This is a genomic window from Achromobacter xylosoxidans A8, assembly GCF_000165835.1.
In the GTDB taxonomy this organism is placed as follows: Bacteria; Pseudomonadota; Gammaproteobacteria; order Burkholderiales; family Burkholderiaceae_B; genus Achromobacter; species Achromobacter xylosoxidans_B.
Map to the genome: position 1 here is coordinate 2,135,439 of NC_014640.1, position 107,897 is coordinate 2,243,335.

General features: G+C 64.3%; 118 protein-coding genes, 2 tRNA genes, 3 rRNA genes and 1 pseudogene (2 of these 124 cut by a window edge). 76 read left to right on the forward strand and 48 right to left on the reverse strand.

The genetic code is table 11. From position 1 onward, the window contains the following. The 7 genes in view from dnaE to AXYL_RS10010 are tightly spaced (at most 24 nt apart) and all read left to right on the forward strand, a layout consistent with a single transcriptional unit that may run on beyond the window. Window positions 1-2,347, forward strand: the 3' portion of a protein-coding gene (dnaE, locus tag AXYL_RS09980; protein ID WP_013392668.1) for a DNA polymerase III subunit alpha. Its footprint begins 1,148 nt before the window's first position; the window shows 2,347 of its 3,495 coding nt (coding positions 1,149-3,495); the start codon falls outside the window, past its left edge; the stop codon is at window positions 2,345-2,347. Next, a complete protein-coding gene (locus AXYL_RS09985; RefSeq protein WP_085947792.1) occupies window positions 2,344-3,444 on the forward strand; it encodes a glycosyltransferase family 4 protein in 1,101 nt (366 codons plus the stop codon). Before dnaE ends, AXYL_RS09985 begins: the two co-directional genes overlap by 4 nt. Next, the gene (locus AXYL_RS09990) at window positions 3,441-4,289 is read left to right on the forward strand and encodes a polysaccharide deacetylase family protein (RefSeq protein WP_013392670.1); all 849 of its coding nucleotides are present in this window, start codon (window positions 3,441-3,443) and stop codon (window positions 4,287-4,289) included. Before AXYL_RS09985 ends, AXYL_RS09990 begins: the two co-directional genes overlap by 4 nt. Beyond that, entirely contained in the window at window positions 4,286-5,038 is a 753-nt protein-coding gene (locus AXYL_RS09995) for a glycosyltransferase family 2 protein (RefSeq protein WP_013392671.1), read from the forward strand. The genes AXYL_RS09990 and AXYL_RS09995 overlap by 4 nt, the downstream gene beginning before the upstream one ends. Beyond that, window positions 5,035-6,144, forward strand: coding sequence for a glycosyltransferase family 4 protein (locus tag AXYL_RS10000; RefSeq protein ID WP_013392672.1), 1,110 nt, complete (start codon window positions 5,035-5,037; stop codon window positions 6,142-6,144). Before AXYL_RS09995 ends, AXYL_RS10000 begins: the two co-directional genes overlap by 4 nt. Before the next feature lie 24 nt (window positions 6,145-6,168). Further along, window positions 6,169-6,894: a polysaccharide deacetylase family protein gene (locus AXYL_RS10005; protein WP_013392673.1), complete on the forward strand. Its 726-nt coding sequence runs from the start codon at window positions 6,169-6,171 to the stop codon at window positions 6,892-6,894. Then, window positions 6,869-8,017: a glycosyltransferase family 4 protein gene (locus AXYL_RS10010; protein ID WP_013392674.1), complete on the forward strand. Its 1,149-nt coding sequence runs from the start codon at window positions 6,869-6,871 to the stop codon at window positions 8,015-8,017. The genes AXYL_RS10005 and AXYL_RS10010 overlap by 26 nt, the downstream gene beginning before the upstream one ends. 33 nt (window positions 8,018-8,050) lie before the next feature. Here the strand turns inward: AXYL_RS10010 and AXYL_RS10015 are convergent, their stop codons facing one another. The 3 genes from AXYL_RS10015 to AXYL_RS10025 are packed head-to-tail and all read right to left on the reverse strand — an operon-like array spanning window position 8,051 to window position 10,084. After that, window positions 8,051-8,341, reverse strand: coding sequence for a YkgJ family cysteine cluster protein (locus AXYL_RS10015; RefSeq protein ID WP_013392675.1), 291 nt, complete (start codon window positions 8,339-8,341; stop codon window positions 8,051-8,053). Further along, a complete protein-coding gene (locus AXYL_RS10020; RefSeq protein WP_013392676.1) occupies window positions 8,332-9,096 on the reverse strand; it encodes a YdcF family protein in 765 nt (254 codons plus the stop codon). The genes AXYL_RS10015 and AXYL_RS10020 overlap by 10 nt, the downstream gene beginning before the upstream one ends. Window positions 9,097-9,112: 16 nt before the next feature. Beyond that, entirely contained in the window at window positions 9,113-10,084 is a 972-nt protein-coding gene (locus AXYL_RS10025) for a glycosyltransferase family 9 protein (protein WP_013392677.1), read from the reverse strand. A 107-nt stretch (window positions 10,085-10,191) separates the two neighbouring features. On the opposite strand from AXYL_RS10025, the gene msbA reads away from it, so the two are divergent. The 4 genes from msbA (at window position 10,192) to AXYL_RS10045 (ending at window position 15,905) form a co-directional block, all read left to right on the forward strand. After that, window positions 10,192-11,967, forward strand: coding sequence for a lipid A export permease/ATP-binding protein MsbA (msbA, locus tag AXYL_RS10030; RefSeq protein ID WP_013392678.1), 1,776 nt, complete (start codon window positions 10,192-10,194; stop codon window positions 11,965-11,967). Between the two features lie 165 nt (window positions 11,968-12,132). Next, window positions 12,133-13,938: a monovalent cation:proton antiporter-2 (CPA2) family protein gene (locus AXYL_RS10035; protein ID WP_013392679.1), complete on the forward strand. Its 1,806-nt coding sequence runs from the start codon at window positions 12,133-12,135 to the stop codon at window positions 13,936-13,938. A gap of 121 nt (window positions 13,939-14,059) precedes the next feature. Beyond that, entirely contained in the window at window positions 14,060-14,290 is a 231-nt protein-coding gene (locus AXYL_RS10040; protein ID WP_013392680.1) for a hypothetical protein, read from the forward strand. 160 nt (window positions 14,291-14,450) lie between these two features. Continuing rightward, a complete protein-coding gene (locus AXYL_RS10045; protein WP_013392681.1) occupies window positions 14,451-15,905 on the forward strand; it encodes a diguanylate cyclase in 1,455 nt (484 codons plus the stop codon). Between the two features lie 68 nt (window positions 15,906-15,973). Here the strand turns inward: AXYL_RS10045 and AXYL_RS10050 are convergent, their stop codons facing one another. After that, window positions 15,974-16,675: a DUF3053 domain-containing protein gene (locus AXYL_RS10050; protein WP_013392682.1), complete on the reverse strand. Its 702-nt coding sequence runs from the start codon at window positions 16,673-16,675 to the stop codon at window positions 15,974-15,976. A gap of 192 nt (window positions 16,676-16,867) precedes the next feature. Continuing rightward, window positions 16,868-17,761, reverse strand: a complete 894-nt coding sequence (locus tag AXYL_RS10055; RefSeq protein ID WP_013392683.1) for a LysR family transcriptional regulator — start codon at window positions 17,759-17,761, stop codon at window positions 16,868-16,870. 219 nt (window positions 17,762-17,980) lie between these two features. Here AXYL_RS10055 and AXYL_RS10060 point away from each other — a divergent pair, with 219 nt between their 5' ends. From AXYL_RS10060 to AXYL_RS10075, 4 genes are read left to right on the forward strand one after another with little or no spacing between them, the layout of a single operon-like run. Then, entirely contained in the window at window positions 17,981-18,520 is a 540-nt protein-coding gene (locus AXYL_RS10060) for a TRAP transporter small permease (protein ID WP_237709988.1), read from the forward strand. Further along, window positions 18,517-19,788 carry a TRAP transporter large permease gene (locus AXYL_RS10065; protein WP_013392685.1) on the forward strand — a complete coding sequence of 424 codons (1,272 nt, stop codon included), beginning with the start codon at window positions 18,517-18,519 and terminating at the stop codon, window positions 19,786-19,788. The genes AXYL_RS10060 and AXYL_RS10065 overlap by 4 nt, the downstream gene beginning before the upstream one ends. A gap of 56 nt (window positions 19,789-19,844) precedes the next feature. Then, the gene (locus AXYL_RS10070; RefSeq protein ID WP_013392686.1) at window positions 19,845-20,837 is read left to right on the forward strand and encodes a TRAP transporter substrate-binding protein; all 993 of its coding nucleotides are present in this window, start codon (window positions 19,845-19,847) and stop codon (window positions 20,835-20,837) included. 58 nt (window positions 20,838-20,895) lie between these two features. Beyond that, window positions 20,896-21,729 carry an NAD-dependent epimerase/dehydratase family protein gene (locus AXYL_RS10075; protein ID WP_013392687.1) on the forward strand — a complete coding sequence of 278 codons (834 nt, stop codon included), beginning with the start codon at window positions 20,896-20,898 and terminating at the stop codon, window positions 21,727-21,729. Window positions 21,730-21,836: 107 nt separating this feature from the next. On the opposite strand, the gene AXYL_RS10080 is transcribed toward AXYL_RS10075, so the two are convergent. The 18 genes and pseudogenes from AXYL_RS10080 to AXYL_RS10160 all read right to left on the reverse strand — a co-directional run bounded on the left by AXYL_RS10080 (window position 21,837) and on the right by AXYL_RS10160 (window position 32,865). After that, window positions 21,837-22,034: a helix-turn-helix domain-containing protein gene (locus AXYL_RS10080; RefSeq protein WP_237709989.1), complete on the reverse strand. Its 198-nt coding sequence runs from the start codon at window positions 22,032-22,034 to the stop codon at window positions 21,837-21,839. A 56-nt stretch (window positions 22,035-22,090) separates the two neighbouring features. Beyond that, a complete protein-coding gene (locus AXYL_RS10085; RefSeq protein ID WP_013392689.1) occupies window positions 22,091-22,270 on the reverse strand; it encodes a hypothetical protein in 180 nt (59 codons plus the stop codon). Further along, window positions 22,260-23,021 (reverse strand): DNA methyltransferase, encoded by a 762-nt coding sequence (locus AXYL_RS10090; RefSeq protein ID WP_013392690.1) that lies wholly within the window; start codon window positions 23,019-23,021, stop codon window positions 22,260-22,262. The genes AXYL_RS10085 and AXYL_RS10090 overlap by 11 nt, the downstream gene beginning before the upstream one ends. Next, window positions 23,021-24,040, reverse strand: coding sequence for a hypothetical protein (locus tag AXYL_RS34035; protein WP_013392691.1), 1,020 nt, complete (start codon window positions 24,038-24,040; stop codon window positions 23,021-23,023). Before AXYL_RS34035 ends, AXYL_RS10090 begins: the two co-directional genes overlap by 1 nt. After that, the gene (locus AXYL_RS10100; protein ID WP_013392692.1) at window positions 24,037-24,402 is read right to left on the reverse strand and encodes a hypothetical protein; all 366 of its coding nucleotides are present in this window, start codon (window positions 24,400-24,402) and stop codon (window positions 24,037-24,039) included. The genes AXYL_RS34035 and AXYL_RS10100 overlap by 4 nt, the downstream gene beginning before the upstream one ends. Beyond that, window positions 24,399-26,183, reverse strand: coding sequence for an AAA family ATPase (locus AXYL_RS10105; protein ID WP_013392693.1), 1,785 nt, complete (start codon window positions 26,181-26,183; stop codon window positions 24,399-24,401). The genes AXYL_RS10100 and AXYL_RS10105 overlap by 4 nt, the downstream gene beginning before the upstream one ends. A gap of 9 nt (window positions 26,184-26,192) precedes the next feature. Continuing rightward, entirely contained in the window at window positions 26,193-26,348 is a 156-nt protein-coding gene (locus AXYL_RS35270) for a DNA translocase FtsK (protein WP_237710021.1), read from the reverse strand. 114 nt (window positions 26,349-26,462) lie between these two features. After that, window positions 26,463-27,356, reverse strand: a pseudogene (locus tag AXYL_RS10110) (recombination-associated protein RdgC); the annotation flags it as partial. Window positions 27,357-27,370: 14 nt separating this feature from the next. Then, the gene (locus tag AXYL_RS10115; RefSeq protein WP_013392695.1) at window positions 27,371-28,609 is read right to left on the reverse strand and encodes a hypothetical protein; all 1,239 of its coding nucleotides are present in this window, start codon (window positions 28,607-28,609) and stop codon (window positions 27,371-27,373) included. Between the two features lie 3 nt (window positions 28,610-28,612). Further along, window positions 28,613-29,413: a RecB family exonuclease gene (locus AXYL_RS10120; RefSeq protein ID WP_013392696.1), complete on the reverse strand. Its 801-nt coding sequence runs from the start codon at window positions 29,411-29,413 to the stop codon at window positions 28,613-28,615. 17 nt (window positions 29,414-29,430) lie between these two features. Beyond that, window positions 29,431-29,652 (reverse strand): hypothetical protein, encoded by a 222-nt coding sequence (locus AXYL_RS10125; RefSeq protein ID WP_013392697.1) that lies wholly within the window; start codon window positions 29,650-29,652, stop codon window positions 29,431-29,433. Continuing rightward, entirely contained in the window at window positions 29,649-29,933 is a 285-nt protein-coding gene (locus AXYL_RS10130) for a DUF3846 domain-containing protein (RefSeq protein ID WP_013392698.1), read from the reverse strand. Before AXYL_RS10130 ends, AXYL_RS10125 begins: the two co-directional genes overlap by 4 nt. Next, window positions 29,930-30,286, reverse strand: coding sequence for a hypothetical protein (locus tag AXYL_RS10135; protein WP_013392699.1), 357 nt, complete (start codon window positions 30,284-30,286; stop codon window positions 29,930-29,932). Before AXYL_RS10135 ends, AXYL_RS10130 begins: the two co-directional genes overlap by 4 nt. Next, window positions 30,283-30,519: a hypothetical protein gene (locus tag AXYL_RS10140; protein WP_237709990.1), complete on the reverse strand. Its 237-nt coding sequence runs from the start codon at window positions 30,517-30,519 to the stop codon at window positions 30,283-30,285. The genes AXYL_RS10135 and AXYL_RS10140 overlap by 4 nt, the downstream gene beginning before the upstream one ends. Beyond that, the gene (locus AXYL_RS10145) at window positions 30,489-30,989 is read right to left on the reverse strand and encodes a zinc-finger-containing protein (RefSeq protein WP_013392701.1); all 501 of its coding nucleotides are present in this window, start codon (window positions 30,987-30,989) and stop codon (window positions 30,489-30,491) included. Before AXYL_RS10145 ends, AXYL_RS10140 begins: the two co-directional genes overlap by 31 nt. Window positions 30,990-31,172: 183 nt before the next feature. Continuing rightward, window positions 31,173-31,559: a hypothetical protein gene (locus AXYL_RS10150; protein ID WP_013392704.1), complete on the reverse strand. Its 387-nt coding sequence runs from the start codon at window positions 31,557-31,559 to the stop codon at window positions 31,173-31,175. A gap of 148 nt (window positions 31,560-31,707) precedes the next feature. Then, a complete protein-coding gene (locus AXYL_RS10155; RefSeq protein WP_013392705.1) occupies window positions 31,708-32,097 on the reverse strand; it encodes a hypothetical protein in 390 nt (129 codons plus the stop codon). Window positions 32,098-32,127: 30 nt separating this feature from the next. Continuing rightward, entirely contained in the window at window positions 32,128-32,865 is a 738-nt protein-coding gene (locus AXYL_RS10160) for a LexA family protein (RefSeq protein ID WP_013392706.1), read from the reverse strand. A 20-nt stretch (window positions 32,866-32,885) separates the two neighbouring features. On the opposite strand from AXYL_RS10160, the gene AXYL_RS10165 reads away from it, so the two are divergent. Next, on the forward strand, window positions 32,886-33,179 hold the full coding sequence (locus tag AXYL_RS10165) for a helix-turn-helix domain-containing protein (RefSeq protein WP_013392707.1): 294 nt from the start codon (window positions 32,886-32,888) through the stop codon (window positions 33,177-33,179). On the opposite strand, the gene AXYL_RS10170 is transcribed toward AXYL_RS10165, so the two are convergent. Then, entirely contained in the window at window positions 33,176-33,439 is a 264-nt protein-coding gene (locus AXYL_RS10170; protein ID WP_237709992.1) for a hypothetical protein, read from the reverse strand. The two genes, AXYL_RS10165 and AXYL_RS10170, sit on opposite strands and share 4 nt — an antisense overlap. On the opposite strand from AXYL_RS10170, the gene AXYL_RS10175 reads away from it, so the two are divergent. The 3 genes from AXYL_RS10175 to AXYL_RS10185 are packed head-to-tail and all read left to right on the forward strand — an operon-like array spanning window position 33,431 to window position 34,930. Further along, on the forward strand, window positions 33,431-34,030 hold the full coding sequence (locus AXYL_RS10175; protein WP_013392709.1) for a hypothetical protein: 600 nt from the start codon (window positions 33,431-33,433) through the stop codon (window positions 34,028-34,030). The genes AXYL_RS10170 and AXYL_RS10175 overlap by 9 nt on opposite strands. After that, entirely contained in the window at window positions 34,027-34,671 is a 645-nt protein-coding gene (locus tag AXYL_RS10180) for an HNH endonuclease signature motif containing protein (RefSeq protein WP_013392710.1), read from the forward strand. The genes AXYL_RS10175 and AXYL_RS10180 overlap by 4 nt, the downstream gene beginning before the upstream one ends. After that, a complete protein-coding gene (locus AXYL_RS10185) occupies window positions 34,646-34,930 on the forward strand; it encodes a hypothetical protein (RefSeq protein WP_013392711.1) in 285 nt (94 codons plus the stop codon). The genes AXYL_RS10180 and AXYL_RS10185 overlap by 26 nt, the downstream gene beginning before the upstream one ends. A gap of 61 nt (window positions 34,931-34,991) precedes the next feature. Here the strand turns inward: AXYL_RS10185 and AXYL_RS10190 are convergent, their stop codons facing one another. Next, entirely contained in the window at window positions 34,992-35,693 is a 702-nt protein-coding gene (locus AXYL_RS10190) for a hypothetical protein (RefSeq protein ID WP_041653119.1), read from the reverse strand. A gap of 50 nt (window positions 35,694-35,743) precedes the next feature. Here AXYL_RS10190 and AXYL_RS10195 point away from each other — a divergent pair, with 50 nt between their 5' ends. Genes AXYL_RS10195 through AXYL_RS10215 form a run of 5 tightly spaced genes read left to right on the forward strand, consistent with a single transcriptional unit; the run spans window position 35,744 to window position 38,831 of the window. Further along, window positions 35,744-36,352 carry a hypothetical protein gene (locus AXYL_RS10195; RefSeq protein WP_013392713.1) on the forward strand — a complete coding sequence of 203 codons (609 nt, stop codon included), beginning with the start codon at window positions 35,744-35,746 and terminating at the stop codon, window positions 36,350-36,352. After that, window positions 36,349-37,497 (forward strand): DUF1376 domain-containing protein, encoded by a 1,149-nt coding sequence (locus AXYL_RS10200; RefSeq protein ID WP_013392714.1) that lies wholly within the window; start codon window positions 36,349-36,351, stop codon window positions 37,495-37,497. Before AXYL_RS10195 ends, AXYL_RS10200 begins: the two co-directional genes overlap by 4 nt. Continuing rightward, window positions 37,494-37,718, forward strand: coding sequence for a hypothetical protein (locus AXYL_RS10205; RefSeq protein WP_013392715.1), 225 nt, complete (start codon window positions 37,494-37,496; stop codon window positions 37,716-37,718). Before AXYL_RS10200 ends, AXYL_RS10205 begins: the two co-directional genes overlap by 4 nt. Then, window positions 37,715-38,212 carry a RusA family crossover junction endodeoxyribonuclease gene (locus AXYL_RS10210; protein WP_041653128.1) on the forward strand — a complete coding sequence of 166 codons (498 nt, stop codon included), beginning with the start codon at window positions 37,715-37,717 and terminating at the stop codon, window positions 38,210-38,212. Before AXYL_RS10205 ends, AXYL_RS10210 begins: the two co-directional genes overlap by 4 nt. After that, window positions 38,202-38,831, forward strand: coding sequence for a hypothetical protein (locus AXYL_RS10215; protein WP_013392717.1), 630 nt, complete (start codon window positions 38,202-38,204; stop codon window positions 38,829-38,831). The genes AXYL_RS10210 and AXYL_RS10215 overlap by 11 nt, the downstream gene beginning before the upstream one ends. A gap of 41 nt (window positions 38,832-38,872) precedes the next feature. On the opposite strand, the gene AXYL_RS34845 is transcribed toward AXYL_RS10215, so the two are convergent. Next, on the reverse strand, window positions 38,873-39,319 hold the full coding sequence (locus tag AXYL_RS34845; RefSeq protein WP_148260597.1) for a hypothetical protein: 447 nt from the start codon (window positions 39,317-39,319) through the stop codon (window positions 38,873-38,875). Window positions 39,320-39,467: 148 nt separating this feature from the next. Between AXYL_RS34845 and AXYL_RS10225 the strand changes: the two genes are divergently transcribed. Beyond that, on the forward strand, window positions 39,468-40,259 hold the full coding sequence (locus tag AXYL_RS10225) for a DNA adenine methylase (protein WP_013392719.1): 792 nt from the start codon (window positions 39,468-39,470) through the stop codon (window positions 40,257-40,259). Window positions 40,260-40,268: 9 nt separating this feature from the next. Then, the gene (locus AXYL_RS10230) at window positions 40,269-40,877 is read left to right on the forward strand and encodes a putative metallopeptidase (protein WP_013392720.1); all 609 of its coding nucleotides are present in this window, start codon (window positions 40,269-40,271) and stop codon (window positions 40,875-40,877) included. Window positions 40,878-40,892: 15 nt separating this feature from the next. On the opposite strand, the gene AXYL_RS10235 is transcribed toward AXYL_RS10230, so the two are convergent. Next, the gene (locus tag AXYL_RS10235; RefSeq protein WP_013392721.1) at window positions 40,893-41,711 is read right to left on the reverse strand and encodes an AbiJ-NTD4 domain-containing protein; all 819 of its coding nucleotides are present in this window, start codon (window positions 41,709-41,711) and stop codon (window positions 40,893-40,895) included. Window positions 41,712-41,777: 66 nt separating this feature from the next. On the opposite strand from AXYL_RS10235, the gene AXYL_RS10240 reads away from it, so the two are divergent. The 25 genes from AXYL_RS10240 to AXYL_RS10360 all read left to right on the forward strand — a co-directional run bounded on the left by AXYL_RS10240 (window position 41,778) and on the right by AXYL_RS10360 (window position 62,528). Beyond that, the gene (locus AXYL_RS10240) at window positions 41,778-42,251 is read left to right on the forward strand and encodes a DUF2280 domain-containing protein (protein WP_013392722.1); all 474 of its coding nucleotides are present in this window, start codon (window positions 41,778-41,780) and stop codon (window positions 42,249-42,251) included. Beyond that, on the forward strand, window positions 42,202-43,785 hold the full coding sequence (gene terL / locus AXYL_RS10245) for a phage terminase large subunit (protein WP_041653146.1): 1,584 nt from the start codon (window positions 42,202-42,204) through the stop codon (window positions 43,783-43,785). Before AXYL_RS10240 ends, terL begins: the two co-directional genes overlap by 50 nt. After that, window positions 43,782-45,065 carry a DUF1073 domain-containing protein gene (locus AXYL_RS10250; protein ID WP_013392724.1) on the forward strand — a complete coding sequence of 428 codons (1,284 nt, stop codon included), beginning with the start codon at window positions 43,782-43,784 and terminating at the stop codon, window positions 45,063-45,065. Before terL ends, AXYL_RS10250 begins: the two co-directional genes overlap by 4 nt. Continuing rightward, complete coding sequence (locus tag AXYL_RS10255; protein ID WP_013392725.1) at window positions 45,007-45,846, forward strand: phage minor head protein; 840 nt, start codon at window positions 45,007-45,009, stop codon at window positions 45,844-45,846. Before AXYL_RS10250 ends, AXYL_RS10255 begins: the two co-directional genes overlap by 59 nt. Window positions 45,847-45,856: 10 nt before the next feature. Continuing rightward, window positions 45,857-46,939 (forward strand): DUF2213 domain-containing protein, encoded by a 1,083-nt coding sequence (locus AXYL_RS10260; RefSeq protein WP_013392726.1) that lies wholly within the window; start codon window positions 45,857-45,859, stop codon window positions 46,937-46,939. Continuing rightward, window positions 46,939-47,394, forward strand: a complete 456-nt coding sequence (locus AXYL_RS10265; RefSeq protein WP_013392727.1) for a hypothetical protein — start codon at window positions 46,939-46,941, stop codon at window positions 47,392-47,394. The genes AXYL_RS10260 and AXYL_RS10265 overlap by 1 nt, the downstream gene beginning before the upstream one ends. Before the next feature lie 62 nt (window positions 47,395-47,456). After that, window positions 47,457-48,416 carry a DUF2184 domain-containing protein gene (locus AXYL_RS10270; protein WP_013392728.1) on the forward strand — a complete coding sequence of 320 codons (960 nt, stop codon included), beginning with the start codon at window positions 47,457-47,459 and terminating at the stop codon, window positions 48,414-48,416. Next, on the forward strand, window positions 48,416-48,778 hold the full coding sequence (locus AXYL_RS10275) for a hypothetical protein (RefSeq protein WP_013392729.1): 363 nt from the start codon (window positions 48,416-48,418) through the stop codon (window positions 48,776-48,778). Before AXYL_RS10270 ends, AXYL_RS10275 begins: the two co-directional genes overlap by 1 nt. Before the next feature lie 2 nt (window positions 48,779-48,780). Beyond that, window positions 48,781-49,155 carry a DUF4054 domain-containing protein gene (locus AXYL_RS10280; protein WP_013392730.1) on the forward strand — a complete coding sequence of 125 codons (375 nt, stop codon included), beginning with the start codon at window positions 48,781-48,783 and terminating at the stop codon, window positions 49,153-49,155. Continuing rightward, complete coding sequence (locus tag AXYL_RS10285; RefSeq protein ID WP_013392731.1) at window positions 49,145-49,597, forward strand: hypothetical protein; 453 nt, start codon at window positions 49,145-49,147, stop codon at window positions 49,595-49,597. Before AXYL_RS10280 ends, AXYL_RS10285 begins: the two co-directional genes overlap by 11 nt. A gap of 3 nt (window positions 49,598-49,600) precedes the next feature. Continuing rightward, entirely contained in the window at window positions 49,601-49,969 is a 369-nt protein-coding gene (locus tag AXYL_RS10290) for a hypothetical protein (RefSeq protein WP_013392732.1), read from the forward strand. 172 nt (window positions 49,970-50,141) lie between these two features. Beyond that, the gene (locus tag AXYL_RS10295) at window positions 50,142-50,666 is read left to right on the forward strand and encodes an LIC_12616 family protein (protein ID WP_013392733.1); all 525 of its coding nucleotides are present in this window, start codon (window positions 50,142-50,144) and stop codon (window positions 50,664-50,666) included. A 57-nt stretch (window positions 50,667-50,723) separates the two neighbouring features. Further along, the gene (locus AXYL_RS10300; RefSeq protein ID WP_013392734.1) at window positions 50,724-52,082 is read left to right on the forward strand and encodes a DUF3383 family protein; all 1,359 of its coding nucleotides are present in this window, start codon (window positions 50,724-50,726) and stop codon (window positions 52,080-52,082) included. Between the two features lie 10 nt (window positions 52,083-52,092). Beyond that, window positions 52,093-52,521, forward strand: a complete 429-nt coding sequence (locus tag AXYL_RS10305) for a phage structural protein (protein WP_013392735.1) — start codon at window positions 52,093-52,095, stop codon at window positions 52,519-52,521. Then, window positions 52,521-53,006, forward strand: a complete 486-nt coding sequence (locus tag AXYL_RS10310) for a phage tail assembly chaperone (RefSeq protein WP_013392736.1) — start codon at window positions 52,521-52,523, stop codon at window positions 53,004-53,006. Before AXYL_RS10305 ends, AXYL_RS10310 begins: the two co-directional genes overlap by 1 nt. A gap of 142 nt (window positions 53,007-53,148) precedes the next feature. Next, window positions 53,149-55,497: a tape measure protein gene (locus tag AXYL_RS10315; protein ID WP_013392738.1), complete on the forward strand. Its 2,349-nt coding sequence runs from the start codon at window positions 53,149-53,151 to the stop codon at window positions 55,495-55,497. An 11-nt stretch (window positions 55,498-55,508) separates the two neighbouring features. Continuing rightward, window positions 55,509-56,114, forward strand: coding sequence for a phage baseplate protein (locus AXYL_RS10320; RefSeq protein ID WP_013392739.1), 606 nt, complete (start codon window positions 55,509-55,511; stop codon window positions 56,112-56,114). Next, on the forward strand, window positions 56,111-56,443 hold the full coding sequence (locus tag AXYL_RS10325; protein WP_013392740.1) for a phage baseplate plug protein: 333 nt from the start codon (window positions 56,111-56,113) through the stop codon (window positions 56,441-56,443). The genes AXYL_RS10320 and AXYL_RS10325 overlap by 4 nt, the downstream gene beginning before the upstream one ends. Next, window positions 56,430-57,347: a phage protein gene (locus tag AXYL_RS10330; RefSeq protein WP_013392741.1), complete on the forward strand. Its 918-nt coding sequence runs from the start codon at window positions 56,430-56,432 to the stop codon at window positions 57,345-57,347. Before AXYL_RS10325 ends, AXYL_RS10330 begins: the two co-directional genes overlap by 14 nt. Beyond that, window positions 57,344-58,045 carry a Gp138 family membrane-puncturing spike protein gene (locus AXYL_RS10335; protein ID WP_013392742.1) on the forward strand — a complete coding sequence of 234 codons (702 nt, stop codon included), beginning with the start codon at window positions 57,344-57,346 and terminating at the stop codon, window positions 58,043-58,045. The genes AXYL_RS10330 and AXYL_RS10335 overlap by 4 nt, the downstream gene beginning before the upstream one ends. Next, a complete protein-coding gene (locus AXYL_RS10340; RefSeq protein ID WP_013392743.1) occupies window positions 58,045-58,413 on the forward strand; it encodes a hypothetical protein in 369 nt (122 codons plus the stop codon). The genes AXYL_RS10335 and AXYL_RS10340 overlap by 1 nt, the downstream gene beginning before the upstream one ends. Window positions 58,414-58,438: 25 nt before the next feature. After that, on the forward strand, window positions 58,439-59,890 hold the full coding sequence (locus AXYL_RS10345) for a hypothetical protein (protein WP_013392744.1): 1,452 nt from the start codon (window positions 58,439-58,441) through the stop codon (window positions 59,888-59,890). Beyond that, window positions 59,890-60,555 (forward strand): DUF2612 domain-containing protein, encoded by a 666-nt coding sequence (locus AXYL_RS10350; RefSeq protein ID WP_013392745.1) that lies wholly within the window; start codon window positions 59,890-59,892, stop codon window positions 60,553-60,555. The genes AXYL_RS10345 and AXYL_RS10350 overlap by 1 nt, the downstream gene beginning before the upstream one ends. Further along, complete coding sequence (locus tag AXYL_RS10355; protein WP_013392746.1) at window positions 60,556-61,608, forward strand: hypothetical protein; 1,053 nt, start codon at window positions 60,556-60,558, stop codon at window positions 61,606-61,608. A gap of 563 nt (window positions 61,609-62,171) precedes the next feature. Beyond that, window positions 62,172-62,528 carry a hypothetical protein gene (locus AXYL_RS10360; protein WP_013392747.1) on the forward strand — a complete coding sequence of 119 codons (357 nt, stop codon included), beginning with the start codon at window positions 62,172-62,174 and terminating at the stop codon, window positions 62,526-62,528. A 2-nt stretch (window positions 62,529-62,530) separates the two neighbouring features. Here AXYL_RS10360 and AXYL_RS10365 read toward each other — a convergent pair whose 3' ends face one another. Continuing rightward, the gene (locus tag AXYL_RS10365) at window positions 62,531-63,553 is read right to left on the reverse strand and encodes a tyrosine-type recombinase/integrase (protein ID WP_013392748.1); all 1,023 of its coding nucleotides are present in this window, start codon (window positions 63,551-63,553) and stop codon (window positions 62,531-62,533) included. A 113-nt stretch (window positions 63,554-63,666) separates the two neighbouring features. On the opposite strand from AXYL_RS10365, the gene AXYL_RS10370 reads away from it, so the two are divergent. The 4 genes from AXYL_RS10370 to AXYL_RS10385 all read left to right on the forward strand — a co-directional run bounded on the left by AXYL_RS10370 (window position 63,667) and on the right by AXYL_RS10385 (window position 65,254). Beyond that, window positions 63,667-63,897: a holin gene (locus AXYL_RS10370; RefSeq protein WP_199728330.1), complete on the forward strand. Its 231-nt coding sequence runs from the start codon at window positions 63,667-63,669 to the stop codon at window positions 63,895-63,897. Beyond that, on the forward strand, window positions 63,894-64,433 hold the full coding sequence (locus tag AXYL_RS10375) for a lysozyme (RefSeq protein ID WP_013392750.1): 540 nt from the start codon (window positions 63,894-63,896) through the stop codon (window positions 64,431-64,433). Before AXYL_RS10370 ends, AXYL_RS10375 begins: the two co-directional genes overlap by 4 nt. Continuing rightward, window positions 64,412-64,918: a lysis system i-spanin subunit Rz gene (locus AXYL_RS34740; protein ID WP_202798616.1), complete on the forward strand. Its 507-nt coding sequence runs from the start codon at window positions 64,412-64,414 to the stop codon at window positions 64,916-64,918. The genes AXYL_RS10375 and AXYL_RS34740 overlap by 22 nt, the downstream gene beginning before the upstream one ends. Window positions 64,919-65,023: 105 nt before the next feature. Continuing rightward, window positions 65,024-65,254, forward strand: coding sequence for a hypothetical protein (locus AXYL_RS10385; RefSeq protein ID WP_041653159.1), 231 nt, complete (start codon window positions 65,024-65,026; stop codon window positions 65,252-65,254). Between the two features lie 87 nt (window positions 65,255-65,341). Here AXYL_RS10385 and AXYL_RS35275 read toward each other — a convergent pair whose 3' ends face one another. Together AXYL_RS35275 and AXYL_RS35170 are read right to left on the reverse strand one after the other, a co-directional pair. Beyond that, window positions 65,342-65,779 (reverse strand): hypothetical protein, encoded by a 438-nt coding sequence (locus AXYL_RS35275; protein ID WP_013392753.1) that lies wholly within the window; start codon window positions 65,777-65,779, stop codon window positions 65,342-65,344. A 268-nt stretch (window positions 65,780-66,047) separates the two neighbouring features. Continuing rightward, entirely contained in the window at window positions 66,048-66,209 is a 162-nt protein-coding gene (locus AXYL_RS35170; protein WP_167555690.1) for a hypothetical protein, read from the reverse strand. Window positions 66,210-66,359: 150 nt separating this feature from the next. On the opposite strand from AXYL_RS35170, the gene AXYL_RS34295 reads away from it, so the two are divergent. Both AXYL_RS34295 and AXYL_RS10390 read left to right on the forward strand, forming a co-directional pair. Then, on the forward strand, window positions 66,360-66,662 hold the full coding sequence (locus AXYL_RS34295) for a hypothetical protein (RefSeq protein WP_080551133.1): 303 nt from the start codon (window positions 66,360-66,362) through the stop codon (window positions 66,660-66,662). Continuing rightward, window positions 66,646-66,930: a hypothetical protein gene (locus tag AXYL_RS10390; RefSeq protein ID WP_041655363.1), complete on the forward strand. Its 285-nt coding sequence runs from the start codon at window positions 66,646-66,648 to the stop codon at window positions 66,928-66,930. Before AXYL_RS34295 ends, AXYL_RS10390 begins: the two co-directional genes overlap by 17 nt. Window positions 66,931-67,017: 87 nt before the next feature. Here AXYL_RS10390 and AXYL_RS10395 read toward each other — a convergent pair whose 3' ends face one another. Next, the gene (locus AXYL_RS10395) at window positions 67,018-68,331 is read right to left on the reverse strand and encodes a tyrosine-type recombinase/integrase (RefSeq protein ID WP_013392754.1); all 1,314 of its coding nucleotides are present in this window, start codon (window positions 68,329-68,331) and stop codon (window positions 67,018-67,020) included. A gap of 158 nt (window positions 68,332-68,489) precedes the next feature. Beyond that, on the reverse strand, window positions 68,490-69,953 hold the full coding sequence (gene rng, locus AXYL_RS10400; protein WP_041655367.1) for a ribonuclease G: 1,464 nt from the start codon (window positions 69,951-69,953) through the stop codon (window positions 68,490-68,492). Window positions 69,954-70,815: 862 nt separating this feature from the next. Here rng and AXYL_RS10405 point away from each other — a divergent pair. The 5 genes from AXYL_RS10405 to rrf all read left to right on the forward strand — a co-directional run bounded on the left by AXYL_RS10405 (window position 70,816) and on the right by rrf (window position 76,147). After that, window positions 70,816-72,346 (forward strand): 16S ribosomal RNA (locus AXYL_RS10405). 131 nt (window positions 72,347-72,477) lie between these two features. Next, a tRNA-Ile gene (locus AXYL_RS10410) sits at window positions 72,478-72,554 on the forward strand. Between the two features lie 23 nt (window positions 72,555-72,577). After that, a tRNA-Ala gene (locus AXYL_RS10415) sits at window positions 72,578-72,653 on the forward strand. Between the two features lie 298 nt (window positions 72,654-72,951). Continuing rightward, window positions 72,952-75,836 (forward strand): 23S ribosomal RNA (locus AXYL_RS10420). Window positions 75,837-76,034: 198 nt separating this feature from the next. Continuing rightward, window positions 76,035-76,147, forward strand: a 5S ribosomal RNA gene (rrf, locus tag AXYL_RS10425). The 16S, 23S and 5S rRNA genes sit together here with 2 tRNA genes alongside, the layout of an rRNA operon. A 169-nt stretch (window positions 76,148-76,316) precedes the next feature. On the opposite strand, the gene AXYL_RS10430 is transcribed toward rrf, so the two are convergent. Then, window positions 76,317-77,720, reverse strand: a complete 1,404-nt coding sequence (locus AXYL_RS10430) for a sigma-54-dependent transcriptional regulator (RefSeq protein WP_080551051.1) — start codon at window positions 77,718-77,720, stop codon at window positions 76,317-76,319. Beyond that, window positions 77,704-79,683, reverse strand: a complete 1,980-nt coding sequence (locus AXYL_RS10435) for a sensor histidine kinase (RefSeq protein ID WP_013392757.1) — start codon at window positions 79,681-79,683, stop codon at window positions 77,704-77,706. Before AXYL_RS10435 ends, AXYL_RS10430 begins: the two co-directional genes overlap by 17 nt. 292 nt (window positions 79,684-79,975) lie before the next feature. Between AXYL_RS10435 and AXYL_RS10440 the strand changes: the two genes are divergently transcribed. Next, window positions 79,976-81,352: a dicarboxylate/amino acid:cation symporter gene (locus AXYL_RS10440; RefSeq protein WP_013392758.1), complete on the forward strand. Its 1,377-nt coding sequence runs from the start codon at window positions 79,976-79,978 to the stop codon at window positions 81,350-81,352. Window positions 81,353-81,499: 147 nt separating this feature from the next. Here the strand turns inward: AXYL_RS10440 and AXYL_RS10445 are convergent, their stop codons facing one another. From AXYL_RS10445 to AXYL_RS10475, 7 genes are all read right to left on the reverse strand, one after another. Then, window positions 81,500-82,114, reverse strand: a complete 615-nt coding sequence (locus tag AXYL_RS10445) for a Maf family protein (RefSeq protein ID WP_013392759.1) — start codon at window positions 82,112-82,114, stop codon at window positions 81,500-81,502. A 34-nt stretch (window positions 82,115-82,148) separates the two neighbouring features. Then, window positions 82,149-82,619, reverse strand: a complete 471-nt coding sequence (rlmH, locus tag AXYL_RS10450; RefSeq protein ID WP_013392760.1) for a 23S rRNA (pseudouridine(1915)-N(3))-methyltransferase RlmH — start codon at window positions 82,617-82,619, stop codon at window positions 82,149-82,151. 7 nt (window positions 82,620-82,626) lie between these two features. Then, on the reverse strand, window positions 82,627-83,028 hold the full coding sequence (gene rsfS / locus AXYL_RS10455; protein WP_013392761.1) for a ribosome silencing factor: 402 nt from the start codon (window positions 83,026-83,028) through the stop codon (window positions 82,627-82,629). 74 nt (window positions 83,029-83,102) lie between these two features. Beyond that, complete coding sequence (gene nadD / locus AXYL_RS10460; RefSeq protein ID WP_013392762.1) at window positions 83,103-83,690, reverse strand: nicotinate (nicotinamide) nucleotide adenylyltransferase; 588 nt, start codon at window positions 83,688-83,690, stop codon at window positions 83,103-83,105. Beyond that, the gene (gene hemF, locus AXYL_RS10465) at window positions 83,687-84,598 is read right to left on the reverse strand and encodes an oxygen-dependent coproporphyrinogen oxidase (RefSeq protein WP_013392763.1); all 912 of its coding nucleotides are present in this window, start codon (window positions 84,596-84,598) and stop codon (window positions 83,687-83,689) included. The genes nadD and hemF overlap by 4 nt, the downstream gene beginning before the upstream one ends. 11 nt (window positions 84,599-84,609) lie before the next feature. Beyond that, window positions 84,610-85,917: a phosphoribosylamine--glycine ligase gene (gene purD / locus AXYL_RS10470; protein ID WP_013392764.1), complete on the reverse strand. Its 1,308-nt coding sequence runs from the start codon at window positions 85,915-85,917 to the stop codon at window positions 84,610-84,612. A gap of 138 nt (window positions 85,918-86,055) precedes the next feature. Further along, window positions 86,056-86,787 carry a YebC/PmpR family DNA-binding transcriptional regulator gene (locus AXYL_RS10475; RefSeq protein ID WP_013392765.1) on the reverse strand — a complete coding sequence of 244 codons (732 nt, stop codon included), beginning with the start codon at window positions 86,785-86,787 and terminating at the stop codon, window positions 86,056-86,058. 161 nt (window positions 86,788-86,948) lie between these two features. Here AXYL_RS10475 and AXYL_RS10480 point away from each other — a divergent pair, with 161 nt between their 5' ends. The 3 genes from AXYL_RS10480 to AXYL_RS10490 all read left to right on the forward strand — a co-directional run bounded on the left by AXYL_RS10480 (window position 86,949) and on the right by AXYL_RS10490 (window position 90,688). Further along, on the forward strand, window positions 86,949-88,475 hold the full coding sequence (locus AXYL_RS10480; protein ID WP_013392766.1) for a helicase HerA-like C-terminal domain-containing protein: 1,527 nt from the start codon (window positions 86,949-86,951) through the stop codon (window positions 88,473-88,475). A gap of 153 nt (window positions 88,476-88,628) precedes the next feature. Next, window positions 88,629-89,696: a tartrate dehydrogenase gene (locus AXYL_RS10485; RefSeq protein WP_013392767.1), complete on the forward strand. Its 1,068-nt coding sequence runs from the start codon at window positions 88,629-88,631 to the stop codon at window positions 89,694-89,696. A 32-nt stretch (window positions 89,697-89,728) separates the two neighbouring features. After that, window positions 89,729-90,688, forward strand: a complete 960-nt coding sequence (locus AXYL_RS10490; protein WP_013392768.1) for a hypothetical protein — start codon at window positions 89,729-89,731, stop codon at window positions 90,686-90,688. A 54-nt stretch (window positions 90,689-90,742) separates the two neighbouring features. Here the strand turns inward: AXYL_RS10490 and AXYL_RS10495 are convergent, their stop codons facing one another. The 5 genes from AXYL_RS10495 to AXYL_RS10515 form a co-directional block, all read right to left on the reverse strand. Next, window positions 90,743-92,344: a DHA2 family efflux MFS transporter permease subunit gene (locus AXYL_RS10495; protein WP_013392769.1), complete on the reverse strand. Its 1,602-nt coding sequence runs from the start codon at window positions 92,342-92,344 to the stop codon at window positions 90,743-90,745. Further along, window positions 92,341-93,534 (reverse strand): efflux RND transporter periplasmic adaptor subunit, encoded by a 1,194-nt coding sequence (locus AXYL_RS10500; RefSeq protein ID WP_013392770.1) that lies wholly within the window; start codon window positions 93,532-93,534, stop codon window positions 92,341-92,343. Before AXYL_RS10500 ends, AXYL_RS10495 begins: the two co-directional genes overlap by 4 nt. 22 nt (window positions 93,535-93,556) lie before the next feature. Further along, window positions 93,557-94,978, reverse strand: a complete 1,422-nt coding sequence (locus tag AXYL_RS10505) for an efflux transporter outer membrane subunit (RefSeq protein ID WP_013392771.1) — start codon at window positions 94,976-94,978, stop codon at window positions 93,557-93,559. A 98-nt stretch (window positions 94,979-95,076) separates the two neighbouring features. After that, entirely contained in the window at window positions 95,077-95,583 is a 507-nt protein-coding gene (locus tag AXYL_RS10510; protein WP_013392772.1) for a MarR family winged helix-turn-helix transcriptional regulator, read from the reverse strand. Between the two features lie 33 nt (window positions 95,584-95,616). Continuing rightward, a complete protein-coding gene (locus tag AXYL_RS10515) occupies window positions 95,617-96,513 on the reverse strand; it encodes a DMT family transporter (protein WP_041655376.1) in 897 nt (298 codons plus the stop codon). Window positions 96,514-96,587: 74 nt separating this feature from the next. On the opposite strand from AXYL_RS10515, the gene AXYL_RS10520 reads away from it, so the two are divergent. The 10 genes from AXYL_RS10520 to AXYL_RS10565 all read left to right on the forward strand — a co-directional run bounded on the left by AXYL_RS10520 (window position 96,588) and on the right by AXYL_RS10565 (window position 105,918). Continuing rightward, window positions 96,588-97,565, forward strand: a complete 978-nt coding sequence (locus tag AXYL_RS10520; protein ID WP_013392774.1) for a DMT family transporter — start codon at window positions 96,588-96,590, stop codon at window positions 97,563-97,565. A 71-nt stretch (window positions 97,566-97,636) separates the two neighbouring features. Beyond that, window positions 97,637-98,626 carry a quinone oxidoreductase family protein gene (locus AXYL_RS10525; protein WP_013392775.1) on the forward strand — a complete coding sequence of 330 codons (990 nt, stop codon included), beginning with the start codon at window positions 97,637-97,639 and terminating at the stop codon, window positions 98,624-98,626. Between the two features lie 260 nt (window positions 98,627-98,886). Next, complete coding sequence (gene styD, locus AXYL_RS10530; protein WP_013392776.1) at window positions 98,887-100,398, forward strand: phenylacetaldehyde dehydrogenase StyD; 1,512 nt, start codon at window positions 98,887-98,889, stop codon at window positions 100,396-100,398. Window positions 100,399-100,466: 68 nt separating this feature from the next. Then, window positions 100,467-101,348 (forward strand): transporter, encoded by an 882-nt coding sequence (locus AXYL_RS10535; RefSeq protein WP_013392777.1) that lies wholly within the window; start codon window positions 100,467-100,469, stop codon window positions 101,346-101,348. Window positions 101,349-101,380: 32 nt separating this feature from the next. Beyond that, on the forward strand, window positions 101,381-102,571 hold the full coding sequence (locus AXYL_RS10540) for an amine dehydrogenase large subunit (protein WP_013392778.1): 1,191 nt from the start codon (window positions 101,381-101,383) through the stop codon (window positions 102,569-102,571). Then, complete coding sequence (locus AXYL_RS10545) at window positions 102,568-103,125, forward strand: MauE/DoxX family redox-associated membrane protein (RefSeq protein ID WP_013392779.1); 558 nt, start codon at window positions 102,568-102,570, stop codon at window positions 103,123-103,125. The genes AXYL_RS10540 and AXYL_RS10545 overlap by 4 nt, the downstream gene beginning before the upstream one ends. Before the next feature lie 10 nt (window positions 103,126-103,135). Next, a complete protein-coding gene (gene mauD, locus AXYL_RS10550; protein WP_013392780.1) occupies window positions 103,136-103,774 on the forward strand; it encodes a methylamine dehydrogenase accessory protein MauD in 639 nt (212 codons plus the stop codon). Beyond that, a complete protein-coding gene (locus AXYL_RS10555) occupies window positions 103,758-104,279 on the forward strand; it encodes a methylamine dehydrogenase light chain (protein ID WP_013392781.1) in 522 nt (173 codons plus the stop codon). The genes mauD and AXYL_RS10555 overlap by 17 nt, the downstream gene beginning before the upstream one ends. Further along, window positions 104,276-104,827, forward strand: a complete 552-nt coding sequence (locus AXYL_RS10560; protein ID WP_013392782.1) for a cytochrome c — start codon at window positions 104,276-104,278, stop codon at window positions 104,825-104,827. The genes AXYL_RS10555 and AXYL_RS10560 overlap by 4 nt, the downstream gene beginning before the upstream one ends. 131 nt (window positions 104,828-104,958) lie before the next feature. After that, window positions 104,959-105,918 carry a helix-turn-helix domain-containing protein gene (locus AXYL_RS10565; RefSeq protein WP_013392783.1) on the forward strand — a complete coding sequence of 320 codons (960 nt, stop codon included), beginning with the start codon at window positions 104,959-104,961 and terminating at the stop codon, window positions 105,916-105,918. Here AXYL_RS10565 and AXYL_RS10570 read toward each other — a convergent pair whose 3' ends face one another. Beyond that, window positions 105,919-106,593, reverse strand: coding sequence for an epoxyqueuosine reductase QueH (locus tag AXYL_RS10570; protein WP_013392784.1), 675 nt, complete (start codon window positions 106,591-106,593; stop codon window positions 105,919-105,921). Between the two features lie 85 nt (window positions 106,594-106,678). Next, window positions 106,679-107,897: the 3' end of a bifunctional [glutamate--ammonia ligase]-adenylyl-L-tyrosine phosphorylase/[glutamate--ammonia-ligase] adenylyltransferase gene (glnE, locus tag AXYL_RS10575; protein ID WP_013392785.1), read on the reverse strand. The gene runs 1,565 nt beyond the window's last position; the window shows 1,219 of its 2,784 coding nt (coding positions 1,566-2,784); the start codon falls outside the window, past its right edge; it ends in the stop codon at window positions 106,679-106,681.

Genomic DNA, 107,897 nt, shown 5'->3' on the forward strand with positions numbered 1-107,897 from the left:
CGACCTGGATCCGATCCGCTATGACTTGCTGTTCGAGCGCTTCCTGAATCCCGAGCGGGTCTCCATGCCCGACTTCGATATCGACTTCTGCCAGGACAACCGCGAACGGGTCATCGACTACGTCAAGGAAAAGTACGGCCGCGCCGCCGTGAGCCAGATCGCCACTTTCGGCACGCTGGGCGCCAAGGCCGTGGTGCGCGACGCCGGACGGGTGCTGGACATGCCCTACATGTTCTGCGACGGCCTGTCCAAGCTGATCCCGTTCAACCCGATGGATCCCTGGACCCTCGAACGGACCCTGAAGGACGAGCCCGCCTTCAAGGACCGCTACGAGCAGGAAGAGGAAGTGCGCGCGCTGGTGGATCTGGCCAAGCCGCTGGAAGGCCTGACCCGCAACATCGGCATGCACGCCGGCGGCGTGCTGATCGCGCCCGGCAAGCTGACCGACTTCTGCCCGCTGTATTGCCAGCCCGGCCAGGAAAACAGCGCGGTTTCGCAGTTCGACAAGGATGACGTCGAGGCCGCCGGCCTGGTCAAGTTCGACTTCCTGGGCCTGCGCAACCTGACCATCCTGGACTGGGCCGTGCGCTATGTGCGCCAGTTCAACGAGGACAAGCGCGACTTCGACGTCATGGCCCTGGCGCTGGACGATCCGGCCGCCTACAAGATCCTGTGCGACGCCAACACAACCGCGGTGTTCCAGCTGGAATCGCGCGGCATGAAGGAACTGCTGAAGAAGCTGCGGCCCAACACCTTCGAAGACATCATCGCCATGCTGGCCCTGTATCGACCGGGGCCGCTGGAATCGGGCATGGTGGACGACTTCGTCAACCGCAAGCACGGCCGCGCCGCGGTGGACTACTTCCACAACGACCTGGAAAGCACGCTCAAGAGCACCTACGGGGTCATCGTCTACCAAGAACAGGTGATGCTGATCTCGCAGATCATTGGCGGCTACTCGCTGGGCGGCGCCGACCTTCTGCGCCGCGCCATGGGCAAGAAAAAGCCCGAAGAAATGGCCAAGCACCGCGAGCTGTTCGAGCAGGGCGCCAAGGAAAAGGGCCATGACCCGGACCTGGCGGTCAAGCTGTTCGATCTGATGGAAAAGTTCGCGGGCTACGGCTTCAACAAGTCGCACTCGGCCGCGTACGCGCTGATCTCGTACCAGACGGCCTGGCTCAAGGCCTACCATCCGACCGAGTTCCTGGCCGCCACCATGTCCTCGGACATGGACGACACCGACAAGGTCCAGATCTTCTGCCGCGACGCCCAGGACAATGGCGTCGAGGTGCTGCCGCCGGACGTCAACTTTTCCGGCTATCGCTTTGAACCGGTCGTCGACAAGCACACCAAGAACGGCAAGCCGCCGCGCACCATGCGCTACGGCCTGGGCGCGGTCAAGGGCACGGGGCAGGGCGCGGTCGAGGACATCCTGCGCGCGCGCAAGGAAGGCGGTCCCTTTCTGAACCTGTTCGACTTCTGCCGCCGCGTCAGCAAGCAGGCGGTCAACCGCCGCACCATCGAAGCCCTGATCAAGGCCGGCGCCTTCGACACCATCGAACCCAACCGGGCGGCGATGCTGGCCTCGGTGCCCACCGCCATGGAAGCCGCCGAGCAGGCGGCGCGCAGCGCCAACCAGGCCTCGCTCTTCGGCGACGACAGCGGCGACGTGGTGGCAGGCGAACTGGCCAAGGTCGCACCCTGGGATCTGCACAAGAAGCTGACCGAGGAAAAGTCCGCGCTGGGCTATTACTACAGCGGCCACCTGTTCGACGCCTGGCGCGATGAAGTGCGCCGCATCGTCCCCATGCAATTGGTGCGGGTCGAACCGCAGCGCGACCTGCAATGGATGTGCGGCGTGCTGGCCAGCGTGCGCGTCATGATGACTCGCCGCGGCAAAATGGTTTTCGCGGTGCTGGACGACGGCACCGCGCAGGTGGAAATCTCGGTCTTCAACGAGCTTTACGAAAAGCACCGCAACCGCCTGCGCGAGGACCAGCTCGTGATCGTCCAGGGCAAGGTCAGCAATGACGACTACTCCGGCGGCATGCGCATCGTGGCCGAACAGCTCTACGACCTGCAACTGGCGCGCGAAGCCCGCGCCAAGTCCCTGCGCGTCAAGCTCAATGGCAGCGCCGACGCCGCCCGCCTGCGGCAGATGCTGAACCCGTTCCGGGCCGAGCCGGAGAACGGCATTCCCGGCGTGCCGGTCGATATCGTCTATACCAAGAATAATTTCCTGTGCACGGTCCGCCTGGGCGAGGAGTGGCGCGTCCGCATGGCCGACACGCTGCTCGCCAACCTGAATGAATGGACCAAGCCGGATGGCGTGGAGGTCACCTATTGATGCCTATGCGTATCGTTCACTCGGAAGCCGCCACCAGCTTTGGCGGTCAGGAAGGCCGGATCTTCAAGGAAATGACGGCCATGCGCGCGCGCGGTCATCATATGGAAGCGATCTGCCAGCCCAAGGCGCTGTTGGCCGAACGCCTGTCGGACGCCGGCTTTCCGGTGCACACCCTGGAAATGGATGGCGCGGTCAATTACCTGAAGGGCATCGCCACCATCCGCGGCATCCTGCGCGCAGGGCGCTTCGACGTGCTCAATACCCACAGCCGGCGCGACACGGTCATCGCGGCGGCCGCCGGCCGGCTGGCGGGGACGCCGCTCATCGTGCGGACCCGGCATCTGTCCAACAAGGTGGGATCGCTCTGGTCCTACACCTGTCTGCCGCACAGGGTCACGACGGTCAGTGATCATGTGCGGCAACACCTCATCGACCGCGGCGTGCCAGCCGGCAAGGTGGCCACCGTCTATTCGCCCATCGTGCTGCCGCCGCCCGTGGAGCGTTCCACACTGCGCGAAGAGCTAGGCTTGGCCGATGACGACATCGTGGTCGGCTGTGTGGCCGTCATGCGCGCCACCAAGGGCCACAAGGACCTGATCGACGCGATTGCGCCGCTGATGGCCAGCCGGCCCAAGCTGCACCTGGTGTTCGTCGGCGGCGGTTCGCCGCTGTTCGAGCAGACCCAGGACTATGTGGCCGAGCTGGGTCTGCAGGACCGCATCCACCTGATGGGCATGCGGCGCGACGTGCCCAACCTGCTGGCGGGCTTCGACCTCTTCGCCCTGGCGACACAGCAGGAGGCGTCCGGCACGGTCTACGTCGAGGCGCAGGCCAGCGGCCTGCCCGTGATAGGTACGGACGTGGGCGGCGTGTCGGAAATGTTCCGCGACGGCGAAACCGGCATCCTGGTGCCGCCCAAGAACCCTGAAGCCCTGACTGCCGCGCTGGTGCGCCTGATCGACGACGCCGATCTGCGGCGGCGCATGGGCGAAGCCGGCCGCAAGATGGTCTGGGACGAAGGCGTATTCTCGCCCGCCCGCCTGGCGGAAACCACCGAGGCCGTCTACATCAAATGGCTGGCGGAGCGCGCGGGATGAATGCGCCCAACGTCCCGGTGCTGATGTATCACCACGTCACGCCGGCCGGCGGCATGATCGCCGCGACGCCCGAGGTGTTCGAGGTGCAGATCGCGCGCCTGGCGCGCGCCGGCTACCAGTCTTTGTCCGCCGACCAGTTCGCGGCTTACCTGGCGGGCGGCGCCGCGCCCGAGCGCTCGGTGCTGATCACCTTCGACGATGGCTACCTGAACAACTGGGTGCACGCGCATCCGGTGCTGGCGCGCCACGGCATGCGTGCCGTGCTGTTCACCATCACCGGCTGGATCGGCGACGGGCCGGTCCGCCCGCATGCCGGCCAGGGCGGCCCCTTGCCCGCCACGCCCGACCACGACGCCTGCAAGCAACTGGTGGCGACGGGCCGTGCCGACGAGGCCATGCTGCGCTGGAGCGAGATCGAAGCCATGCAGGCGGCGGGTACCTTCGAATTCCATTCCCACACGCATACCCATACGCGCTGGGATAAGGTCTGCGGCGCTGATGAGGACGCCAAGCGCGCCCATATCGCCCAGGAGCTGCAGGATTCCCGCGACACTCTGACGCGCCGCCTCGGAGCGGTCAGCGACCACCTCTGCTGGCCGCAAGGCTACTTCGATGCGGACTACGTGGCCGCGGCGCGGGCCGCCGGATTCCGGCACTTGTACACTACCGACCCTTTCGGCCAGAACACCCCCGGCGCGGATCCCGAACACATTTATCGTTTCGCGGTGCGCAACCAGGGCGGCTCCTGGCTGAACCGGCGCATCTGGCTGTCGCGCGATCCCTTCTGGGGGCCGCGCTTTCATGCCTGGAAAGCCTGGAAAAAGCGTCTCAGGAATCGCGGATGAAGCTATCAGTCATCATCATCACCAAGAACGAGGTGGCGAACATTGCCGCCTGCATCAAGTCCGTGGCCTTCGCCGATGAGTTCATCGTGGTGGACTCGGGCAGCACCGACGGCACCGTCGAAGTCGCGCGCGCCCTGGGCGCCAGGGTGGAAGTCACCCCGGACTGGCCCGGCTTCGGCCCGCAGAAGAACCGCGCGCTGGATCTGGCGACGGGCGACTGGGTGCTGTCCATCGACGCCGACGAGCGCGTCACGCCGGAGCTGGCCCAGGAAATCCAGGAAGCGCTGCGCGCGCCGCGCGCCGATGCCTACGAGATTGCGCGCCTGTCGAATTTCTGCGGCCGCGACATCCGCCACAGCGGCTGGTGGCCCGACTACGTGCTGCGCCTGTTCAAGCGCGGCACGGCGCGTTTCAACGACGTCGCCGTGCATGAGCGGGTGGTGCCGGCCAACGGCAAGCCGCTGCAGATGCGCGGCTATTTCCACCACTATCCCTACGACAACCTGGATGCGCTGATCACCAAGGTCAACCGCTATTCTTCCGACGCCGCCGCCATGATGTACGCCAAGGGGCGGCGCACCTCGGTCTTCGGCGCGCTGGGCCATGGCTTCTGGACCTTTGTGCGGATCTATCTGATCCGGCGCGGCTTCCTGGACGGCAAGCACGGCCTGGTGCTGGCGGTCGTGGCCTCGGCCGGCAGCTTCTTCCGCTATTCGAAGCTGATGTTCCTGGCCGAGAAGAAGAAGTGAAGATCCTCTATACCAACTTCCACGCTGGCAATGGCGGGGGCCACGTCACCTACATCATCAATCTGGCCAAGGCCCTGTCCAAGGACCACCAGATCACGATCGCGGCGCCGGCCACCAGCCGCCTGTACCGCTACGCCAAGGCGATTCCGGGGGTGACGGTCGAGGACATGCAGTACACCACGCGGCCTTCGTCCTGGTTCAAGGACCGTGCGCAGTTGCGCCGGCTGATCAAGGCCGGCGGCTTCGACATCATCCATGCCAACGGCTCGGCCGACCACAAGCAGGTCATGCTGGCCACGCTGGGCATGCGCCGCCGCCCGCGCATCGTCTTCACCAAGCACAACGACCATCCGCTGACGAGCTTCGGCCACAAATTGCGGGTGGCGCTGGCGACCGACCACGCCATCGCGGTCAGCGACTACGTCCACGGCCTGATGCAGCATTCGCCCTACGGCAAGCGTCCCATCACCACCATCCGCCACGGCATCGACACCAATTTCTTCGCGCCGCCGCCGCCGGAAAGCCTGGACAAGCTGCGCACCATCTTCTTCGGGCCCGACTGGCAGGGCAAGCTGCTCTTGGGCAGCGCCGGCGGCACCGACTATGACAAGGGCTGGCTGGACCTGGTGGCCGCGGCGGCAGCCTTGCCGCCGGAAGACCGCGCGCGGGTATTGCTGATGGTGGCGGGCGATCCGCCCAACGAAGCCAAGCTTGCGCGGGTGCGCGAACTGGGCATGATCGATCAGGTCCGCTTTCCGGGGCTGCTCGATGACGTGCGGGCCGCGCTGGCCTCCTGCCATGCGGGTTTTGTGCTGTCCTATCGCGAAGCCCTGTCGTTCGCCTGCCGCGAGATCATGGGGCTGGGGCTGCCCGCCCTGGTCAGCGACGCGGGTGGCCTGCCCGAGAACGTCACCGATGGCGTCGACGGCTGGATCGTGCCCGCGCGCGACGTCCCCGCCATCACGGCCAAGCTGCGCTTCATGCTGGACCATCCCGACGCCGTGCGTGCCATGGGCGCCCGGGCGCGGGAAACCAGCCTGCGGGATTTCAATCTGGAACGTTTCGCCGCCGCCACACTGGACGTATACCGACGCACGCTGGGATAAGACCGGGCTTTATAATCTGTCCCTATGTCTATCCCCATACTCATGTACCACCAGATCGGCGAGCCCAATCCCAAGGGCACGCCGTTCCGCGGCCTGACGGTGCACCCCGACAGCTTTGCCCGGCAGATGCGCTGGATGCGCAGGCTGGGCTATCGCGGCCTGTCCATGCGCGACGTCATGCCTTATGTGCGCGGCGAACGCCAGGGCAAGGTATTCGGCATCACGTTCGACGACGGCTACCGCAACGTGCACCACAACGCCATGCCGGTGCTGAGCGAACTGGGTTTCACCGCCACCAACTACTTCGTGGCGCGCCAGTTCGATGGCGGCAACGTGTGGGATCTGGAAAAAGGCATTCCGTTTTCGGCGCTGATGACCGTGAACGAAATGCGGGAATGGGCCCAGGCCGGCAACGAAGTCGGTTCGCACACGCTGGACCACGTGCACTTGCCCCAGATGTCGCCCGACGAGGCCCGCCGCCAGATCGTCCAGTCCAAGGACGAACTGGAACAGGCGCTGGGCGCGCCGGTCACCGCCTTCTGCTATCCCTACGGCGACCACGGCCCCGAACACCGCGCGATGGCGCGCGAGGCCGGCTACGACAACGCCACGTTGACCCAGCGCGGCCTGGCGGCTGCCTCGGACGATCCCTACGGGTTGCCGCGAGTCACAGTCTCGCGTTCCACCAACATCATCCGTTTCCTGCAGAAGTGCCTGACCCGGTATGAAGACTCCCGCCGGCGCGGCTGAGCGGCGGCTGCGCATCGCGCTGCTGGTTGACCGCTTCGGCAATCGCTTTGGCGGCGCGGAAGCCTATGGCGTGGAATTGATGCGGGTGCTGGGCCAGCGCCATGACGTATCCATCGTGGCGCGCGACTTCGACAGCGACTTGCCGTTTCCCTTCCTGCCCGTACGCTTTCCGAGCTGGCTGCCCAGCTGGATGCGGGTGCTGTATTTCGCCTGGCGCGCCGACCGCCTGACCCGTGGCCGCTATGACATCGTGCATTCGCACATGAACGGCTGGGCCGGCGAAATCCAGGTCATGCACGTGACGCCGGTGCGCTACAACCGGCTGACCCGCGTCAAGCCCTTGCAGCGTCTGACCGCCTGGCTCAGCCCGCGCCTGGCCACCTATCTGGTGCTGGAAAAGCTGCGCGTGCGCCGGGCGCCCGCAAGGCGCGTGGTGGCGGTATCGGGCCTCATCATGGACCAGCTGCACCGCAGCTATGGCCCGCAACTGCCGGTCGACATCATCGCGCCCGGGGTCAAGCTGCCGACCGCGGCGCAAATGGAAGGGCGCGAGGCTACCCGCGCCAGCCTGGGCTGGGACGCAGGCACCATAGGCTGTCTGCTGGTGGCCCGCAATCCCTTGCGCAAGGGATTGCCGGCGCTATTGGACGCCCTGGCGCAACTGCCGCCGCAGTACCGGTTGCTGGTGGTGGGGGCGGACGAGCCTACCCGCGAACGCGTGCGCGCGGCCGGCGCCATCGCCAGCCGCGTCACTCTGATCGAACCTACCCCCGATGTCGCCCGCTACTTCAGCGCCGCCGACATCTACGCGCATCCGACCCTGAACGACAGCTACGGCATGGCGCCATTGGAAGCCATGTCGCACGGACTGCCGGTGGTGGTGAGTTCGCCCGCCTATTGCGGCTTTGCGCAGTACCTGTCGGCGGGGAAGGACGCGCTCATCCTGCAGGACCCCCGCGACGGCGCCCAACTGGCGCAGGCGCTGGAGCGGCTGGGCTCCGAACCGGAATTGCGGGCGGCCCTGACCGAGCGCGGTCTTGAAATCGCCCGCGAGCAAAGTTGGGAAACGGTGGCGGCGCGCTACGAGGCGCTGTACCACAAGGTGCTGCAAGAGCGCGGTTGAGGCGGGCGCGGGTCCGGGCTTGCCGGCTGCGTTTCAATGGCTGGGTGCCGTGGCCTGTTCGAGTTCGCCCAGCCAGCGGATCGCATGTTCGCGGCCGGTGCCGCACATCTCGGCCTGGGGCTGCAACCCGCCGCAGAAATCCGGCCGGGATGGCTGGCCGAAAATCGCGCAGCGCATGTCCGGCAGCAGCTGGATACAGGGCACGCCGGCGGGCTTGCCTTGCGGCATGCCAGGAATCGACCGGGTGATCGACGGCGCGATGCAACAGGCGCCGCAGCCGGGCCGGCATTCCAGCGCGGCGGGCGCCTGTGGGTTCAGACCCATCCGCGCAACCAATAGACGAACAGGCCGGCGTATTCCTTGATGATGGAGCGGCTGGCGTCGAACGTGCGCTGGTCTGGCAGCCACAGCGGCAGCGATCCGTCCGCGGGCGCCACGATCTGCGGCGGTGCCGGAGCGGCGACGGCTTCCACGCCTTGCTTGGAAAAGGCCGCCATGGCCCGGGGCATATGCAGCGCTGATGTCACCAGCAGGACTTTGCCGATTCCGCGGGATTTGAGCTGGTCCTCGGTCAGGGCCGCGTTTTCATAGGTGGTGCGGCTGGAGTTCTCCAGGATCAGGGCCGTTTCCGGCACGCCCTGCTGGCGGATGGCGTGCGCCATGCCGCGGGCTTCGCTGACGTCGCCTTCCAGCGCGCCGCCCGACAGCAGCACCTTGGGCGCGCGCCCGGCCAGATAGAGCTGGGCAGCCGTGTCCACGCGCACTACCGCCGTGTCCTTGTCATAGGGCAGGAACCAGTTGGCGCGGCCATTGGCGGTATTTCCGCCCAGCACCACGATGGCGTCGGCCGTCGGGGACTCGGAAGGGGCCAGATGCGGATAGCGGGATTCCAGTGCGCCGCCCAGCCAAAGCGAGGTGGCCGGCAGCGACCAGGCCAGCGCCCAAAGCAAGCCTGCGACGATGAGGGCGCCGCCGGTCTTGCGCAGCCGGAACAGGCCCAGCACCAGTCCGATGACGACCAGGGTCACACACAAGTTGTAAGGAATGATCAGATTCGTGAGATAGCTGGACAAGGTCATTTTGAAACAATCCTGATTACTGCGTCTCGTCCAGCAGGAGGTCGGCCTGCTGCTCAACTTCCTCGACGGACGGCCATGCATGCTCCGTGCCTACGCACACGGCCCGCGGCGACCACGGGCCGGTGCGCCCCGGCCGCGTTACGCCAAACAGGGTCAGTTCCCTGGCATCGGCTGCCGCAGCCACGTGCGAGACGCCGGAATCGTTGCAAATTACCAGCGCCGCCCGCGCCGTCAGGGCCGCGAACGCGCCCAGGGACAGGGGAGGCAGCAGCAGTGCCGTGGGCGCATTGCGCCGCGCCTCCTCGGTTTCGGCCGGAGGGGGGCACATTACCACGGTATGGCCGCGAGCCTGCAGGGCGCGGGTAAGTGTATCGAATCCCGGCCAGACCTTGATCTTGCCCTTGTGCAGCCCCGTGGCAGTGGGGGCGATCAGCACGAAACGCTGGCCCGCCAGCCCGGCCGCCTCCAGTGCCAGATCGGCCGCGCCCTGGTGGGCGGAGGTCAAGGGCAGATCCAGGGTGGGGCCGGGTTCGGCCGGGCCGCTGGGCAGGCCCCAGCGGGTCAGGGCCTCGCGGGTCAGGTGATGCCAGGACTGCACCGCGTGCAGCGAATCGCCGGGCTTGGCAACGGGCCAGCGCAACAGGAAGCTGCGGCCGTCGTCGCGATAGCCGGCCGAGGGCAGTCCCGCCAGCCGGAACACCAGCGCGCTGGATAGCGAATCCGGCAGCAGCAGCCCGCGGGCGCGGCGGCCCAGGGGCCCCAGGCCGCGGCGATGGGCGCTGACCGCCGCCCGGTCGGGACCGACCTTGCCGCGCATGGGGATGAAATCCTGCTTGGCCACGCCGTCGAGCAGGTCGCGGGCCCAGGGGCGGGCGCAGATCACCAGGGGCAGGCCGCTGGCGTGCAAGGCGCGCAGGCTGGGCAGGCTCATGCAAACATCGCCCACCCAATTGGGTAACCGGACGTACAGGCAGCTGATATCGGACATGGAAGGGCGCTGGGCGCGTTAAGGCTGAAGGGGACATGGCCCGGACGGCGACTTGTCGCGCAGCCGGTACAATTCTCGCCACAATTGTATAAAAGCGAGTGATCCCTTTGAATTCTGCCGCACGCAACGCGCCCGCGAGCTCCCAACCCGTCAAAGCTGAACTCTGGAGTCGGATCTACAGCCGCGTGGGCTCCTACTGGAAGGGATTGTTGCTGGCCGTCCTGCTGATGGCCGGCGCGGCAGCCACGCAGCCGGTCCTGGCCGTGATCATGAAGCCTCTGCTGGACGGCGGCTTTTCGGGCGCCAAACCGTACTACGTCTGGGCCTTGCCGCTGGCGGTGGTGGGCCTGATCCTGCTGCGCGGCATCTGCAACTTCTTCAGCGACTACCTGCTGGCCTGGGTGGCCAACAACGTGCTGCTGGGCATGCGCCGGGACATGTTCGAGCGGCTGCTGGGCCTGCCCGACGCCGACTTCAAGCAGGGCGACACCGGCCGCCTGCTCAACCGCTTCACGATCGACGCCGGCAACGTCACGGGCTACGCCACCGATGTCATCACGGTGCTGGTGCGAGAAACCCTGGTCGTCATCGCCCTGATCTGCGTCCTGTTGTACATGTCCTGGGTGCTGACGCTGATCATCCTGATCATGCTGCCGGTGTCGGTACTGATCTCGCGCTTCTTCATCAAGCGCCTGCGCCGCATCAACCGCGAAACCGTCAACATGAACGCCGAGTTGACCCGCGTCGTGGGCGAGGGCATCGACGGCCAGCGCGTCATCAAGCTGTTCGACGGCTATGAAGTCGAGCGCGGCCGCTTCGATTTCGTCAGCCGCCGCCTGCGTCGCTTTGCCATGCGCACCGCCACGGCGGACGCCGCCCTGACGCCGCTGACCCAGGTCTGCATTTCCATCTCGGTCGGCGCCGTCATCGCCGTGGCGCTCAGCCAGGCCAACCACGGCGCGCTTACCGTGGGCAGCTTCGCCTCCTTCATGGCGGCGCTGGCCCAGATCTTCGATCCCATCAAGCGCCTGACCAACGTCGCCGCCCGCATGCAAAAGATGCTGGTGTCCGCCGAGAGCGTGTTCACGCTGATCGACCAGACGCCCGAAAAGGACACTGGCACCAGGGAACTGGCCGAGCCGGTGCGCGGCAAGGTGGAATTCCGCCACGTCCAGCATCGCTTCCCCGATGCTGACCGCGATACGGTCAAAGACATTTCCTTCACCGTGGAGCCCGGCCAGACCGTGGCCCTGGTAGGGCGCTCGGGCAGCGGCAAGACTACCCTGGTCAATATGCTGCCGCGCTTCGTGCTGGCCGACAGCGGTTCCATCCTGGTGGACGATACGCCGATCGACGAGCTGACTTTGCGCAGCCTGCGCTCGCACCTGTCGCTGGTGAGCCAGGACGTGGTGCTGTTCGACGACACCATCGCGGCCAACGTCGGCTACGGCGCATTGGGCAAGTCCAGCGAACAGAAGGTGCGCGATGCGCTGGCGGCGGCCAATCTGCTGGAGTTCGTCGAAGGACTGCCGCAGGGCCTCAATACGCCGGTGGGTGAAAACGCCGCCCGCCTGTCCGGCGGCCAGCGCCAGCGCCTGGCGATCGCCCGCGCGCTGATCAAGAACGCGCCCATCCTGATCCTGGACGAAGCCACCTCCGCGCTCGACAACGAATCCGAACGCCAGGTCCAGGCCTCGCTGGAGCGTCTGATGAAGGGCCGCACCACGCTGGTCATCGCGCACCGCCTGTCCACGGTGCAGAACGCCGACCGCATCATCGTGCTGGACGCCGGCAAGATCGTCGAACAGGGCCCCCACGCCGAGCTGCTGGCCGCCAACGGCCTGTACGCCTCGCTCTACAAGATGCAATTCCGCGACGATTGATCCGGTCCGCGCAGGCGGCTGTTTTTTCCTGTCGCATTTCCGGATTGCCAAGCGCCCGGATTGCCGGAAAATGGAGCCGGGCCTGCCGGCAGGCCCGGCCCCGGCCCGATGCGGGCGGGGCGGCGCCGCCAGGCGCTTTGGTCCGCCGAGCATCAGGAGCGCCCCATGTCCCTGCCTGCCGAAGGCAATCAGCTAGTCAATGTTGTCGTCCTGCTGGGGGCTGCGGTCGTCGCGGTTCCCTTGTTCAAACGCCTGGGGCTCGGATCCGTCCTGGGATACCTGGCCGCGGGCCTGGTGATCGGCCCGTTCGGCCTGGGCTTGTTCTCCGATCCCAAATCCATCTTGCACGTGGCCGAACTGGGCGTGGTGATGTTCCTGTTCATCATCGGCCTGGAAATGCAGCCCTCCCGCTTGTGGAAACTGCGCGGCGAGATCTTCGGCCTGGGCGTGGCGCAGGTACTGGCCTGTGGCGGACTGCTGACGGTGGTCGGCCTGCTGGCGGGGCTGTCGGGTCCCGCGGCTTTCATGGCCGCAATGGGCTTCGTGCTGTCGTCCACCGCCATCGTCATGCAGATACTGGCCGAGCGCGGCGAAACCGCCAGCGCGCAGGGCCAGCGCATTGTCTCGATCCTGCTGCTGGAAGACTTGGCCATCGTGCCCCTGCTGGCCCTGGCGGCCCTGCTGGCGCCGGCGGACAACGCCAGCCATGGCGATCCCTGGATGCAGTCGGCGATCGCGGTGGCCTGCATCCTGGCGCTGCTGGCCGCCGGCCGCTGGCTGCTCAATCCCTTGTTCCGTCTGCTGGCCGCCGCGCATGCGCGCGAGGTCATGACGGCGGCCGCCTTGCTGGTGGTGCTGGGCGCGGCGCTGCTGATGGAACTGGGCGGCCTGTCCATGGCGATGGGCGCCTTCCTGGCAGGCGTGCTGCTGTCCGAGTCCACCTTCCGCCACCAGCTGGAGGCCGAAGTCGAACCCTTCCGCGGCATTCTGCTGGGCCTGTTCTTCCTGGGCGTGGGCATGTCGCTGGACCTGTCGGCGGTGGCCCGCGAGTGGCCGCTGATCCTGGCAGCGGTGGTGGTGTTCATGCTGGTGAAGTCGGTGGGCGTGTATGTGGTGGCGCGGGTGCTGCGCGCCACCCACGCCGAGGCCATGACCCGCGCGGCCTTGCTGGCGCAGGGCGGCGAATTCGCCTTCGTGCTGTACGGGGCGGCGGCGGCTGCCGGCATCTTCGATCCGCATACCGGCGCCGTGCTGACCGCGGTCGTCATCATTTCCATGGCGCTCACGCCGCTGTGCGTGCTGGCGCTGCGCTGGCTGCTGCCCAAGCCGCAGCCTTCGATGGAGGGCGTGGACGTGGCCAAGGATCTGGAGGGCTGCGCGCTGATCGTGGGGTTCGGCCGCTTCGGCCAGATCGTGACCCAGGCGATGCTGGCGCGCGACCTGACGGTGTCGATCCTGGACACCGATACCGACGCGATCCGGGCGGCGGCCAAATGGGGCGTCAAGGTCTATTACGGCGACGGCACCCGCGTCGACATGCTGCGCACCGCCGGCGCGGAGAATGCCTGCGCCATCCTGATCTGCATCGACGACCCGAAGGCGGTCAACCACATGGTCAAGCTGATCAAGGCGGAGTTCCCGCTGGTGCGGGTGGTGGTGCGCGCTTATGACCGCATCCATTCGCTGGCGCTGGCCAAGGAAGGGGTGGATTACCAGGTGCGCGAAACCCTGGAATCGGCGTTGGCCTTCGGCGAGGCCGCGCTGCGCGTGATCGGCGTGCCGCCCGACGAAGCCGCCGAGGTGGTGCAGGACGTGCGCAGGCGCGACACCGAGCGTTTCGACCTGGAGGTGGCGGGCGGGCTGTTCGCCGGCCGCTCGCTTCTTTACGGCAATATGACCAGCGCTCCGGACGGCCGCAACGACCAACCCGACCGGGAAACCGAGAAGGCCGCGGCCAGCCCGACCGCGTAACCGACTATTTCCTTATCGTTGCATTACTTTTCGCATCATTTCACGCGCAGGCGCTGGTGGCTGAGGTAGATTTGTCCGCACTGACTCTTCATCCATGACGAGCATTTGCCAGGGGGCTGCCATGCTGCAATCGGATCGGATTTCCACGACGCCGCACGCTGTTGGAGTAGAACTGGCCCGGCGGCAGGCCTTGGCCTTGCGCTGCGGGTTTTCGGCGGGTTCCATGCGCCAGCTCATGTCGCACACGGGCGGTGCGGGCCCGGCATGGTCCATCGGCGCGCATCGCGAAACCGACAGGGCCAGGGGCGCCAAGGCCTTTCCCTTCCGCATCGCGGCGGTCGCGGCGGGCTGAGGGAAGATCCAGGCGGGCAGGGCGGGAATTTTTTTAGGGCCGGATCTTGCGTGGCATGTCCGGGGGCGGCATCATCAGCGGCGTAAATGTCTGCTGGAAATGAACCGCTTTCCCCCGACATCCCCTGCGTAGGAGCGCCGTATTGAAGTCTCGCGGGCTTATGCATCGCGCCTTGTATGCATTGGCGGTGCTCGTCGCGATTGGTATCTGCGCGGCTGCGGTCGCGCTGCTCTGGATCGACCGGCGCGCCACTTGGGAATCCGCCCACGCCTCCGCGCGCAACATCACCGGCGTGCTGTCCGCGGATATCAGCCGCACCCTGCATGTCTACGACTTGTCGCTGCAAGGCATGGCGGAACGCCTGCGCGAACCCGGTCTCGACCGGCTCGCGCCCGAAACCCAGCACCGTTTCCTGTTCGACCGGCCATCCACCGCCGAATACCTGGGCGCCGTGGTGGTGCTGGATAAGAACGGCAACATCCGCTACCACTCCGGGGGGCTTGATGTGCCGGACGTGAGTTTCGCCGACCGGGATTTCTTCCAGGTGCATCGGGATGCGGACGACGTCGGCATGTACGTCAGCAAACCGTATCGCAGCCGCCTGCGCGACGGCGACGAGAGCATCGCCATCAGCCGGCGCCTGTCCAATCCGGACGGCAGTTTCGCCGGCGTGGTGGGCGGCTCGCTGCGCCTGGCCTACTTCCGCGACCGTTTCGCCGCGCTGTCGATCGGCGAGCGCGACGAGATCAGCGTCTTCCGCAACGATGGCCTGCTGCTGCTGCGCGCCCCGTACTCGCTGAACGACCTGGGCAGCGACATCGGCATGACGCTGGATTTCCAGCAGTTCCTGATCCGCCGCGAGGGCTCGTTCGAGGGCGCGCTGTCGCCGGATGGCGTGAACCGCTACTACACCTTCGCCAGCATCGAGGACACGCCGCTCATCATCGACGTTGCGATGGACGTGGACGAACTGCTCGAACCCTGGGACCGCCGCGCGCTCTTCATCATCCCGGTGACCACGGCGTTGCTGCTGTCGGTGGTGGCGCTGATCGTGCTGTTCAGGCGCGAGATGGCACTGCGCAAGGCCGTCGAGACGCAACTGGCGATACAGGCGCGCACGGACGGACTGACGGGCCTGGCCAACCGGCGCGCGTTTGACGAGACGCTGGCGCGCGAATGGCAGAATGCGCGCCGCGAACGCGTGCCGCTGTCGCTGCTGTTCCTGGATGCGGACCATTTCAAGCGCTACAACGACCGCTATGGCCACCAGCAGGGAGACCAGCTGCTGATAGCGTTGGCGCGCGTGCTGAAGAAAAAGGCCCGGCGTCCCCGCGATCTGGCGGCGCGCTACGGGGGCGAGGAATTTGTCGTGCTGTTGCCCAACACCAGCCGCCAGCGCGCGGTGGAGATTGCGGAGAGCATACGGCGGACAGTTGCCGGCCTGAAGGTGCCGCACGAGGACGCCGCCGCCGGGATCGTCACGATCAGCGTCGGGGTCGCGACCTCGGTGCCGCAGGCCGACGATACGCTGGCCAGTCTGGTGGAGGCGGCCGACGCTGCGGTCTATCGGGCCAAGGAATCCGGCCGCAACCGCGTGGCGGTCGCAGGGACGTGATCCGGCGCAGCATGAAAAAAGCCCCGCCGCGCTCATCGCGCGGCGGGGCTTTCTAATGCCGCCTGGGCTTAGCGGCCGACCATCACGGCCTGCATGCGCGTCTGCGCCTGCTGCACGTTCTTGGCTTGCGCATTCAGGTCCTGCAGCAGTTTGTTCAGCTCGGCCTGCACGGCGGGATCCTGGACCTTGACGATGGGGCCGGAAATGTCAATCTGCGCGGCGTGCGCGGCGACGTAATCGGCGATCTTCAGGCTGCTGTCGAAGGTCGCGTTCAGTTGCGGCAGCACATCGCGGAAGGTGTCGGCCGGCAGGCTGACGGTCTTCTCGTAGGCCTTGTCGTACACGGCCTTCAGGTCTTCCGGCTGCTTGAGCTGCGCGCGCGCGGCGTCGGCCTTGGCCTGCTGCTCCTTCAGCGCCGCGCCCATTTCATTGAGCGAAGCCTGCACGGTCTTCAGGTCGTCGCGACGGGTCACGATGTCATTCAGCGAGCGCATCGAGCCTTTCTGCATGATGCCGGACAGGGGCTTGACCGAGGCATCCATGCCAGCGTTGAAGTCCGTGATCACCGCATATTGCGCCGCGTAGTCGCCGAAGGACTTCTTCTCTTCATCCGTCAGCTGCGGGACGCGCACGCCGGGCTTGTCGACGATACGGGTCTGCAGGAACTGCGTGAACGCGGCACGCTGTTCGGGTTCCTTGTTGCCGCAGGCGGCCAGCATCAACGGCAGCGCAGCGGCCAGCACCAGGAACGGACGGAATAGGGACTTCATCGCATCGAACTCCTAAAAGCGAAGTAAAGAAATAGTCAGGGTATACCCTGAAGGCGCCCGCAGCTTATCGGGTCGTCTTCCTTGCCGCCATTGCTTTCAGAATTGTTTGCAATCGAATCGTTAAGAAACACAATTCACACATAATGAAGTGAAATCGCGACGACGACCTGTTACGCGTGCGCGCGTCGCGCCTTATTCCTGGACGGCGATTTCCCGCAATGCCGCGGTCAGCAGCTCCGCGGAACGGGACAGCGAGCGGCCCGCGCGCCGCAGGATGCCGATGTGCCGGTATAGCGGCGGGCCGCTGATGGCAACACAACGCAGACGGTTGGTATCGCCTTCGCGGGCTGCCAATTCAGACAGGATGGCTACGCCGAGTCCTTGCGCCGCCATTGCCAGCACGGTCGAGTTGTAGACCACCTCATACGCCGCCGGCAGCGAAATCTTCAATTTATCGGCCGCCGCTTCGATGTGCGTGCGGATGCTGCTCTCCCGCACCGGCAATATCAACGGATGCTCGGCCAAGTCCTTCAGCGTCACCGTGTCCGGCGCGGCCCAGGGGTAGTCGTGCGCCATGTAGGCGCAGAAGCGGTCGGTCACCAACTGCTCCCAGACCAATTCCTGATCGCGCTTGATCGGGCTGCCTATTCCAAAGTCGACCTCGCCGCTGCGGGTCATGTCGTTGACCCGGGAGGCCACCGTGTCGCGCACACAGACGGTAATGCGAGGGTAATCGCGGTTCAGCCTGTGGATGGCCTGCGGTAGCAGGCCGGCGGCCAGTGAGGGCAGCACAGCGACGGTTACGGTGCCCCGTTCCCGATCGCTGGTGTCGCGGGCATGGGTGACCAGGTCTTCGATTTCGGCCACCAGCTTCTCGATCCGCGGAAAGAGCTCCTGGCCCCGGGGTGTCAGGCTGACGCTGCGGTGGTTGCGATCGAACAGCCGCGTGCGCAGATGGGACTCGAGCTGCTGGATCTGTATGGTCAAAGCCGACTGCGAAATATTCAGTTCGTGAGCCGTCCTGGTGAAGTTGCCCAGACGCGCAATCGTGAGGAAGGCGCGCAACTGTTTGAGATCACTCAACATTATCGAAACTCCGGTTCAAGGCAGGACGATTCAACAATCGTTTTTTTGGAAAAGAATGTTCTGTTATTTGAATTTTACGAATCGCATGCCGCTGAGTATATTGCCTATCGAACGCCTGGCTCAAAAAGGCGGCGAATAAATAAATGAGACAAAGAGGGAGGGCTCCGCATGGCCGGACATTGTGCCTCACGCCAGAGGCTTCAAACGCTGCAGCGAATAATGGATTCGATAAACGCCGCAGCTGAAAAGTGCGCCGGACTTTTTCTTATAGGAATGGTCCTGGCTATTTCAATTTCTGTATTTGTACGGCTGCTCTACACCTATACGGGTATTCCTTTTTCCACGCCCTGGGCGGAAGAACTGGGCCGCTTCATGATGGTCGGAAGCGTCTTCATCGGCGGCGCCGTCGCGACCTATCGCCTGCGGCTGATCGGCGTCGATGCCTTCATAGGCATGGTGCCGGAGTCGGTCGCCCGCTGGCTGCGCGTGGTGGCGCATATCCTGACCTTGATGCTGGCGCTGCTCTTGGCCTGGAAATCGATCAGGCTGATAGAACTCGGCATGAGGCAGACATCGCCCGCGATGGAAATGCCCATGGCATACATCTACATATTCATGTTCATTGGCTGCGTGCTCATGAGCCTGAATACCTTCACGCACGTCATCAAGGAATTGCTGAGCGTTGAAGTATCGCAGCAGGGCGGCGAGGCGGAACGAGTTGCCGCCGCCATGCAAAACAGTGAAGGAGGGGCGCTGTGATTCCGGTTCTGTTCTTGTCATTTACGGCGATCCTGATCATCGGTGCGCCCATCGTCACCGCCCTGGGCATGTCGGCCGCGTTCGCCTTGCAGGCGGGCGACCGGTCGCTGCTCATCGTGGCGCAGATGGCGTTCCAGTCGCTGGATTCGTTCAGTCTGATGGCCGTGCCGTTCTTCATCCTGGCCGGGCATCTCATGTCCTCGGGCGGCGTGGCTACCAGACTGGTGCAACTGGCCAATGCCTTCGTCGGCTGGATCCGGGGCGGCCTGGGCGCGGTCGCGGTGCTGACCTCGCTGCTGTTCGCGACGGTTTCCGGTTCATCGTCCGCCACGACCGCGGCGATCGGCTCCGTGCTGATTCCGGAAATGGAAAAGAAGGGCTATCCGAGGTCATTCGCGGCCTCCATTGCCGCATCCTCCGGCGAGCTGGGGGCGATCATTCCGCCGTCGATCCCGATGATCGTGTACGCCTTGACGGCCAACGTATCGGTCGGGTCGCTGTTTCTCGCGGGCATCCTGCCGGGGCTGCTGATCACCGTGTCGCTGATCCTGACAGTCTGCCTGGTCGCCCGCTTCCAGGGTTTCGATGAAGTCACTGCGGTGAGCTTTGGCGGGTGGCTGAAAGGCGTCCTGGTAGCCCTGAAGGATGCAACGCTGGCGCTGATGATGCCGGTCATCATCCTTGGGGGAATCTACGGCGGCTTGTTCACCGCCACGGAAGCCTCCTGCATCGCGGTGCTTTATGGGCTGGCGCTGGGGCTGTTCGTCTACAAGGAAATAACGGTCAAGGATCTGCTGGGCATTTTCGCGCGCTCCGCGGTGATGTCTTCCATCATCCTGCTGATCGTGGCCTTCGCCGCCGTGTTCGCGTACCTGCTGACGATCAACCAGGTGCCGCAGCAGGTCGCTGCCATGCTGGGGTCCGTCACGACCAATCCGATCGTGTTTCTGCTGCTGGTGAACGTCATGCTGTTCCTGGTCGGCATGTTCATCGAGGCATTGGCGGCGATCCTGATCATCGTGCCCATCCTGGCGCCCATCAGCCTGACTTTCGGCATCGATCCCATCCACTTCGGCATGATCGTCATCACCAATCTGGCGGTCGGCATGGTGACGCCTCCGGTCGGCGTGAACCTGTTCGTGGTGTGTGAAGTTGCCCAGTTGAAAATGCACCAGTTGGCGAAGTACCTGGTTATCTTCCTTGCCGTGCTGGTGCTTGATGTCCTGATTATTTCTTACGTGCCCGCCATTAGTACTTTTTTCTTATAAAAAATAATCCGGCCGCCTGACGGCAGCGCCTGTCGGGCGGCTGGAAAATCGAGGAGATGGATGTGAAGCTATTCAAGAAACTGTTTGGCGCCGGCGCCCTGAGCGCCCTCATGTTTGCCGCGCCGTCGCATGCCCTGAACATGGATGTGGGGCACACGCTCACGACGGACAGTCCGTTTCACGTGGGGGCGCAGAAGTTCGCCGACGTGCTGAAGGCGAAATCGAACGGGAAAATCACGATTTCCGTGTTCCCGCATTCGCAACTGGGCGGCGAACTGACCATGATCCAAGGCGCCGTGGCCGGCGCCACCGACCTGGTCATCACGGGTCAGCCGACCTTGAACGGCATCGTCAAGGAATTCCTGGTCTTTGACTCGCCGTTCCTGTTCGACAGCGTGGAGCAAGCCAACCAGATCCTCAACGGGCCGGCGGGCGACAAATTCATGGAAGTCCTGCCCAAGTACGGCCTGGTCGGCCTGGGCTGGTTTTCGGCAATCGAGCGCAACGTCTTCGGCAACAGGCCCGTCAACTCGGCTGAAGACCTCAAGGGCATGAAGATCCGCGTCATCCAGTCGCCGGGTTACGTCGAAAGCTACAAGGCCCTGGGCGCGCAAGCGACGCCCATGGCTTATTCGGAGCTGTATCTGGCCCTGCAGCAGAAGGTGCTCGACGGCGGCGAAACCACGCCGGACCAGTTTGTCTCGGACAAATTCATCGAGGTGTCCAAGTACTTCAACATGACGCACGTCAACATCCATCCGGCGCTGCTGCTCATGTCCAAGGATCGCTGGGACCGCTTTTCGCCCGCGGAACAGAAAATGATCAAGGAGTCCGCGGACGAGGCCATGGCTTACGCCCGCGACTATTACAAAAAGGTCTACGACGAGGGGATGAAGACGATGCAAACGAAAGGGGTGTCCATCGTCTACCCCAGCAATCTCGATTCCATGGTGCAGGCTACGCGGCCCGTTGTGAAAAAGCTCGTCGGCGAAGCCCCCAATGGCCAGGCGCTCTATGACGCGCTGATCGCCGCCAAGCAGAAGCAGTAACGGGCGCGAACGGCACAGGCCCCGGCGCTTTCATAGTCAAGAGAAACTGGACAGATTGATGACACCTTTCAACCAACCCCAAAACCTGCGCGTGCTGATTACCGGAGCAGCCGGAAATATCGGCCTTTGCCTGCGCTCGCAGCTGCGCGGCCGCTATGCCTTGCTGCGTTTGGCCGACATCGCACCGCAGGAACCGGCGCAGGCAGGCGAGGAAACCTGCACCATGGACGTCCGGGACATCGAGTCCCTGGAACGCTGCATGGAGGGTATTGACTGCGTCATCCATCTGGCCGGCATTCCCGGCGCCGATGTCTGGGAAAAAATCCTGCCCATGAATATCGAGGGTTGCTACAACGTATTCGAGGCGGCCCGGCGCCAGAACGTGCGCCGGGTGATTTTCGCGAGTTCGAATCACGCTATCGGCTACCACCGGCGGGAAAAGTTCCTCGATGACACCGTGCAGCCCAGGCCGGATTCTCTGTATGGCGTATCGAAGGTATTCGGCGAGGGCCTGGGCCGGATGTATGCGGACAAGTACGGCATGTCCGTCGCCTGCTTGCGGATCGGGACCTTCCGCACGCCGGACCGCCCGAGCGAGGCGCGGCAGCTATTGACCTGGATCAGCCACCGCGACATGGCGCAACTGGCGGCGCGTTGCGTGGAGCACGAGTCCTATCATTTCACCGTGGTCTATGGGGTGTCGAACAACCTGCGCAACCGCTGGGACAATTCCAACGCGAAATTCCTGGGCTACGCGCCGCAGGACGATTCCGAGGTTTTCGCCGCGGAGATCCTGGCCCAGAACATCCCCGAGGATCCCATCGCGGCGCAGTTCCATGGGGGCTTTTATTGCCCCCTGGAATTCGTCGGCACCACCGACAGGATTTCCTGAAATCAGACCAGGATGATGTCGTATTGTTCTGGAATAAAAAGCTAGAGCCTTTATTCGTGCGGGTTAGCGGGGCGTTCTTATTGTTGGTTCTGCCCCTGGCTACCCATTTAGCTACCCATCTGAGGGGTGCTGGCCTCGTCGTCATCGGCTGACGGCACCATGCGCGCCAGCATAGCATTCAGCGATGCCGCAGTGATGCCGACCGAGCGGGTCTTGCCGATCTTCCCCTTGACCAGCTCGCCACGATCGCACATGCGATAGATCGTAGCGACGGACACGCCCAGGGCCTGGGTAGCTTCGTGCACGCGGTAAATCAGCTTCGGCGCCGCGGCCGGTGCTCGGTGTTGGGCTGCGTGTGCCATTACTGCTCCTTGTTGTCGGTGGTGCGGACTGACAGAAAAAACGCATGCCAGCCAAAGATCACGGAGAGGATCGCCAAGGCAAGAATCGCCCACGCGGTTACCGAAGCACCTTCAATACGGGCGACGGCTGACAGCACCAATTGCCCCAGAGCGGCGAGAAAATAGGACTTAGCACTCATCCGCGCCTCCGTCGTTGTGCTGCTTAGGGTGGGACACAGGGAACAGCGGCTGTTGCCGTTGCGCCGCCTCAATCCGGCGGCATGCTATGTCGAAGTACGAGATCTGGGATTCGATCCCGAAGAACGCTTCGCAGCCGGTCTGGACGGCTGCCACGCCCGTGGATCCGCTTCCCATGTAAGGGTCAACGAGCCGGCGTGGAAATCCAGCCTGCTCGATGCTCCACCGCATGAGAATTTCTGGCTTCTGCATCGGGTGATGGCGCTTCTGGCCGGCGGTGACCTCATGCCGTGCTCCTTCGCCGACGCACAGACCGTCCCACAACAGACGGAACATGCGCAGCGGGCCATTGGGATTGACGTTCGTCCATGCGGTCTCACCGTCACCCTGCGAGCGGATTTTCCCGGTCGGCACCTTGTCCCAAACAAGCAGCCGTCCCTGGGGGAGCAGGTGGCCGAACTTGTGCGCGCCCCAGATCAGGACCGAAGGCGCTAGATCAAGCAAGTGCGAGGGGTCGAAAGGCTCGTCGTCTCCGTCGATCTCGGCGTGCAGATTGGGTAGGACGCGCAGGGTCTTTCCATTCCGCTGAACTACAGACGATTCCCGGCTGCCGCCCTTGTAGAACGTGTTCACCTTGTAGGCCTGGCCGTAAGGCGGGTCGGTGATCACCGCGTCTACCTGCGGCAGCGTCGGCAGTATTTCCCGGCAGTCCCCGCAGTAGACCGTGGCAATGCCGATGTGCTCGACGCGCATCACTTGTCTCCCTTCTTCTGGGGAGGAAGCTCTTTCAGCCGCTTTTCGAAGACTACCGCCGCGTCAGCAAATACATCCGCGAGGTAGCGGGTTGGCGCGCCCATGTACTCCTCGGTGTAGGCATTGCGGCACCGCTTCTCATCTGCGCGCATCTGCTTACCGTTCCTGGCAAGGCTTTCCCTAACCATCCAGCCGCGCTTATCGCAGGTCATCCATTCCGGGCTCGGCTCCTTCTGCGCTCCCGGTTGCGCGGACAGGGCGGCGCGGGCGCGTTTCTCCTGCGGCGGGCGAAGCTTCGCCACGCCGCCCGAGGCTGCGTCATCTACGATCCACTGAAGGACTTCCCGCATCTTTTCGTCCACATCTTCCGATGCCGCTATTCCGGCATCGCGCACCGCCTCGCTGGCCTGGGGCGCGGCATCCTCCAGCCCGTGAAGTACGTCTTCATGGACAATGCGGAGCGGGATCACCTCCGCTTCATCAGTGATCCAGCCGCCCAGGTCATGGTCGTAGCGGTAGACGAGCAGTTCCCGTTCATGCCAGGGCTGATCTGGCTTTCCGCCTAGGTGGGGAATGGTGTAGCTGTCGTAGGGGCCGCCATATGTAGGCACCATCCCGAGTTCAGGGTGTTCCAGGGCCATAAAGAACGGCCGGCCGGTGATCGGGCATTTCGGGGGCGCGAGATCCTCCTGCGCCTCCCCAGGCGCTACCGGCACCGCATGCGCCCCGGTATAGATGCAGTGCGATCCCTGCCATACGCCTACGCTTACGCCGCGAGGGTCGGGGTCTAGGGATACGGTGATGACGTCCTGTGCGCTGGAGGGAGGGGTGGGAGCAGCGGCGAGCATGCCTTGGACGAGCATGCTGCTGCAGCGTACATCCGCGTCGAGCCGGTCCATAAGGTGAAGGGTCGTGCGCAGATCCTGGCGGCCGACGCGGCAGGTGTTCGGGTCTTCGCCGGCCGCCGGCGCGGCGTAGGATGCCTCGCGCAGGCGCGCAATAGTCGTGTGAAAGCTCATGCTGCGAGTTCCCTCCAGGTGACGATGTTGCTTGCGGCGGGCGTCAGGTGCGGCTGTACGTCGGCGGCGCGGGCCGCGATGGTGCGCATGGCCAGGTCAAAGCGCATGGGCCGACGAACTACCGGGCGATACGGCGGGGGCGTCACGCCGGCGCGGCTGACGTCCAGGAAGCGCAGGAAGAAGGGCAGCAGGGCCGCGGGGGCGTGGTCCGGCGCCGCCCAGCCCATGCGCTTGGCGATCAATTCGGCCATCTGGACGTTGCTGGTGGACTGCTTCAAAGGAACGCCAAGCAGGCGCAGCTGCTCGGCCGTCATTCGCCGTGCGGTCTGCATTTCCGAGGAATGGTGGCGGATGGTGGTCATGCGGCCTCCTTGAGCTTGGCCGGGCCGGCATGGCCCTGATCAATCCAGTGGACCGTGAAGGCGTCGGAAGGCGCTGACGGCGCCGCCTTGAGCGTGCCCAACAGGAGGATGGTGTCCATGCGACCGTCGGTGGCCAGGGCGTCGACCAGCCCCAGGGCATCGCCGCGGCCGGGCAGGTCCAGGACGTCGAAGCGGTCCAGGATCAGGCAGCGCAGGCCCGAGATCTCGGCCAGCGCCGCGCCGATCAGCGCATCCACGCGCCAGCGTTCGGATTCCGACAGCAGGCGATAGGGCCGGCCGCCCCAGGTGATGCCTATGTCCGCCGCGATAGCCGGCGTCAGCCAGCCCGCCAGGCCGGCCAGGTCGGCCAGTTTGGCGTTGAACGGCTGCAGGGCTTCGGCGAGGATCTCGCCCGGGATGCCATCGGGCGACAGGGCGTCGCCGATTGCCAGCCAGGCCAGCACGTCGCCGTGATAGCGGGTGGCGCTGGCTGTGCGCTCTGCGGCGCCAGTGGCGGCCTGCTTGGCGTTCAGCAGCGCCTGCACGCGCTCGTCGATTGCCTTGCGCTCGGCGCGCAGCGCGGTCACCTTGGAGCGGGCCGCTTCGACGTCGGCGGGCTGGATCTCCTCCGGCGCAGCTTCGTCCTGCAGCTGGGCGGCTGCCGCTTCGGCCGCAGCGATGTCTCGGCGGTCGTTCTCGACGCTGCGCGCCATCAGGTCGCGGGCTTCGATGGCCTTGGGTAGTGCGGCGGAGGCCTCGGCATCGCCCGTGGCGTCCAGGCTGCCGTATTGCTCTTCGTACGCCTTAAACGCCTTGAGGATACGGACGTCCAACTCGCCGGGCAGCTGGAAACTGATTTCTTCGATGTTGTAGACGTCATCGAGGCAACGGGCGAGGTCGTGCACCAGGCCTTCACGCGGCCCGGTTCCTGCCTTCGCCTGCAGCGCGTCGACCCGTGCGACCAGCTTGGCGTGCTCGGCCTGGTCGAACTCCAGTTTCTGGCGCAGTGCCGGCAGTTTGGCGGCCTGCGCCTTACGGTTGGCGACCTGGTCACGCGCGGCCGCATAGGCCGCCGCCTTTTGTTCCAGTGCGCCCAGCGCCTTGGTGTTCTGCTCCAGCTTGGCGTCCACGCCGGCCAGCGCCGCGCGCTCGCCCACCAGCGCGGCCTGGTCGAACGGCGGGACGTCGGCGGCCCAGCCCTCGGCCTTCTGGCTGCCCCACTGCTCGCCGGTTGCAGCCTTCCAGGCGCCCTTGGCCTCGGTGGCCTGCTGCTTGGCATATTCGGCGCCGGCCGCGAAGCCGCTACGTAGAATGGGCTTGATTCCAGGGACGAGGAGGGGACTGCAGCCGCGGGCCAGCAGGCGGCGCTCGATCTCGTCGGCCTTCACGTTCGTGCCGCTCAGGGCGAACAGCAGGGTGCGGCGCTCGTCCGCCTTGGCCGCGGCGAAGCGCTCGGGCGCGAGGACGTAGGGCAGGGCCGGCGACGTAGGTAGCAGGGGCTCCCCCGACTGCGTGCCCTTCGGCAGGCTGATTCCGACGGCGCCGTCGTCCAGATCAAGCGCGATTGCGCCAACCTTCGCGCCGTCCGTGACCAGCGCGCCGAATTCCTTCTTCAGGCCGACCCGCTCGGGCGCGCCCAGCAGCGCCAGCCTTACGGCCTCCGCGATGCTGGACTTGCCGGCGCCGTTCGGGCCGGCGATCAGCGCCGCCGGCGTGCGAAGGTCCAGGTCCACGGCACGCGCTCCCTGGAAGTTCTCGATGGTGATGCGGTTGATTCGCATGATCGCTCCTTAGGTTCGCAGCTCGCGGCTGCCGTTGGATTGCATGGCCGTGACCAGGCCGGCAAGCTCCATGGATTCCAGGAGGCGGGCGGCGCGGTTGTAGCCGATGCGCAGGTGGCGCTGAACAAGGGAGATGGAGGCGCGGCGATGTTTGCGCACCACCATGACGGCGTCGGTGTAGAGCGGGTCGATGGCATCGTCGGCGTGGTCGCCGTCGTCGTCGCCTTCGAGCTGCAACTGGCCGGCCGTCGGCGCGGCTTCGGTAGTTGCCGAATCCTGGATCTGTTTTTCGCCGCCCAGGGCGTAGACGAGCTCGGCCAGCAGCTTGGCGATCTCGCCGGCCATCAGCAGGAATTCCGCGTCGAAGACCTCGGCGTCGGTGTCTTCGGCCGGATGGTTCTCCTTCAGCGTGTCCAGCGGACGGATCTTGCGGATATCCAGGTCTTCGGTCAGCTCGAACGAAATGCGGTCGTTCCAGGTCATGGCCAGACGCGTGCACTGCTTGCCGGACTGGATATGGCGGCGCACGTCGTCGGCGTCGATCGAGTGCTTGACGTAGCGGATGGCGGCGCCGCTCTGGCCCGAGGCGCGCAGTTCGGCGTCTTGGTCGATGGTGAAGTTCGCCGGAGCCTCGTCTTCGGCAAGCCAGCCTGTCATAGCGGAGGCGGGCGACTGCGCGACGTACAAGTTCTCGATCGGGAAGGGGGCGATCGATTTCGCCAGCATGCCGATGACCATGTCAGCTTTCGAAGGCGTGCTGGTGTCGATGATCAGCCAGCGCTCGATCGGGTCGATCCAGAGGCGAATATCGTCATACTGCGTCAGCGCCGTGGGCAGCTTCTCGTCGATGATCCGTTCGCGGATCTCCTTCATCTGCTTGCGGCCCACCTTGTAGCCTTGCTGCTGCTCAATTTCCAGGGCGCGCGCAGCCGCGGCTTGGCTGATCGCCTTGCCGGGCAGCAGCTTGGATTCGACGCGCAGCGTGAGCAGCAGCTTGCCGCTCACGGCGTGCGCCAGCTCAGCGCCCTCGCGCGGCGGCACCCATCCGAGCGTCTGGAGTTCCAGCTGGCCGCCGGGCACGAAGGCATGGGCGGCCAGTTTGTCGTTCAGGTCGTCCAGGTTCCAGAAGGGCTGGGCCGATGTGAGTCGGTAAATCTTGGCGGTCTTGAACATGGCGGCTTCCCCCCCTATTCCGGTGCGGCCATGCGGCGGCGGGTGGTGCCGGTGGGGCGATGCTGTTGCTGCTGAGCCTGTGCTTGCTGCTGGGCCTGCTGCTCAGCTTGCCGGACCATGGCAATGCGGCGCTCCCGGTAGATCTGGTGCAGGCGCGCGCGCTCGCCCAGGTCGTTGACGCCCTCGATCGAGTCGCTGGCCAGGTCCAAGACGTCGATCGACCTGGCGTTCTGGATCTGGTGCTCGACCTTGGCGGGATCCAGCCCCGGATCCTCTTCGGCGCCCGGCAGCTCACCTTGCTGACCCTCGGCTGGCGCCGCCTGAGAGGCAGAGGCGGCCGTTGCCGCGCCCTGCGCCGGGCTACCGACCTCGGTTTGCGCCTTCGCGGGAGAGGTGTCAGGGTTCGCGGCCGGTTCGCGCACTTCCAGGTCTGTCGTGTCGGCGGCAGCGGCAGCGGACTGACGCGGGGCGGGCTGTGCGGTGGCGCGCAAGTCGTCCACGTTGACGCTGATCGTGCCGTCGGGGCCGGTGGTCGCTTCGATGATGTCCTGTGCTTCCTCGACCGATTGCAGGCCCATCAGCAGCTCAGGTGCGTACAGCTTGCCGAAAAAACTGGCCGTGCGGTAGCGCAGCATGACTTCTTCCATGGTCTGCCACTTGCTGCCGGACTTGGTGTACCAACCCTCCTTGACGGCCATTTCGATTGTTACCTTTGGGGATTCGAGGCGCTCGCCCGTTTCCTTCTCGACGGCCCACGCCACGCAAACCTTGTCCCGGATGGTGACGGTTCGGGTGCTTGTTTCGCGCTGGCCGTTGTTCCAGCTGGTGGTGGTGTAGGAAACCTCCTTGTCACCCAGGTCTTGGATGTCGAAGCGCAGCGGCGAGAATCGGCTGCATCCGTTGATGGCGGCGATGATCCACTGTGACGACCAGGACGGCCGACCCTCGACGATGTAAAGGTTCTGCATGACCATCAGCGGGTCGGCACCCATGCGCTGCGCCATGTTGAGCGCGACAACGGAGTTGGCCAGTGCGTTGGGGTTCTCGCGGGATTCTTTGACGTTGCCGTAGCGGTCCAGCTTCTCGATCGTTTGGCGGTAGGCGACGGGCACCAGGGTGCTGCTCGACAGCAGGCGCGCGGCGCGCTGCATAAGTTCGAAGCCCTGGAGACTGCCGAAGCCGGGGGCGACGATGGGCATTTGCGATTCAGGCGAGGCGGCCCGCAGGCCGTGGACGGTGGTGGTCTGGGACATGGTTCAACCCTTGAATTTGCAGGTGGGGTGGCGCGGGCAGTACTTGCCCGAACAGAGGACGGACTTGGGATTGCCGTAGAAGCTGCCGCTGTGGACGAGGCGGGACGCGTGCTGCAGGAGGCCCGGGCTATCGTCGGTGCCCACGAGCGCGTCGCGCGCGCCGGAGATATCACCGGTACCGACGCGCTGCGCAGTTGCCGTCTTGCCGGTTTGCAGGCCGATGATCTGCGCCGGCGCGGTGATCTGTTCGCCGATGGCGTGCTGGGCCAGGATCTCGTACACGCCCATCTGCGGGCCGTGCCCAGCGGTCGTGACCGTGCCGTCCGACCCGACGGCGCGGGCGCCGCTCTTGAGGTCAGCAATGCCCAGCTCGCCGCTGGCGGTGCGCCGGACGCGGTCCGTCGTACCCGTGAGCGCGATGCCCAGGTCCGAGATCTCCATGCGGTCGCAGGTCAGCTCCACCGCGACGTAATCCTGGTGCGGCGCAATCTGCGAGCAGTAGCGCGTGTGCAGCGCAAGGCCGATGCGCTCGGCATCGTTCGGGCTGGCGTCGTCCCAATCGACCTCCTCGTCGGTGCCATGGAGAGACTTCACGAACTCGCCGGCGGCGTCGTCGGCGGTGATGGGGCTGCCGTCCAGCTTGGCCTGGTCGAAAGCGGCCGTGCCGGCGTGGATGGCCGTGCCCAGGCGCGCGGCGCCAGATGACGGCATGCGCATGCCCAGCAGGTTCTTGGCTTCCCAGCGGGCAGGGCAGTCGAAGAGTTCGGCCAGGCTGGACGCACGGATCGGGATGATTCGTTGCATGGTGGGGACTCCGGGGATCAGTTGGGGGCGTGCGCCGCGGAGGCGGCGTTCGCGGGATAGGAGGTGGCGGCGAGCGCCTGCGACGTGGGGCTTGCGTCGAGGGACGGTCCCAGCACGCCGGTAACGAACGCGAGGAACACCGTTCCGCCGACGAGGGCGGCGCCATAGGCGGCCAGGTCCAGGTCGCGGCCGGTGCGGCGCGCGCGGCGCCAGAGGGCGAGGAGGCGGCGAGTGCTCATGCTTCCCTCGCGTAGTCGGAGTCCGGCACGATCACGACGTCTCCGCGGATCTGGTGGGGAACGCCACGGGCATCCTGGTACAGGCGTGTGGCCGCCGGGTTGACGGGCAGGTTTTTCAGGATCCCTTCGTCATCGACCAGCATCACGTGCACGCGGTCGGCGAGGCTGACGGTATCCAGCGCATCGGCGCCGATCATCTGGCGGACGTCCTGCAGGGCGTGCGGCCCGTGCAGTTCGGTTTCGGCGCCGTCGGCGCGGATCAGCTTGCGGATGGCCTTCATGCCCGGCTCCCTTGCTCGGCGTCGAGGGCGGCCTGGGCGATCTGCGCCAGTTCGGAATCGCGATCCAGGTAACCGGTCGCGCCGCCGGCGACCTGCGCCAGCGCCGTGCGAAGCCGGGCGTTGGCCAGGCGCAGCTGGTGGTTCTTCGCCTGCAGCAGAGCCTCGCCGACCATCTTGGGCTGGTCGTGCTCGGAGGCGACGAACGGGCGGCCCTGCAGCGCCGCTTCGGCGCGGCTGGCGATCCAGCGCAGGCGCCGCGTCTGCGACGAGCTGGCGCGTGCCGTGCGCATGATGTGGTCGAGCGCGTCCTGGTGGACATCGGTCGTCCGTGGAAGTTGCTGGGGTGCGTTCATAGCGGGCGGTTCTCCGTGGTGGGGGCTCCAGCGCGGATCTGCCGGCTGGGCATGCAGTCGAAAGTGACGCGGGTGGTGGGCGGGAAGACGGCGAGGACGTCGAGGCATTCGGCCTGCGTGGCGAAGCGCTCGATCACCATGACGGGCGGACGGTCGTGGCCAGCGGGCAGCAAGGCCAGCAGCACCCAGAGCGTGGCGGCGGTCATGCGCGGCTCCCGAGGGCCATCCGGCATACCTGGCCGGCGCGCTCGGCCTGGTCCTGGCCGAACATGCCGAAATGGCAGATGGACGGCGCGATTCCGAGGGCCTTCGCCAGCCAGGCGTAGGAGGCATTGCGGTCGTTGCCGAAGCGTTCGCGCGTCAGGCGCTGGAAGACGGCCTTGGCGTTCTTGCGAGCCGCGATGGTTTCCCGGCCGGCCATGATGCCCAGCGGCAGGTCCGTGTCAGGGTGCAGCCCGACGTAGGCCTGGCATTGCGCGCAGCGGTAGACATAGGGCCAATCTCCGAAGGAGTGGCCGTTGTAGATTTCGCGGTTGTTGGTCAGCTTGACCGGCCCGTTGCAGCAATGGCAGGTCTCGGGCGGTTCGATGCGATCGCGCACGCGCGCCAGGGCGCGCCGCGACACATGGGGGAGAGGGGCGGGCGCCTGCAGCTTGGTCTTGCTCTTGCTGCGCGGGTCCACGCCGAGGACGGTGATCGTCATGCTTGTGCGCTCCAGGGGTCGGTGCGGCGGCGATATGCGGCATAGATGTCGAGGCCGCGCGCCATCGCGTAAGCGATGGGGAGAAGGAGTAGGGCGACCATCATTTGCGCGCCCTCCGGCGAGCCGCGATGAGATCGCGGATTTCGAAGTACAGGGCCAGGGCGCCGACGATCAGGAAGCCCATCAGAGGGCCTCTCCGGCGTCGGGTGTGGCGCGCTCCATCAACATGCGGGCGCGCTGCAGGAGCTGGGCGCGCAGCTCGGCGACGCCGGCGACGCCGGGGGCGCCGGCGCGCTGGTCAAAGGGCCACTTGCTCAGCGCGGAGAGGGCGACGCCGGCAGCCGCCTTGGGCGCCAGATCGCACTGCAGCGTTTCAAGCCACCAATCCAGGGGCTGGCCGAGAACACGGAAAGCTCGGCCGGCGAAGAGCTCGAATAGGGCGCTGAGGATCTGCTCGTCGGAGATCCGGGACGCCCGCACGCTGCCCTCGCGCGGGAAGCGGCCGTGGTCCGCGGTGCGGCTGGGGTCGTCAGGACGAGCGGCGTCTGACGGGGCGATGTGGGGTTGCATGGCAATCTCCAATTTTGCGTGATACGCATATATTGAAGTGCATAATACGCAAATTTAAAAATGCGTCAAGCGCATTTTTGTGCCAGATGCAAATTAGGCCGCCTTTCTGGGGCGGCCTAATTGGGCTGAGCTGCGGGAGGGTGGGGGACTACCTATCCTCGATGGATATGGACCGGGGGCCAGAAGGTGGGTATGTGCAGATTGCCCGCTGGGGCAGGAGGTTGCCGAAGCCGTTTTTGGCTTCGAAATCCAGACGAACGACTACAGTGCCGTCGCTCCTAGTTAGGGCAGCTCCGCCGAGCGTGCTGAAGCTCACGGACGAGGGGAACTTGGCGCCTTGGCGGGTGCTCGCCTGGCAGTCTGCCATGGCGTCATTTTCCGAGAGCGCGGCCCGCGGGCCTGCAGGCGTCGTGGGCGTCTTGCTGTTTTTGGTGATCATTGTCGCGATCACGGCGGCGACTACAGCCACCGCCAGCCCCGCGATGAACTTGCGCTGCGCTTGTTTCCGGCGGTCGGCCAAACTCGTCGGTGCTTTCATGTCTCCTCGCGTATTGAAGCGGCGGCCAGGTCAGCGCCGCTTTCGATAGCGGCGGTGTTCCACCATGGTGCCAATGATCTGGACCTGAGTGTAGTCGGACCGCACGGACGGGTAGTCCGGGTTCAGCGGCACCAGCTCAAAGACCACGACGCCTTTCTCATTGACGCCGCGAGGCCGGTACTTCTTGAAGGTCGCCTCGTGGTCGCCGTTCTTGGCGACAACGAAATCGCCGGGCAGCGGCTCGACCGATGGGTCAATGACGACGAGGTCCCCTTCGTTGAAGGACTCCTCGCTCTGCGGGCTGTACATCGACAGCCCCTTGATGCGGAGGGCAAAGGCCGAGCGCGATAGGTCTAGATCGGTCAGCAACCAATCATCAGGGTTTGTATAGGGGACAACGGACTCCGTTAGGGCGCCGGCCTGGACGTAGCTCAGTACCGGAATGCGGCGACTGCCCAAGGCGGTCAGCTCCACATTGGACTCTTTCTCAACGCCCAGGAACAGCTCGCCGACCGGGCAGCCGAGCGCCGCCGCAATCTTGGCAAGAATTTCGTCGCTATAGCCTTGCTTCCCGCGCTCGAGTCGAGACACGTTCCCGACATCGCTGCCGATTCGGTTTGCAAGATCCAAGATCGTCCAGCCCAACGCTTTGCGTCGCTGGCGAATGTTATCCCCGAGGCTCATGGCGAGATTGTCCGCGCGCGACTGCGTGTGACGCAAAGCGCATTGCGCATATTTGGCATCGGGATTAATATGCGTCACACGCATAATTTTAAGAGCGACCTTCTATGACCACTCCTTTGCGCCGGGCGCGAGAGCAGCGCCAGCTCACCATCCAACAACTGGCCACGGCCGCGGAAATGGACCCCGGGAACCTCAGCCGCATCGAGCGCGGAATTCAGGTCCCCTCGAAGGGCCTGGCCGAAAAGCTGGCGCGGGTGTTGGAGGGCACGGTCAGCGAGATCGAGATCATCTACCCGGAGCGATTCCCGGTTCAGCCGTCCCCCGTCTGCGGGGGCGGCGCGGCGCCGCCCGCTGAGGCGGGCCAGGGCGCACGTGTTGCTGACGGGACCCACGGCTAATGCAGGCTTACCGACGCCGCCGGCGGAGGTTCCCCGTCCGCGCGGTCGTCCGTCTCCATGCACAGCCGGTCGAACACGGCGCGCACGGTGGCTTGGTCTGCCTCGCCGAAGACGTTGTCAGCGATCTCCTTTGCCAATTTCAGCAGCGCAAACGTCGCCTGCGCCGCTTCATCTTTTCCCCGCCAATCCATTTCCTTTCCCCCGGCTTCTGTTGCTGTGGCGGAAATGTAACTGCCCGGAGTACCTGACGCATGCGACATGAATCGCACAAAACCCTGATCGCCATTTTGCGGGAGCACACCTCGGCATGGCGCAAGTCCCTGGACTGGTCCCGCGAGACGATGGCAGAGCACATCGTCGCGGCTCACGAGCGACTGAACGGCCCCGCCAGCACCGGAATTCGCTTCGAGCCGAACACCCAGGACACCTTCGGGCGCCTGAAGGTGAACGCAGACCGCGTGTTTCGTTGGCTGGACGACGAGTCCAAGGACTCGAACCTGCTGCCGGCCAACTTCATCCCGTCGATCCTGGCGGCCATGCCGCACGACCGGCGCCGGCATTGCGTGGACGACGTGCTGCGGCCGCTGGGCCTGGCCGTGCGCACGCTGGCGCTCGAAGCCGGCGAAGGGCTGGCCCAGGGGCAGGTGACGAACCTCATGCGCGAGCAAACCGAGGCGGCGGCCGCCGCCGTGGCGTTGCTGGACGCGAACGCCACGCCGGAGCAGATGGTGAACGCGCACCGTGAGCTGTCGGAGTCCATTGTGGCCGCCCGCAATGTGCGCGCGGCGGTCGAGGGGCAGATGGCGCAGGCCGGCATTGATGTGCCCGCCAAAGAGGCGGATCCGTCATGAAAGGTGGTTCTGGCCAAGTGCGCCGCCCGTGGACAGAAATTGAGCGCGCGGTGTTGCGCAAGTTCTACCCGGATGCGCCCACTTTCGTACTTGCCCAGGCGCTGGGGCGGCCTCTGACGCAGGTCTACCAGCAGGCGAGGAGGCTCGCCCTGCTGAAGTCCGCGGCGTACCTGGCCAGCGAGGCGGCTTGCCGGCTTCACCGGGGCGATCACGTTGGCGCCGCCTTCCAGTTTCCGAGGGGCCACCAGCCTTGGAACAAGGGAAGGAAGGGCTTATCGATGGGGGGGCTTGCCACAAGGTTCAAGGCTGGCGCCATGCCCCACAACCATGTGCCGCTCGGTACGGAGGTCAAAGACCGGGACGGCTACCTGAAACGCAAGGTCGCCGAGCCCAAGACTTGGGTTTACGTCCACCGCTACGAATGGGAACGCGTGCACGGCCCTATCCCCAAGACCCATGCGCTGGCCTTCAAGGACGGCAACAAGGCGAACGTTTCCCTCAACAACCTGGAGCTGCGCACCAAACGCGAAGTGATGCTGCGCAACTCCGTCCATAACTTGCCGCCCGAGCTGGTCGAAGTGATCCAGCTGCAGGGCGCGCTGAAAAGGAAGATAAATGGCAAACATCGACGCGCTGCGTGATCACCTGTTTGCGACTCTCGCAGCCTTGCGCGACCCCACGCAGCCGATGGATATCGATCGTGCGAAGGCCGTGTCGGAGGTCGCTCAGACCATCATTAATTCAGCAAAGGTCGAGGTGGACTTCATGCGGCAGACCGGCCAGACAGCTCCGCCCAGGTTCCTACTGCCGGAGGGGCAAGCGCCGGCGGAAACCACCGCGACCGCTACTGGCCTCAAGGAAGTGTCGGCGGGCGTGACGCGGCACAGGTTGGGGGGATAGGGCATGGCATTTCGGAATCGAACCTACCTGCCCGCGTCGAGTATCTGGGCGCGGTCAATTGTTATGGCGCCCGCTGTGCACCGAGGGGAGCGTCATGCCTAGCGTCCGCGATGGAAGTTCCGTAGAACTCATTGCGCAGCTCGGTTTGTCGTTGCAAAGCGTCATCAGCGATGGAGCGGATCGGCTCGATGCGCCGACGGGCTCCGTCGGAGTTCTCGTTAGCGCCTGGTGCCATGGGTATGCCCGTCATTTCATCAATTGCCCTAACAACATGCTGCACCTGCGATCGCATTTCAAACGCCAGCATTACCCGGCGGGTGCTACCAAGCTCGTGATGCGGCAAATTGTCGAATGCGGCAAGCGTCGCGGTGAAGGTTGGTGCCAGGTACTTTTTCCATATCCGGATGAAGTCGACGTATTCATGCCCATCGGCTGCCTGCTTGAGTGTGAAGATCTCCTTGTGGAGCTGAACTACGACAGCTTGGCTGCCTTCCTCCGACCTGGTTCTCTGGAGATGGAAGATTTCAAGAGCATGATCACGCGCCTTGCTTGCCTGTCGTTCCCCAAGCCAATAAGACGCAACGATGGCGATGATAGATCCAACGGCCTGAATCCAAGACGCAGCGTCGGAGCTGCTCACGGGGGCATAGGCGCCCGTGGCCGGGGAAAAAATGAGCGTCAACGCCCCGACTGCGCCAACGAAACCCGCAAGCGCGAGCGCAAGTCCAATGACGAAGTATCTGGCCAGCTTCTGAATTTTCATGAGTTCTCCGCTGTAGTGCCGCGCCATATTACCGCGGCTGAGGGGGCTGCATGACCTGGTCCGAGAACTCCATCGCCCGCGCGTTGGTGCGGCAGACGTTCAACCGGAAGTATCTTGTCGTCGTACCGAACTGCAACTGGACCGGCCACGAATGCGACCTGCTGGTGGTGACAGAGAACCTGCGCATCATCGACGTCGAAATCAAGATCAGTCGTTCAGATCTGAAGGCCGACGCCAAGAAGGAAAAGTGGTGGCACCGCGAGCACCTCGGCTACTGGCCCACCGTGACGGAGCTGCGCCACAGCAAACTGTCGAACGACCTGGCCGAGGTGCGCCGCCACCGCAAGTCCCGATACAAGAGCACGCCCAAGGACTGGCCGCGCAAAGTCTGGAAGCACTATTACGCGCTGCCGAAGGAGATCTGGTGCCCGGATCTGCTCGCGGCGCTTCCGAGCAGCCAGAGTGGTGTCTTGTTGCTGGACCGCGACGGCTACCCGCGCTCAGTCGGCCAAGCCATGCGCGTGGACTGCGTGCGCCGTGCTACGCCGAACCGCGACGCGGCGCCAATCAGTCCGGCTGCGGCGATTGATATCGCGCGCCTGGCCAGCCTGCGCATGTGGGATGCCTACGCGCGTCTGGAGCAACGGGAGGCTGCATGACAGATTTCGAACAGTTGCTGGCGCCTCTGACCCCGCCAGATTGTGACCTGCGCGACTTCGCCTTCATGCCCCTGGACGTGGCGCGCCTGCGCGACAGCGACCTGGCCATCCAGGTGTGCGCTGAAGAGTTCCGCGCAGCGGTTCTGCTCTGGTGCGCGGCTTGGCACCAGGTGCCGGCGGCGAGTCTGCCCGACGACGACAAGGCCCTGGCCGCGCTGGCCGGCTATGGCCGCGTCGTGGCCGAATGGCGCAAGCACCGCGAGGGGGCGCTGTATGGCTGGGTGAAGTGCGACGACGGGCGCCTGTACCACCCGGTGGTCGCTGAGAAGGCCCGCGACGCGTGGCAGGCAAAGCATAAGCACGCCCACGACAAGCTGGTGGATCGCGTCCGGAAAGCCAACAAGCAGCGCGAACAGCAGCAGCTTCCACCCTGGATTGTTCCGTCGCTTGAGGACTGGATTGCTGCCGGCTTTCCGCTGGAAAGTGAACTTTTTCCGACGGAAAGCAAAGACGCTTCCAGCGGAAAGGCTCGGAAGACTCAAAAGCAATCCTCTGGAAATCCTCCGGAAAACGCTCTTAAGGGAGAGGGACAGGGAGAAGGATATAAAAAAGATATAGCGGCAGCGGCGTCTCTCGCGCAGGTACGCGACCCTGTGGACAACTTCCCGCCGCCGCCCGCCGCTGGTGTCGAATCCACTGCTGCGCACTTCGCGCAGCTGCTGGACCGCTGGGAGCGGGAACGTGGCAAAGCCGGCGCGTTCCACCCAGGTGATCCGTTGCTGCTCGCCTGGGCTGATGCCGGCGTTACCAACGCCGAGCTGCAGGCCGCCCACACCAAGGCGGTAAAGCGGCGCGTGAAGGCGAACGACCAGGCCCCCGTCAACGTGGGGCTACTCGACGCCATCCTGCCCGAGGTGCGGGTGAAGCCAGGGGTGACCAGCGCTGTCGCACGCGCCGAGACGCGCCAGGATCCGGCCGCCTGGGCGTTGACCTGGTCCGGCCTGGTCGCACAGGGCGCCGACCTCGGCATCGTGCAGCAGCAGGGCGAGCTTGACCCGGTGTTCAAGGTCCGCGTGCACACCGCAGCGGGCCTGACCGACGCCGACCGCGCGCGGCTCTTCGCGGACTACGGGGTGCGCGTATGACCGCCACCGTCCAATGCGTCGCCTGCAAGCGCTTCACGCTGCGCGAGTCCCCGAGGTACGCCGAGCTGGGCCTGGGGCGCTGCTCCGGCATGGCTGATCGCCCCGGCACCTTCGTCAGCCCGTCCTATCCCCGGCAGTGCCCGGAATACCAACCTGCGCCGGCGGAAAAGACCGCCGCGCGTATCGAATGGCTGCGCGACCAGCGCAGCGAGGGAGCATGATGTTGGAACCCATCGTTTTCACTGTGCCCGGCGTGCCCAGGGGGAAGGGCCGCGCGAAGTCCAGCTCGCGCATTGGCCGGGATCCCAAGACCGGTGCGGCGCGCGTGTTTACGCGCCACTACACACCCGAGGAGACCGCGGCGTACGAAAGCCTGGTCAAGCTGGCAGCAGCAAAGGCCATGGCTGGACGCGAGGCCTATACCGGGCCAATACGGCTGGACCTGGCCATCGTGCTGCCGATTCCGCAGTCCTGGCCCGGCGTGCGCCAGCGCCGCGCTGCGGCGGGCGAGATTGCGCCCACCGTAAAACCCGACGCCGACAACGTCGAAAAGGCCATCAAGGACGGCCTGAACGGCGTGGTGTACCGCGACGACGTCCAGGTCGTGCAGGACAGCAAATCCAAGGTCTACGGGGCGGTGCCCGGCGTCATCGTGACGGTCACCTACCTCGATCATCTGGAACCCGCCCAAGGAGTGAAAAAGCATGTCTCGTGAAGCCGGAACCTTTTCATGCCCCGAGCATGCGATCGCCGTGGCCTACCTGATGCTGGCCTATCCGATCGAGCCGAAGAACCCGACGCAGCTGATCTGCGAGGCCCTGCAGGATCTGTTCGACGTGGAGTACGAGCGCAAGCCCTTGTCGGGCCTGTCGCCGCATGACTGGCACGCGCAGGCCGTCTTCACGGTCAAGGTGCTGGAGCGAACGCTGGGCGATGGCATCGGCTTTCACATCCTGCAAGCGCAGTACGGCACGGGCGAGGATGGGGCCGCCAGCGCGCGGCGTGTGTCGGAGTGGTTGAACCCGGAGGCGCCGGCCGTCAGCGCCATGCGCGAGCTGGTGGACCTGCTGGTCACCAACATCTTGCGCGGTCGGCCGCGAATCCGTGACCTCTCAGATCGCTTCGACCTGCCGAAGTCCAACATCGGTCGGCTCTCATCCGCGTATAGGGTGCTGGTGGAGGGCGCGCGCCGGGCGGCGCTGAAGCGGCTGGACGTGCAGATGCGTGATGCTGACATCGTGGTGGACTTGGAGGGCGGCGCCACTCCCACCGCGCTTGACAATGTGGGACAAGATGAGCAGAATTCACCCAGACTCGTAGCAAGTACGACCTGATGAAACGCCCCGGCCAGAAACCGGGGCGTTTGCATTTTTGGCTATCGGCCGATCAGGCGGCAGTTTGATTGGGTGAACTTGGCTTGCGCGAAGGCCCGCCGTTCATCCATGTACTTGTCCAAACTGACAGCTTTGAAGTCATGAAGAGCCGCCTGAGTCGCGCTCTCGAAAATGCGGCCGAGAATGAAGTCGCTGCTCGGACCGCTCAGCGCGTCGAGGACGCCCATAGGAACCTCTGAGCTGATGTCGCTCGAATCTATGCGTCCCGCTTGCATGTCTTTCAGAAACTGTCGCCCCTGAGTCATGCCGTGAAGAAACAAGCGTTCCCCCGCCGCCGAATCACCAACAACGGTTGCTAAGGCGTGGCACTCAAACGCCGCCCAGGTAGCGCGCCCTGCCGAGGCGGCTTGTAGGGAGTCGGAATTAGCCGATGCCGCGATCGGAACAACGGCAAGGCAGAAGGCGAAAACCGCTGTTCGTGGCGACATGGCGAGTCCAATCAAACCAAAGAAGACGGCGACGGCCGAGCAGCTGTAACTGCACGACCGACAGCCGACCCACGGAGTAAGCCGTGAGCGACCCGAGGCCGTCCCACCTGTACAGGCGGGGGCAACGGTAACACATCCTCACGCAAACATGGCATCCCCAATCATTCCCTGGCTGGGCGGCAAGCGCCGCCTGGCCGATCGCATTTTTCCCTTTTTCCCGGCCCACGACTGCTACGTTGAGCCCTTCGCGGGCGGGGCGGCGCTCTTCTTTCTGCGGCCGACGCCGGCCAAGGTCGAAGTGCTGAACGACGTGAACGGCGAGCTGGTGAACCTGTACCGCGTGGTGCAGCACCACCTGGAGGAGTTCGTTCGCCAATTCAAATGGGCGCTGACCAGCCGCGACGTATTCAAGTGGCTGCAGATCACCAGGCCGGAGACGCTGACTGATATCCAGCGCGCGGCCCGGTTCTTCTACCTCCAGCAGAACGCCTTCGGCGGCAAGGTGGACGGGCAGACTTTCGGCACCGCGACGACGGCGCCTCCGGGCCTGAACCTGCTGCGCCTCGAGGAGAATCTGTCAGCCGCGCACCTGCGCCTTGCCGGCGCCTACATCGAGCACCTGCCGTGGCAGAAGTGCCTGGAGATGTACGACCGGCCGCACACGCTGTTCTACATGGATCCGCCCTACTGGGAGACCGAGGGCTATGGCGTGGGCTTCGGCTTCGAACAGTACGAGGACATGGCGGCACGCATGCGCCAGCTGCAGGGCCGCGCAATCGTCAGCCTGAACGACCACCCCGACATTCGGCGGGCGTTCGATGGCTTTCACATCGAGGCCACGGAACTGCGCTACACCGTTGGCGGCGGCCGGGGCGTAGAGCGGGGCGAGATCCTGATCTTCAGCTGGGACATTGAGGCGGCTCCGGCGGGGCTGTTCTAGGAGCACATCATGGCGAAGCGACCGGAGATCATTCGGCCGGCGCCGCCCGAGCAGTTGGATCGCTTCCTGCCTGCCCCCGATCTGCTGGCCTGGGTCGAGGAGACCATCCTGGCTTCGGGCAGCCCGCTTCACAATCCGGACCACGCCCACCTGGTGGATGCAGACCTGGCATTCCTGTGGGCGCCGGCGGCCTTCGAGAAGGCCGGCCGCACTGTGCTGGGCCAGGCCGAACAGGTCATGTTCCGCGCCGGCGGCTGGCAGAAAGCCCGCCAGGAGCAACAGATGATCGAGTGGTTCGGCGGCGTGCCCGCCTTCCTGATCACCCTGGCGGCGGACTACTGCGTCACCTGTAGCGACGCGGAATTTTGCGCGCTGGTCGAGCATGAGCTGTATCACCTGGGGCAGCGTACCGACGAGTTCGGCGCGCCGGCCTTCGACAAGGAGGGGCGGCCGAAGCTGCGCATCGTTGGGCATGACGTCGAGGAATTCATCGGCGTGGTGGCGCGCTACGGGGCCAGCAGCGAAGTGCTGCGCCTGGCCTCGGCCGCCGGTGCTGCGCCGGCCGTTCCGCGGTTGAACATAGCCCGGGCTTGCGGATGCTGTTTCAAGGCCGCATGAGGGGCGATCAGATGCTTAAGCGGTCGCTTCCTTAAGGTATGAAACGAACGCGGCGCATGCGACGAGCATGAATTTGGCTTCGCCATAGGAGCAGCGTTCCCCCTCTTCGGTCAGCGCGTGACGAATTCCAGACTCATCGCCCGCGTAAGCGTAGAGTTTCCTGAAGCCCTCGTTAAGCGCCGGGTGAAGGCTATCCATTTTCTTTAGCGCGTCTTGGAGCGTTGCCTTTGGGTTGCCCGTCACCTCACGACAAGCCGCTTCAACCGCCGATACGGATTCTTTGATGGAGTTCCTGAAGTCAGGCTGCTCCCGGTCGGACAGTTTTTTCAGTGCTTCGTCCAAGTGTTGTTTGACGGGGTTGGACGCTACCAATAATGCGTTTTCAATTGCGGCGATCTCCTCGCCCTGCGTGATTTCTCCGACCTGATCGCCGATGAGCCGATAGGCTGACTGGTGTCTTTCGAGAATGACGTTGATGGTTTTTCGATGCCCGACGTCTCGGTCTAGGCCTCGTCCGGACACGTATATGAATTCAAGAATGTCGTACACCTCATTCCAGGGGCACGAGAAGAAGTGCGCTTTCATCACTCGATAGCCGTCTGACGGCCAAGTTGACGCAAGGAAGAAAGGAGGGAGTGTGTCCCTATCCTGATTCAACAGAAAAATCCATATGTCTCCGCATATGCCGTCAAGGCACTCTTCGGGATGGTGATATGCGAAGACCGTTGATGCAAGAAAATTCCACAATCGAGTTCTTAGCGGGGTATCCACGCTGTTCCGTTGGAAAGCGTCTTGTACCGGCACTAGGCCTCGACGTTCCGAAAATGTGGCCATTCTTATTGTCCATGGTGGATTTGTCGCGAGATTGCAGTTTTACCTTGAAATTGGAGGCTCTGCGGAATGGCGAAGTTGGGTGAGGCCCACAAGCGCTTCATCGTCCAGGCTTTGGCCTGCTGGGACACCCCGAGCCAGGTCGCTGAAGCCATCAAGGATGAATTCGGGCTGGACGTGCCCCGCATGCAGGTCGCGCAGTACGACCCGACCAAGGTGGCAGGCCAGAAGCTGGCCAGGAAGTGGGCGGACCTGTTCGAAGCCACGCGCAAGCGCTTCCGGGAGGAGGTCGCCGAGATCCCGATCGCCGACCAGGCTTTCCGGCTACGTGCGCTGGGCAAGATCTACGAACGGCATATCAGCCGGGGCAATGTCGTCGGCGCGGCCGGCGTGCTGGAGCAGGCCGCCAAAGAGGTGGGCGGCGCGTTCACGAACAGACGGGAGCACACGGGCGCCGGCGGCGGCCCGATAGAACAGAAGACGGTGGTGGCTGATGAAAGACATGTCGCCGCCGCCGTCGCCAAGCTCAACGGCGACTATTGACCCCGCAGTCCTGCGCGCCACGGCGAAAGCCATGTGCGAGCAGGACCACCTGTTCTTCAGCCGGTACTTTTTCAAGCACCGCCAGGCAATCAAGTTCCGGGTCAACTGGCACCATGAGCTGATCGCCGAGAAGGTGCAGGCCGTCATCGACGGCCGCATCAAGAACCTGGTCATCAACGTGCCGCCGGGCTCGTCGAAGACTGAGCTGGTCGCCATCAACCTGATGGCGCGCGGCCTGGCGCTGAATCCGCGCGCCCGGTTCCTGCACATCAGCTACTCCGACGATCTGGCGCTGCTGAACTCGCAGACCGCCAAGGAGCTGGTCCAATCGGAGGAGTTCCAGGAACTGTGGCCGCTGAAAGTGGCCGCAGACGCGAAGAGCAAGAAGCGCTGGAACATCGAGGTCAACGGTCGGAAGGCTGGCGGCGTCTACGCGGTGTCCCTTGGCGGCCAGATTACCGGCTTTCGCGCCGGTCACATGGCCGAAGGCTGGCAGGGCGCCATCGTCATCGACGACCCGCTCAAGGTCGGCGATGCCTACAGCAAGCCGCGCCGGGCCAAGGCGAACCGCGATCTGATCGCAACGGTGAAAAGCCGTCGGGCGAACCCCGACACGCCGATCATCGTGATCATGCAGCGCCTGGCGCAGGAGGACGTCACCGGTTTCATTGAGGCCGGCAACCTCGGCCCGGACTGGGAACAGGTCGTCATCCCGGCGCTGATCGACGACGCGTATGTGGCCGGCTTGCCGGCCGAGCTGCAGGCGAAGGTCGACAGCAGCGACCGCGACGAAAAGGGGCGGTTTAGCTACTGGCCCTACAAAGAGCCGCTGGCGGAGCTGCTCGCCATGGAGGCGGGCGCGGGCGCAGACAAGGAAGGCGGGCGCATCAGTCGCTACGTCTTCTCGGCGCAGTACCAGCAGCGTCCGGCACCGCTGGGCGGCGACCTGATCCAGGGCGCCTGGTTCGGGCGCTACGTCGTGCCGCCGCGGATCGTTTCGCGCAAGGTGTTTGCGGATACCGCCCAGAAGACCGCCGAGCGCAATGACTACAGCGTCTTCGAATGCTGGGGCCTGGGCGACGACGGCAAGATCTACCTGCTGGACCTGTTGCGCGGGAAATGGCAGGCGCCGGAACTCAAACGGCGCGCCGTGGACTTCTGGATCAAGAACAAGCCGTTCAACCCGAAGCTGTCGGCGCCGCTGCGCCAGCTCCTCATCGAGGACAAGTCCAGCGGTACCGGCCTCATCCAGGACATTGGTACCGACGGCAAGATCCCCGTCAAGGGCGTGGAGCGCGATCGGGACAAGTTGACCCGGCTCATGGACGTGCAGAGCTACCTGGAGGCCGGCCTTGTCTGTCTCCCGGAGGAGGCCCCCTGGGTGGCCGACTTCGTGGCCGAGTGCGAGGCCTTTACGGCGGATGACACGCACGCGCACGACGACCAGGTCGACCCGATGGTCGACGCCATCAACGATATGCTCGCGACGGCGGGCAGCAACCTAGGGCGCTTTATGGCGCTGGCAAGCAAATGATCAACCAAGACGGCTACCTAAGCGCACTGCTGGGCCCGGGAATGCTCGGCGCGGGCATCGACGACGTTTGCGCCCAGGACGACATGGCGATGTACGCCCAGGGCGGCCTACCGGCGCGCGTGGTGGACGCGATTCCGGACATCGCCGTGTCTCGGGGCGTGGACATCACGGGCGACGATCGAGTGCGGGCTGAGCTTGATCGCCTGAAGGTGCTGCCGGCCCTCGCTGATGCCTGGCGCTGGGCCAGGTTGACAGGCGGCGGTGCGGTTGTCGTGATCGCAAAGGATGGGCGCGCGCTGCGCGAGCCCCTGAATCTCGATGGTTTGGAGCGTCTGGAGGAGCTGAAGGTGTTCACGCTGGACGACGTGTCGGCCACGGACAAGCGCTATTCGGATCCGAACGAGGCAAATTTCGGGATACCGGAGCTCTATCGTGTGCGGACACAGACGCCTGGCGCCGTATCGGCCGAATTCTTCGTACATGAAAGCAGGCTGATCGAGATCCCTGGTGATCCGTTGCCGGCGAAGCTGAACCGAAAGGGTATTCCTTGGGCCGGGCGTCCTGCCGTGACGCGAGCCTATAGTGCTATTCGCCGGTATAGCGATGGCCTACGCTGGGCGCTACGCCTGTTGGAGAAGAAGCAGCAGGCCGTGCACAAGATGACAGGCTTGGTCGACGCGATCGTCGCCGGGCAGGAGCGGGCAGTTCGCGAACGCGTGGAAATGACCGACTCGGTCCGCAACGCGCTCAACGGCGTGGCTGTGGATGCCGGGGACGACTATCAGATCCTCAGTTCCGACATGGGCGGCGTCAAGGACACCCTGGCGGAGTTCCAGATTGCGCTCGCCGCGGAAACCGGGATCCCCGTGACCCAGCTTTTCGGGCGGTCGGCTGCCGGGCTGAACGCCACCGGCGACGGTGATCTGGAAGCCCTTTACAACACCGTGGCCATGGGTCGCGAGGTGAAGGTCAATCCCGCGCTGGAGCGCCTGGTGTCGCTGATCCGGGCGCAACGCACCTTGGCCGCCGGCGGCGAGGCGCAGGGGGAAGCGTGGTCCATCACCTGGCCGGCACTCAAGCCTGCCACGGCAAAGGAAAGTGCCGAGGTCAGAAAGGCCAACGCCGAAGCCCAGGCCCGCGAAATGGATGCGCTCAGCGCGGCGGTGGACAACGGCCTCAGCCAGGACCAGGCATTCGAGTACATGAAACAGGAGGGGCTCTATGGCCTCACCCCCGACGCCAACGGCCAGTCGGCGAAGTCGTACGCCGCGGCCACCTAAGCAATGGCGGTATCCCCTGGGCGACGAGCGCGACTATCTGCGCGCGCTGCGCAGGCAGGCGGAGGCGGCCATTCTGGCGGTCGAGCGCTATGTGCTTCCCGAGCTGCCGCGCGTGCTGCGCCAGGATGACCTGCGTAACACACCCGCCGGCGACGAAGGCTGGTTCGAATCGCTGCGCCGGGCGTTCATGGAAGCCTTAGGTGCCGCCGCGGTGGAAGACGGGAAGGCCCAGGGGCTGGCCGCGATGGTGGCCCAGCGGGTGGAGAGGTACAACCGGGAGCAGTATCACCGCATGCTGCGCCGGGCCTACGGCGTCGACGTGTTCAAGGCCGAGCCCGGCCTGGCCAGGATGCTGCGCCCCTGGGAGGCCGAAAATGTCGGCCTGATCAAGTCGATCCCGGAGCAGTACCTGGACATGCTCCACGGGCGCGTGGTGGCTGCAGTGCGCCAGGGCGCGTCCCTGCGCGACATGACGACGCAGATCCGGGAAACCTACGACCTGCCGCGCAAACGCGCCGAGCTGATCGCCCGCGACCAGATCGGCAAGCTGAACGGCGACCTGACCGAGTACCGGCAAACCAACATCGGCGTCAAGAAGTACAGATGGCGCGGCGTGATGGATGAGCGCGAGCGCGACGAACACGTCGCGCGCGAGGGGCAGGAGTTCGAATGGGATAGCCCTCCGGCCGACGGCCACCCCGGTAAGCCGATCCGTTGCCGGTGCTGGGCCGAGGCTGTCCTGCCGGCGCTCGATGACCTGGACGCTCTGATAGTCCACTGAGGATAGAACCATGGTTATGCGATATGACCGGGCGCCGTTGAAGGCCACCCGGACGGACGAGGGCTACCTCGTCGACACGCCGGTGCTGACCCGCACGGGCGTTTTCGAGTACAGGGACGGCGCGGGGAAGGCCCGGCGCGAGTACCGGCCCCCGGAAGAAGTATTCAGCGCCGATTCCATGAACAGCCTGCGGGGCAAGCCGATCACGGACGGCCACCCCGGAAAGGTCACGGCCAAGAACGTGCGCCAGCACATGGTCGGTACCGCGCTGTCCGCTGGGCGCCAGGATGGCCAGGACATGGTCGGAGACATTCACATCTTCGACACCGGCCCCGTCGACGCCGGCAACAAGGAATTGTCGTTGGGCTACGAGCTCGAGCTGGATGAAACGCCGGGCGTCTCACCTGAGGGCGAGCGGTACGACGCCGTCCAGCGAAACATCCGATACAACCACCTGGCGGTGGTGAAACGTGGTCGCGCCGGCAACGCGCGGCTCAACCTTGACGCGGCAGACGCCGTAACGAAAACCGAAGAGGAAACTGACATGACCATGGTCAAGATCCGCCTCGATTCCGGCCTGTCGTATGACGCCGCGCCGGAAGTCGAGCAGGAGTTGAACCGCCTGCGCACCGAGCTGAAGGCGGCCACCACCAAGGTGGATGCCGAATCCGCGCGGGCGGACAGCGAAAAGGCGCGCGCCGATGCGGCTGAGGCGGGTATCGCCAAGGCACGCGAGGATGCGCAGGGCGCCGCCTTGGCACGCGTGAAACTGGAAGCCTCCGCCACCCAGCACAAGGTGGATTTCAAGGCTGACACCGCCGACCGCGCGCTGCGCGAGGGTGTGATCAAGGCCATCCGCGGCGATTCCTTCGACATGACGGGCAAGTCGGATGGCTATGTGGAAGCGGCCTTTGACCTGGCCGTCACCGACGCCCAGGCCCGCCAGGATGCCGTCGCGAACCAGCGCCGCGAGCTGGGCGGCGATCAGAAGCCGCCCAACGGCCAACAGCGGGCGGATGGCATCCAGCAGCCCACGTCGGCACGCGCAGCGCGTGGTGCCTATCTCTCGAACCTGAAGAAAGGAGGCGAATAATGCCCCCCGTTTATGACGACCGCATGGACGTTGCCTACGCCGGCATGAAGGCGGACCTGGGCTACGACGACGTCGAGACCTGCGCCGCCGCCGGCAACATCTCGCCGGGCGTGATCGTGGGCGACACCACGGGCGAGCGCATCGTCGCCGGCCCGGGTTCGCGCATCCGCGGCCTGGCGCTGCATACCCACACTATTCCCCGGGATGGTGGCTATCGCGAGTTCGACGCTGTCAGCGTGCTGCGCGTGCGCCGGGGCTGGGCGAAGGTCACCAGCGGCGGCGCCGTCACCAAGGACGGCCCGGTGAAGTGCGCGGCTGACGGCACGGTGTCGGACGCCGGCGCCACGGCGGTGCCGAATGCCGTTTTCCGCTCCGGCGTGGTCGACGTGGCCGGCGGCAAGATCGCCCTCATCGAACTGCACGCGCCGTTCGCTGTAGCTCCCGCGGCTCCCTGACGCCCGGCACCCCTCAAGAACAACCCAAGGCCCCGAATGGGGCCTTTTTCATTGGGAACACCATGGACAAACACGAGCATTACGACGAGGCCGACCTGCCGGCCGTCAAAACCATCGTCGTGGCGCTGGCCGGCATGCGTGAGGACGAAGGCCTCTACACCGCGCGCCAGCTGGACTACGTCAAGACGCGCACCTATGACAAGAAGCTGCAGCCGATGATCGGCCTGCAGCTGGTGCCGATTTCCACCGAGGTGCCCGAGTGGGCCGAAACCTTCACGTACTTCATGTACGACGAAGTCGGCATGGCAACGATTGTGGCGAACTATGCCGACAATCTGCCGCGCGCCGATGTCAAGGGCGAGGAAAAGGTCGCCCAGATCAAGAACATCGGCGACTCCTACGGCTACAGTGTGATGGAACTGCGCGCGGCGGCGGCCAACCGTACCGACCTGCCCACGCGCAAGTCGATGGCGGCCCGCAAGGCCGTCGAGATCAAGCTGAACCAGATGGCGCTGATCGGCGACACGAAATTCGGTTTGTACGGCCTGGTGAACCACCCCAACGTGCCGCTGGTGGTGGGCCTGCACGGCGACTGGCTGAATCCGACCACGACGGCCGATCAGATCCTGGCCGACCTGGACATGATCTACGACGCGGTGGTCAACCAGTCCAAGAACGTGCACACGCCGACCCGCATAGTCATGCCGACCGAACAGCGCAGCAAGATTTTCTCGCGCCGGGTTCCCGACGCCAACGGCAAGACGGTGGGCCAGTTCTTCCAGGACAAGCACCCGGGCCTGCAGATCATGGGCGCAGCCGAATTCAAGGGCGCCGGCGCCGGTGGCAAGGATCTGATCCTGGCCTACGAGTACAGCGAGGAAAACCTCGCCATGGAGCTGCCCATGCCGTTCAACCAGCTGGCGGCGCAAGCGCGCGGCCTTGAACTGGTGGTTCCCTGCCTGGCGCGTGCCGGCGGGGTGGTCGTTTACTACCCGCTGTCCCTGGCGAAGGGGGAAATCTGATGCGCTATTTCATCAACACCACCAAGGCCGTCATCAACATCGGCGGCCACACCGTGATCGCGCCGACGAAGGCGGCAGCGGTGGATCCCGAGGTCCGCGGTGTGAAGGACCTGATCGACCGCGGTCTGCTGGTCGAAACGGACGCTCCGGTCGATACCGAGGCTTCGAAGAAGCGCGGCGGCGCCGGCGAGGGTTCGGGCGATGTCAAGGAGCCTTCCACGGTCAAGGAGCTGAAGGCTTGGCTGGATGAGCAGGGCACGCAGTATGACGCCGCGGCGAACAAGGCCGAGCTGCAAGGGCTGTACGAAGCCCTGAAGGCCGGCCCCGCCGACCAGAGCGGCGCCGGCACCTCGGAGCAGTAAACATGGCGGCCACTGTCGACGATCTGGACTTCCTGGCGCCGGCGGTGGCCTCCATGGCGACTCCGGACAAGGAGCGGGCGCTGGCCATGGCGGCCGGGTACCGGCCCGCCTGCTTGCCGGAGAACAGGCAGGACGAGGCCCAACTCTGGTATGCCGCTTGGCTGCTCTACGGTATCAAGCAGCAACGGTCGGCAGAGGCGGACGGCGTCCTGGCCCGGCCGGGCGTGGTCAGCGAGAAGGAGGGTGATCTCCAGCGCATCTACGGCAAGGTGGAGGGCGCGGACGATCCGGCGGGCTTCTACGGGCAGTACGAGCGTCTGGCGCGCGTTTGCCGTGTTGGCGCCATCACAGTGAGGAGTACGCCGCGTGTATGTTAAATCGATCGACAAGGGGCTGGATGAGCATGTGCGCTTGGCCAGGGCGATCAATGGCCGGGGCGTCAAGGTCGGTATCCAGGCCGGTGCGGGCAAGGACCCGCAATCAGGCGCGGATCTGCTGGATATCGCCATACACAACGAATTCGGCACCGAGCACATCCCGGCGCGGCCGTTCGTCCGGGACTTCGCTGAGAAAAACGGCGACGTGCTCGGCCAGGCCATGGATCGCATGGCTGCGGCGGTCCAGGATGGAAACATGCCGGTGGACGCCGCACTGGACCAGCTGGGCACTTTCGCCGAAAAGCACCAGAAGGCCCACGTGCAGCAGTCCAAAAAATGGGCTGAGCCGAATGCGCCCGCCACGGTCAAGAAGAAGCGCAGCGACGTGCCGCTTATTGACGATGGCCTGATGGTGGGCGCCATTCGCTACGAGAAGGTGTAGGCCATGAGCTTTCGACGACCGCAAACGGTTCGCACGCGGCTTGCCGGCTATCGTGAGCGCGGCCATTGGGTCAATGGCGAGCCGGGCCCGGACAAGACGATCCAGGCGTCCGTCCAGCCCGCCAAGGCAGGCGACTACGACCAGTTGCAAGTACACCCGGAAGGGCGCCGTGTCCGCGCGGCGGTACGGATCTACACCAGCGCCGACCTGGTCGTCGCTGGGCAGGATTGGACCAATGGCGATCGCCTGGTCTGGGGCGTCGGGCCGCTGGTCGGGGAATACCTGCTGGTGGGCGTTTCCCCCTGGCAGTCAGGTGTGATTCCCCATTTTCGGTATCTCGCGGTGCTGCTTGCCGCCGATGAAATGCAGTAGCCCAAGGATCCGGCAGCCTGGACCGGGCCGGACGGGGCAAAACGTCCGGGAGGACTCCCCAGGCCCGGCTGGGCATTCCAGGCCACCGGGTAGAGCGGCATCGAGTCGGCGCGCGCGCAAGCGCTGAATGGCCGATAGCCCCATCGATGCGCAACGAATCATAGGGATCACCATGGCACCTGAAGACCGCATTTTCGAGCTGATCGAGGCCGCGGCGGGCGCGACGCCGGTGATCTTTGCCAACGAAAATGGCAAGCGGCCGATGACGCCCTATATCGCCATGGCCGTGCGCTGGGCGAAGATCAGCGGTGCCGAGGTTGGCCGCGTCGACGACGACGGCGCGCAGTCCGTGCACCAGCACGACGACGCGACAGTCGAGCTGCAGAGCTTCGGCGCCGCGGCCTACGACGAGCTGGACGACCTGGCCCTGAAGTTGCGGCACCCGCTCTATGAGGAACGCGCGGAGGCCCTGGGCCTGGCTCTTTTCGAGATCGGGCGCCTGCAGAACATACCCGTTCTGAGGGACGCGGCGCGGTACGAGAAGCGCGGCGTTATGGAACTGGGCATTCGATACGCCCGCAGCTTCGCGGCGCATGTCGGATTGATCGAAGCTGTTGAGGGCGGGTTTACCACCACGGGTGGCGTCGTCGACTTTCCGGAAAAAACATTTTCTATTCCTGCCGCGGCCAAGCCGTAGCGCAGTTGCATTTCGCCATCCGGCCGCCTTCAGGCGGCTTTTCTTATGGAGCCGCAAATGGCAAATATCGACCGGATCGTCCAGGTGGCGATCTCCCTGAATACGACCGCCATCAAGGAGCAGAATTTCTCCGATGTGCTGGTGCTTGGCGCCCATGCCGTGGCCGTCAACCGCACCCTGGTGGTGACGGAAGCGTCCGAGCTGCTGGACCTGGGCATCAGCCAGGCCGACCCGCTCTACATCGCGGTGCGGGATGCCTTCAAACAGATCCCGACCGTACAGCGCGTCTTTGTGGGCCGCCGCCTGGTGGACACCTCGCGGGTCACAGTCACGCGCGCGAGCCCGGCCATCTATAAAATCACCATGCAGTGGCGCGCGGCCGACGGCAGCGTGCAGTCTGCAGACGCGACGTTTACGGGCCTGGCTGACAGCACGCCCACCACCATTGCGGCCGGCCTGGTCGCCGCGATCACTGCGAGCGCCGCGCCGGTCACCGCTACGGCAGTCGCCGCCGAGGTGTCGATCACGGCGGATGAGGCCGGAACCGCAGTGGCAGTGAGCGTCAAGGGCAACTTGTCGGTCGCGATTCCGACGAGCACCGAGACGCCCACGGCGGCGCTCAGTGCCTGCCGTCGGGAGAATGCGGACTGGTACGGCGTGGCGCTGGCCAGCCGCCTGGAAGCGGACATTCTGGATGCGGCGGAATGGGTGGAATCCAATGGCTGCCTGTTCGGGGTCTCCAGCGCACAGGCCGGCATCATCGATGCCGCGGTTGACACGGACCTCGCGTCCAAGTGCCAGCAGAAGCAGTACTTCCGCACGCACGTCTGGTTCCATGGCATGGCGGCCAGCGAAGCGCTGGAAGCGGCCGTGATGGCGAACCGCTTCACCTACTATCCCGGCGGCGAAACCTGGGCGAACACCCGCCTGTCCGGCATCACCTATGACAACCTCGCCGAGGGCCAGGCGCTGGCGGCGCACGCCAAGAACGCCAACACGTTCGAGCAGATGCGCAATTTCGCGATCACGCAGAACGGCAAGGTGGCCGCGGGCGAGTGGATCGACGTGATCCGCGGCCGTGACTGGTTGGCCGAGCAGGTGAAGATCAACGTCGCCACGCAACTGATCAACGCCAACGGCAAAGTGCCGTTTACCGACGACGGTATCCAGATCATCGTCAACGGCCTGCGGCAGGCGCTGCTGCTTGGCCAGGCGCGCGGCCTGATCGCTCCGGACGAAATTGACGGCGCCGGCAACCGCATCCCGGGCTTCGTGATCACCGCGCCGCGGTCGATGGACATTCCCGCCAACGACAAGGCCAACCGCATTCTGCGTGACCTGAAATTCAGCGCGCGCTTGGCCGGCGCCATCCATGTTGCCGAGATCAAGGGCAACCTGACCTATCAACAAATCTAACGGGGCGACCATGTCCGCTAAAACTTACGCACCTGGCCAGGTCAAGATCGTGATGGGCGCTGTTGCCCTGAGCGGCCTGGCCGAAGACACCTTCGTGACGGTTGCCGAAATCGGCGAGGGCATCACTTCCGTTTCCGGCGCCGATGGCGAGGTCGCGCGCTCCATGTCGCGTGACTCGCGCCTGCGAATCACCGTGACTCTGCTGCAGACGAGCGCCAGCAATGCGTTGCTGACGGCGATGCATCAGGCCGACAAAGCTTCGGACGGCCAGGGTGCCCTGCCGGTGGCGGTCACTGATCTACGCGGGAAGTCGCTGCATGCGGCCGATTCCGCCTGGATCGTCAAGATGCCGGATGCCGGCTATGCCGCGAAATCGGGCAATCGGGAGTGGGTCATCGAGACCGGCCCGTCCATCAACGTCATCGGAGGCAACAGCTGATGAGCCGCAACATCTCGGTGCCGATTGGCACCACGACCTTCCACATCTCGAAATTCGACGCCTTCCGTCAGATGGAGCTGCTGGGCGACCTGCAGAAGGAAATCCTGCCGGCGGCAGGTTCGCTGTTGTCGGCGGTGTTCAGCGCGGAACCTGCCGCGCTGGGGCGCGACGAACAGGCGATGCGCCTGGCGCTTCAAGACCTTTCGGCGCGGTTGGGTGGTGCCGCCCTCAAAAAATGGAGCGATGAACTGATCGATCCCGAGCTGGTGAGCTTCGAGCTGCCTGGTCGAGATCCGCAGAAGCTCACTCAGGCCCATCGGGGTCTGGCCTTCGAGGACTTCTCCCAGATCCTCGAGTTGCTGTTCCACATCCTCCGGCACAACTTTGTCGGCCCTTTCGTGGAATGGGCCGGCCGCTTTGGTCCGGTCCGCGAGAAACTGGGGAATCTGTCGGCCAGTTTGACCCCGCCTTCGAGCAAGAGCTGATCATCTGGCGGCCGGTGCTGGCGGGCCACGTCAGCCTGGACGCGATCCGCCGCGGTGAGGTCGATCTGCTCGACCTCATGAAACTGAACGCGCTGATGGATGCCCAAGACGCCGCGCGGGCGCACGCAAGTAGGAAAACACAATGAGCGTAATTCGAGAGCTTGTTACCCTCCTGCGGTATCAGGTGGATGAATCCGGCCTGAAGAAGTACCAGGAGACCTACCGGGCAGCCCAGGACTCCCTGCAAAAGGCCAGCGCGAAGACCGTGCAGACCATGCGCCAGGCATTGACCGGCTCGGTATTCCAGCCTGGCGTGTGGGGAGTCCGGGCGCCGAGTCCTCGGCCTCCCGTGGCGCATGTCGCGCCGGCGGGCGCGGCACCCGCCGCCACGCTCGTGCCGCCGCGCGCGGTGACGCGTGCCTCGATGGCGGGCCTCGGGCGGCCCGCGGCTTTCCCGGTCGATGTCGCCGAGAGTCGCGCGCGGATCGGCCAGGTTCAAGCAGCATACGGAGCGCTCATGGCGCGCGCGCGAGTTGGCCTGGCCACCGTGCGCGAGGCCGGAGTTGGCGCGTGGGAGGGCGCCCGTCTCGCCATCCAGGACGCCCGGCGCGCGCAGGAGGGCTTCAACCGGAACATTGTGCGCGGCGCGCGCTTGGCGCGCGAGCAGGCTGGAGCATTTAGCGGGCTGCGTGGCGTTCTGGGGGCCGTCTTCGGCGTTTCTATCCTCAGCCGGATCTCACGCGACATCGACGCCTGGGGCCAGCTGGAAGCCCGCATGCGTCAGGCGACGGCCTCAGCTCAAGAATACGGCGAGGTGGATAAGGATTTGGCGCGGATCTCGCGGCTGACGTACAAGGCATACGCGGACAACGCCGAGCTGTTCGTCCGCACGCGCCGCACGATGGCAGATCTGGGAAAGACGACCCAGGACACCGTCGATGTGACAGAGGGCCTCTCGCTAGGCATGGCGCTGTCCAGCACCAAGGCCCAGGATCAGGAATCGGTAATTTCCGCCCTGACCGCCGCCATCATGCAGGGCAAGCTGGGCATGGAGCAGTACGCGACGTTGATGCGCGCGGCTCCCCGCCTGCAGGTGGCGCTGGCGGATGGCCTTCGGACCACTACTGACAAGCTGCTGGAGCAGGTGAAGGCGGGCAAGGTAACGACTGACCAGTTTTTGCCCGCGCTTCAGTCCCAGCTCGCCAAGATGCGAGTCGAGGCTGAGGCCATGCCGGTCACTATCGCCGACGCTATGACGGTGTGGGGTGACGCCTTCCAGCGCTTCTTCGGACAAATGCAACTTGGGCGGGCCGCCGTCGGCGGGGTGACTAAATCGATCGAGACATTGGCCGATAACCTCGGGCTGGTGATCAAGCTGCTGGCGCTCACAGGAGGCGCGTGGGGACTTCTTCGCCTGCGCAACTGGCTTGCACTGGCGACGGTTCAATCTGGCGGTCTGATCCGCTCGATGATCACCGCGACCCGGACGGCGATAGGCCTGGATGGCGCCATGGCACTGCGGCGCGGCCCGGCCGGTGCGCTGCGCATGCTGTCGCTCTGGACGCGGTCTCTGGCGCCGCTGTTACGCATGGCGGCCGTGCTGACCACGATTTACTTGATTGGCGACGACATCGTTGCCTGGATGCGCGGCGACATTTCGGTGTTGGGGAGCCTGATAGGGCGTGTCGAGGAGTGGAAGGACGAAATTGACGCTGTTCGCGCCGTGCTGGTGTGGATCAAGGACGCACTCGGTGGCGCCGGTAAGGAGCTTGGTCCCTGGATACTGAAGTTTGGAACCATCAGCGTTTTGGCATACGGCCTCTGGAAGATCCTCAGCCCTATCCGAGGGCTACTGGTTTTCCTGGCTACCAGGGTTGTGCCGATGCTGTGGGCGGCGTTCGCGGCCCACCCGCTCGGACGCATCATCGGTCTAGTGCTGGCCGGCCTGCTGCTGATCTGGCAGAACTGGGACAGCATCAGTAAGTTCTTCGGCGAAACCTGGGACGAGTTCAAGAAGAAGGGCAAGGAGGCGCTGGACGGCCTTCTGGGCTTCTTCGAGGACATTGGCGGGCGAATGATCGCGAAGATCCAGGAGATTGGTGGCGCTATTCAGAAATGGATCACCGACAAGGTCGAGGCTGCAGCAAAGTGGCTGAACGAGCTGTTGCCCGGCCAGATGCTGACCGACGAGCAGAAAGCGCTCATGACCGCGCCGAGCGGAGCGTTGGGTAGGCAGGAGCAGTGGCAGGCCTTCGTGACGGGGGCAGGCGTACCCACGGTGTCTCCCGGTGCCACTGTCGGTGTTGGCAGCGGTAACTCCGGCGCGGCGTCAGTGGAGATTCACAACGAGATCAACGTCAATGCTCCCGGCGGGGATCCTAAGGCCGTTGCCGTTGCAACGCGACAAGGTATCGAGCGCACGCAGAGCCGCAGTATTGATCGCATCTCAAGGATCTTTGGCGCCCCTGCCGGGGTCGAGGTTCCGCCGTAAAGGGGTAGAGGATGAGCTTTGTTTCTTTGGTTTTCGGGTGGGGAGGCGGCAGCAGCATCGGCGTCATCCCCCTCGATGCGCTCATCAGCGAAACGACCGAGCTGGAAAGCCAGGCCACCAGCTACGCGGTGGAGGACGGTCCGCCTGTGACAGATCACATCGTGCAGGATTCCGAGCGTCTGGCATTGGACGGCTGGGTGACCGCTGCGGAGGCGACTCTTCTGGGCGGATATGGAAGAGACCTCGTCGGCGCGCCCAATTCGCTGGGCATTGGACGTCAGAAGCTGATAAGCGCCAAGGCGGCACTGCGCACGATTCATGCGGATCGCCTGCCTATCACCATCACCACCGGCCTGGACGTCTATGTGGACTTTGCCATGACCCGCTGTTCAATCGGGCGGACCAATGATGGCGGCGACAAGTTCGCCATCACCGCCGAGTTCAGGAAGATCCGAAAGGTCACCCTGCGGCAGGCGGACATTCCACCCGAGAAAACCAGCGGCACGGCAACTGGCAAGTCGGGTGGGACTAAGACGAACGCTGGCAAGGCAACAGGAGCCGACCCGACTGCGAAGCAGGGCTCGGATCTGAGCAAGATTCTTGGGAGGGGCACGTGATTGTCATACCTGTGATTGACGCCAACGACAGCCTCACCGAGGTTGAGCTTGAGGGCCGGATCTATTTTTTTCAGCTGTCCTGGAATAGCGAGGCTGAGCTGTGGACGCTCTCGATCGAGAACGCCTACAACGAGGTCATCGTTGCGGGCATCGGGCTGGTGCCGGATACGCCGCTTCTCGCCCGGTACCGGCATTTGGCAGTGCCGCCTGGCGAGCTGGCCGCGCTGGCGCCGGACAGGCGCAACTCCATCAGCCGCGAAGCTCTACCGGCCGGTCAGGTGGCGCTTGTCTATGTTGAATCAGCGGAGATAGCGGATGGCACGGTTTGACCGGGTATATCGGCTGCTGGTGGGCAAACCGAACCAGAAGGGCGTGGAGATCGTCCAGCCCATGCGCATCACGTTCGACGTCGCCAAAGACGCCGCGGAGGAGCCGAACGAGCATGTGATCCGGGTCTACAACTTGGCCGAGGCCACGCGCCGGGCCCTGGAAGAGCCCGGACTCATGTGCGTGCTGTACGCCGGGTACGCGGAGGAGGGCGGTCCGCTTCTGATGGCCGCCGGAAGCGTGGTCTTCGCCTATACGAAGTTCGAGCAGCCCGACGTGGTGACGGAGCTTATCGTCAGAGACGGCTATGCGGAGGTGCGGGATACGGCGGTTTCTATTGGCCTCGGCCCAGGCGCCCAGGCTTCGTCCATCATCCGCGACATCGCACGGCAAATGGGCCTGCCTTTGGTCATGGCCGACGATGTGCCGGACCGACGCTGGCAGCAGGGATTTTCGTTCTATGGCGCGGCGCGTACAGCGCTGCACAAGGTGACCCAGGGGACGGGCCTGGAGTGGTCAATCCAGAACCAGCAGTTGCAGGTCGTCGCGCGCAAGGGCACGACGCGCAGGCAAGCCGTGGTGCTGGCCGCGGACACCGGGTTGCTCGGGTATCCAGAGCGCACCCGCGAAGCGGCCCGCGAGAAGGCCAAGGTCAAGGACAAGACGACCGGCGACGACGTGAACATCGTCAGCGCGCGGCAGCAGCGTGACGGCTGGCGGGTCACGTCCCTCCTGCTGCCCACGCTGAACCCCGGCGACCTGGTCAAACTCGAAAGCCGGACGGTTGAAGCATTTCTGCGCATAGAGGCGTTGCGCAGCACGGGTGATAGTGCCGGCGGCGACTGGCAAACTGAGCTTGAGCTTGTTGACAGATACGCGCCGCCCAAGAAGAAGGAAAAGCCATGAATCAGAATCCGGTCTCTGTGCTTCGCGCGCTGATCGCTGGCGAGCTGGCCGAGGTTTACACGACGCTCCCGGGTGTGGTGGTCTCCTATGACGGCACGTCCGTCACCGCGCGGCCGGCGCTGGCCAAGCGCCTGGCCAATGGCGAAGTGCTGCGCGCCCCTCAGATTGTCCGTGTGCCGGTCTGCTGGTCCGCGGGCGACGTGAACGGCGCGCAGGCGCTGATCTCCGTGCCGCTCAAGGCCGGTGATCCTATCAAGCTGTCTTTTTCGGCCCGGGCCCTGGAGAACTGGCTGGCAGGCAGTGATGGCCCGCCGGATGATCCTCGGCAGTTCGATCTGTCCGATGCCTTTGCCACTTCGGTGGTGCGACCGGGCACGGTGGCGGCCGATACCGAAAACGTCAGCATTCAGTACGGGCCGGCTTGGCTGAAGCTGTCGCCGACTGGAAACCTGGCGTTCCTGGTCAAGGAATGGACGGTGAAGGCGGATCAGACCACCTTCAATTCACCCGTGACGGTCAACGGCCCTTTCGTCTACACGCAGGGGTTGTCGGGGGAAGGCGGCGAGGGCGGCGCATCGATGCGTGTCCGGGGCGGTGTGGCCTTCGAAGGGGGGCAGCTGACCCACGGCGGCAAGAATGTCGGCAGCACCCACCGTCACCGCGACAGCATGGGCGGCGAAGTTGGAGACCCCTACTAATGGCCTTAGACCTCGCACTCGCCAATGACGGCGATCTTGCCCTGGACCTGTTGGGGCGCACGCGGATGATCGGCGGGGCGGACCGGGTGCGCCAGCAGGTCAAGGTCACCTTGCTCGCCTTCTTGGGCGAATGGTTCCTAGACACGACCTTCGGGGTGCCCTACTTCGAAGAGGTCCTAGTCAAAAACCCGGATCGCTCCGCTATCGAGGCAGTCCTGCGATCCCGGATTTTGGACGTGCCGGGCGTGACGCGCGTGGGCCGCCTGGCGCTCGACGTTGAGCGAACGCTGCGCGCGCTGAGGGTGAGCTTCGAAGCCGAAACCATCGAGGGCTTGGCCAGCGACGTTGTAACCCTGCAGCTCGCCTAAATTCAATCTATTCAAGAGGTTTGTTATGGCCTACGGTGTAACGCCGGACGGGTTCGTGCGCATGCGCCTGCCCGAAATTCGCCAGGAGATCATTGCCGACCTGCGTGCGCGCTTGCTGGCCGCGGGAGTCAGCGAGTCAGTGGAGACGCGCCCGGACAGCATCACAGGACTGCTTATTGATACCTTTGCCGAGCGGGAGGCGGCTCTGTGGGAGCAGGCAGAAGGCGTGTACCTGTCCATGTACCCGGGCTCGGCCAGTGGAGTCTCCTTGGACAGGTCGGTGTCCTTTACCGGCGTCACGCGGCTGACCGATGAGCGTTCCCGTGCCTACGTGGTGCTCTATGGCGCCAACGGTACCTCGGTTCCGGCCGGCGCACTGATTCGTCATCGCGTCAGCCAAAATCTATGGGCGCTGGATGGGCCAGTGCAGATCCTCCCCGGAGCCGCTGCTGACGTCACGCTCCAGCCAGAGGTGCACGCGGGGGCGCAGTACTCGGTCACCGTCGACGGTACCGCCTACTCGTACACTTCGGCGGCAGTCACAAACCTGCCGGCAATCCTTGCCGGCCTGGTCGCGGCGCTGGCGCCCAGCGGGTTGGGGGTGTCGAGCGATGGCGCGACTGTGCGCGCCCACACCGACGGCCGCGTCGCTGCAGCGGTCACGTGGACAGCGAACCTGGCACCGGTGCGGCTCGGCTCACCTGGGTTGGCCCTCTCCGAAGTGGCGTCGAGTGAGGCCGCCGGGGCGGGCGATCTCAACGGCATTGTGACGGCCGTGGACGGCTGGCAGGGTGTGGAAAACCTTCAGACTGGCACCGCGGGCAGGCTGGCCGAGAACGACGCGGAACTGCGGGCTCGCTACCCGTCAGGCCTGTTCCGCCTCGGGGCCGCTACGCTGCCCAGTATCGCCCCGAACGTGCGGGACCGCGTGGCCGGCGTGCGAGCACTGAAGGTGTTCCGTAACGATACCGACGAGGTGGACGCCACCGGAAGGCTGCCGCACAGCATTCATGTCGTGATCGATGGGGGCCTTGATGATGAGGTGGCCCAGGCAATCTTCCGGACGAAGGCCGGCGGCATCGATACCAATGGAGCTGTCGAGGTCATCGTCACTGATGATGAGGGCGCGCAGCACCCGATCCGCTTCGATCGTTCTGAGCGCGTCTACGTGTGGGTGTCCTGCAGGGTGACGCTGCTGCCGGTCTCGGAGGAAGCGTTTCCGCCGGAGGGCTTCGACGACATCAAGGACAACCTGGCCGCGGTGGGGGCCGGCTTCTCGATTGGCGCCGACGTCGTCCGCCAGCGGCTGTTTGGCGCGATTTACAAGACCCCTGGCATCAAGTCGGTGGACCTGCTGCTGGCCTCTTCGACCGACCCGGCCTTCGTGCCGGGGCCTAGCGATTTCTCGCTGTCGAACATCGAGATCGGGGATACCCAGACGGCGGCGTTCGATCGTTCACGCATTGAGGTGACCTGATGGATCTCCAGCAAGATCACGCGGGCATCGCCTGGGGCCATTGGCTCGGGCAGTTCCAGTCCAAGCCGCGGCTCCAGGCATTCGTCAGGGCGCTGCTCCAGCCTGCCGCGGGGCTGCAGGGCGCGCTGCGGGATATGTACAACCAGCGGTGGCTGGACACGGCCGTCGGCGCGCAGCTGGATGGTATCGGCGAGATCGTGGGGCTACCCCGCACCATTGATGACGCCGTGTATGTCCGATTCTTCGGGTTCAACGGCCAGCCGAACGTTGGCGGCTTCGGTGAAGCCCGCCTGCGCCGTGCGAATGAGCGCGCAGTTGGGGGATCGACCAGGCTTCTGGACCCCGAGTATCGCAAGCTCCTCTATTGGAAGATTGCGCTCAATAACGGCCACGGCACGACCCCCGAGATATCGACGGCCTTAAAGCCCATCTTCGAAGTGTCGCGCGTGATCGTCCAGGACGCGGGCAACGCGAAGATCCGGGTCTGGGTCAGCCGGATTCCCGGGCCGAATGATCCCCTTATGACGAATCCGCGCAAGTGGGTGCCCCAGGCCGCGGGCGTGGGCGTGCAGATTATTTCCGGCTCGACGGAACGGCCCTTCGGCTTCCGCGGGCAGGGCTTCTTTGGTTTTGGCGTCGGCGTGCTGGCGCGAAGGATTCAATAAATGGCTGATCCTACTTTCTTCGATCTGTTCGAAACCCCGTGGGCGGAAACTGGCACCGTGGACATCCTGACGCTGCCCCAGTATCGGGCCGGCTGGGCATTCATCGGATCGCTTCCCCCAACGGTCGAGCAGTTCAACAAGCTCCAGCAGCTCAACGACCAGAAGCTGGCCTGGCTGTTCCACCAAGTGAAAGCCGTTGCAGTTGCAGCCGGAAAGGAGATTGGTCCCGGGACGCTGGATATCCTGATCCACGCGCTGCAGAACTTGGATATGGATAAGGCGACCGCCGGAACATTGCCGGTGGCCCGGGGCGGAACGGGGTTTGGCAGCATCGGTCTGAACCAGTTTTTGGTTGGGGGCGCAGAAGGCAAGTACTTGCGGAAGTCCGCGGACGAGGCCCGGGAGATTCTGGCCACGCCGAAGATCTGCTCGATTGGTGCGCTGCCGGCGACGAACATCGGCCCGGTCGTCGTCGCGGAATGCGGGGAGGTCTGGATCTGGTCCGCGTCGGCATCTTTCACCGGTTATCGCTCCCCGCTTTGTGGCCGCCCGGTGGACGGCCACACAGTGATCCCGCTGCCCAGCGAGGTTGACGCGGTAGGCGGGGTGCTACCCAAGGTGGCGTATGCCCGTCTCTGGGGGTATGCCCAGGAGAACGGCCTGGTTGTCACGCCGTCGGTCTGGGCGGCGAACGTGGGCGCGCACTACTTCGTGGACGTCGACGCCAACACCTTCCGGGTTCCGGATCTGCGCAATATGTTCCGCCGTTTCACGGGAACTGACGCTGACACTGCAAATGCGAGGGCCATGGGCGGCATGCAGTTGGATGCCTTCCAAGCCCATATGGTTGGAAACATACAAATTTCGACCGGAGGCACCCAGCCGATCAATCGCCTCGACTCGACCGTCGTTAACCAAGGCGGGCCAGCCCTCACCGATCCATACGTGGGCAACGTCGCCCAGGTCATAGCCGACGGGGTCCACGGAACACCGAGAATGAGTCATGAAACACGTCCGGCCAACGTCGCTTTCTACCCACGAATTCATGCCTAAATCATGCGTGGATCCGGGGGTGAAATGCCGTATTGGAGGCACGTGTTTCGTTCGAAGTGCGGGCGACCCTGCTGGTATCGAGAGATACGGCATCACCGTTCGTAATCGGTTCACCATGGGGCAACGGTGCAGAGCTTGTAGCCTCAGTCTTGCCATGGAGCTGAAAAGCGCCAGTCGCACCGATGGAGAGCGCCGAAGGCGTTTATTGAAGAGCGCGCCTGGATGACGCCGACAACCTTCTGCGCTGCATCCGGCCTGCCAGCTACCCAACGCTCTCGCATTTGCAGTGAGGCGGACGTCAAGCATGGATGCGCGGATGGTAGGCAGCGTTCACGGGCCGGGTTTCAATTCCCCCCGTCTTTCCTTGCTCGCCGATCCATCCAAGGAACACGCTGGGGCTGTCTCCTGTAAGCACGCCTCGCCCGCCGGTGTTGTCATAGACGTTGTTAAGCGAACCCGGATCCCACGCGTAAAGGCTGTGGTCATGGGACCGTAGTTCGTCGCGTTGCCTCGTACCGAGGGCGCGCGCATTTGCAGTGCAAATACCTTTTTTGGAGATTTCTATGCTGAAAACGAAGACCGTTTATCAGACCGACCCGAACGGTCTTTACCTGTATCCCGTCGAGGCCAATGAACTGGCGCTCGCGGAGGGCTTCTTCAATGTTCCATACGGCGCGCACGAAGACCAGCCGCCCGCCGCGCCGGCGGGCTTTGTCGTGGCGCGGATTGGCGGCGCGTGGGAACTCGCCGCGGACTACCGCGAGGTCGACCTGTGGTTGGTCGAGAGCGGCGAATCCTATGTCCCGGGGAATGAAGCAGTGGTCGACGGCGTCAAGGTGAGCTATCCGGGGTGGGGCGTGCTGCCGGCCTGGCTGACGCAGGTTGAGCCTACCCCTTCGCCGGCCGAGGCCAGTGCATAGCCTCAAGCGGCAAGAGGAAGCGAGTCCAACTCGGTTTCGCGTTCGCGGCGCATTTCCTCAAGCTGCCGCCGCCCCAGCGGGCTGCGTGTGAGCTTCTGCGCCAGTTCGCGGCCATGCGGGTGGTAGTACCGCAGCAGCATGCGGGTGTCGACGTTTCCGTTGACCTTGGCCAGCTCATGGATCTGGAACACGGTCGCGAGCTGGGACGTGCCCTCGTGCCGCAGGTCGTGAAAGCGCAGATCTCGGAAGTATGCCGCGTTGGGGCGGCGGCCGAAGTGCCGGCACATGCCCTCATACCGCAGGCGGGCGCGGCGACGAGCGCGGATAAAGGCCCGCGTGACGGAGCCTGGCTGAATCGTAAAGATGCGGCCGCGCATCGGCTTCCCCGTCACCCAGCGTCGCAGTGCTTCGCGTGCGCGCGGCGTGAGGGGAACGTCCCGGGCGCGGCCGTTCTTCGTGTGAGGCAGATGCACCACGCCGTGCATGAGGTCCAGGTGTTCCCGTTGGATTCCGACCACCTCGGAGCGCCGCATACCAGTCTCCTTGGCAACGGTCAGGATGGTGGGCAATTCTGCCGACCTGGTGGCGCGGATGATCCACTCCAATTCCTTGCGCGGGCAGTCGTCATCGGAGACACCTCGCAGGGTGATCCGATCGAAAAGGCGTCGGTCGCGCGCGTCGTCCACCGCCGGCCGGCGCACCAGCTGCACGGGATTGGCCAGCTGGTCAAAACCCCAATCCTTGCGAATCACCGTATAGACGTGTGACAGGAACGCCATGCGCCGCACCACGGTGGCCGGCGCTCGATCCTTGAGCCATTCGTCGCGCAGCTCCGTTAGGTCCGAGCTGCGGATGCGATCGACCGGGCGGATGGCCAAGCGCGTGGCGCGCCAGATCCGTGCGATGGATTGCTCGGAGACGTGCCCCTTTTTCGTGGATGAAACCTCGGCCAAGTAGCGCGTGAGCGCATCGGCAAGGGTCGGGGCGGGCTTGCGGCGGGGCTGTCGGCGGGACCAGGGTTTCATAGGAGCAAAAGCCGCAAGTTGTAACTCAAATAGATTTTTCTTGTTCTACCTGTCCCGCCTTGGCGGGTTTTTTTCGTCCATACGGAGGCGCTATGCCCCAAAGGATCAAGAGGATGAATCTGGATGACGTGGCCATTCGAGCTGCAAGCCGGACGACAGACGCGGGCGCCATTACTGGCGTGGTTGGGTGGGCGGCGCAGGTCAATTGGATCGGCTGGGCGGGAGTGCTCGTAGCGGTGGTGGGCTTGTTCGCCAATCTCTATTACCAGCGCCGGCGCGATCGGCGAGAACAAGCGGAGAGCGAGGCGCGTATGGCGGCCCTGCGTGAGAGGTGCGAGCTATGAAAGTAGGCACTCGAGTCACGGGCGGCGCTGCCGCCCTTGTTGTCTCTGGCGCCCTGGCGCTGTTCTCGACGGATCTCCAGCAGTTCCTGGGGCGCTGGGAGGGGGAAGGCCAGAACGTCGTCTACGCCGATAAATTGGCGAAGAACCTGCCGACCGTCTGCAAGGGCATCACGAAGCACACCAGCCCTTATCCCGTAGTGGTGGGCGACTACTGGTCGCCGGAGCGCTGCGCCGAGGTGGAGCGGATGGTGGTTGGCAAGGGGCAGCTTGACCTGGCCGATTGCATCGACGTGGTCATAAGCCAGCCGATCTTCGATGCTCTGAGCAGCCATTCGCACAACTTCGGCGTGCCGAGCACGTGTGCGAGTCGGGCGGTGGGCCTGATCAATGTGGGGCATATCGCCGAGGGCTGCAATGCCCTGGCGCATGGCCCAGATGGCAAGCCCGCCTGGTCGTATGCAGATGGGAAGTTCGTCCGAGGCCTGTACAACCGCCGACTTGCGGAGCGTGCGCTATGTCTATCCGGACTGCGTTGATCGGCTGGCGCGGCTACGCGGTAGCGCTGGTAGTGGGCGGTGCGGTCGCTGGCAGCGCGGCTTGGACGGCTCAAAGCTGGCGCTATGGCGCGGAGATGGCCGGCATGCGCGCAGACGAAGCCGGGCGCGTGTCCGAGGCGCAGCGCCAGGCGCGCGAGATCCTGCAGAGGCGTTACGCCGATGTAGGCCTGATCAACGAACGGAATGCGAAGGCGGAGTGGGCCGCCTATGGAGGGCTGCGTAGTGCGCAACTTGAAGATAATGGCCTTCGGGCTGATGTTGATGCTGGGCGTCAGCGGTTGCGCGTCCAGGCGAGCTGTCCCGCCGGCAGCGGTGGAGTGCCCCCAGCCGGAGCCGCCGCCGGCGTGGATCATGGAGCCCGCGCCGAACTTGATCGAGCTGCTCGATCGGATTATTTCGCCCTCCGGGCGGGAATCCAGCGAGTAACAGCGCAGCTCGAGGCATGCCAGGCGCGCTTACGCTGAGGGGGGAATTGGCTGGTCTTGCCATGTGGACGGTTTGGGCATGGTATGTGCTGACCCATGGCGGTAGGCTCTGCGAAGCGGAGGCCGCTACTTATGAGGTGCGCAATGGAGCGCGACGAACTTTTGGCCCAGATGGTGAGTAGGTCGGCTGAGCTGAGTAGTTTCGGCGATTGGGTGGATGTCTTGGGGAGGTTCGCCGACTGTCTTTCGCTGGTGAGCAAAAGACTGGAGCCGGCGGAAGTGGAGCAGTTATTGGATGTCGGTGCGACTTTTTACCGCACATTGGCGCGCGCGGAGGGTTATCGCCTCAGTACGACGCTACCGCCGAAGGGTTAAGGGCGCCCCGAGTCGTCATTTTTCATTCAGAGGCCGCTTATGCGCGACCGCTCCGCAGCAACCTCGATCAAGGGGACGCGGCCAAGCCTATCCAGCCAATTTCATCGAGACGTCGGCGTGCGTACCTCGATCCAAATCGACTCCTGGATCGGCCGTACACTCGGGGAGGTCCAGTAGTTCACCGGCAACTTCACCGGACTCCATTCGATGAATGATGTCGTCGAGCAGTAAAGTTCGCGAAGCGAACCCTCGGCCTGTGAGACCTCGCACGACCAGCCGATAGGCCAGATTGGGCTCGGCTCCTTTCATAACGCCGAAGTAAAAAATCCTGCCTTGCTCATTCCTAAGCAACACGTGTCCTGGGCGAGCGTAGATCCTGTATACGCGCCAAGGCGAGAGAATTGCAGCGTCTGGGGTTGAGGGCTGTGCTCGGGGGGGATCGAGATGCTTGAACGACGTCCCGGGTGAGACGAATTTCCGGCAAGCAGTAATGACGCGTAAAAATGACTTAGTGAAGAGCTTCATGATCGGATCGGCCTAAATGAATCGAAGCGCGATACGGTCGCGATATGGCGAAGCAGTCGATCAAATCGAAGTTCTAATTTGGGGACCCGTCGGCCTGTATCGTGGCCTTTGAATAGCGCAGAAATATCGTGGGTCGAGATCGAATCACGACAACGCTGGCTCTCGCAATCGTGCGACGAGTCAGCGCCTGCTCACAAGCTTTCAGCCATCCATCCGCAGCTAGGCAGCTGCGTACTCCGTGGATTTAGGCCGAATGCGTGCGATACGCCTACTGAGGGGTGCGCTGCTTTAGCGGATCATTTTGCGCTTGTTTACGCGCGGCTTCTTCTTTTTGCTCCTGACTTTGCTGCTCTTGCTGCTTGTTGGGCTGGTCGTCTTGACCAGGTTGAGTGGGGGGGCCAGCTGCGCTGAAGCGGGTGGGAAATGTCATGATGTGTACCTCTTTAGTTGTCGTGGCGAGTGCCACGTATTCACGGTACGCTCAATGGCACGTAGGACCTACGACTGAATTGAAACAAGCGTAAGACCTGTGGAGGTACCTGCTCTACACTGACTTCATGCAACCGTCTTGGAGGCTGCCATGTCACAGTCAATGGGTGTGAAAGCACTGGAGCGGTGGGACGATGAGGGGGGATCGCAGCTTGCCTCTCTTGCCAACTCGTTTGCTATCGAGGAGTTCGAGGCGTCTGAGTGTCGGATTTTGGCCTTCCTGGGGGCGTCCGTTTTGAGCCTGTGGGACGACCTTCCAGTTGATGCGCGCCAGCGGATGCTAAATCGTGAGATTGCTCAGGCAGCGTTCGACAAGTCGGTACTAAAAGTAAAGATTGCGCGTCTTGCTGCGGGAGATTTTTTTTCAGGGGATAGACATGAGCCACGATCATGATGACTCTGAGATTGAGCGCTGGCTCAATGAAGGAGGGGTGCAATTTCCCACATTCGTGGAGTTGCTGGATCCAGGGGTGCTTGACGAAGGCGAGCGGCGAGTCATTGCGTGCCTTGGGGCAGCTATTTTGAGCATCTGGCACGAAGTGCCGACCGACATTCGAAGAATGGTGTTGCAGGGCGCGCTCAGCACCGCTACGTATGATGCTACGTTGTTGAAGGGGAAGGTCGCGATGTTCTTGCGAGGGAGGCAAGGCTCGTTAAATTGAGCTCGGCGCCATCGCTCGCATTCAGGGAAATGCGGCACAACACATACGCACCTCCAGCAGGAAGGGGAAGGGCCAGTATAGGACCACCTACCCAAGGGAGCGCAGCCGCGCGTGCGCATTCCTCGCCTGGCCCACTGCGCCTCCGTCGAGGCCCTGGCACTTCACCAAGTGATCTGCCCAGAGCGCGAGAGCTTCGTGCCGTTCCTTCCAGTAGCTGTACTGGTCGTAAATCCCCTCCACGCTCTTGAGCTTGTGGTTAAGGCACATCTCGGAGATATCGCGGCCGACGCCGAGGGCGCGCATATGCGATTTCGCGGTGGAGCGCAGATCGTGCGGGGTGAAGCGTCGGACCTTGGGCTGGTAGTTCTGGATCCAGTAGTTGATGGCACCCCACACCCCGTCTTTCTGAATGGGCGCATCCCCGCCGTGTTTTTTGAGCCTTGCCACCGACCGCGCCGGCACGATGTACCGGGAATCCAGCGCCAGGCTATCCAGCTCGCGGAACCACTCCACCACCTGCGGCGCCAGCGGGATGTCCATGGCCGCCCCGGTCTTCGATTCCGGAACGTGCCATAGGCCGGCGCCGAGACGCTTGATGGTCAGCTCGTCTGTCCTGATGTGCTGTCGCTGGGCGTTGGTGAACTCGGACACGCGCACGCAGGTCGCGGCAATAATCCACACGCTCAGCTGATTCTGGCGGTTCATCTTGGCCTGCATGAACTCGGCGATCTCGTCATCGGTGAGCATGAGTCGCGCCTTGGCTTTCGGCCGCTTCCCGATGATCGCCTCCAAGCTGATGCCCACGCCGGGATTGATCACCACAATGCGCTGGCCGGCGGCATGCTTGAAAATCTCCCGGATGACGATATACAGCGTTTCCGTCTCGCGCCAGCCAGACTTGAGGGTTTTGAAACCTGATTTCGTCTTGCTGATCAGCTCGATGACGTCAGTGTGGGTGATTTCCTCCACGGGCCGCGATCGCCATCCATCCTCTATCCGGACGAGCTGACGCTTGTAGCTCCGGTTCGTGGAGCTCGACAGATGCTTGAGGACCTTTTCCTTATAGTCGTCGACCAGCCACCCTATATTCTTGGCGGCCCTGGCTTTCTGCTTGGCTTCCCTTTTCTCGGCCGCCGGGTCTTTGCCAGCGTCGATCATGGCGCGCAGTCGGCTGGCCTCCTTGCGGGCCTCGGCCAGGCTGATGTCGGGATAGTTGCCGATCGTGGCCTCGGCTCGGCGGCCGGGCATGCGGTACCGCAACACCCAGGCGGCCGTCCCGGATTTCGACAGGGTAAAGGTCAGCCCCCCGCCATCCGACTTGGCCACCGGCTCGCCGGCGCGGATCCAGTTCTTTATATGGATGTCGGCCAGCAGGCCCTGCAATACGCGCTTTGTCGCCATGACTCCCTCGATTTGGGTAGCTGGAGCGTCTGGCTACCCACCTAGCTACCCATTTTGTGCGAGATGGGAGGATAGCCCGTGAGAAGCCCAGAAAGAAAGCCGCGAGGATTTACGCGGCTTTGCGGGGAATTCTGATAAGTAGTGAGAAGCCGGGAATATCAGACAAGAATTATGTCGTACTGCTCTTGCGAGTACGCGCCTTCCACTTCCAGCGAAATGCGCTTGCGCACGAAGTCGCCCAGCATCGCCAGATGCTGGCTTTCTTCTTCAAGAAACAGGTCGACCACCTCTTGCGAGGCCAGGATGCGGAATTCCTTGGGATTGAATTGCCGCGCCTCGCGCAGGATCTCGCGCAGGATTTCATAGCAGACCGTGCGCGGCGTGCGCACGTTGCCGCGCGCCTCGCACATCGGGCAGGGCTCGCACAGCTGATGCGCCAGCGAATCGCGGGTACGCTTGCGCGTCATTTCCACCAGGCCCAGCTGTGTAAAGCCGTTGACCGTCATGCGGGTGCGGTCGCGCGACAGCGCCTTCTTCAGTTCGGCCAGCACGGTTTCGCGGTGTTCCTGTTCCTCCATGTCGATGAAGTCCAGGATGACGATGCCGCCCAGATTGCGCAGCCGCAGCTGGCGGGCGATGGCCTGGGCCGCTTCCAGGTTGGTCTTGAAGATGGTGTCGTCGAAATTGCGGCCGCCCACGAAGCCGCCGGTGTTGACGTCGACCGTGGTCAGCGCCTCGGTCTGGTCGATGATGAGGTAGCCGCCCGACTTCAAATCCACTCGGCGCGATAGCGCCCGTGCAATCTCGTCGTCCACATTGGCGGTGTCGAACAGCGGACGCTCCCCACTGTAATGCTGAATGCGGTCCACCACCGAGGGGGTATAGACCCGCGCCCACTCCAACATCGCGGCGCTGGTCGTGCGGGAATCCACGAGTATGGCGCCGGTGTTCGGACCCACCATGTCGCGCAAGACGCGCTGCGCCAAGGTCAGATCCTGATGCAGCAGAGCAGGGGCGGGCTGGGTGCGGGCTGCTGCCTGGACGCTGGTCCACAGTTTGCGCAGATATTCCAGGTCCGCCGTCAGCTCCTCGTCATTGGCGCCTTCCGCCTGGGTGCGGACGATGAAGCCGCCTTTTTCCTCGGCGGGCATCAAAGCCTGCAGGCGTTCGCGCAACTGGATGCGCTCGGATTCGTCGTCGATCTTCTGCGAAATGCCGATATGCGGGTCGTGGGGCAGGTAAACCAACATCCGGCCGGCCATGCTGATCTGGGTCGATAGCCGCGCACCCTTGGTGCCCAGGGGGTCTTTGACCACCTGGACCATGATGGTCTGTCCCTCGAAAAGCAGCTTTTCGATGGGCGTGGGGGTGAGCCCCTGGCTTCTTTCGCCACGATTTTCACGCAGATCGGCGATATGTATGAAGGCCGCGCGCTCCAGTCCGATATCGATGAAGGCGCTCTGCATGCCAGGCAGCACGCGGACCACTCGTCCAAGATAGATATTGCCGACATGGCCCCGCTGAATGCTGCGTTCTACGTGCAGTTCCTGCACCGACCCTTGTTCCACCAGCGCAACGCGGGTTTCAAAGGGGGTGACGTTGATCAGGATGTCTTCGCTCAGGGCGATGGCTGGGGGCATAGCGTGTTCGTCTCCAGTAAGGTGCGGCGTACAGGCGAATAGTAAACGTAGGGCAAGGCGGACGAGGCAACTATCCATATGGGACGACTGCTGGATTCCCACTATATATAGGGGCGAGCTATAGGGGCGAGCGGCGCGTGGCTCCAGTGTGGGCAGACGTAAGCGCGATGCTGCGCCGCCCGCAGAAATCTGTGCTATAGTCTCGCTCCTTCGCAGTTCAGACAGTTTTGAACCGCGAAGCCAAGCAAGCACAACAGGTCGGGCAAGAAGATTCGAGCCAGGTCTGCCGCAAAGCGTTCAGAGATGAGCGGTGCGCGGTGATTGCAAGGATTGCAGCAAGTTAGGCAAAAGCCAGTTGCGCAATCTGCAAAAATCGTGTTATAGTCTTGGGCTTGGTAGTTGCCGAAAAACTTAGGGTTAACCCTGATATTTCGATAGCTGCTAAAGAGAGGCGGACCTGAAGAGGTCGCAGGCAAGAAAGCGTAACGATGGATGTGACGCTGACTTGACAAGCGATAAAAATTTCTTCATAATCTCGTTTCTCTGCTGCAAACAACGCGGCGCCAGCGAAAGCGGCGTAGCGAAGCGAGCAGGCAGTAAGTAGTACCGAATTTAGCAGTACCGCTCTTTAACAATTAAACAACCGATAAGTGTGGGCGCTTGATGCGAGTGCAGTGTGATTGGGTTTTAAACCCCGGCCACAAGCACAATGAAATCAAGTGCTCACTAGAAGTGAAGTACCTTAGACGTCAAGTTTAAGAACATACCTCACTTCCTTTGAGTAGCGACGTATGACCTGGTTTGGATTTATTCAGACCAAGAATACGAAACAAATACAGAGATTAAACTGAAGAGTTTGATCCTGGCTCAGATTGAACGCTAGCGGGATGCCTTACACATGCAAGTCGAACGGCAGCACGGACTTCGGTCTGGTGGCGAGTGGCGAACGGGTGAGTAATGTATCGGAACGTGCCTAGTAGCGGGGGATAACTACGCGAAAGCGTAGCTAATACCGCATACGCCCTACGGGGGAAAGCAGGGGATCGCAAGACCTTGCACTATTAGAGCGGCCGATATCGGATTAGCTAGTTGGTGGGGTAACGGCTCACCAAGGCGACGATCCGTAGCTGGTTTGAGAGGACGACCAGCCACACTGGGACTGAGACACGGCCCAGACTCCTACGGGAGGCAGCAGTGGGGAATTTTGGACAATGGGGGAAACCCTGATCCAGCCATCCCGCGTGTGCGATGAAGGCCTTCGGGTTGTAAAGCACTTTTGGCAGGAAAGAAACGTCATGGGCTAATACCCCGTGAAACTGACGGTACCTGCAGAATAAGCACCGGCTAACTACGTGCCAGCAGCCGCGGTAATACGTAGGGTGCAAGCGTTAATCGGAATTACTGGGCGTAAAGCGTGCGCAGGCGGTTCGGAAAGAAAGATGTGAAATCCCAGAGCTCAACTTTGGAACTGCATTTTTAACTACCGGGCTAGAGTGTGTCAGAGGGAGGTGGAATTCCGCGTGTAGCAGTGAAATGCGTAGATATGCGGAGGAACACCGATGGCGAAGGCAGCCTCCTGGGATAACACTGACGCTCATGCACGAAAGCGTGGGGAGCAAACAGGATTAGATACCCTGGTAGTCCACGCCCTAAACGATGTCAACTAGCTGTTGGGGCCTTCGGGCCTTAGTAGCGCAGCTAACGCGTGAAGTTGACCGCCTGGGGAGTACGGTCGCAAGATTAAAACTCAAAGGAATTGACGGGGACCCGCACAAGCGGTGGATGATGTGGATTAATTCGATGCAACGCGAAAAACCTTACCTACCCTTGACATGTCTGGAATTCCGAAGAGATTTGGAAGTGCTCGCAAGAGAACCGGAACACAGGTGCTGCATGGCTGTCGTCAGCTCGTGTCGTGAGATGTTGGGTTAAGTCCCGCAACGAGCGCAACCCTTGTCATTAGTTGCTACGAAAGGGCACTCTAATGAGACTGCCGGTGACAAACCGGAGGAAGGTGGGGATGACGTCAAGTCCTCATGGCCCTTATGGGTAGGGCTTCACACGTCATACAATGGTCGGGACAGAGGGTCGCCAACCCGCGAGGGGGAGCCAATCCCAGAAACCCGATCGTAGTCCGGATCGCAGTCTGCAACTCGACTGCGTGAAGTCGGAATCGCTAGTAATCGCGGATCAGCATGTCGCGGTGAATACGTTCCCGGGTCTTGTACACACCGCCCGTCACACCATGGGAGTGGGTTTTACCAGAAGTAGTTAGCCTAACCGTAAGGGGGGCGATTACCACGGTAGGATTCATGACTGGGGTGAAGTCGTAACAAGGTAGCCGTATCGGAAGGTGCGGCTGGATCACCTCCTTTCAGAGCTTAGTGCTCGTGTTAAGCGTCCACTCTTATCGGTTGTTTGATATAGCTGGGATCAGTTGTAGGCTTGGGTCGAGGGAATCTTCCCTGGGTCTCCAACTACCTGACTGCTGATCCGAGAAGGTTTTGGGTCTGTAGCTCAGTCGGTTAGAGCACCGTCTTGATAAGGCGGGGGTCGTTGGTTCGAATCCAACCAGACCCACCAAGTATTCTACGCATGCGGGATATGGGGGTGTAGCTCAGCTGGGAGAGCGCCTGCTTTGCAAGCAGGATGTCATCGGTTCGATCCCGTTCACCTCCACCATTGATTCTCAAAACTCACCTGGTGGTGATGTAGAGGCTAACTCATAGTGTCGTGGAAACGGCGTTATGAGTTAGGTTTTACCTGAACAGCTATATTTGTTCTTTAACAATCTGGAAGAAGCACAACGAAAATGTACTTATCAAGTACTCGACGCAAGTCGATGAAGATAGGTACGGGTTGTGATTGCATTAATTTTGTTCCAAGTTCTCAAGACTGGGGTGAATAACCTCAGACTGCTTTGAAACTTATGAACGGCACAAACGCTAATACTCAGGTCCTATAGCCTACAGCGTTATAGGATCAAGCGACTAAGTGCATATGGTGGATGCCTTGGCGATCACAGGCGATGAAGGACGTAGTAGCCTGCGAAAAGCTACGGGGAGCTGGCAAACAAGCTTTGATCCGTAGATGTCCGAATGGGGAAACCCACCGCAGCAATGCGGTATCCCTGGCTGAATACATAGGCCAGTGGAAGCGAACCGGGTGAACTGAAACATCTCAGTAGCTCGAGGAAAAGAAATCAACCGAGATTCCGAAAGTAGTGGCGAGCGAAATCGGAAGAGCCTTTACGTTTTAGCATGCAAGATAGTCGAACGGAATGGAAAGTCCGGCCGTAGCAGGTGATAGCCCTGTAGGCGAAATCTTGTGTGTGGAACTAAGCGTAAGACAAGTAGGGCGGGACACGTGAAATCCTGTTTGAAGATGGGGGGACCATCCTCCAAGGCTAAATACTCGTGATCGACCGATAGTGAACCAGTACCGTGAGGGAAAGGCGAAAAGAACCCCGGAAGGGGAGTGAAATAGATCCTGAAACCGTATGCATACAAACAGTAGGAGCCTCCTTGTGGGGTGACTGCGTACCTTTTGTATAATGGGTCAGCGACTTACATTCAGTGGCAAGGTTAACCGAATAGGGAAGCCGTAGCGAAAGCGAGTCCGAATAGGGCGATTCAGTCGCTGGGTGTAGACCCGAAACCAGATGATCTATCCATGGCCAGGTTGAAGGCACGGTAACACGTGCTGGAGGACCGAACCCACTAATGTTGAAAAATTAGGGGATGAGCTGTGGATAGGGGTGAAAGGCTAAACAAATCTGGAAATAGCTGGTTCTCTCCGAAAACTATTTAGGTAGTGCCTCAAGTATTACTGCGGGGGGTAGAGCACTGTTATAGCTAGGGGGTCATGGCGACTTACCAAACTATGGCAAACTCCGAATACCCGCAAGTACAGCTTGGGAGACAGAGCACCGGGTGCTAACGTCCGGACTCAAGAGGGAAACAACCCAGACCGCCAGCTAAGGTCCCGAATTATCGCTAAGTGGGAAACGAAGTGGGAAGGCATAGACAGTCAGGAGGTTGGCTTAGAAGCAGCCATCCTTTAAAGAAAGCGTAATAGCTCACTGATCGAGTCGTCCTGCGCGGAAGATGTAACGGGGCTAAGCGATAAACCGAAGCTGCGGGTGTGCACTTTTAGTGCACGCGGTAGGAGAGCGTTCTGTAAGCCTGCGAAGGTGGCTTGTAAAGGCTGCTGGAGGTATCAGAAGTGCGAATGCTGACATGAGTAGCGATAAAGGGGGTGAAAAGCCCCCTCGCCGTAAGTCCAAGGTTTCCTGCGCAACGTTCATCGGCGCAGGGTGAGTCGGCCCCTAAGGCGAGGCAGAGATGCGTAGCTGATGGGAAACTGGTTAATATTCCAGTACCGTCGTACAGTGCGATGGGGGGACGGATCGCGGAAGATCATCAGGGTGTTGGATGTCCCTGTTGCTGTATCGAAGATGGCGCTTAGGCAAATCCGGGCGCGTAAATCAAGGGTATGGCACGAGCGAGCATTGCTTGCGAAGTGATTGGAAGTGGTTCCAAGAAAAGCCTCTAAGCTTCAGCTGTACGAGACCGTACCGCAAACCGACACAGGTGGACGGGATGAATATTCCAAGGCGCTTGAGAGAACTCAGGAGAAGGAACTCGGCAAATTGATACCGTAACTTCGGGAGAAGGTATACCCCGGTAGTGTGAAGCGCCTGCGCGCTTAGCATGATGGGGTCGCAGAGAATCGGTGGCTGCGACTGTTTATTAAAAACACAGCACTCTGCAAAGACGAAAGTCGACGTATAGGGTGTGACGCCTGCCCGGTGCCGGAAGGTTAAGTGATGGGGTGCAAGCTCTTGATCGAAGCCCCGGTAAACGGCGGCCGTAACTATAACGGTCCTAAGGTAGCGAAATTCCTTGTCGGGTAAGTTCCGACCTGCACGAATGGCGTAACGATGGCCACACTGTCTCCTCCTGAGACTCAGCGAAGTTGAAGTGTTTGTGATGATGCAATCTACCCGCGGCTAGACGGAAAGACCCCATGAACCTTTACTGTAGCTTTGCATTGATCTGTGAACCGGCCTGTGTAGGATAGGTGGGAGGCTTTGAAGCGTAGTCGCTAGATTACGTGGAGCCATCCTTGAAATACCACCCTGGTTTGTTTGCGGTTCTAACCTTGGTCCGTTATCCGGATCGGGGACAGTGCATGGTGGGCAGTTTGACTGGGGCGGTCTCCTCCCAAAGTGTAACGGAGGAGTTCGAAGGTACGCTAGGTACGGTCGGAAATCGTGCTGATAGTGCAATGGCATAAGCGTGCTTGACTGTGAGACTGACAAGTCGAACAGGTGCGAAAGCAGGACATAGTGATCCGGTGGTTCTGAATGGAAGGGCCATCGCTCAACGGATAAAAGGTACTCTGGGGATAACAGGCTGATACCGCCCAAGAGTTCATATCGACGGCGGTGTTTGGCACCTCGATGTCGGCTCATCTCATCCTGGGGCTGTAGCCGGTCCCAAGGGTATGGCTGTTCGCCATTTAAAGAGGTACGTGAGCTGGGTTTAAAACGTCGTGAGACAGTTTGGTCCCTATCTGCCGTGGGCGTTGGATACTTGACGGAGCCTGCTCCTAGTACGAGAGGACCGGAGTGGACGTACCTCTGGTGTACCGGTTGTCATGCCAATGGCATTGCCGGGTAGCTAAGTACGGAAGAGATAACCGCTGAAGGCATCTAAGCGGGAAACTCGTCTGAAGATAAGGTATCCCGGGGACTTGATCCCCCTGAAGGGTCGTTCGAGACCAGGACGTTGATAGGTCGGGTGTGGAAGCGCAGTAATGCGTTAAGCTAACCGATACTAATTGCCCGTGAGGCTTGATCCTATAACACTGATGGTTATGACCTGGTGATGTAGCGTTCCAAGTGTCGTTCAATACAAAATCTGGCTGCACCGTCGGCAGCCAGCCAACACCAATTACACCCCACCGTGCGTGATCATCGAGTCTGACTCTGATCCCCACGCGTTGTGTTTCTTCCAAGATTGGAGCCGTTGCCTCGCGGCAACCGCTCAACCAGTTACGCTTGACGACCATAGCGAGTTGGTCCCACTCCTTCCCATCCCGAACAGGACAGTGAAACGACTTTGCGCCGATGATAGTGGACGGACGTCTGTGAAAGTAGGTCATCGTCAAGCTTTTTATTCCGCAAAACCCCACAGGTAACCCCTGTGGGGTTTTGTTTTTGCGGCGCCTGGCTGAGGATGCGCTTCGCAGGTTCCGCAAACCCCAATGAAAAACCCCTCGCAGGATGCCCCTGCGAGGGGTTTTGTTTTTCATGCCTGCAAGCCGTGACGCGTTCGCCGCCTAGGGTTGCGTATATTGCTGGCGGTCGATGCCATGGCGCTGCAGTTTGTCGTAGAAGGTCTTGCGCGGAATGCCCAAGGATTCCAGGGTGGCCTTGATATCGCCCTGATGGGTCTGGAGCGCTTCGCGGATCAGTTGGGCTTCTAAGCGTTCCATCCGTTCCGGCAGGCTTTCGGCGGCGCCCTCTGCTGCGATTGGAGTTGCGGGCGTATTCAGCACGCCCAGCACGACGCGTTCGGCGAAATGCGCGAGTTCACGCACGTTGCCGGGCCAGTCGTGTGTCAGGACATGCTGCCGGATGGATGCCGGCATTTCGGGAATGTCGCGTTGGAAGCGGCGCGAGGCATGGCCAAGGTAATGGGCGAACAGCAGGGGGATGTCCTCGCGGCGTTCGCGCAAGGGCGGAATCCGGATTGTGACGACATTGAGCCGGTAGAACAGGTCTTCGCGGAATTTGGTCCGTATGGCTGGGCTGCCGAGGTCTTCTTTGGTGGCAGCGACCACCCGCAGGTCCAGGTTGCGGACTTCGTTGCTGCCCAGAGGAGTGATCTGGCGTGACTCGAGCACGCGCAGGAGCTTGACCTGGACGGCCAGCGGCATGCTTTCGATTTCATCCAGGAACAGGGTGCCGCCGCTGGCATGCTCGATTCGGCCGATGCGTTTCTTCTGGGCGCCGGTGAATGCGCCAGGCTCATGGCCGAAGAGTTCGCTTTCGATCACGCTTTCGGGCAAGGCGCCGCAGTTGATCGCCACCAGCGCGCGGTGCCTGCGGCGGCTTAGACGGTGCAGCGCGGTGGCCACGACTTCCTTGCCGGTGCCGGTTTCTCCTTCGACCAGGACGTCCACATCCGCGTCCGCGATATGGCGCAGCGTTAGCTTGATCCGCTGCATGGCGGGAGTGGTGCCGATGAAGGGGACCTCGTCGGCTTCGACGGCGAAGGCCGCTTCGCGCAGGCGGCGGTTTTCGAGCACCAGGTGGCGCTTTTCCGCAGCGTGCACGATGGCGGTGATCAGCCTGTCGGCGGCATAGGGTTTGGTGAGGAAATCATAGGCGCCATCACGCATGCATTGCACGGCGGTCGCGATATCGCCATGCCCGGTGATGAGGATGACGGGGATGTCGGGATCGATGTCGCGCAGGCGCTGGAATAGCTGCAAGCCGTCCATGTCGGGCATGCGGATATCGCTTACCACCACGCCGTCGAAGTCGCGGTTCAAGGCCGGCAATGCCGCGCGCGCGCTGGCGTGGGCATCCACGGCAACGCCATGGAGCTTGAGCGTCTGGGCATTGGCGCGGAGTAGCTCCTCGTCGTCGTCGATGAACACGGCGCGTGGCGCAAAGGGCCGACGCAAGCTGTCATCGATGGAGTTTGTCGCGTTGCTTGGATCAGGTGCGCGGGGCATGGTGGAGGCTCGTAGGGTTGTTCTGGTCGCGCGCCTTGCGCAATGTCAGGATGAACATCGCGCCGCTGCCCGGGGCATGCGGGGCGGGAAAGGCGGGATCCGAAGGGCCGGCTGCGATCAAGTCGCCGCCGAATTCGACGACGATGTCGCGGCAGATGACCAAGCCCAATCCCAAGCCCTCCGGCTTGGTCGTATGGAATGGGGTGAACAGGTGGGCACGGGCTGCGGGAGACAGCCCTGGGCCGTTGTCGCTGACGTAGATCTGCACCGTGGCCCCCAAGTCTTGCAGCGCGACGACGATGCGGCCGTCCGGCAGACCTTCCAAGGCGTCCATGGCGTTCTGCAGCAGATTCACCAACACTTGTTCCAGCCGCACGCGATTGGCCAGCACCTGGTAGTTCAGGTCCTCGGGCGGCCGTTGCAGCACGATGCCCTGGCGTCGGGCGCGCGGTGCGACCAGCAGCAGCGCGCCTTCCAGGCAATCTTTCAGGCTGGTCGGTCCTACCGAGGCGCCGGCCTTGCGAGAAAAGGCGCGCAACTCCCCGGTGATGTGGCCGATCCTGTCAGTCAAGGCGGCGATGGTGCCCAGGTTCTCCTGAGCGGAGCCATTATCCTGGCGGCGCAGAAACTCGGCCGCATTGTCGGCATAGGCGCGTATCGCGGCCACGGGCTGATTGATCTCGTGGGCGACGCCGGCGGCGACCTGGCCCAGCAGGGCCAGCTTGCTGGCTTGCACGAGTTCTTCCTGCATGGTGTGCAGACGGGCGGCCGTGCGCTGGCGCTCGTCCATTTGATCGACCAGTTGTTCGTTCACCCTCAACAACTGAGACGTGCGTTCGTCCACCAGCGAGGCCAGCTGTTCATGGATGGCGGCCTGCTGCTCGGCGCGTTCGCGGTTGCGATGACGGCGAAAGAGCACGAGGCCGGCAATGGCGGCGAGTGCGCTCTGCGCCAGCAATGCGCCCAGTTGCGCGTTGGCGGTGGCCTGGTTGATGGCCGCTTGTACCGGCGACAGCAGGTGCAGGGTCCAGCCGGGCGATTCGACGATGGGCAGGGTGGTGTGCAACAGCGGCGCGCCGGCGGGAATCTGCGGCAGGGTTGCGTCCGCGCGCACCAGTTGGCCACTGCTGACGGGTTGCAGCGGCGGCTTGAGCGGCAGCGGCTGGAACAGGGCGTCGCCGAACTGCAGGCTGGTGCGCAACGTCCGGGCCAGAGTGGGCGAGAGCGGCGCCAACACGTCGAAGCGCCAGTCGGAGATGCTGCCCAACAACACCACGCCGTGCTCGTCGGTGACGAAAATGGGCGCATTGGACTGACGCCAGTCGGCCTCCAGATCGCGGAAGTCCACCTTCAAAACCACGACCCCCAGCATGGCGCCGTTGGCGTCGTCCACGCGCCGCGACAGGTATAGCCCGGCCTCGTGGCTGATCGTGCCCAGGGCGAAATGCTCTGCCGAGCCACGCGCGATGGCGCCCTGGAAGTAGGGCCGGAACTGGTAATCCACCCCGACGAAGGTGGCGGGTTCGCGCCAATTGCTGGCTGCGATCGCCAGGCCTTTCTTGTCCAGTACATAGATCGCGGACGCGCCCACGCCGCGGCTGAGCGTGTCGAGTTTTTCGTCCAGGGATTCGATCTGCCCGCGCGAGCCTCCCAGCAAGGCGGCGCGCACGTCGACGTCGCGTGTCAGGACGAAGGGCAGCGCGCGGAATTTGTCCAGATTGTTGCGCAACAGAGCGGCGTTGATCTGCGCCGTGCCGCGCGCCTGAGCGGCCGCGTTTTTGAGGGCGCCTTCCCGCGCCCAGAGCGTGGCGGCATGCAGTACGCCGAAGACGATGGCGATGCCCAGCAGGATGGCAGCCGCGCGCCAGGGCCAGGACCAGGCGCGCGCTGGCGGAAAGCGGGCGGGGCGCTTGGCCTGGTCCGGAGCGGAACCAGTGCTGCGGGAGGAGGATCGGGCTGACATGGGGTGTGCGGTTTTTCGCACATTTTATATCGCTTCTGTGTGAAATTCCGCCACGCGATCCTGAGGCAGCTCCTCTTCAGGGGAAAAAATTCATTTCCAATCAATGGCTTGGAAGCTCGGGGCGTAGCAAACACTGCTGGCACGGGTCTTGCATAGGTATGTCCAAGCCCCGCGGCCTCCAGAGCGGGGTGAAATCGGCCCGCGATGACACGCGCAAGCCAGAAAATAGATAACGCCCCGCCGCCCGCGCTGAACCGCCCGGAGCAAGGGGCCTTGGTGGGGACAAATCCCAATGATCGACGTGGATCAAGTCGCGCCCGCGCGCAAGCTCAAGTTCTATCAAATTCTCTATGTGCAGGTGATTTTCGCCATCGTGGTGGGCGTGCTGCTGGGCGCGTTCAAGCCCGAACTCGGCCAGCAGATGCAGCCGCTGGGCGACGCTTTCATCAAGTTGGTCAAGATGATCATCGCGCCGGTCATCTTCCTGACCGTGGCTACCGGCATCGCTGCGATGAGCGACCTGAAGAAGGTCGGCCGCGTGGCGGGCAAGGCCATGCTGTACTTCCTGGTGTTCTCCACGCTTGCGCTGATCGTGGGCATGATCGTCAGCCATATCGTGCAGCCGGGCGCCGGCATGCACATTGACCCCAGGACCCTGGACGAGAAGGCGGTGTCGGGCTACGTGGCCAAGGCGCATGACTCGACCATCACGGGCTTTCTGATGAACGTGATCCCGACCACGATCTTCAGTCCGTTCGTCGGCGGCGATATCCTACAGGTGCTGTTCGTGGCGGTGTTGTTCGGCATCGCGCTGGCCATGGTGGGCGAACGCGGCCAGCCGATATTGAACTTCATGACTGCGTTGGCCCAGCCGGTTTTCAAGCTGGTCGCGATCCTGATGAAGGCCGCTCCGGTCGGCGCCTTCGGCGCGATGGCCTTTACCATCGGCAAGTACGGCATCAAGTCCGTCATCAATCTGGCGATGCTGGTGGGGACCTTTTACGCGACCTCGGTGCTGTTCGTGGTCGTGGTGCTGGGCCTGGTCGCGCGCTACAACGGGTTCTCGATCCTGAAGCTGGTGCGCTATATCCGCGAAGAGCTGCTGCTGGTGCTGGGCACCAGCTCGTCCGAGGCGGCGCTGCCCACGCTGATGCAGAAGATGGAGCGGGCCGGGTGTTCGAAGTCGGTGGTTGGGCTGGTCGTGCCTACCGGCTACTCGTTCAATCTGGACGGCACCAATATCTATATGACGATGGCGGCCTTGTTCATTGCGCAGGCTTGCGACATTCCGCTGTCGCTGGGCGACCAGATCCTGCTGCTGCTGGTCGCGATGCTGAGTTCCAAGGGCGCGGCGGGCGTGACGGGGGCAGGCTTCATCACCCTGGCTGCGACGCTGTCGGTGGTGCCTTCCGTGCCGGTGGCCGGCATGGCGCTGATCCTGGGCGTGGACCGCTTCATGTCGGAGTGCCGCGCGCTGACCAACCTGGTCGGCAACGCGACCGCCACCGTGGTCGTGGCGCGTTGGGAAGGGGAACTGGATCAGGAGCAACTGCATGCCGCGCTTGAGGGTGAGCTCCAGCCTGCGCCTGTTCCAGCCTCGGTTCCGGCCCACGAGGCGCCGGGCAGAGCTGGCGCCCTGCCCATGGGCCAGCCAATGCAGCAGGGCTGAATCGGCGAAAAACCGACGTCGCCCGCGAACGCTGCTGCGTCTGCCGATGCGGGCAGCAGCCCCGAAGAGAGGGGGCGCCCGGCGATGAAGAAATCCCCCGGACCGCGAGGTTCCCGGGGGATTTTTTTCAGCCGGAGAGCGCGGTTTTCAGGGCACCTGAATACCCGCCGCGCGCAGCAGGTTCGCGGTTTCGAACAAGGGCAGGCCCATCACGCCGGTGTAGCTGCCGGCGATGTGCGAAATGAACGTGCCAGCCAAGCCCTGGATGCCATAGGCGCCGGCCTTGCCGTAGGGTTCGCCGCTGTCGCAGTAGCGGCCGATTTCCTCGTCCGTCAGGTCGCGCATGCGGACCTCGGTGATGGATACCGCTTCCAGCAACTGGTCTCCGGTCCAGACGGCGACGGCGGTGTGCACTTCATGCGCGGAGCCCGACAGGGCGCGGAGGATCCGCATGGCGTCGTCGCGGTCGGCCGGCTTGCCCAGGACCGTGCCCGCCAGGATGACCGTGGTGTCGGCAGCCAGCAAGGGCAGTTGCCGCAGGCTCTGGTCGCGCATCCAGTCGCGGCCGCGCAAGGCCTTGTCCCGCGCGGTGCGCTGGACGTAGTCGGCGGCGCTTTCGCCGGGATGCTGGGGTTCGTCCTCCCCGGGCGGGGCGGGCACGAGCAGGACTTCGTGCGCCAGGCCGATCTGGGCCAGCAGCTCGCGCCGCCGGGGACTGGCGGAGGCAAGGTAGAGGCGCGCGGGCGTTGCGGTGTCGGTCATGCGTGAGTGAAAAATATGCGCGCCGGCCCAGCGGTCACGCGCGGTGGTAGGGATGATTGGTCATGATGGCCCAGGCGCGGTAGAGCTGTTCGGCCAGCACCACGCGCACCATGGGGTGCGGCAGCGTCAGCGAGGACAGGCGCAACTGCCCGGCGCAGGAAGCCTTCAGGCCGGCATCCAGCCCGTCCGGGCCGCCGACCAGAAAGGCGACATCCTGGCCGCCGGCGCGCCATTGCTCGAGCTTTTGCGACAAGGCCATGGTGGTGAGATCGCGTCCGCGCTCGTCCAGCGCCAGGCGCAGGGCGCTGGCGGGCAGGGCGGCTTCGATCCGCTTGGCTTCCGCGGCCATCATCTGGGCGGGCGTCTTGCCGGTGGTGCGGGGCTCTGGCTTGATTTCGCGCAGTTCCAGTGCGCAGTCGGCCGGCAGGCGCTTGGCGTAGTCGTCCCAGGCGGTTTGCACCCAGTCCGGCATCCGCGTGCCGACGGCCGCGACGATCAGCTTCACGGCGCGCTCAGTACTCGGCGTCGTGCGCGCCGTCGTTGGCGACCGGCGCGGGGCGGGTGGATTCGGGCAGGAGCTTCACGCGCACCGGCTTGCCGCCCCAGATCTCTTCCAGGTTGTAGTACTGGCGGATGGCGGGTTGCATGATGTGCACGACCACGTCGCCCAGGTCGACCACGACCCATTCGCCGGTGTCCTCGCCTTCGATGGTGATGCCGGAGAGATCGAGCGCACGGCCGCGGTCCGCCACGCTGGAAGCGAGGGCGCGGGTCTGGCGGTTGGAGGTGGCGCTTGCAATCACGACGCGATCGAACAGGCTGGTCAGATGCGTGGTGTTGTAGACCTTGATGTCTTGCGCCTTGACGTCTTCGAGGGCGTCGATGACGGCGCGTTGGAGTTTTTGTATATCCATAGCTGCAAATATAACCCGCGCGTGGACAGCGGATGCTGGCCCCGTGGCGCTTTCAGCGCCCGGCGGGTGAGGGTTTATCGGTAAAGATGGTGCGTCGCAATATAGGCGGCGACCGGCGCCGCAAGCAGGCCTTCGGTGGATTCGCCCTGCGCCAGGCGCTGGCGGATCTGCGAGGCCGAAACCGCCATGGGAGCGAAAGGCAATTCCTGCAGTTCGCGTCCCTGGCCGCGCAGGTGTTCGGCCAGCGCCGGCGGCGCGCTGAGCGCGGTGCCCGGGCGGGTGGCGACGGCCAGGTCCACCAGGCTGGCGATGTCCTGCCATTCGCGCCAGGTGCAGAAATTGGCCAGTTGGTCGGCGCCCAGCAGCCAGACATAGCGCGCGTCCTGGGGCAGGGCGCGCAGCGTGTCCATGGTGTAGGTTGGGCCGCCGCGTTCGATTTCGATGGGATTGACGACCAGGCCCGCGTGGCCGGCAATAGCCAGCTGCAGCATGTCGCGGCGCTGGTCGGCCGTGGCGTGCAGTGCGGCACGCTGCCAGGGATTGGCGGCGGGGATGAGCTGCACCTCGGCCAGGCCTAGCGTCTGCAAGGCATTTTGCGCCAAGGCGATATGCGCGACGTGGACGGGGTCGAAACTGCCGCCCAGGAGACCGATGCGCTTCAAGCCCAGTCCCGCGGCTTCAGGTAGGCCGCCAATTCGGCCTCGGGTGTGCCGGCTTCGGGCTGCCAGTCGTAGCGCCACTGCGCCAGCGGCGGCATGGACAGGAGGATCGATTCCGTGCGTCCGCCGGACTGCAGGCCGAACAGCGTGCCGCGGTCGAAGACCAGGTTGAATTCGACGTAGCGGCCGCGACGGTAGGCCTGGAAATCGCGTTCGCGTTCGCCGTAGGTCTGGCCGCGGCGGCGCTCCACGATGGGCATGTAGGCCGGCAGGAAGGCGTCGCCCACCGAACGGGTTAGGGCGAACGAGGCGTCAAAGCCGGGTGCATTCAGGTCGTCGTAGAAGATGCCGCCGATGCCGCGCGTTTCATTGCGATGCTTGAGGAAGAAATACTCGTCGCACCAGCGCTTATAGCGCGGGTAGTAGTCGGCGCCATGGCCGGCCAGCGCATCGCGGCAGGTGGCGTGGAAATGGCGGGCGTCTTCCTCGTACGGATAGTAGGGCGTCAGGTCGATGCCGCCGCCGAACCAGAAGACGTCGGCCTCGTCGTGGCCAGGCCGGGCGGCCGCCAGAAACATGCGCACGTTCATGTGCGTGGTGGGCACGTGGGGATTGCGCGGGTGCAGCACCATGGACACGCCCATGGCTTCCCATGAACGGCCGGCCAGTTCGGGGCGGTGCGCGCTGGCCGACGGCGGCAGCTTGGTGCCCTGGACGTGGCTGAATAGCACGCCGGCGCGCTCGAACAGCGAGCCGCCTTCCAGCAGGCGCGACAGCCCGCCGCCGCCTTCGGGCCGCACCCATTCGTCGCTGCGGAAGGCCGTGCCTTCAGCGGCTTCCAGGGCGCCGACGATGCGGGCCTGCAAGCCGGTGAGGTAGTCCCGGACGGAGGAGACGGGCAAGGCGTTCATTGAGATTCCGGCTAGGCGTTGGGCTTGGACTTCTGTTGCGAGGGCTTGAGCGCGCGCCAGCCGATGTCGCTGCGGTACTGGCGGCCGTCGAAGTGGATGCCGTCGATCGCTTCGTAGACGCGGTCGCGGGCCATCTTGACAGAGTCGCCCAGCGCCGTGACGCACAACACGCGGCCGCCAGTGGTCTTCACTTCGTCACCATCGAGCTGGGTGGCGGCGTGGAACACCATGCAGTCCTCGGCATCGGCGGGCAGGCCGCGGATGACGTCGCCGGTGCGCGGCGTGTTGGGGTAGTTATGCGCGGCCAGCACGGCGCCCAGCGCGGTGCGGCGGTCCCAGACGATGTCGGCCTGGTTGAGCGTGCCGTCGACGGCGTGCTCCAGGGCGTCCAGCAGGTCGCTCTTGACGCGCATCATGATGGGCTGGGTTTCCGGATCGCCCATGCGGCAATTGAATTCCAGGGTCTTGATCTCGCGGTCGGGATCGTCGCCCGGGGCGATCATCAGGCCGGCGTAGAGGAAGCCCGTGTACGGGATGCCGTCGCGCGTCATGCCCTGCACGGTCGGCAGGATGATTTCGCGCATGATGCGGTGGTGCAGTTCCGGGGTGACGATGGGCGCGGGCGAATACGCGCCCATGCCGCCGGTATTGGGGCCCTGGTCCCCGTCCTGCAGGCGCTTGTGGTCCTGGCTGGTGGCCAGGGCCAGCACGTTGCGGCCGTCGCACATGACGATGAAGCTGGCTTCCTCGCCCACCAGGCATTCCTCGATGACGACGCGCGCGCCGGCGGCACCCATGGAGCCGTCGCCCAGCATGGCGTCCACGGCGGCATGCGCTTCTTCCAGCGTGGCGGCGACCACGACGCCCTTGCCCGCGGCCAGGCCGTCGGCCTTGATCACGATGGGGGCGCCTTCCTGGTCGATGTAGGCGTGCGCCAGGGCCGGATCGGTGAAGGTTTCGTAGCGGGCGGTCGGAATGTTGTGCCGGACCATGAAGGCCTTGGCGTAGTCCTTCGAGCTTTCCAGCTGCGCGGCGGCCTTGGTCGGGCCGAAGATCTTCAGGCCGCGGGCGCGGAACACGTCGACCACGCCGGCGGCGAGGGGGGCCTCGGGGCCGACCACGGTCAGGGCGACGCCTTCGCGCTGCACGAAATCAGCCAATTCCTCGGCACTGGTGAACGGAATGTTCTCGATCTGTTCGGCGCGCTGGGTGCCGCCGTTGCCCGGGGCGACGTAGACCTTGTGGACGCGCGGGGAGCGGGCCAAGCGCCAGGCGAGGGCGTGTTCACGGCCGCCAGAGCCAATTACCAGGAGTTTCATGTTGCGTGGTTCTTAAGGTTGCCAGTCGAGCGCCGCAAGGCGCCAGCCCGTGGAGTAGGCCAGGATCCGGGCGGACCCGGATCCGGTGACAGCGTGGCGCCGGGCAGGCAAGGCCCGCCCGGCGCCGGGGTAATGGGATTACTGCGCTTCGTCGAAAACGACGTTCGTATAGACTTCCTGCACGTCGTCCAGGCCTTCCAGGGCGTCGAGCAGTTTCTGCATCTTGATGGCGTCTTCGCCGGCGAGTTCGGTCTCGTTCAGGGCCTTCATGACGATGCCGTCCACTTCGGCCTTCAGGCCGGCGGCGTCGAAAGCGCTGCGCACGGCGGCGTAGTCGGCCGGCGCGCAGACCACTTCGATCACGCCTTCTTCGTCGGTCGTCACGTCTTCGGCGCCGGCCTCGAGGGCGGCTTCCATGACCTTGTCTTCCGAGGTGCCGGGTGCGAACACGAACTGGCCGCAGTGCTTGAACATGAAGGCGACCGAGCCTTCCTGGCCCAGGTTGCCGCCGTTCTTGGCGAAGGCGTGGCGCACTTCGGCCACGGTGCGGGTGCGGTTGTCGGTCATGCAGTCGACGATCACGGCCGCGCCGCCGATGCCGTAGCCTTCGTAACGGACTTCCTCGTAGGCTTCGCCGTCGGCGCCACCCGCGCCGCGCTGGATGGCGCGCTGGATGTTGTCCTTGGGCATGTTGGCGTCGGTGGCCTTGTCCCAGGCCATGCGCAGGCGCGGGTTGCTGTCCGGGTCCGGGCCGCCGGCACGCGCCGCCACGGTGATTTCACGAATGATCTTGGTCCAGAGCTTTCCGCGCTTGGCGTCTTGGCGCCCTTTGCGGTGCTGAATATTGGCCCATTTGCTGTGTCCGGCCATGGCTTCCCAGGGTAAATTGTCTGCAAAGAGGGCATTTTACCGTGCCGGCGTCCGGCGCGCCCGGGGGCGGACCGCATGTGTCCATATTGCCACGCGCACAAGCGGCGCGGCAGGCTCTACACTTGGGCATCCATCTGATTCCCTGGCCCGGAGAGCTGCACATGCCCAACCCCATTGTCATCGCCAAGAATGCCCAGACCGAATTGGCGCTGCTTCCTGCCCTGGCCAATCGCCACGGTTGCATCACCGGGGCCACGGGTACCGGCAAGACCGTCACCCTGCAGGTCCTGGCGGAATCCTTTTCCCGTATCGGCACGCCGGTGTTCATGGCCGACGTCAAGGGCGACCTGACCGGCGTTTCCCAGGCTGGCGCGGGCACGCCCAAGCTGCTGGAGCGCCTGAAGAACCTGGGCCTGAGCGAACCCGCCTGGGCGGCCAGCCCGGTCACGCTGTGGGATGTATTTGGCGAGCAGGGGCTGCCGGTGCGAGCCACCGTGTCGGACATGGGGCCGCTGCTGCTGTCCCGCATCCTGGAATTGAACGACACGCAGGAAGGCGTGCTGACGCTGGTCTTCAAGGTCGCCGATGACGAAGGCCAGCTGCTGCTGGACCTGAAGGACCTGCGCGCCATGCTGCAGAACGTCGCCGATCGCGCCTCGGAACTGAAAACGCGATACGGCAATGTGTCTTCCGCCAGCATAGGCGCCATCCAGCGCGGGCTGCTGGCCCTGGAATCGCAGGGTGCGGAGAAATTCTTCGGCGAGCCCATGCTGGACGTGGCCGACCTGATGCGCACGGACGCGCAAGGCCGCGGCATGGTCAACGTGCTGGCCGCCGACAAGCTGATGCAGGCGCCGCGCCTGTATGCCATCTTCCTGCTGTGGCTGCTGGCGGACCTGTACGAGAAGCTGCCCGAAGTGGGCGACATGGACCAGCCCAAGCTGGTGTTTTTCTTCGACGAAGCCCACCTGCTGTTCAACGACGCGCCTGGCGCGCTGCTGAACAAGATCGAACAGGTGGTGCGCCTGGTCCGTTCCAAGGGCGTGGGCGTCTATTTCGTGACCCAGAATCCGCTGGACATTCCCGATACCGTGCTGGGGCAATTGGGCAATCGTGTCCAGCATGCCTTGCGGGCGTTCACGCCGCGCGACCAGAAAGCCGTGAAGACGGCCGCCCAGACGATGCGCCCCAATCCGGGGTTGGACATCGAGGCGGCCATCACCGAGTTGGGCGTGGGCGAGGCGCTGGTGTCGCTGCTGGACCCGAAGGGGCGGCCGATGCCGACCGAGCGCGCTTACATCGTGCCGCCGGCAAGCCGGATCGGCCCGGCGACCGACGCCGAGCGGCAAGCGCTGCGCCAGGGTAGTCCGCTGGCATCCAAGTATGAAACGGCCATCGACCGGGAGTCCGCCTATGAAGTGCTGGCCGGGCGCGCGGCCAAGCCGGCGGATCAGGCCGGCGCGGCGAAGAATGGTTCCGCGCAGCCGGAAGGCAAGGGCGCCGCGGAAGAGTCGGGCGGCGGCCTCATGGACAGCCTGAACGACGTCCTGTTCGGCTCGACCGGCCCGCGCGGCGGCAAGCGCGATGGCGTCGTGCAGACCATGGCCAAAAGCACGGTCCGGTCGATTGCGCGCGAGCTGACCCGCGGCATATTGGGTTCTTTGCTGGGCTCGAAAGGCCGGCGTTGATACCCTGATCCGGTGCGTTTGCCGGAAACGGCTCGCGTGCCTGATCCAGGGCCGTACCGAGTAATATTTTCGTGTAATGATAAGGAGGCTGCGCGTAGCCCTTGAGACCTATGGCCGCGCGCGAAGCATCCAAGGAAAACAAAGGAAGACGTGGTGGCAAAGAAACACAAGATTGCGGTGATCCCTGGAGACGGCATCGGCAAGGAAGTCGTGCCCGAGGGCTTGAAGGTGCTGGACGCGGTCGCAACGCGATTCGGCATCGATTTTCAGTGGGACCATTTCGACTGGAGCTGCGACTACTACGCCAAGCACGGCAAGATGATGCCGGACGACTGGCAGGCGCAGATCGGCCAGCACGAAGCGATTTTCTTCGGTTCCATCGGCTGGCCCGCCACGGTGCCTGACCACGAAGCGCTGTGGGGTTCGCTGTTCAAGTTCCGCCGCGAATTCGACCAATACATCAACCTGCGTCCCGTGCGCCTGATGCCCGGCGTGCCTTCGCCGCTGAAGGATCGCCAGCCGGGCGAGATCGACTTCTTCATCGTGCGCGAGAACACGGAAGGCGAATACTCGAACAGCGGTGGCCGCCTGTTCGCGGGCACCGAGCGCGAAGTGGTCATCCAGGAAAGCGTATTCACGCGCATCGGCGCCGACCGCGTGCTCAAGTTCGCCTTCGAACTGGCGCAGAAGCGCGGCAAGCATCTCACTGCGGCAACCAAGTCCAACGGCATTTCCATTTCGATGCCCTGGTGGGACGAGCGCGTGGCGGAGATGGCCGAGAAGTACCCGGACGTGCGCTGGGACAAGTACCACATCGACATCCTGTGCGCGCATTTCGTGCAGCATCCGGACTGGTTCGACGTGGTGGTGGCTTCCAACCTGTTTGGCGACATCCTGTCCGACCTGGGCCCGGCCTGCACGGGTACCATCGGCATCGCGCCTTCGGCCAACCTGAACCCGGAACGCAAGTTCCCGTCCTTGTTCGAACCGGTACACGGTTCGGCGCCGGACATCTACGGCAAGGGCATCGCCAATCCTATTGGCCAGATCTGGAGCGGCGCGCTGATGCTGGATTTCCTGGGTTATCCGGACGCTTCGGCGGCAGTGGTCAAGGCTATCGAAACAGTCCTGGCGGAAGGTCCCCGCACCCGTGACATGAAGGGCGACGCCTCCACCGCCGACGTCGGCAGCGCGATTGCCGCGCTGGTCGTCGCGGGCTGAGACAGGCTGCCGACCGGGCTCCAGGCTAGTCAATGGACGAATCTGGCTTTTCCCCCACCGTTGCCCATGTGGGCGGCGGACGGGCCGACCGTTTCGTGCGCAAGCTGTTCCGCGTGCTGCGATCGCGCACGCAGAGGCACAACCAGCATTTGTGGCCCTTTGTCCGGATCTGGAGGGATAGATCCGGCGCGATCGGCGGCTTTCGCGCCTTTGGCCGGTCGCAGCCGGTCACGCCGCTTGCTCAGGGATACGATCCCGCCGACGAGGAAGTGCATCTGATCCTGAGCGGCCCGTCGGTCACCCAGATACCCTACGACCGGCTCGACATCCGGGCGGCGATGGGTGTGAACGGCGCCATCGTGCTGGCGCGCAAGTTCGACCTGCCGTTCAAGTACTACTGCATCATCGACCAGAACTTCGTCCGCGAACGTATAGACCTGGTGCGCGAGATCGTGTCGCGCGACCTGACCCTGTACGTCTTGCCCGAGGTCCTGCGCTACATCATGCAGGGGCTGCCGCAGGATGCGATTCGCTGCCGCATCTGCGTCATCGAAATGATCTCCGAACGGGCCTACCAGCGTATTTCCGCGCCGGCCGTGCTCCAGCGCATGGCGGCGGCCTCGCCCGACGTGCAGTTGCTGGACGCGAAGCGCGGCATGGGATTCAGTTTCAACGTGGAGTTGGGCGTGTTCGATGCCGATACCGTGGCCTATGCCGCCTTGCAGGTGCTGGTATCTAGTGGAGCCCGCAAGGTCTATGCGCACGGGCTGGACCTGACGTTGCAAAATGGCTTGCGCTTCTATGACGAAGGACAGAAGCCCCAGGCCAGCAGGCTGGCGCGCAAGTTCTCGCATCTGATCGAACCGTCGTTCCGCTTTGCCGCCGCGCATTGGCGCGCCCGCGGTATCTCGGTGTTCAACCTGTCGCCCATCAGCGCCTTGCCGGCCGACGTCATCGAGCGCGCCGACTGGCAGGTCTTGCTGAAGGAATAGGTTTCTGGCGGCCTGGTCCCGGACGCGACTGTCCGGGACCAGGCCTGCCGCGCATCAGTGCGCGCCAGCCGCCGCTTCAGCCGCGCCGCCGCCGCCGCCCGCCTTGGCCGATCGCGGACGGGCGAACCAGACTAGGCCGGTCAGGGCCAGGAAGATGATGGCGGACGCATAGAACACGTCCACCGCCGACATGGTGAAGGCTTGCGTATTGATCAGCCCGTCCACCATGGTCAGCGCTTGCTGATGCGACATCCCCAGCCCATTCTGCAGCGCCGCCATGGTCTGGTCGAACGCCTGCTGGCCGGGCTTGGCGACTTCGGTCAGTTGCGAGTGATGCATGGTCGCGCGGTTTTCCCACAGCGTGGTGGCGATGGACGTGCCGAACGCGCCCGCCGTCAAGCGCAGGAAGTTCGACAGGCCCGAGGCCGCGGGAATGCGCCACGGCTCGATGCCGGACAGCGTGATCGAGGTGAGCGGCACGAAGAACGTCGCCATGGCCGCGCCCTGGATGATGGTCGGGACCATCAACGTGCGGACGTCGGTTTGCGTGTTGAATCCCGAACGCATGAAGCACACCAGCGCGAAGATCAGGAACGCCACCGTCGCGATCTGCCGCGGGTCGCGCGTGGCCAGCATCTTGCCGACGATGGGCGTCAGCAGGATCGCCAGCAGGCCGACCGGGGCGGTCACCAGCCCCGCGTAGGTCGCGGTGTAGCCCATATTGCTCTGCAGCCATAGCGGCAGCAGCACCACATTGCCGAAGAAGACGCCGTACGCCACCGCCAGGGTCAGCGCGCCGACCGTGAAGTTGCGGATCTTGAACAGGCGCAGGTCCACCACGGGGTGCGCGTCAGTCAGTTCCCAGATCAGGAAAAAGACGAAGGCGACGAAGGCGGTCGCGGCCAGCGCAATGATGGTGCCGCTGGCGAACCAATCCAGCTCCTTGCCCTTGTCCAGCATGATCTGCAGCGCGCCCACCCACAGCACCAGCAGCGCCAGGCCGACCTTGTCGATCGGCAGCTTGCGCGTGACGGACTCCCGGCCGCCATAGATGCGCCAACTGATCCAGGCGGCCAGCAGGCCCACCGGCACGTTGATGTAGAAGATCCAGGGCCAGGTGTAGTTGTCGGAGATCCAGCCGCCCAGCAAGGGCCCGGCGACGGGCGCGACCAGCGTGGTCATGGACCAGACCGCCAGCGCCATGCCCGCCTTGGACTTGGGGAAGCTCGCCAGCATCAGCGCTTGCGACAGCGGGATCATGGGGCCGGCGACCGCGCCTTGCAGCACGCGGAATGCGATCAGCGCCTCCAGCGAAGGCGCAAAGCCGCACAGCCATGACGCCAGCACGAACAGCAGCGTGGAAACCAGGAACAGCCGCACCTGCCCGAAGCGTTGAGTGAGCCAGCCCGTGAGCGGCACCGTGATCGCGTTGGCCACGGCGAAGGAAGTGATGACCCAGGTGCCCTGGCTGGTGCTGACGCCAAGGTCGCCCGAGATGGTGGGAATGGACACGTTCGCGATCGAGGTGTCCAGCACGTTCATGAACACCGCCGTGGACAGCGCGATGGACCCGATGATGCGGGTCGCGCCTTCCAGTGGCGGGTAACCGCCAGGCGGGGGCGCCGGCGGGGCGGCGGGCTGCTTGGCTGCGCTCATGATGCGAGGTTGGCCTCGATGATCTTGCTGATCATGGTGTCGACTTCATCGTGGGCCGGCTCGAAGGCGCGCGTCGACCAGACCGGCTCCTTGCGTTCGGCCTGCGTCAGCGGTTCGCCTTCCTGCTTGCCCACATCCACTTCCACGTCCATGGACAGGCCCACGCGCAGCGGGTGCTTCTTCAGGTCTTCGGGATCCAGCGCGATGCGCACCGGCACGCGCTGCACCACCTTGATCCAGTTGCCGGTGGCGTTCTGGGCGGGCAGCAGGGCGAAGGCGCTGCCCGTGCCGGCGTCCAGCCCGGCGATGGTGCCGTGGTAGGTGACCGAACTGCCGTACAGGTCGGCAACCATCTTGGCGGGTTGGCCGATGCGCATCTTGCGCAACTGGCCTTCCTTGAAGTTGGCTTCGATCCAGACCTGGTCCAGCGGCACGACCGTCATCAGGGCGGAGCCGGGAGCGACGCGCTGGCCAACCTGCACGCTGCGCCGGGCTATCACCCCGCCCACCGGGGCGGGCAGCACGGTGCGCGATTGCGCCAGCCAGGCGTTGCGCAGGCCGGCCGCGGCCTGCTGCACGTCGGGGTGGTTGGCGACCGTGGTGCCCTGGGTCAGCGCCTGATTGGTGGCCAGCTTGGCGCGCGAGGCGGCCAGCGCGGCTCGGGCCTGGGCCAGACCGGATTGAGCGGACTTGAGCGCGGCTTCGGCGTGCAGGATCTCTTCGCCACTGACGCCGCCGGACTTGGCCAGTTGCTGGCGGCGGTTGACGTCGCTTTGCGCACGGGTCAGTTCAGCCTGGGCGCGCAGGATGTCGGCGTTGCGCAGGTCGACGTCGGCGGCCAGGGCGTCGTTCTGGACATAGATGGTGCGCACCTGCCGTACCGTTTGCGCGAGTTTGGCCTGGGCCTGCTGCAAGGCCACGTCGGTGTCGGCGGGGTCCAGGCGCACCAGCGGCTGGCCGGCGGCGACGGTCTCCGTGTCGTCGGCCTCGATGGCCACGACCGTGCCGGGCACCTGGGGCGTGATCTGCACCAGGTTGCCGTGCACGTAGGCGTCGTCGGTGCTCTCGAAATGGGCGCCGAACAGCGCCCACCAGATGCCGTAGGCGATCGCGATGAGGATGAAGGCCCCGGTGGCCAGCAGCAGCAGGCGTTTGCGGGCGGGGTTGGCGGCGGGAGTGGCTGCGGTCATGACGTCTGAATCCGGGGAGCGTTCAATGGGTAGGGTTCGTGGCGGGGGCCGGTTCGGCCGCGGGGGCGTAGCCGCCGCCCAGCGCGTTGGCGAGGCTGGCGTCCAGCTGATAGGCGCGGATGCGCAGATCGGTGTCCAGCCGCGCCTGGGTCAGCACGCCGGTCTGCGCGATGAGCACAGAAATGTAGTTGCCCATGCCGGCCCGGTAGCGCTTGACCGCGAGGTCATAGGCGGCGTCGATGGCTTCGCGGGCCTGGCGCTGCTGGGCTTTTTCCTGGTCCAGCAGGCGCAGTCCGTCGAGCGCGTCGGCCACCTGGTGCACGGCGTCCAGCACGGTCTGGTTGTAGTCCGATACCGCGAGGTCGGCGTCGGCGCGGCGCCCCGCCAGGTTCGCGTTCAGTTCTCCGCCGTGGAAGATCGGCAGCGTGACGGCAGGGCCGAAGCCGGCCATGCGGGCATCCGCGCCCAGCAGATTGCCGGTGCCCATGGCCTGGAAGCCGACGAATGCCGCCAGGTTCACGTTGGGGTAGAACTCGGCGCGGGCGCTGTCGATGGCGTGGCGGGCGGCCTCGGCGCGCCATTTCGCGGCGGTGACGTCGGGGCGGTGGCCCAGCAGGTCCAGTGGCACATTGGCAGGCACGCCGCCGGCGGGGGCGGTCAGTGCCACCGGCTGCAAGGATTGTCCGCGTTGCGGGCCGGCGCCGGCCAGGGCTGCGACCTGATTGCGCAACTGCGCCAGCGTGGTGTCGGTCTGGGTCAGTTCCACCTTGCCGGCTGCCAATGACGATTCCGCCTGCTTGACTTCCACCTGGGTGTCCAGCCCGGCCGTGTAGCGGCCCTGGGTCAGCGACAGCACCTCGGCGCGCTGGGCCAGCACGCGGTTGAGCACCTCGCGCTGGGCAAAGGCGTTCTGCAGATTGAGATAGGCGCGGACCATTGCGCCGGCCAACAGGTTGCGCGCCGCCTGGGCGTCGGCTGCGGCGGCGGCTTGCTGCGACACGGCCGCTTGCAGGCGCGAGCGGTTCTTGCCCCAGAAGTCCAGCTCATAGCTGAAGTCCAGGGCCAGCCGGTTGTCGCTGACGACCGAACCGCCCAAGGGCGCGGGATAGATGTAATCCTTCGACAGGTGTTCGCGGGTCAGCGTGTAGTTGGCGTCCACCCGGGGCAGCAGCGGCGCGCGTGCGATGCCGACGGCGGCGTTGGCCTTGGCCAGGCGGGCCTGCGCGGCGCTCATCGAAGGGTTATTGGCCAATCCCTCGTCCAGCAAGGCATTGAGCTGCGGGTCGCCGTAGCGCTGCCACCATTGGGTGTCAGGCCAGGCGGTGTCCTGGCTGGTCAGTCCAAGCTTGGCTCCGTCCAGCGTGGCCACGGGCTCGGAGCCGGATTCCATCAATGCGCAACCGCTCAGGGCCAGCACCAATACGGTAGTGAGAAGGCGTTTCATCCTGACTGTTTGCTGAAAGTAGTTGATTAATCTGTATTTGCCTAGGCAATTATTATGCCAAATAAAACCCCGGGAGCCGGGGCATGCTGGAGCGGTTGTCAGCGCTCCGGAGGCGCTGAAGAGGCGGAGCCGTTGGCGATCATGCGGCGCAGGAAATGCTTCAGCTGCGCGACTTCGTCGATGGAGAATCCGCGCAGGTGGTGATTCAGTACCCGCGCGATATTGGGAGGAATCTCGCGCGCCTTGGCTTCGCCGACCTCGGTAAGTTCGATCTTGACGACGCGGCGGTCTTCCTGACAGCGGTTGCGGCGCAGCAGGCCCTTGGCTTCCAGGCGGTCCAGCGCACGGGTCATGGCGCCGGTGTCCATGCCGGTGAGCCGGGCCAGCTCCGCGGGCGTGTCGGCGCGTCCCTGGAAAACCAGCAGAATGGGGCGCCATTGCATGGCGGTGAGTTCCAGCGGGGCCATTTCCTGATCCAGCATCCGGTTCAACGAATTGGAGACCAGTTTGATCAGGAAACCGGCGTTGTCCTCCATCAAGCAGCGGGCGTCGCCGCGGTAATGGACAGGCGTATCGGACGAAGAGAGGGGAGGCGCGGCAGTCATATGCGCCGAATTTTACTGCCTAGTCAGTTATTGTCAAGGCTGCATCTTTGCCGTCGTGTCGGGCTGCGCGGATGCCGGCGCCTGCTTGCGCAGGCCCGACCAGACGATGGCGGCCACGATCAAGGCGGCGCCGGCCATCATGCGGGGCGTGGGCTCCTGGCTGAACAGGATCCAGGCGAAGCCGATGGCGTATACGGGTTCCAGCGCGATGACCAGCCCGGCGCTGCGCGCGTTGAGCCGCGTCAGGCTGGACACGAACAGGTAGTGGGACAAGCCGGTGCAGAAGATGCCCAGCAGCGCCAGCCAGAACCAGTCCAAGGCAGGCAGCGCCGGCAGTTGGGACACGGCGAACGGCAGCATCACCAGCGCCACCACCAGGTTTTGCCAGCACGCTACCTGCATCGGGTCCATGCCCGAGGCTGAACGGCGGTTGCTCAAGGCCAGCAGCGCGAAGCTCAGCCCCGACAACAGGCCCCAGGCCAGGCCGATGGTGCCCTGGTCGGCCAGGTCGAACGACGGGGTGACCAGCACCAGGCCGGCGGTGACCAGGCCCAGCAGCAGCCATTCGGTCGGGCGGATGCGCTCACGGAACAGCAGCCCCTCGAACAAGGTGATGAACGCAGGGAAGCTGGCGAAGCCCAGCGTGGCGATGGCGATGCCGCCCACCTTCACGGCAATGAAGAACGTGACCCAGTGTCCCGCCAGCAGGGCGCCCGACACCACCAGCACGAACAGCTGCGCCGGCGTCAGGGCGCCCAGCAGCGGCTTGCGGCGCATGCGGGCGAACAGCCCCAGCGCGAGCACTGCGAAGACGGCCCGGCCCAATGTGATCACGGCGGCGCTGGCCTGGATCAGTTCGCCGAACACGCCGGTCAGGCCGAATAGCACGGCGGCAACATGGATGTAGGTGAGAGCGCGGTGTCGGGTCATGCGTGAGAAAAATATGGCCGGGAAAGCGTGGGCAAAGGCGTGCGGTGTTTTTGCACTGAACATAAAATCATCGCATGAATCGCCTTGCCAAGCTTTTGCCGTCCTTCCGTCCGTCCAGCCGCGCTGCCGGCTTCTTCCTGGCGACCCTGGGCGCGGTCCTGTTTTCGGCCAAGGCCATCGTGGTGAAGTTCACCTACCGCTACGGCATCGACGCGGTCACCCTCATCGCCTTCCGCATGCTGTTCGCCATGCCGTTTTTCGCGGCGGTGGCCTGGCATCAGTCGCGCCGCGCGGCGCGCGGCGAAATCCCCACTATGACCTGGAAGGAACGCGCGCAGGTTTGCGTGCTGGGTCTGCTGGGCTACTACCTGTCCAGCTTCCTGGACTTTCTGGGACTGCGCTACATCACCGCCAGCTTGGAGCGCCTGATCCTGTTCCTCTCGCCTTCGCTGGTGGTACTGCTGTCGGCGTTCTGGTTCAAGCGCCCGGTCGAGCGCCGCCAGTGGATGGCCATGGTGCTGTCCTACGCCGGGGTGGTGCTGGTGTTCGCCCACGACCTGTCCTTCGGCGGCGGCGAGGTGCTGTTAGGGTCTTTGTTCGTTTTCGGATCGGCCGCAAGCTATTCTGTGTACCTGATCTGTTCGGGAGAACTGGTCAAGCGCTTGGGCGCGACGCGCCTGGTGGCGTATGCCATGCTGGTGTCCTGCGTGGCCTGCATCATCCAGTTCTTTGTCGTGCATCCCCCGGCCATGCTGATTCAGCCTGCCGGGGTCTATGGTTATTCGGTGATCCACGCCACGCTGAATACGGTGGTGCCGGTGTTCATGCTGATGTGGGCGGTCGCGCTGATCGGCGCGCCCACCGCGTCGCTGCTGGGCATGATCGGGCCGGTGTCGGTGCTGTTTCTGGCGTCGTGGTTCCTGCAAGAGCCCATCACGGTATGGCAGATGGCGGGGACCGCGTTGGTGCTGGCTGGGGTATTCGCGCTGATGGGGGGCGGGGCCGGCAGGCTTGCGTCGGCCAGGCAGGGCGAGGCCCGGCCATCGCGTTGAATCTGGTTTTTCTCGTTCAAGGGCCGCAGACAGGCCCTCGTTAGCAATTTTTCCAATGAAAGGAGGCCAGCATGGCCAGCAATCTCGTCAAGGCAATTCGTATCGAGCAGCACGGTGGTCCTGAAGTCCTGAAGCTGGTCGAGGTGGAAGTGCCTCCGCCCGCCGCCAATGAAGTCACGATCGAGCAGCATGCCGCCGGCCTGAACTTCATCGATATCTATTTCCGCACGGGCTTGTATCCCCATCCGCTGCCCCACGGCCTGGGCTTTGAAGGCGCGGGTGTGGTGACCGCGGTCGGCGCCGAGGTCACGCATCTGAAGAAGGGAGACCGCGTTGCCTACGGCCAGAGCCCGATCGGCGCCTACGCCAAGGCGCGCAACGTGCCGGCCGCGCAGGTCGTCAAGGTGCCCAAGGGCATCGGTTTCGACGAAGCGGCGGCCCTGATGCTCAAGGGTCTGACGGTGCAGTACCTGTTCCGCCAGACCTACCGCCTGCAAGGGGGCGAGACCATCCTGTTCCATGCGGCCGCCGGCGGCGTGGGCCTGATCGCATGCCAATGGGCCAAGGCCCTGGGCGTGAAGCTGATCGGCACGGTCTCCAGCCCCGAGAAGGCGGAGCTGGCCCGCGCCAACGGCGCCTGGGAAACCATCGACTATTCGCGCGAGAACGTGGCCGAGCGCGTGCTGGAACTGACCGGCGGCAAGAAGGTGCCGGTGGTATATGACGGCGTGGGCAAGGACACCTGGGAAACGTCGCTGGACTGCATCGAACCGCGCGGCCTGATGGTGAGCTTTGGCAACGCGTCCGGCCCCGTGTCGGGCGTCAACCTGGCGACGCTGAACCAGAAGGGCTGCCTGTACGTGACGCGCCCGTCGCTGGGCCTGCACGTGAACACGCTGGCCAAGCTGCAAGCCGCTTCCGAGGAACTGTTCGACCTGGTCCTGAAGAAGAAGATCAAGGTCCGCATTGACCAGCGCTATACGCTGGAGCAGGCCGGCGAGGCGCAGACTGCGCTGGCCGGACGCAAGACCACCGGCGCCACGGTGCTGATGCTGGACTGATCCGGAAACCGCGATGCGCTCCGGCCCGCAGGGGCTGTGGCGCCTGGCCCGGTACCGCGCTGCGCGCGTTGCCGGGCTTTTTCTTGCGCCGTGCCCTGGAAAAACGCACCGCCGGGGGGCGCAAGCCCGGGCTGGCGGGCGCGCTGCCAGGGCTTTCCCGCTGCGCCGTGCGCAGAATGACAAATCGCCATGCACGGTCCGACAAGCCTTGCGGGAATGCCGTTGCTATCCTGGCTTCAACCATTTCGTTGGAGCTTCGAATGTCTTCAGCAAGCGCAATCGCCGCCGGCCACGCCGGTTCTGACCGCCCGGAACTGGCCGCCATCCGGGAAGCCATGCTCATCGATGGCAAGCCGGTGCGCGTGGGGCAAGGCGCGCCCATCGCGGTCCATGATCCGGCCACGGGCGAAGTCATCGCCCATCAACCCGACGCTGGACCGCTGCAGGTGGATCTGGCCGTACAGGCCGCCAGGCGCGCCTTCGAGTCCGGTCCCTGGCGCGACATGCTGCCTGCCGGGCGCGAGCGCCTGTTGCTGAAACTGGCCGACCTGGTCGAGCTGCACGGCACGGAACTGGCCCGCCTGGAAACCCTGAACAACGGCAAGCTGCTGGGCGTCGCGCAGGGCCTGGAAGTCGGCTCGGGCGCGCAGTGGCTGCGCTACATGGCGGGTTGGACGACCAAGATCACGGGCGACACGCTGTCGCTGTCCATACCGTTTCCTCCCGGCGTCCGCTACAGCGCCTACACCCTGCCGCAGGCCGTGGGCGTGGTGGCGGCGATCATCCCGTGGAATTTCCCGCTGCTGATGGCGATCTGGAAGATCGCTCCCGCCCTGGCCGCGGGCTGCACCGTGGTGCTCAAGCCGGCCGAGGAAACGCCGCTGACGGCATTGCGCCTGGCCGAGCTGGTGCTGGAAGCAGGCTTCCCGCCCGGCGTCGTCAACGTCGTGACCGGGCGGGGCGAGACCGCTGGCGCCGCGCTGGTCGCGCATCCCGGCGTGGACAAGATCGCGTTCACGGGCTCGACCGAAGTCGGCAAGCTGATCGGACGCGCCGCGATGGACGACATGAAGCGGGTTTCGCTGGAACTGGGCGGCAAATCCCCGGTGATCGTGTTGGACGATTGCGACGTCGACCGCGCCGTGCAGGGAGCCGCAGCCGCCATTTTCTTCAACCAGGGGCAGGTTTGCACGGCGGGCTCGCGCCTGTATGTGCAAAGGAACCTGTATCCCAAGGTCGTCGAGGGACTGGCCGATCTGGCCGCCGGCATGAGACTCGGGTCCGGATTCGACCCCGCCACGCAGGTCGGCCCGCTGGTGTCGGCCCGTCACCAGAAGCGCGTCATGGATTACATCGATATCGGACGCAACGAAGGCGGACGCGTCCTGGCGGGAGGGGGGCGCGGAACCGGCTCGGGCTACTTCGTGCAGCCCACGGTTTTTGCGGACGTGCCGTCGGACGCGCGCATCGCCCGCGAGGAAATCTTCGGCCCTGTCGTGGTGGCGCAGCCTTTCGACACCCTGGACGATGCCGTGCGGCTGGCCAACGACAGTGCCTACGGCCTGGGCGCCAGTCTCTGGAGCAACGATCTCTCCCGCGTGCAAAGCCTGATCCCGCGCGTCGATGCCGGCACCGTCTGGGTCAACACGCACAACATGCTGGATCCCAACATGCCTTTTGGCGGATTCAAGCAATCCGGCATCGGCCGCGAGCACGGCCGCGCCGTGCTGGAGATGTACCTGGAACGGAAGTCCGTTTGCATCGCTTACTAGAACGGTGATCGCGCGGCCCAAGCCGGGAAATACCGGCGGCCGCGCCTTCGCGACACCAAGGGGAAGACATGGCAGGCAGGACAAGGAGCCGGGCCCACAGGCGGGCGGCGCTGCTGCTCGCGTGCGCGGCAGCGTCGCAGGCGGCATGGGCGGGAGACCCCAGCGCGCGCGATTGGATACCCGCGCCGGTGGGCACCAACATCATCGCCGGGTATATGGCCGGGCTGAGGTCTTCGGGCCTGTATGCCGAAGGCTCGCGCGTGGACGGCGGATCGGTCGACGTCAACACGCTGGTCTATCGCCAGATGCACTATCGCGACTTCTACGGCAAGACGGTGCAGCTGGAATTCATCGTGCCGATGATCCGGACCTCGCAGGACCTGCCCGGCATGGCGGGCGACCACCAGACCGGCATCGGCGACGTGACGCTAGGTTCGGCGATCTGGTTCTACAACAATGAGCAGACCCGGACCTGGTTCGCTTGGGAGCCGTTCGTCGTGGCGCCCGTGGGCCGCTACGACGGTTCGCGCCCCGATGTGTCGCCGGGCAAGAACCGCTGGTCCACCGTCCAGGATTTCTCCTTCGTGCAGGGCTTTGGCGAATCCACGTATCTGGAAGCCATCGCGGAAGTGGAGATCTACGGCCGCAATACCGATTGGCATGGGCAGACGCTGAAGAAGGATCCCTCGTTCCGCTTTTTCGCGCTGGCCTCGACCAACCTGACGCCGGACACTTACACCGGCATCCGCTACCGCTACGAGACGGGCGGCAAGGAAACCTCGTCCGGCGAGACCGTCGCCACGCGCGCGCGCAATCACCAACTGGCCGTCGAACTGACGCATCAGATCAACGACGCCAACCAGATTCAGATGCAGTACATCCACGACCTGAAGGTCGAGAACGGACCGCGGATGCGTGGCGTGCAGTTGCGCTACGTCTATGCGTTCTAGAGGAGCCGGATCATGAAACCAGGAGAATATCGATGAACGCGCCTAGCGCCAGATCATGTGCATCACGGGCCGGACGGTGGGCGCTGTGCGCCGCTCTGGCGGCGTCGGCGGGCCTGGCCCGGGCGGACCTGCCCGTGGAAGAACTGAAGGGCGGCACCCGCCTGCCGCCGGCCACGCCGCACCGGCTGTACGTGATGGACGCCGTCTTCAACCACCTGGTCGACAGCCGGGTCAACATCTATGACGGCGACTCCATGAAGTTCCTGGGCCTGGTGCCTACGTCGTTCAACGGCCACATGACCGTGTCCGCGGACGGCAAGGACATCTATGTCATGACGACCTACTACGAGCGCTTGAACCGCGGCAAGCGCACCGACGTGGTCGAGGCCTGGGACGCCGAAACGCTCACGCCCAGGTACGAGGTGCCGATCCCGCAGAAACGCGCGCAGGCGCTGAACTACCGGAACTATCTGCAGCAGAGCGCGGACGGGGAACTGCTGTTCGTGCAGAACGCCACGCCTGCGTCCTCGGTCACGGTGGTGAACCTGAAGACGCGCCAGTTCGCGGACGAGGTGACCGCGGCCGCGGGTTGCTGGAGCATCATCGTGCTGCCCTCGCGCCCGCGCAGCTTCGCCAGCATCTGCGGCGACGGCGCGCTGCTGACCGTGGACCTGGACCAGGCCGGCAAGCCGGCGGGGCAGCAGCGCAGCCAGCCCATGTTCGACCCCGAGAAGGACCCCATCTTCACGCACACGGAAAATCTGGGCGATACCTATTACTTCGTGTCCTACAACGGCAATGTCTACAGTGCCGACTTCAGTGGCAAGAATGCCGTGTTCGGCAAGTCCTGGTCTTTGCTGGACGCATCGGGCAAGGATCAGGGCTGGCGCCCTGGCGGCTACAACCTGTTGGCCATCAACAAGGCCGCCAAGCGGCTGTACGTGGGCATGCATCCGAACGGGGCCGAGGGTTCGCACAAGACGCCGGCCGCCGAGATCTGGGTCTACGACCTGGCCACGCACAAGAGGGTAGCGCGGGTGCCGGGCCAGAATGCCTTGTCGATGTCGGTCTCGCAGGACGACCAGCCGCGCCTGTACACGATCGATGGCGGCAACGTGAACGTCTATGACGCCGCGCCCGCCGCGCCGGTCCTCAAGGGTACGATCCAGGCCGCCGGCGAAACCGCGCTGCAGGTCGAACCACAACCGCGAGGTGCGCGATGAACGATCCTGTGCTGCTGTATGCCGCGAGCGCGGCGCTGGCCTGCGTGCTGCTTCTGGGCGCGCTGGAAAAACTGAAGGACATGGCGGGCTTCGCCGCCATCGTGTCGGCCTACCGGATCCTGCCTGCGGGCTGGAGCGGCGCATTTGCCTGGGCCTATGCGTTGAGCGAGGCGCTGGCCGGAACCCTGCTGCTTGCGCCGCCCTGGCAGGCGGCGGGCGCGCAGCTGGCGCTGCTGGTGCTGGCGGCGGCCACGCTGGCGCTGGCCTTCAACCTGCTGCGCGGCCACCGCGACATCGATTGCGGTTGCGGCGGTCCCGCGTCCAGTGGGCCGGGGCGAGGCGCGCAGCGGGGAGGGCTGTCGTGGTGGCTGGTGCTGCGCAACGCCGCGCTGGCGCTATGGACCGCGCCAGCCCTCATCGCCGCGGCGGGCCAGTCCCGCGGCCTGCTGTGGACCGATTCCGCAGCCGTTTTTGGCCTGGCCACCGCCGCCGTGGGCCTGTACTTCACCGCCAACCACCTGTTGGCCTCACACCTCAAGTTGCGCAATCTCTGAAGGAATTCACATGGATGCCTTGATCATTTCCAATTTCCTGCTGTGGGGCGTGGTGCTCTGCCTGGTGCTCGTCATCCTGGCGCTGTCGCGGCAGATCGGCGTGCTGTACGAGCGCGTGGCGCCGATGGGGGCGCTGACGATGGACAAGGGCCCGGGCGTGGGTGAGGCTGCGCCGCGCTTCGAACTGTCGGATCTGTTGGGCCGCCGCATCGTCGTGGGCGAACGCGGCCAGCACAGCCAACTGCTGTTCTTTCTTTCGCCGACCTGCCCGGTCTGCAAGAAGCTGCTGCCCATCCTGAAGTCGGTGGCCAGCACGGAAAGCGCGTGGCTGCGCATCGTCCTGGCCAGCGACGGCGAAATGCCCGAGCATCTGGCGTTCTACAAACAGGCGGGACTGGAACGGTTTCCGTACCTGCTGTCGACCGAACTGGGCATGAAGTTCCAGATCAGCAAGCTGCCTTATGCCGTGCTGATCGATGAAACCGGAACCTTGCGCGCCAAGGGCTTGATCAACTCGCGCGAACAGCTGGAAAGCCTGTTCACGGCGAAGGAGCTGGGCGTGGCGTCGGTGCAGGAGTTCCTGGCCGCCGGCACGCTGGAAGAAACCCGGATTTCCCGCAAGGAGAGCGGCAATGCACTGGCTGGATAAATTCGCAGAGCGCGCCACGCGCTCGGTCGCGCACACCACTTCCCGGCGCAGCGTGCTCAACCGCATCGGCCGAGCGCTGGTAGGAACGGCTTTCCTCATGCCGGTGCTGCCGGTGGCGCGTTCCGCGCCCGCGGATCCCAAGAAGCCGCAGATGGATGACACGGCGTGCGATTACTGGCGCTATTGCGCGGTGGACGGCTTTCTGTGTTCATGCTGCGGCGGCAGCATGACGTCCTGCCCGCCCGGCACCTCGCCCTCGGCGGTATCGTGGGTCGGCACCTGCCACAATCCGCTGGACGGCAAGGACTACCTGATCAGCTATAACGACTGCTGCGGCAAAGCCGCTTGCGGCAAATGCATGTGCGCATCCGCCGAGCGCGAGCGGCCGGGCTATCAGATGTTCCTGCACAACGATGTGAACTGGTGCATGTCAAACGAATCCTCCATCTTCCATTGCACCACGTCCGTGATCGTGGGCCTGGCCAAGCCCAAGCCGAAATCATGAATCCGGCGCAACGACCGCCGCAGCAGGGGTGGCGCTGGCTCTGTGCCGCCGCCGTCCTGCTCTGCGCGGGCCCGGCCGTTGCGCAGCATGCGGCGACCGATGCCGCGGCGACCGCGGCATCGGCCGCCGGTGCCGCGTCCGACCAACTGCGCCAGGCCGTCCGTGCCGACTATGTGCTGCAGTGCGCGGGCTGCCATCGGGTGGACGGACGCGGGAGCGGCCGCCATGGCATTCCCGACTTCCGCAATTCCGTGGGTTCGTTGGTGCATTTGCCGCAAGGCCGGGAGTATCTGGTGCGCGTGCCGGGGGCGGCGCAATCGCAGCTGAACAATGCCGAGCTCGCGGCCGTGCTGAATTGGATCGTGGAGGAATTCAGTCCCGCGCAATTGCCGGAGAACTTCCGTCCCTACACCGAACAGGAGGTGGCGCAGGTGCGTCCGCGCCGTTACGAGGACGTGGTGCCGGTGCGCCACGGATTGGCGCAGGCCTTGGCGGGACTGGGCTTGCCCTTGGCCGATTATTCCTATGGCAGCGACAGAAGACCCTAGCGGGCCTGAAATTTAGGGGTTGTCACCGATACTCCCTCGCGCCGGCCGGTGCTAGAAAGAGGCAGCATTTCATTCAACGCTGTAGCTGTGCTGTCGGGCTTGCCGCCCAGGCAGAAAGGCTCGGAGCCGCCATGTCCCCATCCCTTTTGCGCAGCGAGCCCAGGCATTTCCTGGACTGCGCAAGCTGGCAGGAAAATGTCAGCGATACCTTCGTTCCCCTGGAAGTCTCCGCGGTGTTTCCGGCCCGTTTCCGCAACAGCGTGGCGGTGGACTCGCTGGGCTGGATGCAGGTTTGCGAAATGCGCAGCAGCGCCCAACGCGTACGCCGCAGCAAGCTGCTGGCCGATCGTTCCGAGACGCCAGGATACAAGGTGACGCTGCAGCTCGCGGGCCGCAGCGAAATCCGCCAGTCGGGACGCAGCGCCTTGCTGGTGCCGGGCGAATGGAGCATCTACGACACCACCCGGCCGTACGAGGTCGAAGTCGACGATGGCGCGCACTTCCTGGTGATGCAGGTGCCCGGCAAGCATTTCGACGCCTGGCAGTCGTTCATGCAGAATGCCGTGGCGCGCAGCTTCAGTGCGCGCCAGGGTTGCGGGCGCATGGCGATGGATCTGCTGCGCGTAGCGCTGACCGAGCACGCGCACCTGTCCGAAAGCGCCTCGCGCGATGCCGCCAACGCGGTGCTGCAGATGATGGGGTTGGACATCAGCGAGCGGGCAGGGGGGCAAGCCGAACACGACCAGGCCGAACTGCGGCAGGCGCAATTGCGCCGGGTGCAGCAGCACATACTTGAAAACCTGCATGATCCGGCGCTGTCGCCGGCAGCCGCAGCGGCGGCCTTCCGGATGTCGCGCCGTTACCTCTACAACCTGTTCGCGCAGGCTTCCACGACTCCGGCCGACTTCATCCTCAGCGCGCGGCTGGAGCGTTGCCGCGATACGCTGCGCGACCCCGCCCAGGCGGCGCGGCCGATAGGCGACATCGCCTACAGATTCGGGTTCTCAGATGCGGCGCGTTTCAGCCACGCGTTCCGCAAGCGTTTCGGCGCGTCGCCGTCGGAGTACCGGCGCCATGGGCACACGGCTTGATCAGAGCTGTTCCTCGTTGATCAGGTCTTCCTTGCCGTAGAACTTCACGCCGATGTGGATGCGTTCGCGGCCCTGCGAGCGGCGGTGGCGGTTGGTGTCGCGCAGCGAATAGACGCAGCCGCAGTATTCCTGCTGGTAGAAGTTCTCGCGCTTGCTGATTTCGATCATGCGGGCGGAACCGCCGCCCTTGCGCCAGTTGTAGGTCCAGTAGACCAGGTCGTCGTAGCGCGCCGCGGCGCGTTCGCCGCAGCCGTTGATCTGGTTCATGTCCTTCCAGCGCGAGATGCCCAGCGAGCTGGTGATGGTGTCGAAACCATGCTCGTGCGCGTAGAGCGCGGTGCGTTCGAAGCGCATGTCGAAGCAGGCCGTGCAGCGCTCGCCGCGTTCGGGGGCGTCTTCCATGCCCTTGACGCGGTCGAACCAGTTGTCCATGTCGTAGTCGGCGTCGATGAATTCGATGCCGTGCTGCTCGGCGAAGCGGATGTTCTCCTGCTTGCGGATTTCGTACTCTTTGACCGGATGGATGTTCGGGTTGTAGAAGTAGATGGCGTAGTCGATGCCCGAGGCGGTCATCGCTTCCATGACTTCGCCGGAACAGGGCGCGCAGCAGGAGTGCATCAGCACTTTGCTGCGGCCGGCGGGCAGGTCGAGTTTGGGGCGCACGAGTTCAGACATGGCTTGCGAGCTACAAATAAGGCGGAAAACTCCTTATTTTACGCTGAGTTGCCGCAAACCGGCGATGCTCCGTCCCCCAACGTGTTCAGCCCAGCACCGCCGTCCAGAGTTCGCGCACGGCGGCGCGTTCTTCCTGTAGCTGATCCTGCGGGACACGCGCCTTTTCCACGCCCTGCAGGCGCATCTGGTGCTGGGCCCGGCGCAGCGTGCGGTAGGCGTCGCCGGCGCGGGCCGCCAGCTCAGGCGAAATCAGGCCCGCTTCGCCCGACAGGCGCAGCAATGCGATATTGCCCAGGTTGCGCACCAGCACCGGGTGGGTGCCCGAGTGGCACAGCACCAGGTATTGCGTGACGAATTCCACGTCCACCATGCCGCCGCGGTCATGCTTCAGGTCGAACAGCGGGCTGGTGTTGGGGTGGCCCGCGTTGATTTTCTCGCGCATCGCCAGCACTTCCTCGCGCAGCTTGGCGGCGTCGCGGGGCAGCACCAGCATGTCCTCGCGGATCTGTTCGAAACGAGCGCCGACGCTGGCGTCGCCCGAGGCGTAGCGGGCGCGGGTCAGCGCCTGGTGCTCCCAGGCCCAGGCGTGCTTGTGCTGATACTGCTCGAATGCTTCCACCGACACCGCCAGCAGGCCGGCGTCGCCGTCCGGCCGCAGGCGCAGGTCGACTTCGTACAGCCGGCCGGAGGACGTCATGGTCGAGAGCCAGGAGGTCATGCGCCGGCCGAGCTTGGCGTAGACCTCGGCGGCGTCCTCGCGCGGGTCGTCGAACAGGAACACCAGGTCCAGGTCCGAGGCGTAGCCCAGTTCCTTGCCGCCCAGCTTGCCATAGGCGATGACGGCGAAGCGCGGCTCGGCGCCCTCGGCCTTGTTGACCAGCGGCCAGGTGCGGCGGATGGTCTCGGTCAGCAGCAGGTCGGCCAGCGCGGATAGCTGGTCAGCCAGTTTTTCCACGGTGAGTTCGCCTTCCAGATCCTGCGCCAGCAATTGGAAACTGGCCTGGCGCTGCATGTCGCGCATCAGGTTCATCTGGCGCTCGATGTCCGGGTCGCCGTCGGGCAGCCGGCAAGCGTCCAGGTCCGCGCTCAGCTGGCGCGCGATCTGGGCGAAGTCCAGCGGCTCGAACAGGGTGCGCCAGTCGATCAGGCTGTCCAGCAGCAAGGGGTGCTGGGTCAGGTATTGCGCGGCCCAGGGGCTGGCGGCGACCATGCGCGCCACGCGCGCCAGGGTGTCGGGGTACTCGGCCAGCAGCGCCAGGTAGGCGCTGCGCTGAGCGATCTTTTCGATCAGGTCAAACAGGCGC

What these genes read in the sequence shown, in the direction of transcription:
- AXYL_RS10505 (WP_013392771.1), bottom strand. Translation starts at nt 94,978, where the DNA reads ATGAAACGCCTTCTCACTACCGTATTGGTGCTGGCCCTGAGCGGTTGC.
- AXYL_RS10515 (WP_041655376.1), bottom strand. Translation starts at nt 96,513, where the DNA reads ATGACCCGACACCGCGCTCTCACCTACATCCATGTTGCCGCCGTGCTA.
- AXYL_RS10365 (WP_013392748.1), bottom strand. Translation starts at nt 63,553, where the DNA reads ATGAAACCCTGGTCCCGCCGACAGCCCCGCCGCAAGCCCGCCCCGACC.
- AXYL_RS10055 (WP_013392683.1), bottom strand. Translation starts at nt 17,761, where the DNA reads ATGTTGAGTGATCTCAAACAGTTGCGCGCCTTCCTCACGATTGCGCGT.
- rsfS (WP_013392761.1), bottom strand. Translation starts at nt 83,028, where the DNA reads ATGGATATACAAAAACTCCAACGCGCCGTCATCGACGCCCTCGAAGAC.
- AXYL_RS10070 (WP_013392686.1), top strand. Translation starts at nt 19,845, where the DNA reads ATGGATGTGAAGCTATTCAAGAAACTGTTTGGCGCCGGCGCCCTGAGC.
- AXYL_RS10060 (WP_237709988.1), top strand. Translation starts at nt 17,981, where the DNA reads ATGGATTCGATAAACGCCGCAGCTGAAAAGTGCGCCGGACTTTTTCTT.
- AXYL_RS10390 (WP_041655363.1), top strand. Translation starts at nt 66,646, where the DNA reads ATGAGCCACGATCATGATGACTCTGAGATTGAGCGCTGGCTCAATGAA.
- AXYL_RS10370 (WP_199728330.1), top strand. Translation starts at nt 63,667, where the DNA reads ATGAATCTGGATGACGTGGCCATTCGAGCTGCAAGCCGGACGACAGAC.
- AXYL_RS10290 (WP_013392732.1), top strand. Translation starts at nt 49,601, where the DNA reads ATGAGCTTTCGACGACCGCAAACGGTTCGCACGCGGCTTGCCGGCTAT.
- AXYL_RS10350 (WP_013392745.1), top strand. Translation starts at nt 59,890, where the DNA reads ATGGATCTCCAGCAAGATCACGCGGGCATCGCCTGGGGCCATTGGCTC.
- AXYL_RS10315 (WP_013392738.1), top strand. Translation starts at nt 53,149, where the DNA reads ATGAGCGTAATTCGAGAGCTTGTTACCCTCCTGCGGTATCAGGTGGAT.
- AXYL_RS10165 (WP_013392707.1), top strand. Translation starts at nt 32,886, where the DNA reads ATGACCACTCCTTTGCGCCGGGCGCGAGAGCAGCGCCAGCTCACCATC.
- mauD (WP_013392780.1), top strand. Translation starts at nt 103,136, where the DNA reads ATGGATGCCTTGATCATTTCCAATTTCCTGCTGTGGGGCGTGGTGCTC.
- AXYL_RS10170 (WP_237709992.1), bottom strand. Translation starts at nt 33,439, where the DNA reads ATGTCGCATGCGTCAGGTACTCCGGGCAGTTACATTTCCGCCACAGCA.
- AXYL_RS10330 (WP_013392741.1), top strand. Translation starts at nt 56,430, where the DNA reads ATGGCACGGTTTGACCGGGTATATCGGCTGCTGGTGGGCAAACCGAAC.
- AXYL_RS10020 (WP_013392676.1), bottom strand. Translation starts at nt 9,096, where the DNA reads ATGACCTTGTCCAGCTATCTCACGAATCTGATCATTCCTTACAACTTG.
- AXYL_RS10430 (WP_080551051.1), bottom strand. Translation starts at nt 77,720, where the DNA reads ATGCCCCGCGCACCTGATCCAAGCAACGCGACAAACTCCATCGATGAC.
- AXYL_RS10260 (WP_013392726.1), top strand. Translation starts at nt 45,857, where the DNA reads ATGGTTATGCGATATGACCGGGCGCCGTTGAAGGCCACCCGGACGGAC.
- AXYL_RS10035 (WP_013392679.1), top strand. Translation starts at nt 12,133, where the DNA reads ATGTCCCTGCCTGCCGAAGGCAATCAGCTAGTCAATGTTGTCGTCCTG.
- AXYL_RS10015 (WP_013392675.1), bottom strand. Translation starts at nt 8,341, where the DNA reads ATGGGTCTGAACCCACAGGCGCCCGCCGCGCTGGAATGCCGGCCCGGC.
- AXYL_RS10385 (WP_041653159.1), top strand. Translation starts at nt 65,024, where the DNA reads ATGGAGCGCGACGAACTTTTGGCCCAGATGGTGAGTAGGTCGGCTGAG.
- AXYL_RS10150 (WP_013392704.1), bottom strand. Translation starts at nt 31,559, where the DNA reads ATGCAACCCCACATCGCCCCGTCAGACGCCGCTCGTCCTGACGACCCC.
- AXYL_RS10480 (WP_013392766.1), top strand. Translation starts at nt 86,949, where the DNA reads ATGCCCAACCCCATTGTCATCGCCAAGAATGCCCAGACCGAATTGGCG.
- AXYL_RS10440 (WP_013392758.1), top strand. Translation starts at nt 79,976, where the DNA reads ATGATCGACGTGGATCAAGTCGCGCCCGCGCGCAAGCTCAAGTTCTAT.
- AXYL_RS10215 (WP_013392717.1), top strand. Translation starts at nt 38,202, where the DNA reads ATGTCTCGTGAAGCCGGAACCTTTTCATGCCCCGAGCATGCGATCGCC.
- AXYL_RS10090 (WP_013392690.1), bottom strand. Translation starts at nt 23,021, where the DNA reads ATGCGCGTCGAGCACATCGGCATTGCCACGGTCTACTGCGGGGACTGC.
- AXYL_RS10275 (WP_013392729.1), top strand. Translation starts at nt 48,416, where the DNA reads ATGCGCTATTTCATCAACACCACCAAGGCCGTCATCAACATCGGCGGC.
- AXYL_RS10265 (WP_013392727.1), top strand. Translation starts at nt 46,939, where the DNA reads ATGCCCCCCGTTTATGACGACCGCATGGACGTTGCCTACGCCGGCATG.
- AXYL_RS10520 (WP_013392774.1), top strand. Translation starts at nt 96,588, where the DNA reads ATGAATCGCCTTGCCAAGCTTTTGCCGTCCTTCCGTCCGTCCAGCCGC.
- AXYL_RS10195 (WP_013392713.1), top strand. Translation starts at nt 35,744, where the DNA reads ATGACCTGGTCCGAGAACTCCATCGCCCGCGCGTTGGTGCGGCAGACG.
- AXYL_RS10025 (WP_013392677.1), bottom strand. Translation starts at nt 10,084, where the DNA reads ATGTCCGATATCAGCTGCCTGTACGTCCGGTTACCCAATTGGGTGGGC.
- AXYL_RS10320 (WP_013392739.1), top strand. Translation starts at nt 55,509, where the DNA reads ATGAGCTTTGTTTCTTTGGTTTTCGGGTGGGGAGGCGGCAGCAGCATC.
- AXYL_RS10235 (WP_013392721.1), bottom strand. Translation starts at nt 41,711, where the DNA reads ATGGCCACATTTTCGGAACGTCGAGGCCTAGTGCCGGTACAAGACGCT.
- AXYL_RS10185 (WP_013392711.1), top strand. Translation starts at nt 34,646, where the DNA reads ATGGCAAACATCGACGCGCTGCGTGATCACCTGTTTGCGACTCTCGCA.
- AXYL_RS10570 (WP_013392784.1), bottom strand. Translation starts at nt 106,593, where the DNA reads ATGTCTGAACTCGTGCGCCCCAAACTCGACCTGCCCGCCGGCCGCAGC.
- AXYL_RS10280 (WP_013392730.1), top strand. Translation starts at nt 48,781, where the DNA reads ATGGCGGCCACTGTCGACGATCTGGACTTCCTGGCGCCGGCGGTGGCC.
- AXYL_RS09995 (WP_013392671.1), top strand. Translation starts at nt 4,286, where the DNA reads ATGAAGCTATCAGTCATCATCATCACCAAGAACGAGGTGGCGAACATT.
- AXYL_RS10190 (WP_041653119.1), bottom strand. Translation starts at nt 35,693, where the DNA reads ATGAAAATTCAGAAGCTGGCCAGATACTTCGTCATTGGACTTGCGCTC.
- AXYL_RS35170 (WP_167555690.1), bottom strand. Translation starts at nt 66,209, where the DNA reads ATGACATTTCCCACCCGCTTCAGCGCAGCTGGCCCCCCCACTCAACCT.
- AXYL_RS10305 (WP_013392735.1), top strand. Translation starts at nt 52,093, where the DNA reads ATGTCCGCTAAAACTTACGCACCTGGCCAGGTCAAGATCGTGATGGGC.
- AXYL_RS10130 (WP_013392698.1), bottom strand. Translation starts at nt 29,933, where the DNA reads ATGAAGGCCATCCGCAAGCTGATCCGCGCCGACGGCGCCGAAACCGAA.
- AXYL_RS10175 (WP_013392709.1), top strand. Translation starts at nt 33,431, where the DNA reads ATGCGACATGAATCGCACAAAACCCTGATCGCCATTTTGCGGGAGCAC.
- AXYL_RS09990 (WP_013392670.1), top strand. Translation starts at nt 3,441, where the DNA reads ATGAATGCGCCCAACGTCCCGGTGCTGATGTATCACCACGTCACGCCG.
- AXYL_RS10115 (WP_013392695.1), bottom strand. Translation starts at nt 28,609, where the DNA reads ATGTCCCAGACCACCACCGTCCACGGCCTGCGGGCCGCCTCGCCTGAA.
- purD (WP_013392764.1), bottom strand. Translation starts at nt 85,917, where the DNA reads ATGAAACTCCTGGTAATTGGCTCTGGCGGCCGTGAACACGCCCTCGCC.
- AXYL_RS34035 (WP_013392691.1), bottom strand. Translation starts at nt 24,040, where the DNA reads ATGAGCTTTCACACGACTATTGCGCGCCTGCGCGAGGCATCCTACGCC.
- AXYL_RS10210 (WP_041653128.1), top strand. Translation starts at nt 37,715, where the DNA reads ATGATGTTGGAACCCATCGTTTTCACTGTGCCCGGCGTGCCCAGGGGG.
- AXYL_RS10560 (WP_013392782.1), top strand. Translation starts at nt 104,276, where the DNA reads ATGAATCCGGCGCAACGACCGCCGCAGCAGGGGTGGCGCTGGCTCTGT.
- AXYL_RS10510 (WP_013392772.1), bottom strand. Translation starts at nt 95,583, where the DNA reads ATGACTGCCGCGCCTCCCCTCTCTTCGTCCGATACGCCTGTCCATTAC.
- AXYL_RS10565 (WP_013392783.1), top strand. Translation starts at nt 104,959, where the DNA reads ATGTCCCCATCCCTTTTGCGCAGCGAGCCCAGGCATTTCCTGGACTGC.
- AXYL_RS10375 (WP_013392750.1), top strand. Translation starts at nt 63,894, where the DNA reads ATGAAAGTAGGCACTCGAGTCACGGGCGGCGCTGCCGCCCTTGTTGTC.
- AXYL_RS34845 (WP_148260597.1), bottom strand. Translation starts at nt 39,319, where the DNA reads ATGTCGCCACGAACAGCGGTTTTCGCCTTCTGCCTTGCCGTTGTTCCG.
- AXYL_RS10490 (WP_013392768.1), top strand. Translation starts at nt 89,729, where the DNA reads ATGGACGAATCTGGCTTTTCCCCCACCGTTGCCCATGTGGGCGGCGGA.
- AXYL_RS35270 (WP_237710021.1), bottom strand. Translation starts at nt 26,348, where the DNA reads ATGGTGGTGCGCAAACATCGCCGCGCCTCCATCTCCCTTGTTCAGCGC.
- AXYL_RS10205 (WP_013392715.1), top strand. Translation starts at nt 37,494, where the DNA reads ATGACCGCCACCGTCCAATGCGTCGCCTGCAAGCGCTTCACGCTGCGC.
- AXYL_RS10085 (WP_013392689.1), bottom strand. Translation starts at nt 22,270, where the DNA reads ATGAGTGCTAAGTCCTATTTTCTCGCCGCTCTGGGGCAATTGGTGCTG.
- AXYL_RS10255 (WP_013392725.1), top strand. Translation starts at nt 45,007, where the DNA reads ATGGCCTCACCCCCGACGCCAACGGCCAGTCGGCGAAGTCGTACGCCG.
- AXYL_RS10340 (WP_013392743.1), top strand. Translation starts at nt 58,045, where the DNA reads ATGGCCTTAGACCTCGCACTCGCCAATGACGGCGATCTTGCCCTGGAC.
- AXYL_RS10240 (WP_013392722.1), top strand. Translation starts at nt 41,778, where the DNA reads ATGGCGAAGTTGGGTGAGGCCCACAAGCGCTTCATCGTCCAGGCTTTG.
- AXYL_RS10180 (WP_013392710.1), top strand. Translation starts at nt 34,027, where the DNA reads ATGAAAGGTGGTTCTGGCCAAGTGCGCCGCCCGTGGACAGAAATTGAG.
- AXYL_RS10355 (WP_013392746.1), top strand. Translation starts at nt 60,556, where the DNA reads ATGGCTGATCCTACTTTCTTCGATCTGTTCGAAACCCCGTGGGCGGAA.
- AXYL_RS10100 (WP_013392692.1), bottom strand. Translation starts at nt 24,402, where the DNA reads ATGACCACCATCCGCCACCATTCCTCGGAAATGCAGACCGCACGGCGA.
- AXYL_RS10040 (WP_013392680.1), top strand. Translation starts at nt 14,060, where the DNA reads ATGCTGCAATCGGATCGGATTTCCACGACGCCGCACGCTGTTGGAGTA.
- AXYL_RS10345 (WP_013392744.1), top strand. Translation starts at nt 58,439, where the DNA reads ATGGCCTACGGTGTAACGCCGGACGGGTTCGTGCGCATGCGCCTGCCC.
- AXYL_RS10435 (WP_013392757.1), bottom strand. Translation starts at nt 79,683, where the DNA reads ATGTCAGCCCGATCCTCCTCCCGCAGCACTGGTTCCGCTCCGGACCAG.
- AXYL_RS10125 (WP_013392697.1), bottom strand. Translation starts at nt 29,652, where the DNA reads ATGAGCACTCGCCGCCTCCTCGCCCTCTGGCGCCGCGCGCGCCGCACC.
- AXYL_RS10300 (WP_013392734.1), top strand. Translation starts at nt 50,724, where the DNA reads ATGGCAAATATCGACCGGATCGTCCAGGTGGCGATCTCCCTGAATACG.
- AXYL_RS10535 (WP_013392777.1), top strand. Translation starts at nt 100,467, where the DNA reads ATGGCAGGCAGGACAAGGAGCCGGGCCCACAGGCGGGCGGCGCTGCTG.
- terL (WP_041653146.1), top strand. Translation starts at nt 42,202, where the DNA reads ATGAAAGACATGTCGCCGCCGCCGTCGCCAAGCTCAACGGCGACTATT.
- AXYL_RS10225 (WP_013392719.1), top strand. Translation starts at nt 39,468, where the DNA reads ATGGCATCCCCAATCATTCCCTGGCTGGGCGGCAAGCGCCGCCTGGCC.
- hemF (WP_013392763.1), bottom strand. Translation starts at nt 84,598, where the DNA reads ATGAACGCCTTGCCCGTCTCCTCCGTCCGGGACTACCTCACCGGCTTG.
- AXYL_RS10105 (WP_013392693.1), bottom strand. Translation starts at nt 26,183, where the DNA reads ATGCGAATCAACCGCATCACCATCGAGAACTTCCAGGGAGCGCGTGCC.
- AXYL_RS10495 (WP_013392769.1), bottom strand. Translation starts at nt 92,344, where the DNA reads ATGAGCGCAGCCAAGCAGCCCGCCGCCCCGCCGGCGCCCCCGCCTGGC.
- styD (WP_013392776.1), top strand. Translation starts at nt 98,887, where the DNA reads ATGTCTTCAGCAAGCGCAATCGCCGCCGGCCACGCCGGTTCTGACCGC.
- AXYL_RS10010 (WP_013392674.1), top strand. Translation starts at nt 6,869, where the DNA reads ATGAAGACTCCCGCCGGCGCGGCTGAGCGGCGGCTGCGCATCGCGCTG.
- AXYL_RS10005 (WP_013392673.1), top strand. Translation starts at nt 6,169, where the DNA reads ATGTCTATCCCCATACTCATGTACCACCAGATCGGCGAGCCCAATCCC.
- AXYL_RS10135 (WP_013392699.1), bottom strand. Translation starts at nt 30,286, where the DNA reads ATGAACGCACCCCAGCAACTTCCACGGACGACCGATGTCCACCAGGAC.
- AXYL_RS10545 (WP_013392779.1), top strand. Translation starts at nt 102,568, where the DNA reads ATGAACGATCCTGTGCTGCTGTATGCCGCGAGCGCGGCGCTGGCCTGC.
- AXYL_RS10120 (WP_013392696.1), bottom strand. Translation starts at nt 29,413, where the DNA reads ATGCAACGAATCATCCCGATCCGTGCGTCCAGCCTGGCCGAACTCTTC.
- AXYL_RS10200 (WP_013392714.1), top strand. Translation starts at nt 36,349, where the DNA reads ATGACAGATTTCGAACAGTTGCTGGCGCCTCTGACCCCGCCAGATTGT.
- AXYL_RS10395 (WP_013392754.1), bottom strand. Translation starts at nt 68,331, where the DNA reads ATGGCGACAAAGCGCGTATTGCAGGGCCTGCTGGCCGACATCCATATA.
- AXYL_RS10335 (WP_013392742.1), top strand. Translation starts at nt 57,344, where the DNA reads ATGAATCAGAATCCGGTCTCTGTGCTTCGCGCGCTGATCGCTGGCGAG.
- AXYL_RS10500 (WP_013392770.1), bottom strand. Translation starts at nt 93,534, where the DNA reads ATGACCGCAGCCACTCCCGCCGCCAACCCCGCCCGCAAACGCCTGCTG.
- AXYL_RS10445 (WP_013392759.1), bottom strand. Translation starts at nt 82,114, where the DNA reads ATGACCGACACCGCAACGCCCGCGCGCCTCTACCTTGCCTCCGCCAGT.
- AXYL_RS10075 (WP_013392687.1), top strand. Translation starts at nt 20,896, where the DNA reads ATGACACCTTTCAACCAACCCCAAAACCTGCGCGTGCTGATTACCGGA.
- AXYL_RS34740 (WP_202798616.1), top strand. Translation starts at nt 64,412, where the DNA reads ATGTCTATCCGGACTGCGTTGATCGGCTGGCGCGGCTACGCGGTAGCG.
- AXYL_RS10140 (WP_237709990.1), bottom strand. Translation starts at nt 30,519, where the DNA reads ATGCCGGATGGCCCTCGGGAGCCGCGCATGACCGCCGCCACGCTCTGG.
- AXYL_RS10155 (WP_013392705.1), bottom strand. Translation starts at nt 32,097, where the DNA reads ATGAAAGCACCGACGAGTTTGGCCGACCGCCGGAAACAAGCGCAGCGC.
- AXYL_RS10230 (WP_013392720.1), top strand. Translation starts at nt 40,269, where the DNA reads ATGGCGAAGCGACCGGAGATCATTCGGCCGGCGCCGCCCGAGCAGTTG.
- AXYL_RS34295 (WP_080551133.1), top strand. Translation starts at nt 66,360, where the DNA reads ATGTCACAGTCAATGGGTGTGAAAGCACTGGAGCGGTGGGACGATGAG.
- AXYL_RS10555 (WP_013392781.1), top strand. Translation starts at nt 103,758, where the DNA reads ATGCACTGGCTGGATAAATTCGCAGAGCGCGCCACGCGCTCGGTCGCG.
- AXYL_RS10145 (WP_013392701.1), bottom strand. Translation starts at nt 30,989, where the DNA reads ATGACGATCACCGTCCTCGGCGTGGACCCGCGCAGCAAGAGCAAGACC.
- AXYL_RS10045 (WP_013392681.1), top strand. Translation starts at nt 14,451, where the DNA reads ATGCATCGCGCCTTGTATGCATTGGCGGTGCTCGTCGCGATTGGTATC.
- AXYL_RS10250 (WP_013392724.1), top strand. Translation starts at nt 43,782, where the DNA reads ATGATCAACCAAGACGGCTACCTAAGCGCACTGCTGGGCCCGGGAATG.
- AXYL_RS10525 (WP_013392775.1), top strand. Translation starts at nt 97,637, where the DNA reads ATGGCCAGCAATCTCGTCAAGGCAATTCGTATCGAGCAGCACGGTGGT.
- AXYL_RS35275 (WP_013392753.1), bottom strand. Translation starts at nt 65,779, where the DNA reads ATGAAGCTCTTCACTAAGTCATTTTTACGCGTCATTACTGCTTGCCGG.
- AXYL_RS10540 (WP_013392778.1), top strand. Translation starts at nt 101,381, where the DNA reads ATGAACGCGCCTAGCGCCAGATCATGTGCATCACGGGCCGGACGGTGG.
- AXYL_RS10475 (WP_013392765.1), bottom strand. Translation starts at nt 86,787, where the DNA reads ATGGCCGGACACAGCAAATGGGCCAATATTCAGCACCGCAAAGGGCGC.
- AXYL_RS10050 (WP_013392682.1), bottom strand. Translation starts at nt 16,675, where the DNA reads ATGAAGTCCCTATTCCGTCCGTTCCTGGTGCTGGCCGCTGCGCTGCCG.
- AXYL_RS10360 (WP_013392747.1), top strand. Translation starts at nt 62,172, where the DNA reads ATGCTGAAAACGAAGACCGTTTATCAGACCGACCCGAACGGTCTTTAC.
- AXYL_RS10270 (WP_013392728.1), top strand. Translation starts at nt 47,457, where the DNA reads ATGGACAAACACGAGCATTACGACGAGGCCGACCTGCCGGCCGTCAAA.
- AXYL_RS10160 (WP_013392706.1), bottom strand. Translation starts at nt 32,865, where the DNA reads ATGCGTGTGACGCATATTAATCCCGATGCCAAATATGCGCAATGCGCT.
- AXYL_RS10310 (WP_013392736.1), top strand. Translation starts at nt 52,521, where the DNA reads ATGAGCCGCAACATCTCGGTGCCGATTGGCACCACGACCTTCCACATC.
- AXYL_RS10295 (WP_013392733.1), top strand. Translation starts at nt 50,142, where the DNA reads ATGGCACCTGAAGACCGCATTTTCGAGCTGATCGAGGCCGCGGCGGGC.